Below are 115,343 nucleotides of genomic sequence, written 5' to 3' on the forward strand. Positions count from 1 at the left end.
GGGGTCGGGGGGGCGGCGGCCGACCAGCACCCCCAGCCGGGTGGTCGCCCCGGCGGGGTCGGGCGGGGGGTGCCGGGCCCCCCGGCGGGCCCCCCCCGTGCGGTCGCCCCCGCCCACGGCGACGGTCCCGTCGAAGCGCCTGGCCAGGCCACGCGCTTCGACGGCCACCTGAATCGGCTGGTCAGCCATGGTGCGGGACCTGCGCCCGGTTGCGCGGCAGGTCGGTGTCCCCGGTGTCCCGCGGAGCGTTCTGCGGGAACCTCGCGAGCACCTCGTCCGGGGTCATGACCTTGGTGTCACCCGGATAGGGGCGCTTCCAGCCGGTGCTGGCGTACCAGGTCAGCCGGTTGAACGGCGCGAAGGCGAGGTTGTCCTCGGACTTGAAGTCCTGCCTCTGCGACCAGGTCAGCCAGGCCTTCTCCAGCGGGTCGGTGACCTGCGCCGCCGCCTTGTTCATCGTGTCCAGCGGGACCTGGTTCGGCACCGCCGTGTAGGGCGTGAAGTCCGGCTTGTCGGTGAACGTGTCGAACATCGGCACCGCGGCGAGGTCGAGCTGGTTCATCGGCGGCAGGCCGAGGATCTGCTCGATCGTCCGGGTCACGTTGATCTGGCTGTAGTAGGTGTGGTCGACCGCGCCGCGCTTGGCGTACGGGCTGGCGACCATGGTGACGTTGCGGTGCCCGTCCACGTGGTCGACGCCGTTCTGCGAGTCGTCCTCGACGACGAAGACCGCGCTGTCCTTCCAGAACCTCGAGTGCGAGATCGAGTCGATGATCCGGCCGGTGGCCAGGTCGTTGTCGGCGACCATCGAGGACGGCGTCGGGTAGCCGGGGGTGACGCCGTTGGTGTGGTCGTCCATCACCCAGAGCATGTTCAGCGCCGGGAGCCTGCCGCTCTTCTCGTACCCGGCGAGGTCGCGCTGGAAGATGTCGGCCCGGTACTGGTCCGTGATGTTGGTCTGGAAGTTCGGGAAGTCCGGCGACAGGATCTTACTGAGGGACGGGACGTCGGTCTTGGTGGTGCAGGTGCCCATCGGGATGTGCGGGTCGCCCTGCGCCTTGCCCTCGAGGATCTGCGAGTCCCGGTACCACTGCTGCCAGCTGCCGCCGCAGTCCTTGCCGTCCTTGGTGGAGAACCACTCGGCGTACTCGCCCCAGACCTTGGCGTCCAGGCCGTGCGCCCGCGCGTTGTCCCAGAGGAAGCCGGACTTCGGGTACACCATCGCGTCCGGCTGCCCGTAGTCGCGGACGTAGTTGGCGTACGACCGCTCCAGGTAGTCGTTGACGAACGCGGCGTCCAACCAGGTGTGCCCGGACGCCGAGTTGGTGCCGTCCGAGTACAGGTTGTCGATCAGCGGGAACTGTTTGGCCAGCTCATGCGCGTTCGGCGTGACCTTCTGCCCGAACTGCGCGAGGTCGGCCTTGCCGTTGCCGCGCGGGTCGTCGCCGAGCACCTGGTCGTAGGTCCGGTTCTCGCGGACGATCACGAACACGTGCTTGATCTTGGACGGCGAGCCGGTGCGCACCGGGACCGCGACGGGCCTCGCGCTCCGCGAGCCCTTCCTGTTCCGGTCCTTCAGCCCGTGCCACTGGTTGTTCGCGAACACCTTGGAGGTGTAGGCGGCCATCTCCTTCGGCGTCGGCTTGGCGATCAGGCCGATGGTGCCGACGTCGGCGTACACCTGGCGGCCGGTGGCCGGATTGGTGCCGGGGCCCTGGCTGATCGTCCGGTCCGGGCCGAGCGCGCCGACGCCCGCCTGGCTCGCGACGACGAGCCTGCCGAGCGCCGCGTCCCAGTGGAGCGTTCCGGGGTACCAGCCGGTCGGGATCAGGCCGTCGAACGCGGGCTCGCGGTGGCCGCCCGCGTAGTTGTAGACGGCGACGGCGTTGTCCCGGCCCAGGCTGACCGCCAGATGCGTGGAGTCGAGGAACTCCAGCGCGTTGGGCGAGCTGCCGAACGGCTGGCCAGGCAGCGGGTTGACGTTGAACGTCCGGACGACGCGTCCGCGGGTGGTGTCGAGCACCGAGACCGTGTCGTCGCTGGAGTTGGTGACCAGCACCTCGGTGCCGTGCGCGAGCAGGCTGGACGGGTCGAGCCCGACCTTGTACGTGCGGACGACCTCGCCGGAGGCCACGTCGACCTCGGACACCGTGCCGTTGTTCGCGCGGCCGTCGCGGGCGTCGGCGACGACCGGCGAGTCGTAGCTGAGGTTGGTGTGGTCGCCCGCGCCGGGGACGCGGCCGCCCTCGTTGCCGACGAACGCGTGCTGCCCGACGATCACCACGTCGCGCGGCGCGACCCCGACCTTGGTCGGAGCGCCGAACGCGCCGGTGTCCGGGTCGAGCGGCGCGATCCGGTCCCAGCCGCTGAGCACGACGACGATGTGCTTGCCGTCGGGCGCCCAGGCGAGGCCGGTCGGGAGCGGCTGCGCGGCACTGCCGTCCGGGCCCTTCGGCACGGACGCGTCGGCCGGGATCGCGATGCCGACCGGCGCGCTGAGCGTGCCGTCGGCGGCGACCGTGAACCGCACGATGTTCTTGGACTGGGTCGCCCACAGGGTGTTGCCGTCCCGCGAGTACAGCAGGCCGGTCACACCGATGTTGCCGCTGCCCACGCCCTTGGGCGGGGTGTACTGCTGCAGGACCTTGTGGTTCACCAGGTCCACGACCGTGAACAGGCCGTTTCCGGACTTGGTGAGGTCGACGGCGGTCTTGCCGTCGGGCCGGACGGCCATGTCCATGGGCCGTCCGGACTGCTCGACGCTCACTCCGGCGGGGGTGACGTACTGGTTGTTCGAGGTGAGGACGGAACCGTCCGACTGACGTCCGACCAGGTGGTCGGTCAGCGGCTTGTTCGCGCCCCCGGAACCGGCCGCGTACGCGGCCGTCGACACGGCGAGCACGGCGGCCGCGGTGCCGAGGAGGGGAAGGGGGAGGGACTTCCGGCGCATCAGGGCCTCCGGATCATGGGCGGACTGCCCCGTGAAGGTAGACCCGCCTCCGGGACCCCCTCCGCAACGCGGAATGAAGTCCCGGTGAACACCCCCACACGCCCACGAAGCTCCCAGATCACCCCATATCCCCAGGCGCCTCGGAACACCAGAGGAACGCTATCGTCCCTTTGCATGGAGTCGTTGGGACCGGAAGATCCGGAAAAGGTCGGCCCTTATCGGGTCCGGGCGCGCCTCGGCGCGGGCGGCATGGGCCGCGTGTACCTGGCCGAAACCCCCGCCGGGCGCCGGCTCGCGGTGAAGGTGATCCGCTCCGAGCACGCGGCCGACCCGCGCTTCCGCGCGCGCTTCGCCCGCGAGGTCGAGGCCGCGCGCAAGGTGAACGACTTCTACACCGCCTCGGTCGTGGACGCCGACCCCGAGGCCGAGTCGCCCTGGATGGCGACCGCGTACGTGCCGGGGCCGTCCCTGCAGGCGCTGATCGCCGCGGACGGCGCGCTGCCGCCGGAGCGCGTCCGCGAGCTGGGCGCGGGCCTCGCCGAGGGACTCGCCGCGATCCACGCCTGCGGGCTCGTCCACCGCGACCTCAAGCCGGGCAACATCATCGTCGCCGAGGACGGCCCCCGGATCATCGACTTCGGCATCGCCCGCGCGCTCGACGCGAGCGCGATGACCGCGACCGGCGCCGTGATCGGCACACTCGCCTACATGTCCCCCGAGCAGATCGAGGCGGACGAGGTGGGCCCGCCCAGCGACGTCTTCTCCCTCGGCGGCGTGCTCGCGTTCGCCTCGACCGGGCGCGGGCCGTTCGACGCGTCCAGCCCGGGGGCGATCGTCCACCGCGTCGTCAGCCGCGACCCCGACCTGGACGGCGTCGACCCGTTCCTCGCCGGGGTCATCACGCGCTGCCTCACCAAGGAGCCGGCCGGACGGCCCACGCCCGCCCGGCTCCTCGCGGAACTCCGGGTCGTCCAGGACTTCGTCCCACCGCCGATCATCCCGTCTGCTGACCAGGGCGCGGCACCGGCGCACCCGCCCGCCGCTCCCCCGCCCCACCCGGGTGTCCAGGGCCCCCAACCCGCCTCCCCGCCCGCGGCGCCATGGCCGGCCGCCGCGCCAGGTGTTCCTGGGCCGCCAGCCACGATGCCTCAGGCGCCGGGGGCCGGGCAGCAGCAGGTGCGGCGGCGGGCGGTACTCGCGGCCGTCGCGGGGACGCTGGTCGCGGGCGGTGCGGGCGTTCTCGGGTGGAAGGAGCTCAATGGCCGGGGTTCGCCGGTGCACTCGGCGACCAACGTGTTCAAGAAGGCCGGCGGGCTCGGCGAGGCCGATCCGAGCGGCGGCACGTGGACGATGCTGGAGAACGTCGACGCCTACGAGCTGCGCAGCACGAAGTTCTCCCCCGACGGGAAGCACCTGGCCGTCTGCGGGTGGGCGACCGGCACAGGCGCCGATTGCGCGGGGATCTACGACGGGACGTCCAACGCGCGGCTGGCGCAGATGGCCGGCGGCAAGGACGGCGCGAACGAGGTGGCCTTCTCGCCGGACGGCCGCCGCCTGGCCGTGGCCTGCTCGGACGGGACGGTGCGGATCTACTCCGTCCCCGACGGGAAGCCGGTCGCCACGCTGAGCGGGCCGAAGAAGCGGGCGATGGGCGTGGCCTGGTCGACCCGCGGCCGGATCGCCGCCGCCACCGAGGAGGGCGGGTTCCTCTGGGAGTCGTCCGGCCGCCTGGTGACCCGGCTCACGCGCAAGGACAAGTACCCCGGCGAGCTGTACGCGGCCGCGTTCGCCCCGGACGGGCACATGGTCGCCACCGCGGGCGCGGACCAGTTCGTCCGGCTGTACAACGGGGTCACCGGGGCGCGGATCGCCGATCTCGGCACGCCGTCGGCGACCGGACTGGCGTTCTCCCCCGACGGCCGGACGCTCGCGGTCGGCGAGTACGGCGGCACGGACAGGAACGTCGTCCGGATCTGGGACGTCCGGACGCGCACCGAGCTGGCCCAGCTCCCGGGCCACAAGAGCATCACGGCCGTGGCGTTCTCCAGGGACGGAAGGCGGCTCGCAAGCTGCGGGGAGGACGCCGGGTCGTCCCAGGGAGGCACCATCCGCGTCTGGGACGCGGCGTCGAAGGGCCAGCTCCGGCTGCTCACCACGCCGGACCACTGCATGAGCGTGGCGCTCAACGCGGACGGCACGAAAATGCTCAGTTCAGGGGCCGGAAAGCCGGTCCTCTGGAGGGGTTTGTAACTCCGGTCACACCGCCGGGAACCGGGTTTCAGCAAAAACACGAGGGGGAATCCGCGGAACGCGTTGAATGTTCATGCAGAGCAGTGCATACTCTTCCTATGTCCAAGGTGCTCTCCTCCCTGCCCGTCGGCGAACGCGTCGGCATCGCCTTCTCCGGCGGCCTCGACACCTCTGTCGCGGTGGCCTGGATGCGCGAGAACGGCGCGGTGCCCTGCGCGTACACGGCCGAACTGGGCCAGTACGACGAGCCCGACGTCGCGTCCGTGCCCGGCCGCGCCGCGCTCTACGGCGCCGAGGTCGCCCGCCTGGTCGACTGCCGCGACGCCCTCGTGGAGGAGGGCCTGGCCGCGCTGGCCTGCGGCGCGTTCCACATCCGATCCGGCGGCCGCGCCTACTTCAACACCACCCCGCTCGGCCGGGCCGTGACCGGCACCCTGCTGGTCCGCGCCATGCTCGAGGACCGGGTGCAGATCTGGGGCGACGGCTCCACCTTCAAGGGCAACGACATCGAGCGGTTCTACCGGTACGGCCTGCTCGCCAACCCGGCGCTGCGGATCTACAAGCCGTGGCTGGACGCGGCGTTCGTCGGCGAGCTCGGCGGCCGGCAGGAGATGTCGGAGTGGCTCACCGAGCGCGAGCTGCCCTACCGGGCCAGCGCGGAGAAGGCCTACTCCACCGACGCCAACATCTGGGGCGCCACCCACGAGGCCAAGGCCCTGGAGCACCTGGACGCGGGCGTCGAGACCGTCGAGCCGATCATGGGCGTCCGGTTCTGGGACCCCGCGATCGAGATCCCGGCCGAGGACGTCACCATCGGCTTCGACCGGGGCCGTCCGGTCACCATCAACGGCAAGGAGTTCGGCTCCGCCGTCGAGCTGGTGCTGGAGGCCAACGCGATCGGCGGACGGCACGGGCTCGGCATGTCCGACCAGATCGAGAACCGGGTCATCGAGGCCAAGAGCCGCGGCATCTACGAGGCCCCGGGCATGGCGCTGCTGCACGCCGCCTACGAGCGGCTGGTCAACGCCGTCCACAACGAGGACACCATGGCCACCTACTACAGCGAGGGGCGCCGGCTCGGACGGCTCATGTACGAGGGCCGCTGGCTCGACCCGCAGGCCCTGATGCTGCGCGAGGCGCTCCAGCGCTGGGTCGGCTCGGCCGTGACCGGCGAGGTCACGCTGCGGCTGCGGCGCGGCGAGGACTACTCGATCCTCGACACCACCGGCCCCGCGCTCAGCTACCACCCGGACAAGCTGTCCATGGAGCGCACCGAGGACTCGGCGTTCGGCCCGGTCGACCGGATCGGCCAGCTCACCATGCGGAACCTCGACATCGCCGACTCCCGCGCCCGGCTCGAGCAGTACGCCGGGATCGGCGTGGTCGGCTCGTCCCACCCCGCCATCCCCGGCGGCGCGAGCACCGCGCTGATCGGCGCGATGCCGGAGGGCGGCGCGGAGTCCATCGCCTCGCGCGGCGAGGCCCCCGGCGGGGACGAGCTGCTCGACAGCGCCGCCATGGAGTTCGGCACCGACTGACCGTTCGAGCCCGACACCTTCAAAGCCTGCCCACCCAGGACGACCGGTGCCACGATCCCGCGCTGCGGGGCCGTGGCATCAGTTGTCTCCGCAGGTCAGGCGGTCGGGCCGGGTTCAGTCGGATGCGAGGTCGAGCCAGCCCTGCGTGGCGGCGTGCCAGCCGAGCTGGATGCGCGTCTGGACGCCCGCGAGGCCCATCAGCCCGCTGATGCGGCGCTGGACGGTCCGGAGCGAGATGCCGAGCTGCTTGGCGACGGCGTCGTCGGTGTAGCCCGCGAGCAGCAGCTCGACGAGCTCGGCGTCGGTCTCGTCCAGCGGGCTCGGGGTACGGGCCGCGAGGTCGTCCTGGTCGTGGGTCGGGGTGCGGATCGGGGTGGCGCGCATCCACTCGGTCTCGAACAGCGCGAGCAGCGCGTCCAGCAGCGCGGACTCGTGCACGACGACCGCGCCCGCGCCGTCCGGGCCGGGGGTGGCGAGGATCGGCAGGAACGCGACGCGCCGGTCCACGATGATCAGTTTGAGCGGGACGGCGCCGACCAGCCGGACCCGCTCGCCCTCCGGGATGGTCGCGAGGGCCGCCTGGATCCCGCCCTGCTCCTCCAGCGCGGCGCGCTCGGCGACCACCCGGTAGCGGACGCCGCGGGCGAGCGCGGCCTGCTCGGCGGCGGTGTTCTCCGCGGCGCTGACGGCCGTCGCGGGCGCCTTGACGAAGGCCAGCACCTCGCTCTCGGCGCCCATCTGGAGCAGCCGGAACCGCTCGGCGACCTGCCGCTGCCCCTGCACCACGTCGATCAGGCCGGAGATGCCGCGGCGGGCGGAGGCGGCCTGGTAGACCTCCTGCAGCGCGTCGATCTGGAGCTCGGCGCGCTTGATCTCGTTCTGCTGCTCGACCAGCAGCGCGCCGAGCGCGGCGGCGGGCGGCGCGGCGACGAACCGGGCGAGGTCCTGGCTGTCGTGCGAGGCGAGGCCGCGGCGCTCGAGGGTGGCGAGCAGCGCCCGGGTCTCGCCGACGGAGACCCGCAGCCGGACGGCCAGCTCGGCCGTGGACGCGGAGGGGACGGCGATCAGCTCGCGGTAGGCGTGCGTCTCGTCGGGGGTGAGTCCGAACACGCGGTCAGCATGGCAGGCCCGTCTGGCGCGTCCGCGCCAAACATGGCCGGGGCAGGATGACGGGAATGTGCCATGACGTAAAACCGCCATGATCTCCGTATTGAGCGTGACGGGGTCCCGCCATGATCCTCGGGGTGATCACCCGTAGCCCCGGAGGTTCACATGAGAACACCCTCCCGCGGCCTGCCGGCGGCCTTGCTGCCCGTCGCGGTCGCTCTCGGGGTCGGCGTCGCGTCCCCCGCGCTCGCCGCCACACCCACCGCCGCAACCAGCCTCGCCAAACCCACCCCCGCCACCGCCAAGTCACCGAAGACCGCCGACGCCGCCGCGACCGCGTCGGTCACGCTGATCACCGGCGACGTCGTCACCCTCGGCTCCACCCCGGACGGCAAGGCCGTCACCACCGTCAAGCCCGCGTCCGGCTCGTCCGGCGGATCCGAGACGCAGACCGTCGGCCACGACACCTACGTCATCCCGGACGCCGCCCGTCCGCTGCTCACCCAGGGCAAGCTCGACCGCGAGCTGTTCAACGTGAGCAAGCTCGTCCGGTTCGGCTACACCGACAAGGCGGGCGCCGGCCTGCCGCTGATCGCCCTGTACGGCGGACGGGCCTCGCGGTCCGCTCCCGCGGGCGCGGCGAAGAAGCGCGACCTGCCGAGCATCGGCGGCGCAGCGCTCCAGATCGGCAAGGGCCAGGCCAAGGCGTTCTGGACGTCGATCGCCCCGGCCGCGAAGGGCCTGGCGCCGCGCGCGCTGGCCGGCGGCCTCGGCAAGGTCTGGCTGGACGGCAAGGTCAAGGCGTCCGACGAGGTCAGCAACCCGCAGATCGGCGCGCCCGAGGTGTGGCAGAAGGGCCAGAAGGGCGGGGGCGCGACGGTCGCCGTCCTCGACTCCGGCCTGGACGTCACGCACCCGGACATGGCCGGACGCGTCGCCGACGGCAGCACCTCGTTCGTCCCCGGCCAGGACATCACGGACAGGATCGGGCACGGCACGCACGTGTCGTCCACGGTCGCCGGGACGGGCGCCGCCTCGGGCGGCAAGCAGTCCGGCGTCGCGCCCGAGGCCAAGGTCGTCATGGGCAAGGTGCTCGGCGACGACGGCTACGGCCAGGACTCGTGGATCATCGCGGGCATGGAGTGGGCCGCGTCCAAGGCCCGCGTCGTCAGCATGAGCCTCGGCGACCCGAGCATCACGGTCGCGGGCGACCCGATGGCGCAGGCCGTGGACCGGATCAGCGCGCAGACCGGCTCGCTGTTCGTCATCGCCGCGGGCAACAGCGGCGGCGAGAGCACGGTCAGCAGCCCCGGCACCGCCGACTCGGCGCTCACCGTGGGCGCGGTGGACGCGAACGACGAGCGGGCCTACTTCTCCAGCATGGGCCCGCGCGGCGGCGACTACGGCATGAAGCCGGACATCGCGGCGCCGGGTGTGGACATCATCGCCGCGCGCTCCAAGGACTCGCCCGGCAGCGGATCGTACGTGCAGATGAGCGGCACGTCGATGGCGACGCCGCACGTCGCGGGCGCGGCCGCGATCCTCGCCCAGCAGCACCCGGACTGGAAGGCCCCGCAGCTCAAGGCGGCCCTCATGTCCACGTCGACCGAGCTGAAGGGCACGTCGGCGTACGAGCTCGGCTCCGGACGGCTCTGGCTGCCCGGCGCGGTCGGCGACGTGTCCGCGACCGGCTCGCAGTTCTTCGGCTTCTACAAGTGGCCGCACACGAGCGCGGACCCGGTCACGAAGACCGTCACGTTCACCAACTCCGGTGACACCGCGCGCGACCTCAAGCTGAGCACCCGCGCGACGGGCCCGGACGGCAAGGACGCCGGGACCCTCTTCAAGCTGTCGGCGCCGCAGGTGACCGTCCCGGCGCACGGCAGCGCCGACGTGAACGTCACGGCCGACGCGGACGACGCGTCCGGCACCGGGAACTTCACCGGCCAGGTGGACGCCGCGGGCCAGGACGGCAAGGTCGTCGCGCACACGGCCCTCGGCCTGGTCAAGGAGAACGAGCGCTACAACCTGGACATCAGGCTGACCGGCCGCGACGGCAAGCCGGTCGGCGGCGACCTGGCGCTGTACCGGTACGGCGACCAGTACGTCCAGGAGGTCACCGCCGACCCGTCCACGGGCGCGGTGCCGGAGCTGCGGCTCGCCCCCGGCGTCTACTCGGTGAGCGGGAACATCGCGGTCGCGGGCGACCACGGCCCCGGCTCGCAGGGCGTCGCGTTCCTGAGCGACCCGCACCTGAACCTGGCCAAGGACACCACGCTCGCGCTGGACGCGAGGAAGGCGACGCGGATCACCGTCCGGACGCCCAAGCAGTCGGTCGCCGACTACCGGCGGATCGGGTCGTTCCACGACTCGGGCATCGGCGGGCAGTTCGCCACGTTCTCGACGTCCTACGGCGTCCCCGGAGACGTGGACGACCTGTACGCGCTGCCGACCGGGAAGGTCGGGGGCGGGAGGTACGACTTCGCGGTCCGCTACCGGATGACCAAGCCGTACCTGGCCGTGTCCGGGACCGCCGGGATCGGCGGGCTCGACCCGCTCTACTTCCAGGGCTCGGTGCGCCTCGACGGCAAGGTCGACCTGCCGGTCGTGTCCGCCGGGAAGGGCGGCGCGGACGACTACAAGGGCGTCCAGGCCAAGGGCGCGGCCGTCGTGATCACCCGGAGCGACGCGGTCGGCCCGGACGAGGCGGTGGCCAACGCCCAGGCCGCCGGAGCGGCGTTCCTGCTGGTCGCGAACGACCGTCCGGGGCGGTTCACGAACTACCTCGGGTCCGACCTTCCCGTCGCGTCGGTGACGCAGGCGGAGGGCGCGCGGCTGCTCGCGGGCGCGGCGAAGGGCGGACGGATCGTCGGCTCGGCCGAGGAGTTCGCGCCGTACAAGTACGACCTGAGCAAGTCCTACTCGGGCGGCATCCCGTCCGGGCTGGCGTGGGACGTCCGCGACGAGACCCTCGCCCGGGTGGACGAGCGGTTCGTCGGCGACCCGAAGACCATCGCGTTCGAGGCGCGCGGCGACTGCCGCGACTACCAGTGGCCGCCGTGCCAGGGCCCGTTCGACCCGCAGGGCCTCGGCCGCGCCCGCGTGAGCTACCTGTCCACCGAGAAGGGCAACACCTGGTACGACGACGCCCAGACCGCGGACGGTTGGAGTCAGCGCTACGAGAACCGCGCGTACACCCCAGGCACGTCGAAGCTGGACTGGTTCGAGCCGGTCACCCGCCCGCGCCTTGGCCAGGGCTACTGGGGCCCGTTCCAGGGCGGCGACTTCTTCCAGGTGAACGTCCCGACCGACGGCGGCACGCTCACGACGGGCGGCGACGACCGGTCGCAGATCGCCTCGCGGCTGTTCCAGAACGGCACGCTGGTCGCCACGTCGAACTCGCAGGCGATCCAGAAGCCCGTCCCGCACGTGGACGGGCCGGCGAAGTACCGGTTCGAGCAGGACACGGCCACCCCGTCCCGGCGGCTCTCCACCGCGACGCACAACGCGTGGGAGTTCACGACGACCAGCACGGACACCGACACGCTCCTCCCGCTGCTCCAGCTCGGCTACACCGTCGGGACGGACCTGGGCGGGAACGCGAAGGCGGGGACGCACGGCGCCATCGGCCTCACCACCTGGCAGCAGCCGGGCGCGGTGGGCGCGGGGAAGAAGGCCACGGCGGCCACGCTCGAGGTGTCCTTCGACGACGGCAGGACCTGGCAGCAGGTGAAACTCGACCACGGCGGCTCCGCCTGGAACGGCTCGGTCTCCTTCCCGAAGACCCCGGGCGCGTTCGTGTCGCTCCGCGCCACCGCGCGGGACGACGCGGGGAACACCGTCAAGCAGGAGGTGATCCGGGCGTTCGGCCTGAGCTGATCCTCTGAGGCGCGCGCAAAAGCCCGGTCGGACTTCCCCCCAGGTCCGGCCGGGCTTCGCCGTGTCGGCGGGCGGACCGTCCGGGTCGCCGTCCAGAATGATCACATGTATGTTTGCGCTTACGCTTAAGTATTGGCAGGCTGGACGGCAGAGCAGGAAGAACTGGCGGATTCGTCCGTTTCTTCCGTCGGAAGGCGACAGGACGGCGGGGACGCACGTGAACGGATCGACCCGATGCTGACCGGTTTCGGCGCGGGCGCGCTGCTGGGCGGGGTGACGCTCGCCGGTGCGCTCGTGGACGGCTTCGGAAGGGGCGGCCCCGGCCTCGTGCTCGGGAGCTGCCTGGTCGCCGGGTCGCTGCTGGCCGTGGCGCTGGTGAACCCGCGGTTCGTCCGGCTCATTCTGCCGATGCCGCCGCTCGCCTACGCGGTCGCGGCGACCGTCGCGGGGCTCATCGGGGACGCCGGGCAGGCGAAGGGCTCGGTGGGCCTGGCGACCTCCGCGAGCCGCTGGCTCAGCCAGGGGTTCGTGGCGATGGCGTCGGCGACGCTGCTGGTGGCGTTGGTCGCCGTGGTACGGGCGGCCACCACGCGGGCACGCTGAGAGACGGGCACGCGGGCACATGGGCCGCGCCCGTCGGCCATGGGCCATCGGCGCGAGCCGACCGGAAGGGGAACAGTGGGACCGACCGCGCATCGGGGCCGCCCGGCGGACCGTCCGCCACGGGGCGGGTCGGCGGGACGCGCGCCCGCGAGCCGATCTCGCACGGGGCGTTCGGGAGAGGGCGTGCCACCGCGAGGCCGGCCGGCCGCGCCCGGAACCCCCCGGCGGCGTCCGCCGGACCGGCGGCGTCAGTCGCCGCGCGAACGGGCGCGGAAGACCGCGGGGAACATCGCGTACGCGATCGCCTGCGTCGCCGCCGTGCTGATCCTGGCGGCGGGCGGCCTGTCCTACTTCGTCCTGAACGGCCTGAAGGGCCTCGGCTCGTCGCACGCGATCGGGAACGGCCCGAAGTCCACCGACGGCGCGACGAACATCCTGCTCATCGGGCTCGACTCGCGGAAGGACCAGAACGGCGACCCGCTGCCGAACGCGGTCCTGAAGCAGCTGCACGCGGGCAGCGCGCGCGGCGTGAACGAGGAGGGCGTGGGCGGCTACAACACCAACACGCTGATCCTCCTGCACGTCCCGAACAACGGCGGCAAGGCGACCGCGTTCTCCATCCCGCGCGACGACTACGTCGAGTACGCCGACGCGGTCGGGCCGCAGCAGCACGGCAAGATCAAGGAGGCGTACGGCGTCACCAAGGCGTTCACCGAGGACAAGCTCCGGGCGAAGGGCGAGACGGGCAAGCACAGGCTCGAGCACGACGGACGCGAGGCCGCGCGCAAGTCCACGATCTCGACCGTCCGGCAGTTGCTCGGCATCCCGATCGACCACTTCGCCGAGATCAACCTCGCCGGGTTCTACGACCTCGCCACCACGCTCGGCGGCGTCGACGTCTGCCTCAAGAAGCCCGTCCAGGACCACTACTCCGGCGCGGACTTCCCCGCCGGACGGCAGCACCTCAACGGCTCGCAGGCGCTGGCGTTCGTCCGGCAGCGGCACGGCCTCACCAACGGCGACCTCGACCGGACACACCGGCAGCAGGCGTTCCTGGCGTCCGTCACGCACAAGCTCAAGCAGGACGGGATCTTCGGCGACCTCGGCCGCATGCAGGGCCTGCTCAAGGTCGCCAAGAAGGACGTCGTGATGGACTCCGGCTGGGACGTCCTCGGCTTCGCGCAGCAGGCCAAGAGCCTGACCGGCGGGAACGTCGAGTTCCACACGCTGCCGATCGAGGGCTTCGGCACGATCAACCGGCAGTCGGTCAACCTGGTGAACCCCAAGAAGATCCGCGCGATGGTGCACGACACGCTCGAACCGCCGAAGCGGACGCCGGTTCCGGCCGCCAGTGGCAGCAGCGGTCCGAAGGCCACCGTGGACGTGCTGAACGGCGGCGGCCACGCCGGGCTCGCCGCCAAGGTCGCGAGCGCGCTGTCCGATGACGGCTACACGACCGGGAAGGTCGGGAACACCGCGCCGCACACGCGCACGACCGTCCGGTACGGCGGGTCGTCGCAGGCGGCGGGCAAGAAGATCGCCGGGATGTTCGGGGTGAAGGCCGTCGCGGACCCGTCGCTCCCGGCGGGCTCGGTCCGGATCGTCCTTGGGCCTGCGGCCCAGGTGCCGTCCGTGACGGCCTCGGGCGGGCACCGTCCGGCGCCGACCGCGACGCTGCCGACGACCGGGGCGCAGGGCGGCGCGGTCCAGGGTGGCGGAATCCCCTGCGTCGACTGACCGCGCTCACCGCGCTCCTGCTCGCCGCCGTGGTCCTGTGGCCGGGCCCGGCGTCCGCCTCCGCGGCGTCGCCGCGTCCGGTCGTGGTCCTGGGTGTGCGGACGCTGAGCTGGGCGGACATCACCCCGGCCGGCACCCCGAACCTGTGGCGGCTCGCCGGCCGCGCGGGGCTGGCGAACGTCTCGGCACGGACCGTCCGGGACACGACCTGCCCGGCGGACGGCTGGCTCACGGTCTCCGCCGGTCAGCGGGCCTCGGCGGACGACTGCGCGCGTCCGTCGCCCTTCGCGGCCCTCCGGGAGCGGAACCGTCACAGCCGCTACCGCGCGGACGTCGGCGCGCTCGGCTCCGCCTTCCACGACGCCGGTCTCCGGACACAGGCGGTCGGCCCTGACGCGGCCCTCGGCGCGGCCGACTCGTCGGGACGTGTCGACGCCGCCTCGCCGTCCGCGGGGCTGATCATGATGGACGCGGCGAACGCGCGCCAGGCGGACGCGTGGCTGCGCGACGTCCCGGCCGGGGCGACCGTCTTCGTCATCGGCATCTCGGACGCGCCCGGCCACGCCGCCCTTCACCCCGTCCTCGCCTCCGGCGACGCGACGCGGTACCTGACGTCGGCGTCCACGCGCCGGACGGGACTGGTCACGCTGACCGACCTGACACCGTCGATCCTGGCGGTCGCGGGGCTTCGCCCGACGCAGGGGATGGTCGGCGAGGCGTGGCGGCCGGCCGGCGGACGCGTCGCGCCGGAGCACGCCGTCCGGCGGCTCGCGGGCGACGCGGAGGCGGGCCGGATCAGCGAGAACCTGCGCGGCCCGTTCTGGTCGGCCACGATCGGGATCGAGCTGGCGCTGCTCGTCCCGCTGCTGCTCGCCGGACGCCGGTGGCCCCGGGCCCGCGCGGTCACCGGCGTGCTCGCGCTCGCCGCGATGGCCGTCCCGCTGGCGACGTACCTGGTGAACCTGTTCCCCTGGCACACCGCGTCCGCGCTGGTCTCGGTCATCGCCGGGCTCACCGCCGCGATCGCCCTCGCCGCGTCGCGCACGCCCGCGCCCGCCGTGGCCGTGGCGGGCGTGACCGCCTTCGTGTCCGCGCTGGACGCCGTGACCGGCTCCCACCTCCAGTGGAACAGCCTGACCGGCTACAACGCGATCGTCGCCGGACGGTTCTACGGCCTCTCCAACCTGGCGTTCACGGTGTTCGCGACGTCCACGCTGCTCGCCGTGGCGCTCGCGGTCGGACCGCTGGTCGAGCGCGGACGGCGGCGGGCGGCCGTGCTGGCCGTCGCCGGCACCGGGCTCGCCGCCCTCGTGATCACCGCCTGGCCGGACGCGGGCGCGAAGTTCGGCGGGACGCTCGCGTTCGCGCCCGGCATCGCCGTGTCCGCGCTGGTCATCGCCGGACGCCGGGTCTCCCCGGCCAAGCTCGGCCTCGGCTGCGCGGCGGGCGTCGCGGCCGTGACCGCGCTCGTCCTGGCCGACCACGCGCGTCCGGCGGCGGCGCAGACCCACCTCGGACGGTTCGCCACGCAGGTCGAGGACGGCGAGGCGGGCGCGGTCGTCGGGCGCAAGCTGGACGCGATGCTGCACACGGTCGGCGGTTCGGTGCCGCTGACGCTGGCGGCGCTCGCGGCCGTGGGCGTCCTGGCCGGGCTGGCGCTGCGGCCGCCGCCCCGGATCGCGGCATGGCTGGCCACGCGCGGGACGCTCCGCGCCGGGCTCGCGGGCGTCGCGACCACGGCCGCCGTCGGGGCCGTGGCGCAGGACTCGGGGCTCGCCGTGCCGAGCATGGCCCTGCGCTTGACCGTGCCGTTGCTCGTGGCGCTGGCAATACGCCCCTGACATGCGAGAACGTGGACGGATGGACGACGAGGCAGCACCGGATTTCCCGCGCGCCTGGATCGAGTTCGCCGACCCGGCCGACGCCGAGCAGCTGTTCCGCTGCGACCTGACCTGGCTGACCTCGCGCTGGAACTGCCTGTTCGCGCGCGGGTGCCAGGGCATCGTCTCGGGACGCGCCAGCGACGGCTGCTGCTCCCTCGGCGCGCACTTCAGCGACGAGGACGACGAGAAACGCGTCGCCGGGCACGCCGCGCGGCTCACCCCGGAGGCGTGGCAGTTCCACCGCACCGGGACGCGCGACGGGTTCACGGCGTCAACACCGGGCGGCGGACGGCGCACCCGCGTCCTCCAGGGCGCGTGCGTCTTCCTGAACCGGCCCGGGTTCGAGGGCGGGATCGGGTGCGCGCTGCACGCGCAGGCCCTCCGGGACGGCCGCGAACCACTGGAATACAAGCCCGACGTGTGCTGGCAGCTCCCCATCCGGCGCACCTTCGAGTGGCGGGACCGTCCGGACGGCTCCCGCGTCCTCGTCGTCTCGATCACCGAGTACGAGCGGGGCACGTGGGGGGCGGGCGGGCACGACCTGCACTGGTGGTGCACGAGCGCCGAGTCGGCGCACGACGCCGCCGACCCGCTGTACGTGACCTACCGTCCCGAGCTGGTCGAGCTCATGGGCGAACCGGCGTACCGGGTGCTGGTCGACATGTGCGAGAACCGCCTCGCCGCGCCACTCCCTCTCGCCCCGCACCCGGCCGACCCGGAAGGCTAGGCCCGAAAACGCCCTCATCGTCCCCTGGGGGGCGATGAGGGACCAGTCTCGGTTACCTCAGTTCTCGGCGCAGGCCGGGCAGGGCGCCTCCGTCATCGTCGCGGGTCTTCCTCCGCGCACGTCGCCGCCGAGGCTGATGACGCGCCCGACGCCGAGGCAGGCCCGGCACCCCGGCATGATCTCCGCGCCGAGCTGGTCCCACACGGGGGTGTACGCGCGTCTCGGGGCCGGGGCCCGCCCGCCGCCGACGCCGCCGTTCTCGTTGATGCGTCCCATGCCCCGGCAGAAGAAGCAGGCGAGCCGAAGCGTCCCGAGTCGCTCTTCCCCGGCCCCGTCGCAGGCGGGACAGTCCTTCCGGTGTGTCACACCAGCAAAACTGCCCCGGTAATCCGTCGCGGGAACCGAAAACGACCATGGATGGGGAAACCCCTCTCCCTGGGTAGGGTCCGTGCCATGACCTCCCCGAAGCACGAGCCGGTCCCCGTCGTGCGTCAGGCGACGCGCGCCGACCTTCCCGCCGTCCTCGCCCTGCTCGCCGGCGAGGACACCGTCGTCGACCCGGCGGCGGTCGTCGTGACGGACGCCTACGAGCGCGCGTTCGCGGCGATCGACGCCGATCCGCGCAACGAGATGCTGGTCATGGAGGCGGACGGCGCGGTGATCGGCTGCCTGCAGGCCACCTACATCCCGGGGCTCGGCAAGGGCGGCGGTGATCGGGCCGTGATCGAGGCGGTGCGGATCCGCACGGACCTGCGCGGCGGCGGCCTCGGCCGGACGCTGATGGACCGGGTGATCGAGCGGGCCCGTGCGCGCGGCTGCGTCCTCGTCCAGCTGACCAGCACCAAGACCCGCCGGGACGCGCACCGCTTCTACGCCTCGCTCGGTTTCGCGGCGAGCCACGAGGGTTTCAAGCTCCCCCTCTAGGCCCGCGTCAGAGCAGAGCGCGGCTTTCGGACTCCCGGTAGGTCAGGCCCAGGCGTTCGTGCGTTCTGAGGGACGCGCGGGCGTGGGCCTGGGCGGTGTCCTCGTCGCCCATGCTGCGGGCGAGTTCGGCGAGGACGAGGTGTGTCGATCCCCAGCAGGCGCTGCCCATGCCCGCGACGACGAACTGCTCGGCGTACGGGACGAGCCGGTCGTACAGGACGCGCGGATCCGGGACGGCCGGGTCAGGGACGCCCTTCTCCGGGTCGTGCAGGCGGGCGGCGACCAGGCCCCAGACCGGGAGGAGGAAGTCCCCCACCCAGTCGTCCGGGACGTCCGCCCCCCAGCGCCGGATCAGGTCGCGGGCCAGGTCGGGACGGCCGGACTCGACGGCCGCCAGCACGGCGAGCGGACGCAACGGCACCAGGCGCGTGCCGGAGGCGGCCTCGACGAGTTCGTCCAGCACCTCGGCGGCCCGCCCCTGGGCCCGCCGGCAGGTGTAGACGGCCACCAGGCGGCAGAAGGGGCCGCCCCACAGCGTCGAGCCGTACAGCATCTCGTGGCGGTCGACCATGGTCTCGGCCTCGTCCCAGCGGCCGTCCAGGGTCGCGCGGGCGATCAGCGCGCTGCGGACCATCGACTTCAGCTGGGGGCTGGGCGCGGCGTCCAGGAGCGCTTCGCAGCGCGCGAGCTCGCGGTCCCAGGCGTGCAGGTCGCCGTCGCGGAGCTGGCACGACATGAGGAAGACCCGCGCCAGCACCTCGTCGCCGGCGGGACGCCCCGGCAGGTTCGCCAGCTCCTCGGCCATCAGCCGCCGCTCGGTGTTCCGGCCGGGCCGGAACGCGGCGAGCAGGTAGTTGTTCATGGTGCGGGCGAGGAGCGGGCCGTCCCCGAGCCCGCGGGCGAGGGCGACGGCCCCGGCGGCGTGCCCCTCACCCTCGGCGCTGCGCGGGCCGTAGTGCAGTTCCAGGGCGAGCGCGCCGAGCAGCGCGGCGCGGTCGGCGTCCGCGAGCGGGCCGCCGAGGAGGTCCTCGATGACGGCGACCATGTCGCGGTCGACCACGCCGTACGCGCGCCAGTTCCACAGGGCGGGGCCGCCGATCGCGGTGACCGCCGGGACCAGCACCTCCCGGTCGCCCAGCTCGAGCGCGAGGCGGATCGCCTCCTCCCAGTCGCGGCGCGCGTCCTCGGGCCGCCCGGCGGTGCGGTTCGCCTGGCCGCGCTCGACGAGGAGCCGGGCGCGCTCGGCGTCCCGGCCGGGTGGGAGCGAGTCCAGGGCGAGCCGCCACAGCTCGACGGCCTCGGTGAACGCGAGCTGCGCGGTCGCGTGCCGGGCGGCCCGGCCCGCGTACCCCACGGCCTTGTCCGCGCCGCCGAGCCGTCCGGCCTTGGCGAAGTGGTGCGCGAGCGTCGCGGACTCGGAGCCGGGCAGGACGGGTTCCAGCGCCTCGCCCACGCGCAGGTGCAGCCTGCTCCGCTCGGCCCTGCCGAGCCCGGTGTAGAGGGCCTGCTGGACGAGCGCGTGCGCGAACCGGTAGTCCGGCCCGGACGGCGGCTCGGCGAGCAGCCCGGTCGCGACGGCCGGTTCCAGCCCGTCCATGACCTGCTCGGCCGTGGTCCCGGTGACGGCTTCGAGAAGGTCGACGTCGATGTCGCGTCCCGCGACCGCGGCGGCGCGCAGCAGCGTGCCCGTCTCCTCCGGCAGCCTCGCGAGACGGTGCTCCAGGACGTCCCGGACGCTGCGCGGCACATCGTCGTCCTTGCGCAGCCGCAGGACCTCACCCAGGTAGAAGGGGTTGCCGCCGGTGCGTTCGACCAGGGTGGCGACCGTTCCGGGCGGGTCGGGGAGCCGCCTCGCGCGCAGGTAGGACGCGACGTCGTCGGCGCTGAAGGGCGCGAGGTCCAGGCGGTCGCCCAGCCGGGCGAGGGCGGCGAGTGTGTCGCGCAGCGCGCCGGGATGGTCGCCGGGCTCGGGACGGCAGGTGACCAGCAGCAGGAGAGGGCGCCGCCCCGCCGCGCCCGCGACGAAGTCGAGCAGCCGCAGGGACGACACGTCCGCCCAGTGCAGGTCGTCCAGGACGATCGCGAGCGGGCTGCCGTCCGCTTGCAGGACGTCCATGACGCGCTCGTACAGGCCGATCAGCGCGCTGCCGGGATCCTGCGGACGGCCTGATCCGTCCCCGGAGAGGACACCGGACGCGTCGCCCGCGTCCCGCAGGACCTCCGCCCACGGCCAGAACGCGGGCGCGGTGCCGTCCACGCACCGGCCCCACGCGACGCGGAAGCCGCGCGCGGCGGCGAGGTCGGTGGCGGCCCGCACGAGCCGGGTCTTGCCGATCCCCGCCTCCCCCGTGACCAGGACGATGCCGCCCTGCCCCCGCCGCGCCGCGCCGAGCCGCCGCTCCACCTGCGCGAGCTGGTCGCCGCGCGCGATCAGCCGGTCGTCCTCGGGTTCGGGTTCGGGTTCGGCGGGCGTGGCCTCGACGGGCGCCGGGGCGGGCAGGAGCAGGCCGGGCGACTGGTCGAGGACGGCCTTCTCGAGCGTGCGCAGCTCGGGGCCGGGGCTCAGGCCGAGGTCGTCCGCCAGGCGCGTCCGGACGCGGCGGAGGGCGGCCAGCGCGTCGGCCTGGCGTCCGGCCCGGTAGAGCGCGAGGACGAGCAGGGACCAGGCGCGTTCCCGGTACGGCTCGCTCTCGGCGAGGTCCTCCAGCCCGCCGACCAGGGACGCGTCGTCCCCCAGGGCGAGCCGCGCGTCGTACAGGTTCTCCAGGGCCGCGGTCCGCGTCTCGGTCAGCCGCGTCACGACCGGACGCGCGAACTCCTCCTCGGCGAACTCCCCCAGCGGCTCGCCCCGCCACAGGCCCAGGGCGCGTTCGAGCGTCTCGGCGGCCTGCCGGTGTTCGCCCCGCGCGAGCGCGGCCCTGCCGTCCTCGGCCTCGGCGGTGAACCGCCACAGGTCGATCCGCCCCGGCGGGACGGCCAGCAGGTAGCCGGGTTCGCGGGTCAGGAGCACCTTCGGCGGGGTGCGCGGCGGACGGTCCGGTTCGAGGGTCTTGCGGAGCGGCGCGATGTACGCCTGGAGCGTCCGGGTCGCCCCGGCGGGCGGCTCCCCGGCCCACAGCTCGTCGATGAGCCGGTCGAGCGAGACGACGCGTCCGGGTTCGAGGGCGAGCATGGCCACGAGGGCCCGCTGCTTGCGCGTGCCGAGGTCGAGCGCGCCCCGTCCGGCCGCGACCGCCTCCAGCGGGCCGAACAGTCGGAACTCCAGCTCCGCCGTCATGCGTCTCCCCCCGGAACGTCCGAATGATCACCCTACGGGACCCCAACTCGACCCCAGTCCGATCCCAACGTCCGCGCGACATGGTGGACCCGTTCACCCCGAACGACGACATCAGGGACAGGTCATGAGCATTGGGAACGAACTGCGCTCCGTCCTCCGCGGCACGGTCCTCGCGGCCGGCGACGAGGGCTTCGAGCAGGCGCGGCGGCCGTGGAACCTCGCGGTCGAGCAGCCCGTCCAGGCGGTGGTCGAGGCCGCCGACGCCGACGACGTCGCGACGCTCGTCCGGCACGCCCGGCTGGCCGGGCTGACCGTCGCGACGCAGCCGAGCGGCCACGGCGCGAGCGGCAACACCGGCGAGGTGATCCTGCTGCGCACCACCCGGCTGGACGAGCTGAGCGTCGACCCCGCCGCCCGCACCGCCCGCGTCGGCGCGGGCGTCAAGTGGGGGCGCGTGCAGGAGGCGGCGAGCCCGCACGGCCTGACCGGCCTGGCCGGCAGCAGCCCGGTCGTCACGGTCACCGGCTACACGCTGGGCGGCGGGCTGAGCTGGTTCGGGCGGAAGCACGGCTTCGCGTCCGACAGCGTCCGGGCGTTCGAGATCGTGGACGCGACGGGAGCGCGGGCGCGCGTCACCGCCACGTCCGACCCCGACCTGTTCTGGGCGCTGCGCGGCGGAGGCGGTGACCTCGCCATCGTCACCGCGATCGAGTTCGACCTGCACCCGGCGCCCGAGCTGTACGGCGGGCGGATGCTGTGGCCGGTAGACCGGGCCCGCGCCGTCCTGGACGCGTTCCGCGAGGTCACCGCGTCCGCGCCGGACGAGCTGACCGCCTGGTTCGAGCTGTTCCACTTCCCCGGGGCGGCGCCGATGGTCGCCGTGGACACGACGTTCCTCGGCGCGGGCGGCGACGCCGAGGCGCTGCTGCGTCCGCTGGAGAAGGTGGACGGACGGCTGTCCGACTCGCGCGCCATGATGACGGTCGCCGAACTGCCCTCGATCACCGCCGAGCCGACCGACCCGAGCCCCGGGCGGTCCCGCTCCGAACTGCTGACCGGCCTCACCGACGAGGTCGCGGCGGTGCTGCTGGACCGTCCGATCGCGCCGCTGCTGAACGTCCAGCTGCGGCACCTCGGCGGCGCGCTCGCCCGTCCGTCCGGCCCGGCCGCCGGGCACGACTCGGCCGCGGGGCGCCTGGACGAGCCGTTCGCGCTGTTCATGATCGGCATCCCCGGCGAGGACGGCGGCGCCGCCGTCGGCGAGCGGCAGCGGGAGATCGCGGACGCGCTCGTCCCGCACACCAGCGGGCGCAGGCCGTTCACGCTGCTCGAGCCGGGCGACCGTGCCGCCAACGCGTTCACCCCGGACGTGCTGGACCGGCTCCGCGCCCTGAAGCGCCGCCGCGACCCGCGCGGCACCCTCCGCAGCAACTACCCGGTCCTGGACTGACCCTCCTGTGACACAGGACACCTTTTATACACTTACCCCCTATGGGTATTCTCCTCGACAGTCATCCGAGCCGTGAGGAGCATGCACAGTGGGTAATCAGGAGCGCATCGTCGTGGTCGGCGCGTCGCTGGCGGGGCTGCGCGCCGCGGCGACGCTGCGCGAGGAGGGGTACGCGGGCGCGCTCACCCTCGTCGGGACCGAGCCGCACCGCCCGTACAACCGGCCGCCGCTGTCCAAGAGCGTGCTGGAGGGCGACGACGACGTCAGCCTGCCCGGCTCCGAGGAGGTCGACGCGGACTGGCGGGGCGGGCGCAGCGCCGTCCGGCTCGACACCGGCGCCCGCGCCGTCACCCTGGACGACGGCGCCGAACTCCCCTACGACGGCCTGGTGATCGCGACGGGCGCCCGCCCCCGCCGCCTGCCCGAGGACGAGATGGACCTCGCGGGCGTGCACGTCCTGCGCACCATCGACCACGCCCTCGAGCTGCGGAAGGCCCTCGCGGGCGTCCAGGGGCGCGTCGTCGTGATCGGCGGCGGGTTCATCGGCGGCGAGGTCGCCTCGACCGTCCGCGCCGCGGGCCACGAGGTCACCGTCATCGACGCCGCCGAGCCGATGGTCCACGTCCTCGGCCGGACGGTCTCCTCCTGGCTGGCGGACCACCACCGCGCCAACGGCGTCGAACTCATCACCAACACCCGCGTCGCCGGGCTGGTCGGCGAGGCGGGCCGGGTCACCGGCGTCCGCCTGGACGACTCCCGGACCGTCCCGGCCGACCTGGTCGTGGTCGGGGCGGGCGTCGTGCCGAACACCGAGTGGCTCGAGGGCAGCGGCGTCCACGTGGACGACGGCGTCGTGACCGACACCCGCCTGTTCGCGCGCGGCCACGGCGACATCGTCGCCGCCGGTGACGTGGCGCGCTGGCCCCACACCCTCTTCGGGCACGAGACCGTCCGGATCGAGCACTGGTCGAACGCCAACGAGCAGGGCGCCGCCGCCGCGCGGAACCTCCTGCTCGGCCCGTCCGAGGCCGTCCCGTTCAGCAAGGTCCCGGCGCTCGGCACGCGCGTCCACGGCACCCGCGTCCAGTACGCGGGCCTCCCCCACCTCGCCGACGCGAGCACCGTCGTCACCGGCGCCCCCGAGGACGGCAAGTTCTCCGTCGCCTTCACCCGCGAGAACGTCCTGGTGGGCGCGGCGACGGTGAACTTCCCGAAGGAACTCACCCGCCTCCGCAAGGCCATCGAGGCGGGCGAGTCCCTCTAACCGGACGACACTTCCCCCACCCCGGCGGCCAGACCGAGACACCACTCGGCCTGGCCGCCGTCAGCCCGCCCCCATGAGCGCCTCGGACTGACCACCACTGACAACGCCCTCGCCGACGCGCTGGACGCCGTGCTCGGCATCCAGCGCGGAACACGTCCAGCGCGGGACGGTGTTCAGCACGGGACGGTGTTCAGCACGGGACGGTGTTCAGCACGGGACGGTGTTCAGCACGGGACGGTGTTCAGCACGGGACGGTGTTCAGTGAACCTCGGCGGGGGCGGTGGCTTCGGCCGCTGCTCGGGCCTGGGCCGGAGCCGGGGCGGTGGCCGGGCTGCGTCGTTCGGCCAGCGCGGCGTAGACGATCACCGCGCCGACGGCGCTGACGGCGGCGAGGCCCCAGAGGCCCAGGTGCAGTGCGTGGGTGAAGGCGGCGGCCGGCCCGGCGTGGTCGCCGCCGCCCAGGTCCCCGGCGGCGATGCGCGCGGCCAGGTGGTGTGACGGAACCCGGGTCCCGACCAGGCTGACCAGGACGGCCCCGAACACCGTGATCACGATGGCCTCGCTGCCGAGACGCATGGTGTTGAGGAACCCGGCGGCCATCCCCGCGCGGGCGGGCTCGACGAGGCTCATCGCGAGTCCGTCGCCGATGCCGAACAGCACCCCCGCGCCGAGACCCACCAGAAGCAGCGGCCCCGCGATCGCCCACGTGGACGAACCGGGCTCGATCACGGTGAGCCAGCCGTCCCCGACGGCGAACATCAGCAGCGACGCGCCGATCAGCGCCCGCGCGGACACGCCGCGCGTGACCAGTGCCCCCGCGACCGGCGGCGCGGCGAGAACGGGCCCGGTGAGCAGCAGCATGACCGTCCCGGCGCGTCCGGCGGACATGCCGCCCGCGCCGACCAGGTACGTCGGCAGGTAGGTCAGCAGCGTCACGAACCCGAACGTCGTGACGAGCGGGACGAGGCAGAGCGCGAGGAACCGGCGGTCGCGGACGAGCGTCAGGTCGAGCAGCGGCGCCGCCTTCCGGGCCTGGAGCCTCGTGAAGAGCACCAGCAGGACCACGCCGCCGCCCAGCAGCCCCAGCACGGCCGGGCTCACCCAGCCCCACTGCGGGCCCTGCACCGCCCCCAGCACCAGCGCGGCCAGCGCGGCGACGAACATCACCGCGCCCGTCACGTCCATCCGCGGACGCTCCGGAGCGCGCGACTCCGCCAAGAACCCGACGCCGCTCAGCGCCACGATCAGCATCACCGCGTGCAGCCCGAACGTCGCGCGCCAGCCGAGCCCGCCGATCAGCCACCCGGACAGCGTCGGACCGGCGGCCAGGCCGAGCCCCGCCGCGCTCCCCATGGCAGCGAACGCGCGGGTGCGCGCCGCCCCGTCGAACGTGGTCGCCAGGATCGCGCCACCGCTGGCGAACACCCCGGCCCCACCGGCGCCGGCCACCGCGCGCGCCACGTCCAGCGCGACGATGCCGGGCGCCAACGCGGCGGCGACCGACCCCACGGCGAACAGCGCCGCCCCGGCGGCGAACACCTTGCGCCGCCCCACCAGGTCGGCCGTCGTTCCCGCGACCAGCAGGAACGCGGCGAACACCAGGTTGTAGCCGTTCATCACCCACTGCAACGAGGCCCCGGACGCGTCCAGCGCCGTCCCGATCCCGGGCAGCGCGACCGCCGCCCCGGAGATCGACATCGGGACCGTGCCGAACGCCGCGAGCACCACCGCGAGGGTGATTCCCGGACGGGACGGTCGATTCGGATTACTGGCCACAGGCCCACTCCTGGCGACTCAACGGTGACCCCAGCGGCCACCGAGGGGATAGTGCCACCGAGTGGCAAAAGCTGTCAAAGGGCGAAAGCCGTCGAAAGGCGAAAGCCTCCAGGTGGTACGCTGACCGGGTGCCCCAAGCCGTGTCGAACCCCGTGACCGCCGCCGAAGCCGCGCCGGACGAGCTGCGCGCCCTGCCGCTCCGGGAACGCAAGAAGCTGCGCACCCGCCACGCCCTGGCGGAGACCGCGCTCCGGCTGTTCGTCGAGCGCGGCTACGACGCGACCACGCTGGACGACCTCTGCGACGAGGTGGAGGTGTCCAAGCGGACGTTCTTCCGCAACTACCCGTCCAAGGAGGACGTCGCGCTGGCCGCCGACAGCGACCTGTGGTCGGCCTACCTCGACGACGTCGCCGCCCTCGACCCCGAGGGCCCGCTCCTGGACGTCCTGCACGCGGCACTGCACACCACGCTCGCCGCCCTGGAGCCCGACTGGGACCGCCGCTTCCTCGCCACCCGCGACCTCTGCGACACCGTCCCCACGCTCCAGGCCCACAGCCTGCGCTACTGCCACGACACGACGCAGGCCCTCGTCGACCAGGTCAGCGCCCGCCGCGGCGTCCCCTCGGACGACGTCCACCTCCGCCTGGCCATCGAGATCGTCGTCTCCACCTGGCGCACCGCCTCCGTCACCTGGACGGCCCAGCAGGGCCGCGGCGGACGCAAGGCCCTCACCGACCTCCTGAGCGCCACCTTCGCCGAGCTCCCCGCCGCCCTGACCTTCGCCCCCTGATCCCACGGGGGCCTAGGTCCACCCGAAGCGGCGACCGGGGCCCCGTGCCGCGCCGGCCCTCGAATCGCAGGATGAGTTGCAGAGGCCACCGCACCCGCAGCGGCCGATCCCGCGACCAGAGGACCCCCCATGTCCCCCACCGACCACCCGGCCCCGATCGCAACCGAGCCCTCGACCACGGCTGCGGCTGACGACGCTCCTTCGGCCCGGCTCACGCCGCGTGCGGGGACCGTGTCCTGGCTTGGTCCGGACCGGCCCGTCCTGCGCCTGCTCACCGCCGCGTGGCTGGTCGTCAACATGGTGAGCGTGGTGGTCTGGGCGGCCATCTGCGTCACCGGCCTGCATTGGGAGACCCCGTGGTGGATATGGTCCTTCGCCCCTCCCGGCGCCGCCCTCGCCGCCCTCTGGTGGATCACCGACACCCTGCGCAAGGGGCGTTGAGGGCACACCTTCCACCGCGAGATCAACCTGGCCGCGGACGCGCCGCGGCTCGGGCTGCTGCTGGCGTCGACCGTGAAGCATCTGCCACCGCACTTCTACGCCTCCCTAGAAGCGCAGGTGGAATCCACGAGCAGGTGGCATCCGGCGTGGCGCGTCTGACGCGACACGGCCGAAACCGTTGGCCGGGTGGGTTCCCGGCCAACGGTCCTTGTGGTGACGGGTGATCAGCGTGGGGTGGACGTGGGGAGGAGCGGGCCGTTGCGAGCCTTGCGGGTCGCGGCGAGCGTTCCCGCCAGGCCCCCGATGACGCAGGTCGCCAGGAGTCCGCCGTACTGGAACGGCGACCAGTCGAACCACGGCACACCGGTCATCGCCTTGCCCAGCGAGAGCAGGGACAGCATGGCGATCGCGGTGCCGAGCACGACGCCGATGCCGGTCGCGACGAGCGTCTCCCAGCAGACCGTCCGGACGAGCTGGGCGGGCAGCGCGCCGATCTGCCGGAGCAGCCGCAGGCTGTCGCCCCGGTCCGCCATCGCGACGGCCGCCGCGTTCACCACGGCGATCACCGTGAAGACGGTCGCCGACCCCACCATCAGCGGCGCCACCCACGCGGCGGCGCCGGTCCGGATGATGCCCTTCCACGCCGCCTCGGTGCTGGCGGAGAACAGGAACGTGCAGGCCAGCGCCATCGTCAGCATCACGGGCGAGACCATCGGCCAGACGCGTCCGGGGGCGGCGAGCAGGGCGGCGCGGGCGAGCCGTCCGGGGGTCGGGTCGAGCAGGGTCAGCACGGGGCCGAGCATCCGGACCAGGCCGGTCAGGATCACCGGCCCGAGGGCGGCGACGCCCACGCACAGCACCATCGTCGTCCCGAACGCCATCGGCTCGGCGTCCTTGACGCTCATGCGGGTCGTCGCGGCCGCCATCCAGAGGCCGCCGACCAGCGCCGACCCGCCGAACACCAGGCGCGGCAGCGACGTGATCCGCCGCTGGACGTGCGTCTCCCGCAACACCTCCAGCGGCTTCAGCCGCACCGCCCGGCGCGCCGCGCCGAGGGCGGCGACCAGCGTGACCACCGGGCCGACCACGAACGCGAGGACGAACGGCACGGGCGTGATCCGCACCGGGATGTCCGTCGGAGCGAACCCGACCTCCCGGACGAACCCGGCCACGATCCCCGCGTACGGGACGGCCAGCACCGAGCCGAGCACGCTCGCCGAGAGGGCCAGCGTCAGGGCCTCCGCGAGGACGAGACGGCGCAGCTGCGGCGCGGTCATGCCGATCGACCGCAGCAGTCCCCAGGTCCGGCGGCGCCGGACCGCGTGCAGGCCGAGCGTGCCCGCCACGACGAACACCGAGACGAACCCCGACACGAACGCGGACAGGATGAGGATCCCGGTGACGCCGTCCAGTTCGGACTTTCCGGCGCTGCCCGCGACCACGAGGCTGTTCCCGCCCACCAGCACCACGGCCGTCAGCACGGCGAGGAAACAGGCCGCGAACCCGAGCCGGTCGTTCCGGACGTTCCGCCAGGCCAGCCGCAGGATCAGGGGGGCTCTCGGCCCTCCGCACACTCGATCGCTTTTCATGTGCTTGATCATCTTTCGCGGGGCCCCGGCCCGGCTTCGACCGTTCGGGCACAGCGCGCTCCGCCCGCCGGACGACGCGTCCCCGAGGCGGCCCTCCGGGTCTCCCCGAGCCGGCCGTCAGGGCGCGGTTCGGGACGAGTAGGCCGCGTCGAGCAGTTCGCCGAGGTCGGCGGGCGGGTCGTCGACGGCGCAGCGTCCGCCGAGTTCGACGAGCGTGTCGTCCACGGGCCGGACGTGGATGGTCGAACCGCGCCCGTGCAGGACGGTCAGCGGCCGCCCGAGCCGCTGCGCGAGGATCATCGAGGCGCTGCCGCACGCCTCGTCCTCGGGCTTGTCGATGCGCGGCGCCCAGAGCCGGGCGCGGACGGTGCCCTCCGCCTCGTCCATCCAGGCCCAGACCTGCGTGAAGTCCTCACCCGCGGGGAGTTCCGTCAGCGCCTCGATCTCGGCCGCCGACGCCATCGGATAGTGCCGCCACGGCTTGGACCACGCGGCCGGGGCGATGAGGCGGTTGACGCCGGCCGCGTCCCGCGCGCACGCGACGGAGCCCGCCTTGGTCCGGATCTCGCGCGGCGTGTGCCCGCGCCTGTGCAGCACGTCGATCGTGGCGAGCACCGGATGCCCGCCGAACGAGATCTCCAGGCCGTACGAACCGAAGATGCGGATCCGCCCCTGCTCCGCGTCCGACACGAACACCGTCGCCGGGACTCCCAGCCGGACCGCCAGGTCGGCGTACTCCTCGTCGCTCAGCGGCGCGGGCTCGAACACCACCAGGGCAAAAGCGCCGTTCCGGTCATCCGGGCCGATGAACGCACGTACCAACTCTTTGTCCACCACACCGGGCACCCTACCGACGCCGTGACACTCGGCACACCTCCTGTTGAACGCGTTCAATCGAGGACTACAGTGCGGCCATGAAGGTGGTGATTCCCGGAGGATCCGGGCAGGTCGGAGCGATTCTCGACCGGGCGCTGACGGCGGCCGGACACGACGTGACGGTGCTGACGCGCCGTCCTGCGAGGGAGCGCGAGGTCGCCTGGGACGGCCGCACCCCCGGCCCCTGGACGGACGAGATCGACGGCGCCGACGTCGTCGTCAACCTGGCCGGACGCAGCGTCAGCTGCCGCTACACCCCGGCGAACCTCCAGGACATGATGGACTCGCGCGTCCGGTCGACCGAGGTCGTCGGCGAGGCGATCGCCCGGGCCGCCGTCCCGCCGCGGGTGTGGCTGCAGGCGAGCACCGCCACGATCTACGCGCACCGCTTCGACGCGCCGAACGACGAGGCGACCGGCGAGATCGGCGGCCATGAGCCCGGCGTCCCGCGCTACTGGGAGTACAGCGTCCGCATCGCGCGGAACTGGGAGGCCGCCCAGCTGCGCGCCGACACCCCGCACACCCGCCGCGTCGCGCTGCGCTCGTCGATGGTGATGAGCCCGGACCGCGGCGGCATCTTCGCCCACATGCTCGGCATGGTCCGGCTCGGCCTCGGCGGTCCGGTCGCGGGCGGGAGGCAGTACGTCTCGTGGATCCACGACCACGACTTCGTCCGGGCCGTCCTCTTCCTGATCGAGCGCGAGGACCTGAGCGGCGCCGTCAACCTGACGTCCCCGGACCCGCTCCCCTACCGCGAGTTCATGCGGGACCTGCGCGGGGCGTGGGGCGTGCCGGTCGGCCTCCCGGCCACCGCGTGGATGGCGGAGATCGGCGCCGTGGCCCTCCGGTCCGACACCGAACTCCTCCTCAAGAGCCGCCGCGTCACGCCCGGGCGCCTCCTGGACGCGGGCTTCGCCTTCGAGCACGAGCACTGGCCGAGTGCCGCCCACGACCTGGTCGGCCGCGTCCGGGGACGCTCCTAGAAACTCGATGTCACAATTGGGGCGGTCTGTCGCGTCTTGGGGATGGAACAGTTCGGAAGGAACGGAGACGCACATGAGCGGGGACAACGGGCAGCGGAAGATCGCGCTGGTCACGGGGGCGAACAAGGGCATCGGACGGGCGGCCGCCGCGCAGCTCGCCGCGCTGGGGATGACGGTGCTCCTCGGAGCCCGGAACCCGGCGCTCGGCGAGGCGGCCGCCGCGGAACTGCGTCAGGCGGACGGCGCGGACGTCCACGCCCTCACCATCGACGTCACCGACCACGGCACGATCGAGGCCGCGGCGCGGTGGATCGAGGAGCGGTACGGGCGCCTGGACTCCCTGGTCAACAACGCCGGGATCACCGGGTCCGGGCAGATCGCGCCGCAGGACGCCGTCGACCAGCTGCCGTCCTCGGTGGACATCGACATGGTCCGGGACGTGTTCGAGACCAACGTCTTCGGGGTGATCGCGGTGACCAACGCGATGCTGCCGCTGCTGCGCCGGTCGTCCGCGCCGAGGATCGTGAACGTCAGCAGCGGCACGGCGTCGCTCGGCTTCGCGGCGATGCCGGGCGGGCCGCTCTCGGCGCTGCCCGCGTCCGCGGCCTACGGGCCGTCGAAGAACGCGCTGAACGGGCTGACCGTCCAGTACGCCAACGAGCTGCGGAAGGAGGGCATCCTGGTGAACGCCGTCGCTCCCGGCTACGTCGACACCGACATCAACGACCACCAGGGGTTCCTCACGCCCGCCCAGGGCGCGGAGATCCTGGTGCGGATGGCCACCCTCGAGGGCGACTGGCCGACCGCCGGCTTCTTCGACGCGAGCGGCGCCCTCCCCTGGTAGACGCGCGGACCGCGTCACCCCGGAACCCCCCGGAACCCCCCGACCCCCGCCGGACGGCTCACGCCCGGCGGGGTTCCGGTATGTGGGACGGTGTCCGCGTTCACACCGGCGAAGGAGGCCCCTTGAGCACATCCGTCGTCCGCGCGATGCGGATCCTCGACCTGCTGGCGCACAGCGACGAGGCCCTGACGCTGACCGAGATCGCCGAACGCCTCTCCATCCCGAAGAGCACCGCGCACGGCATCCTGCGCGACCTGGTGAGCGAGTCGTTCGTCGCGGTGTCCAAGCCCACGGCGTACGGGATCGGGCTCAAGGCGTTCGAGGTCGGGTCCGCGCACCTGCGGCGGGTCGGGGTCGCGGGGATCGTCGGCCCCGAGCTCGGACGGCTCACGCGGACGCTCGGCGTCACCTCGCACTACGCGATCCTCGACCGGACGGACGCGGTCTACCTGTGCAAGGAGGACCCGCCGGGGCTCGGCGTCCGGCTGGCGAGCTCGGTCGGGGCGCGCCTGCCGTCCCACCTGACCGCCGTCGGCAAGGCCTGCCTGGCATGGGTCGACCCGCTCCTGCTCCCCGAGTACGTCGCGGCCGGGCCCGAACCGTCCACGGCCACCGAGCTGGCCACAAAGCTGGCCGCCGAGCTGGCCGGGATCCGCGCGTGCGGCCACGCCACCGACGCCGGACGGGTCGCGACCGGGATCACCTGCGTCGCGGCGCCGGTCTTCGACCCGGCCGGGTGCCGGGGCGCGGTCGGCGTGAGCTACCTGCCCGGTCCCGGCTCCGACCTGGAGGCGATCGCCGGGGAGGTCCGCACGGCCGCCGCCCGGACGTCCGCGCTCCTCGGCGGACGGCCCGCCTGACCCGCGTCGCGTCCGCGCTGGGCGATCACCGTTGACATTCCGTTGGAACGCTCCTTAGGGTGCCTCAAATTCGCATAAACGATCAGAGTTCGTATATCCGAAAGCGAGGCACCGTCTCATGTGGGCCACCCCCGCCGCTCCCGCCGTCCCCGGGACGCCGGCATGATCGAGCCGCGCCCCTGGCTGAGCCGCATCCAGCCGTACCGTCCCGGCCGGCACGCGCAGAGTTCGGACGGCTCGCTCGCCTCCAACGAGACGCCGCTCGGCGCGAGCCCGGCGGTCGCCCGGACGCTCGCCGAGGCCGCCGCCGGAGCCCACCACTACCCCGACCCCCTGGCGGGCGACCTGCGCGACGAACTCGCGAAGCTGCACGGCGTCGACCCCGACCAGATCCTGGTCGGGAACGGCTCCGACGAGCTCATCTACCTGCTGGCCTGGGCCTACCTCGCGCACGGCGGACACGCCGTCTGCGCCGACCCCGCCTACCGCATGGACGAGATCAGCAGCCAGGTCGTCAACGCCCGGCTGACCAAGGTCCCCGTCCGCGACTGGACGCACGACCTTCCCGCGATGGCCGAGATCGAGGCCGACGTCGCCTACGTCGTCAACCCGCACAACCCCACCGGGACCGTCCTGCCCCGGACGGCCGTGGAGCGCTTCACCGCCGAGAGCCGCGCGCGCCTGGTCGTCGTGGACGAGGCGTACATCGACTTCACCGACGACCCGGACGGCACGACCGCCATGCCCCTCGCCCGGGACGGCCGCGCCGCGGTGCTCCGCACGTTCTCCAAGGTCCACGGCCTCGCCGGGCTCCGCGTCGGCTACCTGGTCGCGGCCCCGGAGATCATCGCGACGCTGCGCAGCATCCGCGCGCCGTTCTCGGTGAGCGGCCTCGCGCAGGCCGCCGCGCTCGCCGCGCTCCGCGACACCGGCCACCGGCGGGCCGTCCGGGAGCACGCGCGCGAGCAGCGGGACGTCCTGACCGGGCTGCTCACCGGCGCCGGCTACGAGGTGATCCCGTCGCAGGCCAACTTCGTCCTGGTGCGGACGCCGGACGAGGAGCGCATGATCGAGAGACTCGCCGCGCACGGTGTCGCGGTCCGTCCGGGCAGCAGCCTGGGCGTGCCGGGCAGCGTCCGGATGAGCGTCCCGTCCGCCCGGGGCCTGGAACTCCTGGAACAGGCCCTCGCCTAGCCCGAACACCCCCCGCCCCGCTCCCCCGTCCTCGTCCCCCGCCTCCCGACGCTCCCGAACCCCCTCGCTCCCGAACCCCCTCATTCCCGAACCACCCGGGCCACCCCACCTCCCCTGAAGGGACCGGACAGCATGGCACCACAGGATCGGCCGCCCACCTCGGTCGTCGAGAGCCGCACGATCGACGTCGTCCCCGACTCCGAGCGGCACGGCACCCCGTTCAACCAGTTCACGCTGTGGTTCGGCGCGAACATGCAGATCACCGCCGTCGTGGACGGCGCGCTCGCGGTCGTCTTCGGCGCGGACCCGCTCTGGGCCGTCATCGGCCTGCTCCTCGGCAACCTGCTCGGCGGCGTGTTCATGGCGCTGCACTCGGCGCAGGGCCCGCGGCTCGGCCTGCCGCAGATGATCTCCAGCCGGGCGCAGTTCGGCGTGCTCGGCGCGATCGTCCCGATCGTGCTGGTCATCGTCATGTACCTCGGCTTCGCCGCCACCGGGACGGTGCTCGCCGGGCAGGCGGTCAACGAGATCGTCCACACCGACTCACGGCCGGTCGGGATCATCGTCTTCGGCCTCCTGACCGCCGTCGTCGCGGTGCTCGGCTACCGGTACATCCACCGCCTCGGACGCGTCGCCACCGTGCTCGGCGTCGTCGGCTTCACCTACCTGATGATCCGCGTCGTGACCACCCACGACGTCGGCGGGCTGTTCGGCGCCAAGTCGTTCGACGGCGTGACGTTCCTGCTGGCGATCTCGCTCGGCGCGGGCTGGCAGCTGACCTTCGGCCCGTACGTCGCGGACTACTCGCGCTACCTCCCGCGGACGACCTCGCCGCGCACCACGTTCCACTGCACCCTCTGGGGCAGCGTGATCGGCTCGCAGTGGGCGATGACGTTCGGCGTCCTGCTCGCGGCCCTGCCCTCCAAGCCCGGCGAGGGCTTCCTGGACAACCAGGTCGGCTTCATGGGCGACCTCGGCGGCAACGCCGCGATCGCGCTGCTCGTCTACCTCGTCATCATCGTCGGCAAGCTGACCATCAACACGCTGAACGCCTACGGCGGCTTCATGTCGATCCTGACGACGGTGTCGGCGCTCAGCGGCGAGCGCAAGGTGTCGCAGCTGGTGCGCACCCTGTACATCACGGGCTTCCTGGCCCTGTCGATGCTCGTCGCGCTCCTCGCCAGCGCCGACTTCCTGACCAACTTCAAGAACTTCGTGCTGACGCTGCTGATGGTGTTCACCCCGTGGAGCGCCATCAACCTCGTCGACTACTACCTGGTCTCCAAGGAGCGCATCGACATCCCGGCCCTGTACGACCCGAAGGGCCGCTACGGACGCTGGAACCCGATCGCCCTGGCCTGCTACGTCATCGGCGTCGTCGCCCAGATCCCGTTCCTGAGCCAGACCCTGTACACCGGCCCGGTCACCAAGATGCTCGACGGCGCCGACATCTCCTGGATCATCGGCCTGGCCCTCACCGCGGCCCTCTACTACCCCCTGGCGCGCCGCCACTCCCGGGCGCCCGCCGAGTCCATCGAGTTCGACTCCCCGCAGCCGACCCCGGCGTCCTGACCCCGGCGTCCTGACCCCGGATCCGCGTCGGCCGCCGTCCTCAGAGGACGGCGGCCGACGCGCGTTTCCGGCGGCTCAGCGGCCCGGGGCGCGCTGAGTGATCTCCTGGAGGAACCAGGCGTTGCCGTCCGGGTCCTCGAAGGAGGCGAAGGTGCCGTAGCTGGCGCGGTCCGGATGGAGCCCCGGGACCCGCTGGTCGGTGGCGAAGCGGTGGAACACACCGCCGCCCTCCCGGAACGGCGCGCCGACCTGGACGCCCCGCTCCTCCAGCTCCCTCGTCGCCCGCTCGATGTCGCGGACGATCAGGTGCAGCCCCTGGAAGGATCCCGGCTCGGCGGGCGTCAGGCCCGTCCCGAAGATGATCGAGCACTCCGAGCCCGGCGGCGTCACCTGGACGACCCGGTAGGCGTCGTCCACGGGGAGGTCGGCGTCGAGGCGGAACCCGGCCTGCCTGGTGTAGAACCGCTTCGCGCGGTCCACGTCGCTCACCGGGATGACGACGACTTCCAGCCTCATGTCCATGCTTCTGCTTCCTTCCAGCGGGTGGTGGATCAGCGGGTGGCGCGCGCGGCCTGCTCGATGGCCGACGCCACCACGCCCGGGTGCGAGACCGCGACCGCGTGGGACGCGTTCACCTCGGTGACGTGGGCGTGGGCGCGCTGGGCCATGAAGCGCTGGGCCGCGACGGGGATGTTCATGTCCTGCTTGGCGATGACGTCCCAGGAGGGCTTCTCGTGCCATGCGGCGACGGTGGCCTTCTCGGCGAGCGCGGCCTCCGTGATCGGCCGCTGCTCGGCGGCCATCAGGGCGGCCTGGCCCGCGGGAACGTCGGCGGCGAACTGGTGGTGGAACTTGTCCTGCCGGATGTACAGGTCGGTTCCCTCGGCGCCGTCCGGGCCCGTGACCGGGACGGGCTCCACGGCGTCCGGAAGGGTCGAACCGGGGAACAGGCCGGCCAGGTCCTGCGCGCTCTCGCCCGGCTCCGGCAGGAAGGCCGCCACGTAGACCAGGGCCTTGACCTGCGGGTTCTTGGCTCCGGCGGCGCTGATGACCGAGCCGCCGTAGGAGTGCCCGACCAGGATGACCGGGCCCTTGACGTGGCTGATCACGCCGCGCAGCGCGGACGCGTCGGACGCCGGGCTCCGCAGCGGGTTCGCCGCCGCGACGACCGGGAAGCCGTCGTGGCGCAGCTTCTTGATCACGCCGTTCCAGCTCGAGGAGTCCGCGAAGGCGCCGTGCTCGAGGACGATCGTCGGCTTCGGCTTTCGGTCGGCGCGCGGCGTGGCGTTCGCGGCGTCCGCGATGGCGAACGCGCCGAGGGTCCCGGCGGCGATGACGGCGGACGCCGCGATACGGCGTCCATGGGCCTTTCTGATGCTGAACATGACTGATGCCCCCCATTTCATTCAGCGGATGTGCGGATTCCATGGTGTTCCCGGAACGTTCCGGCGGCATCGGTCATTCGACGGATGAATAGCGGATTCCGCGCGGGCAGCCGAATGACTGAACCCGTGACTCAGGCACCGGACGGTTGAGCGTCAGCTGACTGATGTGCGGGGACGGCGCGCAGGTCAGAGTGGTGGCATCCACCCGGCATGCGCCGAGTCGCGCATGCCCGTCCCCCTTGGAGAAATACATGAGAAAACGTTGGCTACTGGCGGTCGCGGCGGCCGGAGTGCCGCTCGCCGGGGCCGCCTTCCTGCCGACGAGCGCTTCGGCGGACGCCACGCGCGCCGCTTCGTCCTCGCCGGGATTCGCCTGTTCGTCCGTCCAGCTGAAGGCGCCGGCCGGGACGTCCGTGGAATCGGTCTCGGCGGTGAGCGTGCCCGCGGGCGCCTACCAGGTCCCGGGTCAGCCGCCGCTGGGCGGGTTCCCGGTGCCGGACGTCCCGGCGCGCTGCGACGTGACGGTCACGCTGACCCACCCGGGCGACAACGACCACGCCAAGGTGAAGGTCTGGCTGCCGCAGAGCGGCTGGAACGGCCGGTTCCAGGCCGTCGGCGGCGCCGCCTACGCCGCCGGGGACTACGCGGACCTCGCCAACGCGGTCAAGCAGGGCTACGCCGCCGCGACCACGGACGCCGGGGTCGGCGGGGGCCTCGACACCAGCTGGGCGCTCAAGGGCGGCAAGCTCGACACCGGCCTGCTGAAGAACTTCGCCGACCGCTCCCAGCACGAGATGGCGCTCGTCGGCAAGCAGGTCGTCGCGGGCGTCTACGGCAGGGCCGCGTCCTACGCCTACTGGAACGGCTGCTCGACCGGCGGACGGCAGGGGTACATGGAGGCCCAGCGCCACCCCACCGACTTCGACGGCGTCCTCGCGAACGCGCCCGGCGTCAACTGGAACCAGTTCGAGGTCGCGACCCTGTGGCCGCAGGTGGTGATGAACGAGGAGGGCGCCTACCCGACGCCCTGCGAGTTCGACGCCTTCAACAAGGCCGCGGTCAAGGCGTGCGACGCGCTGGACGGCGCGAAGGACGGTCTGATCTCCGACCCGGCCCGCTGCGCCTACGACCCGCGCGAGCTGATCGGCGCCAAGCTCGTCTGCGACGGCAGGGACGTCACGATCACGGCCGCCGACGCGAGGGTCGTCCGCAGGATCTGGGACGGCCCGCGCACCCGCTCGGGCGAGCGGCTCTGGTACGGCCTGCCGATCGGCGCGGACTTCCGCTACCTCGCCGCGTCCACGACCGACCCGGCCACCGGGACCGTCCACGGCGCGCCGTTCTTCGTGCCGTCGACCTGGGTGTCGACGTTCGTGAAGAAGCAGCCGTCCTTCGACACGGCCACGCTGACCTATGACGGGTTCACCCGGGTGCTCCAGCAGGCCCGCGCCGAGTTCGACGACGTCATCGGCACCCGCGACGCGGACCTGACGGCGTTCCGCGACGCCGGCGGCAAGCTGCTCACCTGGCACGGCGGCAACGACCAGCTGATCCCGACGGCGGGCACGGTCGACTACCGCGAGCGCGTCGACCGCCGGATGGGCGGGACGGCGCGGGTGGACGGTTTCTACCGGCTGTTCCTCGCGCCCGGCGCCGACCACTGCGGCCTGAAGGGCGGCAATAGCGACGACCTCGCCGCCCTGACCGCCTGGGTCGAGCGCGGCGTCGCCCCGGACACGCTCCCGGCGACGCTGACGACCGCCACCGGCCAGACCGTCAAGCGGGACCTGTGCCGGTACCCGCTGGTCTCCCGCTACACCGGAAAGGGCGACACGGCGTCCGCGGAGAGCTTCCGCTGCATCACCCCCGCACGGCACTGACCAGCCAGAACACCAGAGCCCGCACCTCCCGGGTGCGGGCTCTGCCCTGTTCGGCCCCCGGCCTGTTCGGGCTGTGGCCTGTTCGGGCTGTGGCCTGTTCGGGCTCAGACCCCGAAGTCGGCGGCGAGGCAGGAGAACCTGACTCCCAGGCCGTCGGGGTCGTAGACGTCCGCCATCGGGTTGGGCGAGGCGACCGGTTTCTCCTCGACCGTGTCCTTGAGGGCGACGCGTTCGGGCAGCGCCCCGAACCGGGCGTGCCGAACGGCCGCCGCCGTGCCGGTCTCTGTGCCGGTCTCGTCGTTCATCATGGCCTCCTCACAGATGGTCGGCGTCGACGACGGCCTGCGCGAAGGCCGTCGGGGCCTCCTGCGGCAGGTCATGGCCGACGCCCTTGAGCAGCCGGTGCCGGTACGGGCCGGTGAAGAAGCGCCGGTACCCGCTGCCATCGCCGGGCGGCGGCAGGAACGGGTCCGCCCCGGGATCCAGCGTGATCGTCGGGACGGCGATGGACGGCTGCGCGGCCAGCGCCTTCTCGTACCGGTCGTACCGCCGCTCGCCGTCCGCCAGGCCGAGCCGCCAGCGGTAGTTGTGGACGACGATCGCGGCGTAGTCGGGGTTCCGGAACGCGGCGGCCGTCCGCTCGAACGTCGCGTCGTCGAACCTCCAGGTCGGCGAGACCTCGTCCCACACGAGACGGCACAGGTCGTGGCACTTGCGCTCGTCCTGCATGGCCTTCCGGCCGCGCTCGGTGGCGAAGTAGTACTGGTACCACCAGGTGTGCTCGGCCTTGGGCGCGATCGGTTCCCTCTGCGCCTCGACGTCGGTGATGAGGTAGCCGCTGACCGAGACCAGCGCCTTGACGCGCTCCGGCCACAGCGCCGCGATGATGTCGCCCGTCCGCGATCCCCAGTCGAACCCGGCGAGGACGGCCCGGCGGATCTTCAGGGCGTCCATCAGCGCGACGATGTCGACCGCGACGGCGGCCTGCTGCCCGTTGCGGAAGGTCCGTCCCGACCGGAACCTCGTCGTCCCGTGTCCGCGCAGGTAGGGGACGATCACGCGGTAGCCGAGCCCGGCGAGCAGGGGCGCGACGTCCACGAAGCTGTGGATGTCGTACGGCCATCCGTGCAGGAGCACGACGGCGGGCCCGTTCCGGGGCCCTGCCTCGGCGTACCCGACGTCCAGCACCCCGGCTCTGACCTTCTTCATCGTCGCGAACGACGTGTGCGTCCCCGGCCTGATCACCGGGACGGTCGGAGCGGGACCGCCGCCGCTCACGCGGGGTGTGTCGGCGACGGCCGCGGGGGCGCCGCCCGGCGCCGCGACCGGGACGGCCGCCGCGCCCACGCCCAGGCCGACCGCCTTGGCGAACGTACGTCTGTCGATCATGTTCGACCTCTCGTGGTGGATACCGGCGTGTCCACTCTTCGCCCGGACGGCGGCGGACACATCCGTCACCTGACGCCGGGGCGGCCCGAGGACCGGAGGCCGCGGCGTTCAGTCATCTGACTATTCCCACGAGGCGGCGAGTGGAAGATCCTTGTCCTCCGCCGCGAACCCGGACCTGATGGTCGAAGCGGACGGACAGTCCGTCGGAAGGCCAGGTCGTGACCCCAACACCCGTCGTCCTCGTCCATGGCGCGTGGCTGCACGTGTCGTCCTGGACGCCCTGGGCGGAGCACCTCGCCGGACGGGGCTACGCGGTGACCGTCCCGGCCTGGCCGGACGAGGCGGACACCGTCGCGGACGCCCGCCGCGACCTGTCCCGGCTGAGCGGCCTCGGCCTGGACGCGCTGACCGCGCACGTCGAGACGGTCGTCCGCTAGTTCGACGTGCCGCCGGTCCTGATCGGGCACTCGGTCGGCGGGCTCATCGCGCAGCACCTCCTCGGGAAGGGCCTCGGACGGGCGGCCGTGGCGATCGCGCCCCTGCCCGTGGACGGCGTCGCCCTGCCCGCGTCCCAGACCCGGCTGTGGCCGATGATGTCCGGCGACCCGGCCGACCGGTACGGCGTCGTGCCGCTGCTGCCGCCGCACTTCCAGCACGTCTACGCCAACACCGTCGGCCGGGACGAGGCCGCGAGCCTCTACGACCGCCACGTCGTCCAGGCCCCGGCACGACTGCTGGTCGAGCTCGGCTTCGACTTCCCCGGCGCCGACGAGGTCGACGGCACGGCCTGCGCGTCGGCGTCCGTCGACACGTCCAACGCCGACCGCGGCCCGCTCCTGCTCGTCTCCGGCCAGGAGGACCGGATGGTCGCGGACGAGGTGACCCGGTCGGTCTACAAGCTGTACGGCGACTCCACCGCGGTGACCGACCTGAAGCAGTTCGCCGACCGGGGCCACTCGCTGGTGATCGACTCGGGCGGGCGCGCGGTCGCCGACCACGTCCTCGGCTGGCTCGCCGACCAGGGCCTGGGCCCCCGGACCCGCGACTGACCGTCAGCCCGTCAGCCCGTCTCGGTCGTCCCGTCCGTCTCGCCCGCCCTGCTCAGGGCGTCGCGGAGCGCGGCGCGCGTGGTGATGCCGAGCTTCGGGAAGATCCGGTACAGGTGCGAGCCGACCGTGCGCGGCGACAGGTGCGTCCGCTCGCCGATCTCCTTGTTGGTGAGGCCGCTCGCGGCGAGGTCGGCGATGCGGCGCTCCTGCCAGGTCAGCGAGGCCAGGTTCAGCGTCGAGGCGCGCGGCGGGACGCCCGTGGCGCGCAGTTCGGCGCGCGCCCGCTCCGCCCACTTCACCGCGCCGAGCAGCTCGAACGCGTCGACCGCGCGGGTCAGCAGCGGCCCGGCCGCCGCCCGGCCCCGGACGTGCCGGACCCGGAACCCGTGCGCCAGCCGTATCCGCGCCAACTCGAACGGGAACCGTCCGGCCGCGGGCAGGGCCTCGGCGCGCGCGAACATCTCCTCCGCCTCCGCGTCGTCCTCGGCGGTCATCCCGAGCGCGCCGTAGGTGATCAGGGCGAGGCGCGGCGAGATGCCCGGAAGGCGGGCGTCGCGGGCGGCGAGCGCGTGCCGCCGGGCCTCCTCCGTGCGGCCGGTGTGCAGGGCGGCCTCGACGAGGTCGAGCAGCGACCGCGACGCCTGCTGCGCGTACGGGACGAACGTCCCCGGCGGGGTGACGCCGATGGAGTAGAGGTAGGCGGCCTCGTAGTCGCCGGAGCTCAGCGCGGTGACCGCGCCCGCCGCGTCCGCCATCCGGGTCAGCAGGCCGACCCCGCGCGGACGCGCCCAGGCGTCGAGCATCGCCTGCTGGTCGCGGGCCCGGCCCGTCTGGCCGCGCATCGCCGCGAGCAGGGCCAGGCAGGCGCGCCCCTGGTGGACGAACAGCTCGTAGCCGTGCTCGGACGCGAGGTCCAGGGCGCGCTGCGCGGTCCGTTCGGCGTCGTCCCACTCCCCGGCCGACATCTGGTCGAACGCGATCAGCAGCAGCATGACCATGCCGCTGGCGACCGCGCCGGTCTCCAGCTCACGGTCGACCACGCGCTGGAGATGCGCCCGGTACTCGCTCAGGACGTCGAGGTGGTACGCCGCGACGGCCAGCCGCGTGACCTCCCACGGCTCCAGCTCCGCGAGACCCGCGGCTGCCTCCTCGACCGGCCCGCGCCAGCCCTCGCCATGCCGGACGACGTCGCCGTAGGTGTCGGCGAGCATCCGCGCCCGCCCGGACACCGGGTCGTCCAGCGAGTCGAGGAGCGCCCGGGTGCGTTCCCACAGCTCACGGTCCCCGGCATAGTGGCTGGTCCCGAGCAGGTGGTCGACCAGGCGGGCGCGCACCTCCTCGGGAAGACCCGTCCAGTCGTCGCGCAGGCCCTCGATCGCCGCCGTGAGCTGCCGGTGGCTGGACCGCACGTCGCCGTCCAGGTAGAGCGCCTGGTACGCCGACGCCAGGACGGACGCCGGGGACTGGGCGGACCCCGGCGCGGGATCGGACAGCACGAGCCGCCGGGCCTGGCCGAGCCGCGCGGCGTGCCCGGCGATGAACGCGGCGTCGGCGAGCCGCCGGGACCGGTTCGCGTGGTTCTCGCTCAGCTCGGCGGCGCGGGTCAGCCACGTCACGGCCGCGATCGCGCCGCCGCGCCGGGTCGCGGACTCGGCGGCCGACTCCAGCACCGCCGCGACGTCCTCGTCGGGGTCGACGGTGGCCGCCGCCAGGTGCGCCGCCCGCCGGTCGAGGTTCGCGCGGTGCACCTCCGCGAGCGCGGCGTGCGCGGCGCGCCGCTGGTTGGGTGTGGCCATCTGGACGACGCTCGACCGCACCAGCGGATGCCGGAAGGTGAAGTCGCCGGTCGCCGGGTCGACCTCGAGCAGGCCGACGTCCACGGCCTGGTCGACGTCGCGCATCCGGTAGCGCGGGCCGCCGGACGCCGCGGCCTCGCCCGCCCGCGCCCCGACCCCGTCGAGCGCGCCTTTCAGCAGCTCGGCGCGGACCTCGTCGCCAAGCGCGGCGATGCGCGCGCCGTAAAGGCTCTGCAGCCGCCTCGGCAGCGGGACGCCGAACCCGTCCTCCGGACTGATCGTGGCGACGTGCGAGGGCAGCTCCAGCAGGGCGAGCGGGTTCCCCCGGGCCTGGTCGAGGACGACCCGGCGGAACCGCTCGGGCAGGCCCGGGTGCCGCTCGTCGAGGAGGCGCTCCGAGGCCTCGTCCGCGAGGGTCCCGACCTGCGCCTCGGGCAGCGCGGCGGTGTCGAACCTGGACGCCGCGTCCGCCCGGACGCCCACCAGCAGTTTCACGGGGCACGCGGTGAGGCGGCGTCCCACGAACCCGCAGACGTCGGCGCTCGGGTCGTCCAGCCACTGGCCGTCGTCCAGGACGAGCAGCAGCGGCTGCTTCGCGGCCACCGCCGACAGCAGGCTCAGGACCGCGATGCCGAGCGTCATCACGGACGGCGGCGCGCTCCGGGCCTGCCCGAAGACGGCGTCGAACACGGCGCGCGTGCCGTCGTCCAGGCCGTCCACCTCGGGCAGCAGTAGATAGAGCAGCTGGTGCAGCCCGGCGTAGGGCAGCTCGGACTCGGCCTCGACGCCGGTCGCGCGGATCACCAGGTGGCCGTCCAGGGCGGCGAGGTCGGCCGCGTGGTCGAGCAGGGCGCTCTTGCCCACGCCCGCCTCGCCCCTGAGGACGAGCGCCCGCCCGCCGCCGGACATGACGAACTCCGACAGCCGCGCCTGCTCGTCCTCCCGGCCGATCATCGGCTTCGTGGCTTCCACCACCCCATCCGCTCCCTTCGCCGCAACGGGTTCCATCCTGGACGAACCTGCGCCGTTTCGAGAATTCCGAGGTGATCTGGACCGCATCCGCCCCCTCGGCCCCGCCGTCCGGGAATGCGTCGACCGGACCGTCCGTTAGTATCGGTACGGACCAGCGGCACGATGATCGTGCCGGCGTGCGGTCCGTCCTTCTGGAGGAGTTCCCGACATGGTGAGTGACGACGACATCTCGAGCTGAGATGCCCGGGCGTCCGGGCGCGTTCTGATCAATCTCTGATCCGCGACCGGCTCAGCGTCGTCCCTGTTCACCTTTCCCGTGTTCCAGCCGTTCCGTGCTGCGCGGGTGTTCTCCCAAGGACTCACGCATGTCCGTATCTCCCATCATCGTGTCCGGCCTGTCCTTCACCTGGCCCGACGACGTCCCGGTCTTCCAGAACCTCACCTTCAGCGTCGACGCCGGGCGCGTCGGCCTCGTCGCGCCCAACGGCGCGGGCAAGAGCACGCTGCTGCGCCTGATCAGCGGCGCCCTCACCCCGACCGCCGGGTCCGTCACGGTCGAGGGCGTCCTCGGCTACCTGCCCCAGGACCTCCCGCTGACCGCCGGCCGCACGGTCGCCGACGTCCTCGGGATCGCCGAGGTCATCACCGCGCTGGACGCCATCGAGTCCGGCGACACCGACGAGCGCCATTTCACCGCCATCGGCGACGACTGGGACATCGAGGACCGCGCCCGCGCCGAGCTGGAGCGGCTCGGCCTCGGCCACATGTCCCTGCGCGACCCGCTCGACCGGCTCAGCGGCGGCCAGATCGTGTCGCTCGGCCTCGCCGCGCTCCTGCTGAAGCGTCCCGACGTCCTGCTGCTGGACGAGCCGACCAACAACCTGGACGTCGACGCCCGCCGCAAGCTGTACGACCTGCTCGAAGGCTGGCGCGGCTGCGTCCTGGTCGTCAGCCACGACCGCGAGCTGCTGGACCGCATGGAGCGCATCGCCGAGCTGTCGGACGGCGAGGTCCGCTTCTACGGCGGCAACTACACCGCCTACGAGGAGGCCGTCGCGACCGAGCGCGAGGCGGCCGAGCGCAACCTGCGCAACGCCGAGCAGGAGCTCAAGCGCGAGAAGCGCGAGATGCAGCAGGCCCGCGAGCGCGCCGAACGCCGCGCCAGCAACGCCGCGAAGAACCTCAAGGACGCCGGGCTTCCCAAGCTGTTCGCGGGGAACATGAAGCGCAGCGCCGAGAAGGCCGCGGGCAGCGCCCAGACGATGCACGCGTCCCGGGTCGGCGACGCGAAGGAGCGCGCGGACGAGGCCGCGCGGGCCGTCCGGAACGACCAGAGCATCGCGCTGGAGCTGCCCGGCACCCGCGTCCCGTCCGGACGCACCCTGTTCGTCGGCGAGAACCTGCGCAAGCGCCTCGGCGACACGGACATCTTCGCCGGCGACGGCGCCGACCTGGCGATCCGCGGCCCGGAGCGCATCGCGCTGTCCGGGGCGAACGGCGTCGGCAAGTCGACGCTGCTGCGGCTCGTCCACGGCGACCTCGAACCCGACTCCGGGACCGTCCGGCGCGCGGACGGACGCGTGGCCTACCTCTCCCAGCGCCTGGACCTGCTCGACGACGACCGGACGATCGCGGAGAACTTCGCGGCGACCGCGCCGTCCCTGTCCGACGCGCAGCGCCTCAACATCCTGGCGCGGTTCCTGTTCCGGGGGCAGCGCATCCACCTGCCGGTGCGCGTGCTGTCGGGCGGCGAGCGCCTCCGGGCGACCCTCGCGTGCGTCCTGTACGCCGAGCCCGCCCCGCACCTCCTGCTGCTGGACGAGCCGACCAACAACCTCGACCTCGTGAGCGTCGGCCAGCTCGAGAACGCCCTGAACGCCTACGAGGGCGCGTTCATCGTGATCAGCCACGACCAGCGCTTCCTCGAGCGGATCAAGGTCGCCCGGCGCCTCACCCTCGCGGACGGCCGCCTGACCTCGGTCGAGAACCTCACGCCCTGACCCGGCGAGGAGACGGGCGCCCCGGACCGGCCCTCCCGGCCGGTCACCGTGGGGCGCCCGCCTCACCCGGCGCAAGGCTGATCAAGATCTTGAAGCTCCGCTGAGGAGGGTCCCAGGGCGGGGATCGGGGGGCGGCGCGTTCTCGCGTGGGCGCGCCGACAGGGTGGATTGTAGGGCGGGCGGGACTCGAACCCGCGACCCAGGGATTATGAGTCCCCTGCTCTGACCGGCTGAGCTACCGCCCCTTGAGCGACCCCCGTGATGGTGGTTTCTCTGGGGGCGTGCCGGGGGTCATCTTAGCGGGGGGACGTGGCGGGGGCCACTGTAGTTCTCACGGGTGGGGGCGAATCATACCTGGTGCTGAGTGACGGGCCCGGTGACGGTCGGTAGGGTCCGGGCTATGTCCAAGGTTGTTCGGCGGTTCGTGGTCGTGGTGTTGGCCCTGCTCGTGGTGGGGGGCTGCAAGGGTGGTGGCGGCTCCAAGGAGGCCAGCGCGAATTTCGACGCCGGGCAGGTGGTGAAGCAGTCGGCGGACGCCATGGGGAAGGTGACCAGCGTCGCGGTGACGCTGCGGACCGCGGGCGATCCGGGGCTCCTGATCCACGGCGGCGACCTGAAGCTGCTGAAGAACGGGGACGGTCAGGGCACGGTCCAGCTGTCCAAGTCGGGGTCGACCGGGGAGATGCAACTGGTCGCGGTCGGCGACTCGGTGTACATCAAGGGCGTGACCGGCAAGGACTGGCGGAAGGTGCCGAAGGTCCTCGCGGGGACGATGTACGACACCTCCGCCGTCCTCGATCCGGACCGGGGCGTGGCGAAGATGCTGACCTCGATCACGGACCCGAAGGCGCAGGCCGAGGAGAAGGTCGACGGCAAGGACTGCTACCGCGTCGGCGGGACGCTGTCCAACGCGTCCATCGCGAAGATCGTGCCCGGGGTCGACGGTGACCTGGCCGGGCAGCTGTGGATCGACAAGGCCTCGCACCGGCTCGTCCGGGTGAAGGGGACCATGCCCAAGGGCGGCTCGGCGACGATCGACTTCACCGAGTACGACCAGCCGTACAAGATCAGCGCGCCGAAGTGACCGTGACGGCCGAGGCCCCGGTGCGCGCGGACGGCCGCCGCCGCACCGCGATCGGGGTCGGCGCGACGGTGGTGCTGCTGGCCTCGCTGGACGCCTATGTGATCTCCACCGTGCTGGTGACGATCGTGAACGACCTGGGCGTTCCGGTGAACCGGCTGGAGCGGATCACCCCGGTGATCACCGGGTTCCTGCTCGGGTACGTGGCGGCGATGCCGCTGCTCGGGCAGCTGTCGGACCGGTTCGGACGGCGGGCCGTCCTGCAGGTGTGCCTGGCGCTGTTCGCGGTCGGTTCGCTGGTGACGGCCGTCGCCGGGAAGTGGCCGGCGCATCTGGAGGGCACGGACGCGGTCTGGGCTCTGACGTCCGGACGGGTCGTCCAGGGTGTCGCGGGCGGCGCGCTGCTGCCGGTGACGATGGCGCTCGCCGGGGACCTGTGGCCGGAGCGGAACCGGTCGGTCGTGCTCGGCGCGGTCGGGGCGGCGCAGGAACTCGGGAGCGTCCTCGGGCCGTTGTACGGGGTGGGGATCGCGGCGGCGCTGGGGTGGCGGGCGATCTTCTGGATCAACGTGCCGCTGACCCTGGTGGCGATGGTCGCGGTGCACTTCTCGGTGCCCGGCGGGCGGCCGCGCGAGCGGGCGCAGGGCGTCGACGTGGTGGGCGGCGTCCTGATGGCGCTCGGGCTCGGGCTACTGGTCGTGGGCCTGTACAACCCGGATCCGCAGAAGTCGGCCCTGCCTCCGTGGGGGTGGGCGCTGCTTCCGGCGGGGCTGGTGGCGCTGGTCGTGTTCGTCCTGTGGGAGATCAGGGCGCGGACGCGGCTGTTCGACCTGTCCGGGGTCCGGCGCGGGCCGCTGCTGGCGACGCTGGGCGTGAGCCTGCTGTCCGGGGCCGCGCTGATGGTGACGCTCGTGGACGTCGTCCTGGTGGCGCGCACGCTCCTCGGCAAGGACGACGTCGGCGGCGCACTGCTGCTGACGCGTTTCCTGGTGGCGCTGCCGATCGCGGCCGTGGGCGGCGGATGGCTCGCCCACCGGTTCGGCGAACGCCGGCCGATGGTCGCCGGGATGCTGGTCGCGGCGCTCGGGTTCGCGCTGGTCGCGACCTGGCCGACGAACGCAGCGGACGCGTCGTACGGCCCCCTCCCCCGCGTGGACGTCGACCTGGTCGTGACCGGGCTGGGCCTCGGCCTGGTGATCGCGCCGGTGTCGTCGGCGGTGCTCCGGTTCGTCCCGGCGGCGCGGCACGGTGTGGCGTCGGCGGCCGTGGTCGTGGCGCGGATGATGGGGATGCTGCTCGGCATCGCCGCGCTGTCCGGGTGGGGTTTCTACCGGTTCGGGGTGCTGACCGCGCATCTGGAGATGCCGCTGCCGTTCGACGAGGGCTTCACGAAGAAGTTCGAGGCGTACAAGGTCGCGCTGAAGGACGCCCTGCACACCGAGTACACGGAGATCTTCTGGATCACGGCCGGACTGTGCCTGCTCGGCGCGATCGTCGCCCTCGCCGTCCGCCCGGCACGCGAAGCCGACGGGGCCCCGTCCGAAGCCGAGTGAGCCCACACGAGAACCCGCGCGGCGGATCGATGTGAACTGGAACACAGTCGCGTGCGTCGAATTCCGTAGTCATGTGACAAGGCGCCGCCGAACGTCACGTTCATCGCGTCCGATCCCTTGACATGGTGATCGTCGCGGTGCGAGGTTGACGCCAGGTCGCCCGAGTGACCGCTTGGTCACGACGGCGTCCCCGCCGGCCGTCCGGGCACAGGGCGACCGCGACCGCGCACCGTGGGGAGACGTGATGGACCCTCTCGTGGAGTCCCGGCCCGGCACGACCGTGCGGTCGCGGCTGACGGCGCGCGGGCTGCGGCTGACGGTCGGCCCGCTGCTGTCGGTGTGGCCGCTGTCCCTGCACGGGCTGCGTCCGGCGGTCGCGATCGACCTGGCCGCGCCGCTGGCCCTGCCGACGCCGCGCTGGGCGGACGTCGAGCCCGTGTCGTTCGGCGAGTTCCACGGCGAGTGGGTGCGCGCGCCGCACGCCCCGTCCGACCGTGCGGTCCTCTACTTCCACGGCGGCGGCTTCTTCTCGTGCGGGCTGCGCACGCACCGCCGGATGATCGCGCGCATCGCCGCGGCGGCCGGCGCGCCCGTCCTGTCCGTCGCCTACCGCCAGCTCCCGGACGCGCCGCTCGCCGTGTCGATCGGGGACGCGGTGACGGCCTACCGGTGGCTGCTCGACCAGGGGTATCCGGCCGAGCGGATCGTCATCGCGGGCGACTCGGCGGGCGGGTTCCTCACGTTCGCGGCGACGCTGCGCGCGATGGCGGACGGCCTGCCGCGTCCGGCCGCGCTCGTCGCGCTCGCGCCGCTCACCGACCTGGACGACACCGCGAAGCTCGAGCACGCCAACGCCCAGCTGGACGCCTACCTCCCCGCGCGCCGGGTGCGCCGCCTCGCGTCGCTGCTCACCGAGACCGCCGGTCCGCTCGACCCCGCCGTGTCCCCGGTGAACGGCGAGCTCGGCGGCCTGCCGCCCACGCTGATCCAGGTCAGCTCCAGCGAGATGCTCTTCCCGGACTCCGAACTGATGGCCGAGCGCCTCACGGCCGCCGGCGTCCCGTGCCGCCTCCAGGTCTGGGAGAACCAGGTCCACGTGTTCCAGGTGTTCGCCGACCTCGTCCCGGAGGGCCTGGCCGCGTTGCACGAGGTGGGCGCGTTCGTCCGCGAGCACACCGAGCCCCGTGCCGCCCCTTCGCGGTCCCGCCGCCGTCCCCGCACCGCCGCCGCCTGAGACTGGACGCGGTGTTCGGGGGAAGCCTCGAACGCACCCCTGGCGGCACAACACTGTGAGGCGACGGTGCAGCACATGTCCGGGCTCGACGCCGGGGTCGCCGAGCTGCTCGGCCTGACATGACCCGATCCGGACAGGCCGTAACCCGACGAAGTCGAAATGGATCAACAGCGCCCCGGCCCGCTGGGGAACGGGCGCAGGCTGGGCCGGAGGGGACGTCGTGGCCCTAACGGACCTCCCGAAAACGTTTTGACACTGTGCCCGCGACCGCACTCCGGAATATCCTGGCAAAGGATGGCCAAGGGCCTCTTGCCGGGATCTCCCGGGGAGGTGACGACGATGAGCTGGTTCCGTTCCGGGGCGCGGCGGCACGCCGCCACGGACGGTGACGCGAGGCAGGCGGCCGGTGCGCGGATGCGCCGGTGCGCGCGGAGGGCGGGCCTGGCGCGCAGTGATCTGCGCCGTCCGGTCGACCGTGTCCAGCGCGCCATCGCGTTCGTGCTGCTCGGGCTGGCGCTGATCGCCGTCCCGCTGGCGGCGCTGTCGTGCGCGCGCTGGTCGTACCGGTCCGGGATGAGGGCCGAGAGCGCCGAGCGCTCCGTCCGCGTCCGGACGGTCGCGACGGCGGAGGCGATCGGCGTGGGCGCGTCGGGCGACCGGTACGTCCACGAGACGCTGCGCGCGCACTGGACGGCGCCGGACGGCAGCACCCGCACGGGCATCCTGACCAGCTGGAAGAACGCCAAGCCCGGGTCGCGGCACACGATCTGGGTCGATCCGCGGGGCACGTCCACGACACCGCCGCGTCCGCACGGCCGGACGGTCACCGACGCCGCCTACGCCGCGACCGGCGCGGGGCTGGCCGCCGCCCTGCCGCTCCTCGGGCTCTACCTGGCCGTCCGCCGTCGCTGCGACCGCCACCGCTACGCCCTGTGGGAGGCCGGCTGGGCCCGCATGGACGCCGACGCCGGCCACAACCGCCCGTCCTGACCTGCGCGGCTTCACCGGCGCGGCTTCGCGACGGTCGCCGCCCGATCTCAGAACGCGGCCCCAGAACGAGCGCCCCGGACGCGGTCTCAGGCCGCGGTTTCGGAACACGGCCCCAGGACGCGGTCTCAGAACTCGGCGGACCAGCCGGGTGAGGGCGGCGACGGAGGCTCGTGCCCGCCGCCGGGTTCGGCGAGGATGCGTCCGATGATCCGGTCGAGCGCGGCGAGGTCGTCCGGCGGGAGGTCGTACATCGCGGCGGGCGGGGTGCCGAGGATGTGCTCGGCCTCGGCGGCGGCCGCCAGGCCCGCCTCGGTCGCCCGGACGAGCTTGGACCGCCGGTCCGACGGGTTCGGGATGCGTTCGACGAGGCCGCGCTCGGTCAGGTCGTCCACCACGAGCGTCGTGTAGGGGCGGTCGGTGAGCAACTCGCTCGCCAGGTCGCGCAGGGCGACCGGCCCGCGCACGACGCGGCGCAGCGCCTTGATGCGGAAGAAGCTCATGCCGAGCGCCTCGGTCGCCCGGCGCCGCCGGTCGCCGTGCATGACGAGCAGCTCGTGCATCTTCTTCCAGGTGATCCGCACCGGATCGGCCTCATCGGCCTGCTTGCCGGTCCGGGCGGCGTCCGGGACGGACGGGTCGTCGGTCATGTGCTGGTCACCGGGCTCCTGGGCGTGTCGGTCGCGGCGAGGGCCGCGGCCCGCTCGGCGGTTCGGACGGCGCGGCGTCCGGTGGTGATGGTACCGAGGACCAGGACGGCGACCGCGCATCCCGCCATGATCCAGTAGGCGGGTCGCGCCGCGTCCACGAACGTCGCGCTCGCGACGACCGCGCGTCCGCCCCCGCTCCGGTGCCCCTCGCCGCCGCCGGTGGCGGCGACGCCGACGACCGCGCCGAAGACGGCGACGCCGAGGGCCTGCCCGATCTGGCGGCTGGTGGACGCGACGGCGGCGGCGACCCCGGCCTGGGCGCGCGGCATGCCGGAGACGGCGGTGTTGGTGATCGGCGAGTTCACCATGCCGAACCCGAAGCCGAACAGCGCGTAGGCGGCGAACAGGGTGCCGTCGTGGGTCTCGCCGTCGAACGCGGCGAACAGCAGCGCGCTGGCCAGCATCGTCACCCCGGCGAGCTGGAGCGGCAGGCGCGGCCCGCGGGATCCGGTGAGCCGCCCGGACAGCGGCGCGACCACGCCGGTGACCGCGGCCATCGGCAGCAGGTAGAGCCCGGCGTGCAGCGCGCTCAGCCCCCGGACGCTCTGCAGGTAGATGGAGTTGAGGAAGAGGAACCCCGACAGCGCGGCGAACGCGCTGATCGCGATGAGGGTCGCGCCGGAGAACGGCAGGCTGCGGAAGAACCGGACGTCGATCAGCGGCTCGGCCGCGCGCAGCGCGTGCAGGACGAACAGGACGAGCGCGACGGCGGCGACCGCCGCGCAGCCGATCACGATCCCGGACGTCCAGCCGAGCGCGGCGCCCTCGATGATCGCGTAGGTCAGCGTGCCGAGCGTCACGATCATGAGGAGCTGCCCGACCGGGTCCGGGCGGCGCGGGCGCGGCGCGCGGGACTCCGGCACGAACACCTGGGTGAGGACGAGCGCGGCGATCCCGATCGGCAGGTTCAGCCAGAAGATCGAGCGCCAGCCGACCGAGTCGACCAGGACGCCGCCGACCAGCGGCCCGGCGGCCATGCTGATCCCGACGACGCCGCCCCACACGCCGATCGCGCGGGCCCGCTCGCGCGGCTCGGTGAAGGTGTTGGTGATGATCGACATCGCGACCGGGTTGAGCATGGACCCGCCGACCGCCTGCACCACGCGCGCGGCGATCAGCCAGCCCAGGGTCGGCGCGAGGCTGCACAGCAGCGAGCCGACGGTGAACAGCGCGAGCCCGACCTGGAACACGCGGCGGCGGCCGAGCCGGTCCGCGGTGGAGCCGGAGGTGATCATCAATCCGGCGAGCACGATCAGGTAGGCGTCGATCGTCCACTGCAGGCCGGACATCGAGGCGTGGAGGTCCCGCTGCATGGCCGGGATCGCGACGTTGAGGACGGTGTTGTCGAGGCTGACGATGAGCAGGCTCATGCAGCAGATCGCCAGCACGAGCAGCCGCCGCCGGCGGCCTGTCTCCGGCACCCGGAACCCCCAGGAGATGGTTGTAGGCGTATAACCGTTGTGACGGTACAACCATTTTGGAAGCGGGTCAGGTCAGATCTACGTGACCTTCGCGACATCCCCGGACGATGCGGACACCGCAGAGGCGGCGGGCGCGGCCGGGACGACCAGCGGCGTTCCGGTCTCCGGGTCCTCGATGACGCGGCAGCGCAGGCCGAACACCTCGGCGACGCGCTCGGCGGTGACGACCTCGGCGGGCGGGCCCTCGGTGACGATCCGTCCGTCCCGCATGGCGATGAGGTGGGTCGCGTAGCGGGCGGCCTGGTTCAGGTCGTGCAGGACGGCCACGACCGTGCGGCCCTCGGCGTGCAGGCGCGCGCACAGGTCGAGCACCTCGATCTGGTGCGCGATGTCGAGGAACGTGGTCGGCTCGTCCAGGAGCAGGAGGGACGTCTGCTGGGCGAGCGCCATCGCGATCCAGACGCGCTGCCGCTGGCCGCCCGACAGCTCGTCCACTCCCCTGGACGCGAGCGCCTCCACGCCTGTGGCCCGCATGGACTCGGCGACGACGCGTTCGTCCTCGCGCGTCCACTGGCGCAGGATCCCCTGGTGCGGGTAGCGGCCGCGCGCGACGAGGTCGGAGACGGTGATGCCCTCGGGCGCGACGGACGACTGCGGGAGGAGGCCGAGCGTCCGGGCAAGTCTGCGGGCGGGCCAGGCCGTGATCCGCTCGCCGTCCAGGGTCACGGTCCCCGTGGCCGGGCGCAGCACACGCGCGAGCGCGCGCAGGAGCGTGGACTTCCCGCACGCGTTCGGCCCGACGACCACGGTGAACGAGCGGTCCGGCACGGCGACGTCGAGGTCGCGGGCGATGACGCGCCGGTCGTAGGCGAGCGTCAGTCCGGAGGCGGCGAGCCGGGCGGTGGGCGCCGAGGCGGAGTCGGCGGCGGGGGTGCTCACAGGCGTCCTGCCTTTCGTTCGGTGGTGAGGAGCCAGATGAGGTAGCCGCCGCCGAGGAGGCCGGTGACGACGCCGACGGGGAGCTGGTGGCCGGGGACGAGCCGCTGCCCGGCGAGGTCGGCGGCGGCGAGGAGCGCCGCGCCGAGGCAGGCGGCGGGCAGCGCGTTCGGTCCGGGCGCGCGGGTCAGGTGGCGCGCGAGCTGCGGCGCGGTGAGCGCGACGAACGAGACCGGACCGGCGGCGGCAGCGGCGAGCGACGCGAGCAGGACGGCGACCGCGAGCAGCACGCCACGCACCCGGTCGACGGGGGCGCCGAGAGCGCGCGCGGCCTCGTCCCCGAGTTCGAGCGTCCGCAGCGCGCGCCCGCACGAGGCGGTGGCGACGACCGCGATGGCGAGCATGACCAGCAGGGGCGTGGCCTGTGTCCAGTCGCGCCCGTCCAGGCTGCCGGTCAGCCACAGGACGGCGCGCGCGGCGTCGGTGATCTCCGCCTTCGTCAGCAGGTAGCCGTTCACGCCGGTCAGGATGGCCGCGACCCCGATGCCGACGAGGACGAGCCGCTGCCCGTGCGCGCCGTTCCGTCCGACGAGCAGGACGATCAGCACCCCGGTCAGCACACCGCCGGTCACCGCGCCGACTGCGAGGCCGAGGCCGCTCCCGCCCGCGAGGACGGTCGCGACCAGCACGCCCGTCGCCGATCCCTGCGTGAATCCGAGCAGGTCAGGGCTGCCGAGCGGGTTCCGCGACAGCGACTGGAACAGCGCGCCCGCGAGCCCGAGCGCCGCGCCGACGGCGAGCGCGGTGGCGGCGCGCGGCAGCCGGAGCCCGTTGACGATGAAGTCCGTGGACGCGTCGCCGCGTCCGAGCAGCGCCCGCACGACCTCGCCGAAGCCCATCGGGTAGTCGCCGCCGCCGATCGCGACGACGCTCACGACGACGGCCACCGCCGCGAACACGACCGCGACCAGCACGGCACGCGGGCTGAAGCGCAGCGAGACCGCGCCCGTCCTGATGTGGCTCACAGCGCCGCCACCTTCCGCCGCCGGACGAAGAAGAGGAAGAACGGCCCGCCGAGGACGACGGTCAGCACGCCGACCTGCACCTCGCCCGGACGCGCCACGACGCGTCCGAGGACGTCGGCGACGAGCATCAGCACGGGAGCGGCGAGCGCACTGTACGGAAGGAGAAGCCGCAGGTCAGGGCCGGTGACGGCACGGACGAGATGCGGCACCATCAGCCCGAGGAACACGATCGGCCCGCACGCCGCCGTCGCCGCGCCGCACAGCAGCGTGACCGCGGCGATCCCGGCTCCGCGCACCAGCGCGGGACGCGCGCCGAGGGCCCGCGCCGTGTCGTCCCCCATCGCGAGCGCGTTCAGCGGACGTGCCAGAACCAGCGCGAGCACCACACCTACCAGGACGAACGGTGCGACCTTCTGCACGGTCGACGTCTGCGCGGACGCGAGGCTGCCGACCGTCCAGAAGCGCATGCGGTCCAGGGACGCGGTGTCGAGGAGCTCGACGGCGCTGACGTAGGAGTACAGCGCCGCGTTGACGGCCGCACCGGCGAGCGCGAGCCTCGCCGGGGTCGCTCCGCGTCCGCCGCCGATCCCGTAGAGCAGGACGGCGACGAGCCCCGCCCCCGCGAACGCGAACCACACATATCCGGCGAACGACGTGACCCCGAGGAACGCGATCCCCGTGACGACGGCCGCGGCCGCCCCGACGTTGATGCCGAGCAGTCCCGGATCGGCGAGCGGGTTGCGGGTGAGCGACTGCATGAGCGCGCCCGCGAGGCCGAGCGCCGCGCCCGCGACGAGCCCGAGGAGCGTGCGCGGCAGCCGCATCTGATGGACGACCGTGTACGCCTCCGCCCCCGGATCGGTGAGGCCGCGCCACACCTCGGACGGTCCGAGCGGACGCGCCCCGACGGCCAGGCTGAGCGCGGCGACCGCCGCCAGCAGGGCGGCGACCAGGGCGAACCGCCGCACGAAGGTGAAGGTCACGGGCGACTCCTCGGGGGCCTGGACAAAAACTTAGGTTAGGTTAACCTAAGTTCCACCTATCGGGCCGATGGGCGTCCACGCACCCTGATCTCGGAGAACGCACCAGATGACGAACCTCGCCTCCTCCCGACTCTCCCGGCGCGGCCTGCTGGGCGCCGGCGGCGCGCTCGCCCTCGGAGCCGTCCTCGCCGCCTGCGGCAAGGACGGGAACGGCGCCGCGAAGGCGTCCGACGACGGAGGAGCGTGGTCCTTCACCGACGACCGGGGGCGGACCGCGGAGGCGGCGTCCCGTCCGCGCCGCGTCGTCGCCTACGTCGGGGCCGCCGCCGCGCTCTGGGACTACGGCGTCCGCGACCGCATCGTCGGCGTGTACGGCCCGGCGAAGCTCAAGGACGGCGGCCGCGACCCGCAGGTCGGCGAGGTCGACATCAGCAAGGTCGAGATCATCGGCAACGCCTACGGCGAGTTCAACATCGAGAAGTACGCGGCGCTGCGTCCCGAACTGCTCGTCGACCACATGTTCGTGAAGCCGAACCTCTTCTACGTCCCGGCCGAGAGCAAGGACAAGATCTTCAAGCTGGCCCCGAGCGTCGGCGTCCTCGCCGGTGACACCACGCTCACCACCCCGATCGAGCACTACGCCGCCCTCGCCGTCTCCCTCGGCGCGGACCTGAGGTCCGCCGCCAACACCGCCGCCAGGGACCGCTTCGACAAGGCCGTCACCGCCCTGCGCGAGGCCGCCGCCGCGAACAGGGGCCTGAAGGTGATGGCGGCGTCCGCGAGCCCCGACCTGTTCTACGTGTCCTCTCCGGCGAAGAACGCCGACCTGCGCTTCTTCAAGGAGCAGGGCGTCGAGCTCGTCGTTCCCGGCAAGCTCGACCAGGCCGGCTACTTCGAGTCGCTGAGCTGGGAGAACGCCGACGAGCACCGGGCCGACGTGATCCTCTTGGACGCCCGCACGCAGGCCCTCCAGCCGAAGGACCTCGGATCCAAGCCGTCCTGGGGGAACCTGCCCGCGGTGAGGGCGGACCAGGTGTTCGGCTGGGAGCCGGAGCCGCGGTTCTCCCACGCGGGCTGCGCTCCGATCATCGAGAAGCTCGCCGAGATCGTGAAGAACGCGAAGAAGGTGGCGTGATGTTCCGGTTCTTCGACCTGTCGGTGATCCGCACCGCGCGCCTCGGCCCGACCATGCTGCGGATCACCTTCACCGCCCCCGGCGGCTTCGTCTCCGGCGGACGCGACCAGCGCTTCAAACTGTTCTTCCCGCACCCCCACCAGGACCGTCCCGTCATGCCGGACGTCCCGGACGACGCCTGGTTCGCCGCCTGGCGCGCCCTCGACCCCGCCGAACGCGCCGTCATGCGCACCTTCACCGTCCGCGCGCAGCGGCCCGGCGAGATGGACGTCGACTTCGCCCTGCACGGCGACCTCGGCCCCGCGTCCCGCTGGGCGTCCCGCGCCCTCCCGGGCGACCACGTCCTCGCCCTCGGCCCGACCGCCCCGGGCAGCGGCGGCGTCGAGTTCGCCCCGCCCGCGTCCGCCCGGACGATCCTGATCGCCGGGGACGAGTCCGCCCTCCCCGCGATCGGCGCGAACCTTGCGTCCCTGCCGCCCGGCGCGTCCGCGCACGTCTACGTCCAGATCGCCCACGACGACGACCGCCAGGACGACCTCCCCGAAGGCGTCACCTGGCTCGTCCGGCACCGCGACGAACCACTGCCGGACGCCGTCCAGAACGCCCCGGCCGTCGACTACGCCTGGCTCGCGGGCGAGGCCGCCACCGTCCGCGCCATGCGCCGCCACCTCGTCCGCGACCGCGGCATGCCCCGCACCGCCGTCGAGTTCATGGGCTACTGGCGCCGAGGCTCCTCCGAAGAGACCCTCCTCACCGAAACCCTCGCCGGCGGCAACCCCCACACCGCCGAAGACTGACCCCTCAGCCGTTGGGGGGTTCAGGGGCGAGGGGTCAGGTCCATGATGCGGACGGCGCCGTCCTTGTCGGAGCTGATGACGACCTGGCGGCCGTCCAGCTCGGTGATCCGGAGGGCGGTGACGGCGTGGTCCCCGCGGAACGGCTCGGCGAGGAGCCGGCGCGCCTCGAGGTCCCAGGCGCAGATCGTGCCGTCCTTGGATCCGGTGACGGCGACGGCGCCGCCCTCCACCACGGTCGCGTCCAGGCAGGTCACGGCGTCGCACAGGACGTCGATCGGCTCCTCCCACTCTCCGGTGGCGAGGTCGCCGACCAGGAGCGTCCGCCCACCGGACGCCACGACGCGCGGCACCCCGGCGTCCACCAGGGCGAAGTCGGACAGTTCGAGCTCGATCTCGTCGACCTCGAGGAGCAGCGCGTCGTTCTCGACGTCCCAGACGAACACGCGTCCGTCGCCGCCGGGCCCCACCAGAATGGGCCGGTCCTTCAGCGCTCCGGCCGCGACGGCACTGGACGCGGAGGAGAACGCCTCCAGCGCGTCCACCTCGATCAGATGGTCGTAGGGCGAGGGGGTGTCGTCCGGATCGTCCTCGCCCGGGTCGGCCACCGCCGGGTCCCACAGTTGGACGGGCGGAACCGACGAGACCCCCACCACGAACCAGGTGCGGCCTCCGAGGACGGCCGCGGTCGCGGAGGCCACGCCGCCGTCCTCGGCGAACATGCGGACCGCACCGCTCTCAAGGTCCCACTGCGCGAACCCCTGGTGCTGCCCACCACCGCCGATCACGACCCGGCCGTCCACCACCGCCGCCGCGAGCGCCGTCAGCTCGGTGTAGCCGTCCTCCCCGAACCACGGGTCGCCGAGCTCGTGCTCCGTCCACGCGTCACCGGCCACATCCCAGCTGAAGGCGCGGAGACTCCGGTCGTGCGTCCCGACCAGCAACGTCCGGCCGTCTCGTACGACGACGTCGAAATCCTGGATCTGCCCGTCGAAGGGAAGCCTGCTGACCATCACGATGGGGAGGGGGAACATGCACGGGATCGTAGGCGACCCCCCACCTCGTGATCATCCCTTTCCGGATCTTCACGGCCCCCGGCCGCCCACCCGCCCGCGCCGCACTGCCAGGATCAGTTGATGACCTCCGACGCAGCACTCCCCTCTCCCCTGGTCACCGGCCTGGGACTCCAGTTGCGCCCGTGGTGCGAGGACGACCTGCACACCATGGTCGAGCTGTTCGACAACCCCGATTTCGCCCTCTGGACGCCGCTCGTTTCCCCCTTCGACCTGGACGCCGCGCGCGCCTACCTGGAGAAGAGCCGGACGAACCGCGAGAGCGGCCGGGTCACCCAGCTGGCCGTCACCACCGACGGCCGGACGCCCCTGGGCGAGGTCCTGCTCATCCCCCGGCTCGACGAGCCGACCCCCGCCTTCGAACTCGCCTACGGCATCGGCCCGCAGCATCGAGGCCAAAGCCTCGCCAGCCGCGCCGTCCGCCTCATGACCGAACACGCCCGCAACCAGGACGCGTCCGCACGGATCATCCTGCGAATCGACCCCGACAACACCGGAAGCCAGCGCGTCGCGCAGGCCACCGGCTTCCACCTCACGGACGAGGCCCCGCTCGCCCGCGAACGGCCCGGCCGCACGCCCGTCACCCTGCACACCTGGGCCCACCGGCCAGAAGCCTCATGACGAGTCACCCGGCCTGAGCCCGATGGTCGCCGCGTCCGAGCGGATCAGCTCGATCCGGATGGTCAACATCCTCGAGCCGCTCCCGAACGTGACAGAGCCGTTCGGACCGGCCTCCCCCGCCCCCGTGCCGCCGCCCTCGTACGTCCAGCGCATCAAGACGTGCTCGGGCTCGACGGCGGTGACGACCAGCGGCCCCGCCTCGAAGCGCTCAGCCAGCTCGATCTGGTCCCCGGCCCGAACCCGGACCTCGCACCGCCCCTCCCGGCAGGCGGCCAGGTTCGTCCCGTCCTTCGGAGCGTCCGGCGCCGACGACGCGGCCGAGGGCCTCGACTTCAGCGGAAGCGACGACTGCATGGCCCCGTCGCCGTCACCGTCGCACCCCGCGAGCAGCGCGCCCAAGGCCAGACCGGCGACACCCGTCCCAAGAATCCGTGCCCGCATGCCCGCTTCCTTCTCCCGGCTCCCTGCCGCAATCCCTCCCCACCCGCCCCTGTTCCGACACGCCCCGGAACACTTCGTGAGCGGGATGTGTCCATCGCCCGCCTCCTTGGCCGATCGCAGCGATCAACCGACGAGCCGTCAGCACCCCCGTTCGGCGGGGCGGCTTCCAGGCGCCATTTCTATCGCCCCACGGAGAGTGGTTAATTCGGAACAACAAGTCACCATGGAAGGGCGCTGAGTACTACCGAAGGGCACCGCCATGCACACCTCCCGCGCCCGGTGGGCCGCCGTGATCCTGGCGGTCGCCGCCGCCCTCGCCACCGCCGCGCTGACCGTCGCGGCACTGACCAGCGCGGCACGCACGGGCGCGGCCCTGACCAATGCCGCCCCGGCCGCACCGGAGGCGCCCGCCGATGTCACGGTCGTCGAGCAGTGCGAGGCGGGCGGCGGCACCATGGTGACCGGCGTCGGCGTGTCCCGCTTCTGCGTCGGCGGCGTCTACGACGGCCAGGAGCTCCGCGCTCCCTGGTGAGGGAGGAGTCCGCGGCCGGATGACGCCACCGCGTGTACAACGGCACGGGTCGCGTCGATCCTTGGGAGATGCCGCGAGATCGTGTCGGCCTGCGGGCTTCGAGATGGGTCGTCGCGGGCGTCGGCGTCCTGGTCATCGCCGTGGCGGGCACCGCGCTGGGCGTCGAGATCACGCGCGGGCCTGTGCGGCACCGTGCGGTGGCGTCACCTTCAGGACGGCCGGAGGCGACCGTTCCCGGACGGCGTCCCGCACCCGGTCCGTTGACGTTCGACGGGCGGCGGGTCGCCGAGATGCTCTCGGATCCGCCCGGACGGCTCACCATGACGTCCTTCCGCCTGCCCGGCGAAGCGAACCTGTGGGATCTCTCGGCCTTCGTGCTCGACCCCGCGACCGGGACGTTCGTCGCGACGCCCTACACCGAGGCCGCGGTCTCGCCCGACGGACGCTCGGTCGCGGGCGTCGTGGGTCCGCACGGGAAGCCCAACCAGGTGGCCGTGCGGGATCGTCTCACCAGGGTCGAACACCGCGTCTACCTGCCGTCCCCCTCGGGCTATCTGAGATGGGCGCCGCGCGGACGGCGGGTCCTCAGGCTGCTGCTGGGGTGGTACGACGACTCGCACCTTCTCGCGGTGCGGACGGTCGACCGCGTCCACTGGGAAACCGCACTGACCGACCTGGACGGGACGGTCCGCCAGGTCCTGGTGCGTGACACTCTTCCGCGGGCCGGCCCGGGTGTCATGGGTCAGTACAGCGCGATCCCGCGGTCCTGGGGCCCGATATTGCCTGCCGACCGGTCGGTATGGTGATATCGGGCACACATACCGGCCGGTCGGTCCCACCGGGAGGGTGTTCGTGATCCCCAGCACCATGCAGGACTTCCCGCTCACCATCGCCGCGCTGATGCGGCACGGACGGCTGGTCTACCCGGGCAGCCAGTGCGTGACCTGGACGGGCGGCGGGACGCCGCCGAGGCGGGCGGGGTTCGCGGAGATCGCCGCGAACGCGGAGCGGCTCGCGGCGGCGCTGACCAGGCTGGACGTCCGGGCGGGCGACCGCGTCGCGACGTTCGCGTGGAACAACCAGGAGCATCTCGAGGCGTACCTCGCCGTGCCGTCGATGGGCGCGGTGCTGCACACGCTGAACATCCGGCTGTTCCCCGGGCAGCTCGCGCACATCGTCAACCACGCCGAGGACTCCGTGGTCATCGTGGACGACTCGCTCGTCCCGCTGCTCGCGCGGATCGCCGACCGGATGCCGACCGTCCGGCACGTGATCGTGGTCGGGGACGGCGACGCGTCCGCGCTCGGACGGCCCGTCCTGCGCTACCGGGAGCTCCTAGACGCCGAGGACCCCGGGTTCGCGTGGCCCGAGCTGGACGAGCGGTCGGCGGCGGCGATGTGCTACACGTCCGGGACGACGGGCGATCCGAAGGGCGTCGTGTACTCGCACCGGTCGACGTTCCTGCACGCGCTCGCGGCGAACTCGTCGTCGCTGGTCGGGCCGCGCGAGGACGACCGGGTGCTCGCGATCGTCCCGATGTTCCACGTGAACGCGTGGGGGCTGCCGTACGCGTCGCTGCTGTCCGGCGCGTCCCTGCACATGCCGGACCGGTTCCTCCAGCCCGAGCACCTGACCGCGTTCGTCGCATCCGAGCGGACGACGGTCGCCTCGGCCGTCCCGACGATCTGGAACGCGATCCTCGACCACGGCGAGCGGCACGAGATCGACCTGTCGTCGCTGCGGCTGGCGAACTCCGGCGGGGCCGCCGCGCCGCGCGTCCTGCTGGAACGCGCGCAGGAGCGCCACGGCCTGCGGATCGTCCAGGGGTGGGGCATGACCGAGACCAGCCCGCTCGGCGGCATCGCGTTCCCGCCGCCCGGCGTGGAACCCGGCACGCCCGAGGACACCGACTGGCGGATGAAGTCGGGCCGCGTCGCGCCCGGCGTCCAGATGCGGATCGTCGACGCCGGGGACCGCGAGCTGCCCTGGGACGGCGAGTCGGTCGGCGAGATCGAGGTCCGCGGCCCGTGGATCACCGGCTCCTACCACCGGACGGACGCGCCGGAGAAGTTCCACGACGGCTGGCTCCGCACCGGCGACGTCGGCACGATCGACGGACGCGGCTACTTCCAGATCACCGACCGCGTGAAGGACGTCATCAAGTCGGGCGGCGAGTGGATCTCGTCCGTCGAGCTGGAGGACCACCTCATGGCGCATCCGGCCGTGGCCGAGGCCGCCGTCATCGGCGTCCCGGACCCGCGCTGGGACGAGCGTCCGCTGGCCTGCGTCGTCCTGCGCGAGGACGCCTCGGCGACCGCCGCGGAGCTCGCGGGCTTCCTCCGCGGCCGCATCGCGAAGTGGCAGGTCCCCGAGTACTGGACGTTCCTGGACGAGGTCCCCAAGACGACGGTGGGGAAGTTCGACAAGAAGCCGCTGCGCGCGCGGCACGCCGCGTCCGAGCTGACGGTCGAGCGCCTCTAGGGGCGATGCGCGAGCAGGCCGTCGAGGAGGAGGCCGACGTGGTGCTCGCCGACCTCCTCGGCCTTCAGCCGCCCGCCCGGCCGGTACCACGCGCCGATCTGGTGGACGGTCCCGAAGAGGAAGTTCACGACGATGTCGGCGGGCGTCCCGGCCCGGAATGTCCCCTCATGGCCCTTCTCGGCGAACAGCCGGGTCGCGACGGCGACCAGCCGCTCCTGCAGCGTCACCCGGCCTCGCCCTCCCGGAAGAGCGGCAGCAGCACGTCGTCCACGATCGCCTGGATCTCGGCGTCGGTGCGGCGCGGCTGACCCGCGACGCAGTAGTAGAACAGCAGCGCGGGACCGGCGGACGCGGCGCTCGCGCTCGCCGTCCCGCCGTGCAGGGCGACGAGTTCGGCGATGCGCTCCTCGCAGGGCCGCGTGACGGACTCGTGGAACAGCGTGCGCAGCTCGCCCGTCCCGTCCGCGGCCTCGGCGGCGACGGCCTGGAACGCCGTTCCGCGGGAGTCGTTGAGCGCGTGGTCGAAGTGCCGCAGCAGGACGGTCAGGCCGTCGCGCAGCGGGGTGCCGTCGGGGAGCTCGGGCGGCTTGGGCAGCAGGTCGCGCAGCGCGTCGCGGACCAGCTCCTCCTTGTTGCGCCAGCGCCGGTAGAGGGCCGCCTTGCCGGTGCCGGCCGCCGCGGCGACCTTGTTGGTGCTCAGCTTCGCGTAGCCGACGCTGTCGAGCTGCTCGACGACCGCGTCGAGGATCGCCCGGCGCAGCTCCTCGCCTCGCCGCCGGGACGCCGTGACCGTCACCCGTACCCCTCTCGAACACCGGTCATCGTAGCGCGGGAAATAGTGAACCACCTAGTGCACTAAACGCCGCCTTCTCGTCTACAGTGAACCACCTGGTTTCCTATTTTGGAGGTCCGCGTGTCACGCGCCACGCTCACGCTCGCCGTGATCGTCTCCTGCGAGCTGATGCTCATGCTGGACGGGACGATCACCAACGTCGCGCTGCCCGAGATCCGGGACGGCCTCGGCCTCTCCCCCGGCGGCCTCGCCTGGGTGAGCAACGCCTTCCTGCTCGCCTACGGCGGCCTCATGCTCCTCGGCGGACGCGCCGGGGACGTCCTCGGCCGCCGCCGCGTCTTCGTCGGCGGCATGGTCCTGTTCACGGTCGCGTCCCTGCTCGGCGGCCTCGCCCAGAACCCGGCCTGGCTCATCGCCGCCCGCGCCGCCCAGGGCGTCGGCGCCGCGCTGGCCGCGCCCAGCACGCTCGCCCTGCTCATGACCAACTTCGACGGCCCCGCCCGGACCCGCGCACTGAGCGTCTACTCGTCGGTGACCGCGTCCGCGATGACGCTCGGCCTGGTGCTCGGCGGCGTCATCACGTCCACGCTCTCCTGGCGCTGGGTGCTGCTGGTGAACGTCCCGATCGGCGTCCTGGTCGTCGCGCTCACCCCGCGCGTGGTCGACGAGTCGCCGCGCCTGGGCGGACGCTTCGACCTGGCCGGTGCCCTGACCTCGGCCCTGGGCCTGGCCGCCCTCACCCTCGGCCTCGCGCGGGTCGGGAACTGGCCGATCGCGATCGGCGTCGGCGCGCTCCTGCTGGTGGCGTTCGTGCTGGTCGAGCGGCGGGCCGTCCAGCCGATCACGCCGCTGCGGCTGTTCGCCGACCGCGCCCGCTCGTCCGCGCTCCTGGCCCTGCTCCTCATCCCGATGACGACGATGAGCGCGCAGTTCCTGATCGTCCAGTACCTCCAGGAGGCCCTCGGCTGGGGCGCGCTGCGCGCCGGCCTGGCCTTCCTCCCGATGGCGCTCGGGATGTTCGCCACCGCCCGCTACGCGCCCCGCGTCATGGGCGTCCTGTCGTGGCGCCTCGTCGCCCTGCTGGGCACCGTCCTGATGACCGGCGGACTGGCCTGGCTCGCCTTCCTTCCGGAGACGAACGGCTACACGCTCGGCGTCGCCGGACCGCTCCTGCTCCTCGGCGCGGGGCTGGGGTTCGTGGTCGTCCCGTTCAACATGTCCATCATGTCCACGGTCGCGCCCGCCGACTCGGGGGCCGCGGCGGGCCTGCTGCAGACCGCGATGCTGACCGGCGCGTCGATGGGCATCGCGGTGCTCTCCAGCGTCTACACCTCGTCCGTCGAGGGACACGCGGCGACGGAATCCGTCCGGGCGTCCGTCATCGCGGACGGCATGAGCAGCGCCTTCGCCGTGGCCACCGCCCTCGCCACCGCCGCGCTCCTGGTCGTCCTGGTGGCCTTCCGGACACCCGCCCCCACGGTCTCGGAAGCGCCGCTCGAGCCCGCACCACACGAGCCCGCCCGCGAGGGAGCCCCGGCGGCCTGACCCGTCAGCCGCGGTGCCGAGCGACGACCAGGTTCACCAGTGGTGTGATCAGGACGGCGTTCGGCACCCCGTGGTCGGTGACGATCACCGCGGGACGGCCACCAGGGCCATCGCCAGGGCCCACCCCCGATGGAGGTCGACCAGCGGACGCAGCAGCTGCAGCCGCCCACCGTGGACGGCCATCTCGTACTCGCCGCAGAAGTCACGCCGGTAGGTCCCCGCCGCGACCTTCTGGCAGGCGACCGGCCCGCCGTCCAGGTTCAGCGCGAGCCGCAGGCCGAGCCCTGACCTGGGCAGGAACGCCGCGAGCGAGCGCAGCGAGAAGTAGGCGTCCTTGGTGGTGCCGACGATGACGCGCCCCGTGCCGTCCTGCCCGAGGAAGCTGCGGTTCGCCAGCCAGCGCTCGTCCTGCTGGTCGGCCCGTCCGCGACCGTCCGCGCCGATCAGCATCGGATACGACACCATCGCCTGGTCCGCCCCTTCGAGGGCCTTCCGCCAGTCACCCCCGGCCAGGTCCACCAGCCGGACGCCGTCCGCCCCGGACACGAACGCCCCGTGCGTGGCCTTGTAGGACGCGGGGCCCAGCCGGTGCCCGTCGCTGACCACGGGAGTGTCCGGCTTCCCACGGCGATCGAAGTAGCTGCCGTTGACGACCAGCGCCGCCCCCGTCGCCTTCATCCACCCGCCGACCCCTCGATCACCGGCCGGACGGTTCAGCACCCGGAACCGATACCGCGCCGGGTCGATCCGGGTGAGCAGCAGGGCGTCCACAGGCTTCCCGCCCACCCGGACGGGCAGCTCCGCGACGTCCATCCCCGGCGCCACCTGCCGCCACCGCACCGGCTCCGCCGCGTCGGGCGACCGCCGTCCCGCCAGCGACAACCGGATGCCCTCCGACAACCGCCCATCGTCCGGCCCCACGCTCACCCACGTGCTCGCGCCCCGCCGCAGTAAGACGTTGACCCCGTACGAACGCCCCTGTTCGTAGGCGGCCGCCACCGCGCCCAGCGCCACCACCAGGACGAGCGCCACCGGCGCCCCGGCGCCCCACAGCCACCGCTTCGTCAAGACCATGCCGGTTATGACGCCGACCCATTCCGGACAGTTCGGACCACCGCCGCCCCGGCCCGTGATCCAGGGCGGCACCCGGCCGCGAACCTGATCTTCCCGGCGCCACCCGAACCGCGCCGTTACTCACTTTGCCACCCGATACATGCCTCAGGGCCGCTACCGAGATCGGTAGCGGCCCTGAACTTGGCCTTTGCCGGCCGGTGTGGCTCCCGCGATTGGACTCGAACCAATAACCTGCCGGTTAACAGCCGGCTGCTCTGCCAATTGAGCTACGCGGGATTGTCCCTGGTCTCCGGGGGTTTGGCCCCCTGGCGACAGGAATAGATTAGCGCATCCGAGGAGTGGTTCGCTCACCTGAAACGGGCGCGGGGGTGAGGCGTGCGTGGGCGGGTATGGGTCCGATCACGGTTCGTTGCGTCCTGTGGGGGTGGGATGAAGCACCGGGTTGTGTTCATGGTCGGGGCGGCTTTGGGGTACTTGCTGGGCACCAGGGCCGGGCGCGAGCGGTACGAGCAGATCAAGCAGGCGTCGCGGCAGGTGGCCGGGAGCCCGGCCGTCCAGGGGGCGGCGGGGGCCGTCCGGGAGCGGGCCTCGGACGCCGGGGAGCGGGTCGTGGAGAAGGCCCGCGAGCGCGGCGGCGCCCTGGCGAAGGGCTCCAGGCGCCGCTCGCACCGCGAGAAGGCCAAGGCGGAGAAGGCGTCCGCGGGGCGGGCGGGCACGAAGCACCCGGGCGCCGAGAAGGCGAAGAGCCAGGGGCGGGGGCGCGGCCGGAAGAGCCGGAAGGCCCGCAGGCACGCGACCGTCGCTCCGGACCCCGGGACGCCCGGCATGGAGGCCGGGCGCGAGAACGCGGACTTCTAGAGGCCGGTCTGGCGGCGCAGGTCCTCCAGGAGCTGCTCGGCCTGGGCGCGCACGCCCGGGTCGTCCGGGTCGAGGCCCGGGTCGAAGACGAAGGTCCAGCGGACGGCGCCGCCGCCGGGCGGACGGCGGCCCGCGATGCGGACGCCGCCTCCGTTCGGGAGTTCGGCGTGCTGGGAGACGGCCACGGTCGAGGTGACGCGCTCGCGGACGGTCTCGGGGACCGATCCGGGCTCGGCCAGGCGGACGTGGTGCTCCGGGCCGCCCATGGTCTCGTGGACGTGCAGCCAGCCGTCCTTCCAGGACGCCTGGTCGACCTGCTCCCAGGGGACGCGGGTCAGGCCGTCCTCGGTCGGGACGTAGAGGGCCTGCGCCGTCGCGACGACGTGGGAGCCGCCACGAGTTCCGGCGGAGGACAGCACGCGGTCGCCGCGCGGGAGGTCCAGGGCGGCGCGGACGTCCGCGGGGAGGGCTCGGTTCGACCGGAGCAGGCGCATGATCCCCAGCGTAGTCGGCGAAGCGGCCGGCGGGCCGCCGGTGCGGCGGGCCGCCGGTGCGGCGGGCGCGGCCGCCGGTGCGGCGGGCGGGCCGCCGGTCAGGCCGCCCTGGGGGCGCGGCGGGCGCCGAGGAGGTCCAGGATGAGGGCGGCGGACCAGCTGTAGTCGTGGCTGCCGCGGCCCGTCCCGTCGAAGGGGTCGAAGAACTCACGGAAGCCGGACTGCCGGACGAGCCGGAGCGTGGACCCGTACAGGAGGTCCGCGACGACGGTGTGGCCGTGGGCGAGGGCGCCGTGCCAGACCAGCCAGTTGGTGTTGATCCAGGTGGGGCCGCGCCAGTGGCCGCCGCGGTCGAAGGCGGGGGCCTGGATGTCGCAGGTGGGGACGGGGTATCCGGCCGCCCCGGCGAAGCGGGCCGAGAGCAGCAGGTCGACGAGGTGGCGGACGTTCGCGGCGGGCAGGTCCGGGTCCAGGAGGGGCACGAAGGACGCGATGGTGACGACCGGGAGGAGACGGTCGTCCCGGAGGTCGCGGGCGCGGAAGCAACCCTGGTCGGCGTCCCAGAGGCGGTCCAGGAGGGCCGTGTGGACGCGTTCGGCGCGGTCGCGGTGCTGGGACGGGTCGGCGCCGACGAGCGCGGCGATCTCGGCCAGGGCGTGTTCGGACGCGAGGTAGGCGGCGTTGAAGAGCGGGTCCTCGATGGCGAACGGGTGATCGTCGCGCATGTAGGCGGGGTCGTAGTCACGCGCGCGCAGGAGGGTGACCAGGTGGACGTACCGGTCGTAGTCCTCCCCGGTGGGAAGGTCTCGTGGCGTGTGGCCCGGCGAATAGGCGGCGGGTGGGAGCCGGAGGGCTCCCAGTGGACGATCCCAGGCGGGGCTGTTGTCCAGGCCGGATTCCCAGGGGTGGCATATGGCGGCCAGGCCCGAACCGCTGAGATCGCGGGCCTCGGCCAGGTAGCGGTGCTGGGCGGCCAAGCACGGGTAAAGCCTGCGGAGGAAGTCACGGCTGCGTTCAGCGTCGGGCGCCGGCGCGCTCTCGTGTAGGCGGAGCGCCGCCAGGGCGTGCAGGGGCGGCTGGGTGAGGCCGGACGTCCGGACACCGTGCGGGGCGCGATCCGGGCGCCTGCCGCGGTGCCACAGCCCCGGGTCCGGGAAGTAGGCGTGCCTTGGCAGGGTGTCGTTGAACACCAGGTGCGGGAGCAGGCCGTCCGCCCACTGGCCGCGGAACAGGGACAGCAGCTCGCGCTCGGCGCGGTCGCGACGGTGCCGGGCGAGCCCCATCGCGACGAACGCCGAGTCCAGGCTCCACTGGTGCGGATACAGGCCCGGGGAGGGGACGGTCGCCGTCCCCGTCCAATTGGCGTCCAGGACCCGCGCCGCGGCCTGCCACAGCGCGGTCTCGTCGCCGGTGAGACGGGAGCTCATGAGGTCGCATGTCCTCCCGAGGCGGTGCGGTTACCGCGATTGTGACCGCTGGAGAGCCTCCCGACGACCCCTGGCGGCGCGTAGCTTGTCTTCGCTCGCCCCGCCTCTTTGGTGATTGACCACTGTCAGAGGTCGCCGACGCTCGACCGCGGCGCCATCCGCCCTGGCCGGACGGCCCGCTCGGGGTCCTCGGCGTCCTCGGGCGCGGCGGTCTCCGGCCGCTCGGACGCCTCCGCCTCCCGGTCGGCGGTCTCGGTGACCGCCGCCTCGCCCGTGCTCTCCGCGGCGGCGGCGCGGCGGTTGCGGACGACCGAGGACGCGAACGACACCAGGATCAGGCCCGCGCCGATGCCGCCGGTCACCCAGTCCGGCAGCTCGTGGCCGATGCTGATCATCATGCAGACCGACAGCGCGCCGATCGCCCAGTGCGCGCCGTGCTCCAGGTACACGTACTCGTGCAGGGTCCCCTTGCGGACGAGGTAGACCGTCAGGGACCGGATGTACATCGCGCCGACGCCGAGGCCGAGCGCGATGACGATCGGGTCGGTGCTGATCGCGAACGCGCCGATCACGCCGTCGAACGAGAACGACGCGTCCAGCACCTCCAGGTACAGGAACAGGAAGAACCCGGCCTTGCCGACCGCGAGGGCGGCGCTGCTCGGGCCGCCGCGGCGCGCCGGAGCGGCGTCGGCGTCGGTCTCGGCCATCTCCTCGTCGATCTCGTCCGAGAACACCTCGCCGAGGCCGTCCACCAGGATGTAGGTGATCATGCCGAGCACCCCGGCGATCATCACCTCGGCCGGGTCGTCGGCGACCAGCCCGGACACCAGCGCCAGCACGCCGCCGGTGACCACGACGGGCAGCTGGTCGAGCCGGCCCATCTTGGCCAGGAAGCGCTCGGGCGGCCCGAGCCAGCGCAGCTCGCGCTCCTCGAACACCCAGTTCAGGAACAGCATGAGCAGGAACGCGCCGCCGAACCCGGCGATCATCGGGTACGCGTCCCGCATGATCGTCTCGTACCGGTGCGGCTCCGACAGCGCCAGGTCGAACGCCCGCATCGGGCTCAACTTGGCCGTCAGGGCGACGATGACCAGCGGGAACAGCAGCCGCATGCCGAACACGGCGACCGCGATGCCGACGGTCAGGAAGATCTTCTGCCAGAACGGCGACATGCGGTCGAGCACCTTGGCGTTCACCACGGCGTTGTCGAACGACAGCGAGATCTCCAGAACCGCCAGGATCGCCACCAGGGCGAGCGCCTCGGGCCCCTGGTAGGCCACAGCGGCGAGCATCGCCACCACCGTGAGAGCAGCGGACCAGCCGAACGTGCGAAGGATCATGCGCCCGGTTTCCATGTCGAGGGTCGGTGTGGGGTGGAACGCGAGGTGGTGCGAATGCGGGTCATCGGGCCGGCAGGCCGTGGTCGAGGGCGATCTCGCGCAGTCCGCCGGGGTAGCCCCTGCCGACCGCGCGGAACGTCCAGCCTCCGGCGCCGCGGCCCAGCTCGCCGAGCAGGACGGCCGTGGCGGGGTCGTCGTCGCGCGGGGCGGGCAGGTCGTAGCGGGCCAGCTCGGCCCCGTCCGGCCGCCGGGCGAGCCGGACCGACACCGCCCGGACCTGACCGAGGCGCTGGGCCCGGTTGGCCGCGTCGAAGATCGACAAGGGGAAGGCGATGCGGGCGCAGCGTTCCGGGACGGCGGCGAGGTCCACGTCGATGATCTCGCCGGGGCCGTCCGGGGCGGCTCCGCGGTGCTCGACCGAGCCGTCCGGGCTGCGCGGGTTGTTGAAGTGCACGAAGTGGTCCTCCGAGAGGACGGCTCCCGCCTCGTCCAGCATGAGGGCCGCGGCGTCCACGTCGAAGTCGGCGCGGGGCTCCTCCGGCGGCGTCCAGCCGAAGCCCACCGCCAGGGCGGGCGGGGCGGATCCGGAGAGGGGTACGCCGTCTCCCCCGGTGAGCGGAACAGCCATGACGGACCACTTCCTCGGAGTCGGCGAACCGGCCGCCGGCCGCGACGGTGCTGCCGGACGCCGACGACGGGACGTTCTTCGACGCATGCGCGATGCTATCCGCTCGCGCGGGGATCGGCCCCTCCACTTGATCACCCGAGGCGCGGAACGACCGTGCGGCAAGGGTTTCAGGCGAACAGGCCCTCTCCCCAGTATCCACCCTCGCGGACGCCGGGCGGGCAGGCGTAGACGCCCGACCCGACGTGCTGGACGTACTGGTTCATGGCATCGGTGGCCAGGTTGTTCTGGACCCGGATGAAGCCCGTGCGCGGGTCCCGCTGGAAGGCGATGAAGAACAGGCCCGCGTCGAGGCGTCCGAGGCCGTCCGAGCCGTCGGTGAACGAGTAGCCGCGGCGGAGGATCCGGGTGCCGCCGTTGGAGTCGGGGTGGGCGAGGCGCACGTGCGCGGTCGGCTTCAGCTTCGCGAGGTCGACGGGGTCGTGCTCGCGCCTCTGCCCGATCGGGGCGCCCTCGTTCTTGTCCCGGCCGAAGACGTCCTGCTGCTCGCCGAGGGACGACCGGTCCCAGGTCTCGATGTGCATGCGGATGCGGCGCGCGACGAGGTAGCTGCCGCCCGCCATCCACTCCGCGCCGTCCGGCCCGGCCGCCCAGATGTGCTGGTCGAGCGCGGCCGTCTCGGTGCCCGCGACGTTGCGCGTGCCGTCCTTGAAGCCGAACATGTTGCGCGGGGTCTGGGCGTCCGGGGTCGTGGAGGACGTCTTGCCGAACCCCAGCTGCGACCAGCGGACCGAGACGACGCCGAACCCGATGCGCGCCAGGTTGCGGATCGCGTGCACCGCGACCTGCGGGTCGTCCGCGCACGCCTGGACGACGATGTCGCCGTCGCTGCGGTTCGGGTCGAGGTTGTCGCCGGGGAAGTGCGGCAGGTCGACGAGCGCGGCCGGACGCTTGGCCTTGAGCCCGAAACGGTCCTTGCCGTCCTTCTCGAAGAGGGTCGGGCCGAACCCGACCGTGAGGGTCAGCCGGGACGGCGGGAGGCCGAGCGCCTCGCCCGTGTCGTCCGGCGGGGACACCGCGGGGCCGCCGACCGCGCCGTCGCCGACCGGCTTCCCGGCGGTCATCGCGGCGGCCGCGGCCGTCCAGTCCTTCAGCATCCGGACGAGCTTGGCGCGGTCGCCGGTGACGACGTCGAACGCGGCGAAGTGCAGCCGGTCCTGGACGGGCGTGGCGATGCCCGCCTGGTGCGTCCCGTAGAACGGGACGGCGGACGTGCCATCGGTCCTGGCGCCGTCGTCCTTGGACACGACGCGGTCGATCCCCGCGCCGGCCGCCGCGCCGACGACCAGGCTCGCGCCGCCGAAGCCGAGCATGCGGCGGCGGGACATCCGGCCGGTCACCGGCGTCCGGCTTCCGTCACCGGTCACTTGGCCACCGCGCCCGCGAGCTTCGACAGCGGCTCGGCGAGGGCGTTCACCGCGTCACCGAGGGACTTGCGGTCGGCCTCGCCGACCGTGTCGTAGGAGACGTACCCGTCGCCCTTCTTGTACTTGGCGACCAGGTTCTCGACGGCGGTGAAGTTGTCGTCGAGGTCCTTGGCGAGCTGTGCGTCCTTCTCCTGGACGACCGGACGAAGCAGGTCGAAGACCTTCTTCGCGCCGTCCACGTTGCCCTTGAAGTCCCAGAGGTCGGTGTGGCTGAACGCCTCCTCCTCGCCGGTGACCTTGCCGGTGGCGACCTCGTCCAGCAGCTCCTTGGCGCCGTGCGCCATGTCGTTGACCGGGTCGATCGTGAGGGTCGCCATCTGGCCCTTGAGGTTCTTCAGGTCGGCCATCAGGCGGTCGGCGTACTGCTCCTTGCCCTTGACCGAGCCGTCCTTCCAGAGCGCCTTCTCCAGCAGGTGCCAGCCGGACCAGTTCGTCTTCTCCTCGGGCTTCAGGTCGGCCTCACGAGCGTCGAGCTTCGGGTCGATGTCGCCGAACTTCTCGGCGACCGGCTCGATCGTCTCCCAGCCCATCCGGGACGGCGCGTACAGCTCCTTGGCCTTCGCCACGTCGCCCGCCTTGACCGCGTCCGCGAACTTCTGGGTCTTGGCGATCGTGTCGTCCACCTGCGCGAGCACGAAGGTCTTGTACTCGGACGCTGCGTTCGTCAGGCGCGGATCCGCGGATCCGGCGGCGCCGCCGGACCCGGTGACCTTGATGTCCTGGGTCGGGCCCTTGCCGGTCTGGCCCGCGCTGCACAGCGCCTTGTAGTCGCCGGCGGCCAGGTTGACCACGAAGTTGACCGTGGTCCCCGGGCCGATGTTCTCCCGCTCGGCGATGATCTTTCCGTCCTGGCGGAGGATCTCGAACTCGTTGGCCTGCGAGCCCTTGTTGAACACCTTGAAGGTGATCTTGCCGGCCGGGACGTCCTTCCTGGCGACCTCGCAGGCGCTGTCGGACGCGGTCACCTTGATCGCGTCACCGCCGCCCTTGCCGTCGTCACCCCCGCCGCACGCCGCGAGCAGGGACGCCGAAAGGGCGGTGGCGCCCGCGAGGGCGAGAACGGACGAGGAACGCATGACTGACTCCAGAACGGCATATTTGGTAAGGCTTGCCTAAATTAGCCGAACCTAACCAGATGCCGTCAAGTCGCACCCGGGACAGGTGAGCGAAACCACCCCCGGCCGGGCCGCGCCCCTCCGCCGGTCAGCGACCCGGGTCGCGCAGGCCGATGGTGAGGTTGCGGGCACCCATCGGCGGGGCGCCGGGAGTGGAGTCCGGAGCGAACGGGGGGACCCCGCCGCCCTGCTGGTACTGCTGCGGCTGGTTCTGGACGTTCTGGACGGGCTCGACCCACACGGCCGTCCCGTAGGCGCACACCTCGTGCCCTCCCCCGGCCCCGAGCGCCACGGCGTCCAGGCGCAGGCCGACGATGGCGTTCGCGCCCTTGAGGCGCGCGTCCTCGGCCATCCGCTCGACCGCCTGCCGGCGGGCGGCGGCCAGCCCGGCCCCCGCCTGCTCGCCGGTGTTCATCCGGAACGTCCCACTGGATCCCGCCCCGGGCGCCGCCGCCTGATCGGTCTGGACGGCCACCCCGAGCGCCGCGCCGAGCATCCCGCGGATCGCGTACCCGGCCAGCGCGTCAGTCGTCACGATCAGCATGGAACGCCACGTTACCCGCCCACCCGCGACATGTGCGCCCCATCCCCCCCGACGCGCACGTATCACCTCCACGTCGACCTCACTCGGAAGCACGTCCCGGAGTCAATGCCCACCAAGCGAAACGGCCGTCCGAGCTCCGTGCACCCTGGGTGGAACGGCCGTCCGAGCCCCGCGCACCGGGCGGAGGGGCCGCCCGGGCCGCGTGCGCTGGGCGGACGGACGTCCGGGCCGCGTCCTCGCCGAGGGGCGGGGGCGCGGCCCGGAGCGTCGTGCCGGGCGTCCGGAAGGACGGGCGTCAGTCGAGATATTCGCGGAGCATCTGCGCCCGGGAGGGGTGCCGGAGCTTCGCCAGGGTCTTGGACTCGATCTGCCGGATGCGTTCGCGCGTGACGCCGAACTCCCGGCCGACCTCCTCCAGGGTGCGGGGGTGGCCGTCGGTCAGGCCGAAGCGCAGCTGGATGATGCGCTGCTCCCGCTCCGACAGCGTGCCGAGGATGTCCTCCAGCTGGTCCTGCAGCAGGATGAACGCGGCCGCCTCGATGGGGACGACGGCGTCGGAGTCCTCGATGAAATCGCCGAGATCGGAGTCCTCCTCTCCGATCGGGGACTGGAGCGACACCGGTTCCTGGGCGATCCGCTGGATCTCCACGACCCGGGTGGCGGTCAGTCCCATCTCCCGGCCGATCTCGTCGGGCACCGGTTCCCGGCCGAGGTCCTGGTGGAGCTGGCGCTGCACCCGCACCAGCTTGTTGATGGTCTCCACCATGTGCACCGGGATCCGGATGGTCCGGGCCTGGTCGGCGATCGCCCTCGTGATCGCCTGGCGAATCCACCAGGTGGCGTAGGTCGAGAACTTGAAACCCTTGGTGTAGTCGAATTTCTCGACGGCGCGGATGAGTCCGAGATTTCCCTCCTGGATGAGGTCGAGGAAGAGCATTCCCCGGCCCACGTAGCGTTTGGCGATCGAGACGACCAAGCGCAGGTTCGCCTCGATCAGACGTTGCTTCGCCCGGATGCCTTCCCGGGAGAGCAGTTCGAGGTCGAGTCGCTGCGCCGGGGAGAGAATGGCGGTGTGCGCCACCTTCTCCTCGGCGAAGAGACCCGCCTCGATTGATTTCGCCAGTTCGACTTCATCTTCTGCCGTGAGGAGCGGAACGCGACCGATCTCTCTCAGGTAGATGCGCACCAGGTCGCTCGTCGGCGCCCGCTTGCCGAGATCTGTCTCGTCTGCTCGCGCGACGTCCTCGGTCTCCTGCGGAGACTCGACGACCTCGACCCCCTGTTCCGCGAGCATTCGGACGACCCGTTCGAGGGAGTCGTCCGGCAAGTCCGAGCGGTCGAGTGCGGCAGCGACGTCATCGACGGTCACACCGCCGCGTTCTCTGCCACGTGCGACGAGGTCCGCCACCTGGTCAACCGATGGCGCCTCGCTTGGCAGCACCGAAGGGCCCACGGGGACAGTCTGCGTTATGGAGGGGCTAGATCACAGGACCCATTTTGCGGTCTCTTGACTTACCGCTATCCAAGCCCGCGCTCCCGCAACACCCGTCTCTGCTGCTCAAGCGCGACAAGATCACCGAAGAGCCGATGGTAGTCCTCAGCCTGCTCGGCCGGATTCAGCCGTCCGAGTTTAGACTTCACGTCCCCGATCTGCCGGGTGAGCAGGCGCTCCTGAATTCTGGCCAGCAATGCCGCGGCATACCGGTCATCCGATTCGGACGCGGACTGTGTCGGCTCGACTCCGAGCATGGTGATCAGGTCTCTGACCTGCGTGTTCGCGGCCTGCTCCAGAAGCCGTGAGATCCACTCGGCCGGGTCCGCCGCCGCCGCGACACCCCCGATCGCGCCGATGACCCCCCGGACGGTCGCGTGCGCGGGCACCAGGAACGCCTCGCCCGGGACGAGGTCGAACTCGGGTCCGACCACGGCGGGACGCTGCACGACCAGCTTCAACAGCTCGCGCTCGAGAACGACGCCGGGATCGTTCGGATCGAAGGCCGGGGTTTCGGACCTCCCCGAATCCGCCATCGGCTCGTCCCGTCCCGGACCGGACGGCCCGTAACCGCCGTTCCCGGACGGCCCATACCCGCCATTGCCGGACGGACCGTTCTGCCTGCCGGACGCGGCGCCACCGCCGTACCCCTGGCGTCCGCCGCCACCCCCGTAGCCGCCCTGGCCGTTGCCGTTGCCGCCGTTGCCGTAGCCGCGTCCGCCCTGACCGCCACGCTGACCGTTGGAACCGTACTGCCCCTGGCCCTGCCCTTGGCCGTTGCCGCCTTGGCGGGACTGCCCTCCCGGGCCGCCCTGGCCGCCGCCGCGCCGGGCCTGGTCGCGCTTGGACAGGTCGCGGACGCGCTGGAGCACGAACCGCTCGTCCATGATCCCGAGCCAGCGGTCCAGGTTGACCGCGTACATCTGGCGGAGCGCGCGGTCCTTGATGCGGGCGACGATCGGGGCGGCGGCGTCGAGCGCGGCGAGCCGTCCCTCGGTGGTGTTCAGGTCGTGCTCGCCGATCTTGGACCGGACGACGAACTCGAACAGCGGGGTGCGCGAGGCGACCAGGTCGCGCACGGCCGCCTCGCCGTGCTGGACGCGCAGGTCGCACGGGTCCAGGCCGTCCGGCTGGACGGCCACGAAGGTCTGCGTGACGAACTTCTGCTCGCCCTCGAACGCGCGCAGCGCCGCCTTCTGCCCGGCCGCGTCGCCGTCGAAGGTGAAGATCACCTCGCCGCGGAACTCGTCCTGGTCCATCAGCAGCCGGCGCAGGATCTTGATGTGCTCGTCCCCGAAGGACGTCCCGCAGGTCGCGACGGCCGTCGGCACGCCGGACAGGTGGCAGGCCATCACGTCGGTGTAGCCCTCGACGACGACCGCCTGCCGGGACCGCGCGATCTCCTTCTTCGCCAGGTCGGCCCCGTACAGGACGTTCGACTTGTGGAAGATCGGCGTCTCGGGGGTGTTCAGGTACTTCGGGCCGTCGTCGTCCTCGTACAGCTTGCGCGCGCCGAACCCGACGACGTCGCCGGACAGGTCCCGGATCGGCCACATCAGCCGCCCGCGGAACCGGTCCATCGGCCCGCGGCGGCCCTCCTTGGCCAGGCCCCCGGCGATCAGCTCGGCGTCGGCGAACCCGCGTCCGCGCAGGTGGCGGACCAGGGCCTCCCACTCGCGCGGCGCGAACCCGACCCCGAACCGCTCGGCGCCCGCCGCCTCGAACCCGCGCCCGGACAGGAACTGGCGGCCGATCATGCCCTCGGGCGAGCGCAGGTTCTCGGCGTAGAACTCGGCGGCGGCCCGGTGCGCCTCGACCAGCCGCGCCCGCTGCCCGGACTCCTGCCGGGGCTGGAACGCGCCGCCCTCCTCGTACCGGAGCTGGATGCCGGCCTTGGCGGCCAGCCGCTCGACGGACTCGGTGAACGTCAGGTGGTCGATCTCCTGGACGAACTTGATCACGTCACCGCCGGCCCCGCAGCCGAAGCAGTAGAAGAGGCCTCGCGAGGGAGTGACGTTGAACGAGGGGGACTTCTCGTCATGGAAGGGGCAGAGCCCCTTCAGGTTGCCGCCGCCCGCGCTTCGCAGCTGAAGGTACTCGCCGATCACGGCGTCGATCGATGACCGCTCGCGTACGAGCGCTATGTCCTCATTGCGAATCCGGCCTGCCACAGCGAACGAGTCTAGGCGCGCCCCCGGACATTCCGCGCCGCTCCGCCCCGATCACGCGCCCCCGCCTCCCGCGCCGCCCTCCCGATGATCACCCCCGTGATCGTCCAGGCCGTCGAGGGCGTGGCGGAGGTGGGTGAGGGCTTGGGGGATGTCGGCGGTGGGGATGGCGCCGTAGCCGAAGACCAGGCCGTTCATGGGGGGCTGGGTGACGGCGAAGTCGGAGAGCGGGAAGAGGGCGACGCCCTCGGCCTCGGCGGCGCGGACGGCCTGGAGGTCGGAGGGGCCGGTCAGGGTGGCGCTCAGGTGGAGGCCTGCGGCGGACGGGACGGGGGTGAGCCGGTCCGCGAAGGCGGTGGCGAGGGAGTCGGCGATGAGCTCGTGGCGCTCCTGGTAGGCACGGCGGGAGCGGCGGACGTGACGGGCGAGCAGGCCCTCGTCGATGAAGCGCGCCAGGGCGGCCTGGACGGGCGGGTCGCCGTGCCAGGACGTGACGTACCGGGCCATCCGGAACGCCTCGTGCAGGGCGGGCGGGGCGACGAGGAAGCCGAGGCGCAGCACCGGGCGCATGAGCTTGGAGAACGTGCCGAGGTAGAGGACGCGGCCGTTCTCGTCCAGGGACTGCAGGGGCTCGATCGGACGGCCGCCGTAGCGGAACTCGGTGTCGTAGTCGTCCTCGATGACGACGACGTCGCGGCGGCGGGCCCAGTCGAGCAGGGCGCGGCGGCGGGGCAGCGACATCGGCATGCCCAGCGGGAACTGGTGGGACGGGGTGAGGTAGACGGCGCGGGCGTCGTCCGGGAGGGCGTCGACGCGCAGGCCCTCGGCGTCCACCGGGACGCCGGTCACGCGCAGGCCCTGGGATCGGAACAGCAGGTGGGCGGGCGGGTAGCCGGGGTCCTCGACGGCGACGTGCGCGCCGGGTTCGAGCAGGACGCGTCCGACCAGGTCGAGCGCCTGCTGGATGCCGGACGTGATGATCACGTCGGAGGCGCTCGCCCGGACCGACCGCGACACCCCGGCGTGCCGGGCGACCGCCTCGCGCAGGACGGGCAGCCCGGCGGGGTCGCCGATGTCGTGGGTCCTGGGGCGGAGTTCGGCCGCCATCAGCCGCCGCCAGGCCTCGTACGGGAACAGGCGCGTGTCCGGGAGGCCCGCGCGCAGGTCATACGGGACGTCCTGGTACCGGTAGGGCCAGGCGCGCAGGCCCGTCCAGGCCGGACGCGGGCGGAGCGGCGACGCGGCGGGCGCGTGCCGCGACGGCGAGGGGACGGCCGACTCGCGGACGAACGTGCCCGCGCCGACGCGGGCCGTCAGGTACCCCTCGGCGGCGAGGCGGTCGTAGACGACCGAGACCGTGCCGCGCGACACCGAGAGGCGGCGGGCCAGCTCACGGGTGGCCGGGAGTGCCTCTCCCGCGCGGAGGCGGCCGTCCAGGACGGCGTCCCTGAGCTGCCGGTACAGGCTTCCGGTGAGGTCGCGGCGGTCGTCCAGGGTGATGTGCGGGTCCACCTCGCGGAGTCTAGATCGGCCTAGTGGGACAGGTCGATATTGGCTCTGTACGTGGTCCATTCGGGGTTCCTAGGGTGAGGCCCATGGACGTGCTCACCGAACTGCTCTCCTCTGACCTCCGCGACCTGGACCGCCGGGCGCTCGACCTCTTCGCCTCCCTGACCACCAAGATCGAGGCGGCCGATCTGGCCCGTCCGACGCCCTGCCCGGACTGGACGCTGCACGGCCTGCTCCGGCACCAGGTCAGCCAGGACGAGGGGTTCGCGGCCGCGGCCCGGGGCGGCGGCGAGGACCTCGCGGCGTGGCGCGGCGGCTCGCTCGGGGACGACCCGCACGCGGCGGTCGTGGCGTCCGGGCGGCTGGTGACCGAGGCGTTCGCCGGCGACGGCGTCCTGACCGGCGAGTTCGTCCTTCCCGAGGTGCGCAGCGGCGGCGGCTTCCCCGGCGCGCTGGCGATCTCGTTCCACGTGGTCGACCTGGTCGTCCACGCCTGGGACGTCGCCGCCACGCTGGACCTGCCCTGGGAGCCGGACGACGAGCTCGTCGAGGCGTCCCTCAAGGTCGCGCGGATCGTGCCGGACGATCCCGAGGCGCGGCGTCCGGGGGCGTCGTTCGCACCGCCGGTCTCCGCGGGCGAGGATGCCCCCCGCGAGCGGCTGCTCGCCCTGCTGGGCCGCGACCCCGCCTGGCGTCCGGCGCGCTGACCCCCGCTCGGCCCGGCGGCCCGTCCGGCCGGGCGCCGACCGCTCGCGTGTCGGCGGCCCGCCCCGCCGGGCGCCGCGGCCGAACGGGTCACCTCGTCCCGCGGCTCCCTCCGCGGGTCACTTCCTTCCGCGGGTCATGCGGACCCCGTGCCGCCGCTGTAGAAGGAGATCTTCCACTGGATCTTCTTCTGCTGGGAGCGCAGCAGGCCGATCTGCTCCTCGACGCGGCGGTCGTGGTCCTGGAGGATCTCGAGGCGCTCGGCGAAGGTCTCCTCGCCGCCGCGCGCGAGTTCGGAGTAGCGGAGCATCTCGGCGATGGGCATGCCGGTCTCGCGGAGGCAGCGCAGCATCCCGAGCCAGCTGAGGTCGTCGTCGCTGAACACCCGCCGACCGGACGCGTTGCGCGCGATCCCGTCCAGCAGGCCGATCTTCTCGTAGTACCTGAGGGTGTCGATGCTGAAGCCGCTCTTCTCGGCGGTCTCGGACGGGGAGTAGGAACTCACACGGCAAGGATTCCACCTGGAGTCCGCTCCAGGTCAACCTCGACGCTTGACGTGGAGTGGACTCCAGGTCGGAGACTCGGTGTCATGCGCATCGGACTTCAGGTACCCAGCTTCACCTTCCCCGGCGGCCCCGAGCGGATCGCGGCGGAGTTCGGCCGGATCGCCCGCGAGGCCGACCAGGGCGGACTCTCCTCGCTCTGGGTGATGGACCACCTCTTCCAGATCGAGTCGGTCGGAGCCGCCCAGGAACCCATGCTCGAGGGCTACTCCGCGCTCGCGTACGCGGCGGCCCTCACCGAGGACATCACGCTCGGCACGATGGTGACCGGCGTGAGCTACCGGTCCCCCGGCCTGCTGGTCAAGACCGTCACGACGCTGGACGTGCTGTCCGGCGGCCGCGCCTGGCTCGGCGTCGGCGCGGCCTGGAACGACGAGGAGGCGCGCGGGCTCGGCCTGAACTTCCCGCCGAGGGCCGAGCGGTTCGAGCTGCTGGAGGACACGCTCCGGCTCGCGCACCAGATGTGGAAGGGGGACGAGAGCGCGTTCGAGGGGACGCGGGTCACGGCGGAGCGTCCGCTGAACGCGCCGCAGCCGGTGCGCCGTCCGCACCCGCCGATCCTGGTCGGCGGCATGGGCGAGAAGAAGACGCTGCGGTTCGTCGCGAAGTACGCGGACGCCTGCAACATCTTCGACGGCGACCAGCTGCCGCACAAGCTCGCGGTGCTGCGCGAGCACTGCGAGCGCGAGGGCCGCGACTGCGCCGACATCGAGAAGACGTCCCTGACGGTCCTGCCCGCCGACGGCTCGGCCGGCCAGGCCGTCGAGACGGCCGGACGGCTCGCCGCGGCCGGGATCGACCACGTGATCTTCTCCCAGAGGCCCGGCCAGGACCTCGCCGGCATCCTCGGCGAGGCGCGCGCCGAGGTCGAGAAGATCGTCCCGGCGGGCCGCTGACCGGCGGGAACGTCCCCTGGAGCGGCACTGTGGGGTGGCGGGCCGGTGACGGCTCCCGCCCCATAGGGTCGGAGCATGGGTTCGTTCCTCCGTGAGCCGGTCCGCCGGCCGTTCCGTCCGTCGTTCCGCCAGACCGGGACCGTCGTCACCGAACACCGCTTCCCAGTCCCGCTCGACCACGACGACCCGGACGGGCCGCGGATCGAGGTGTTCGCCCGCGAGGTCGTCGCGACCGCGCACGCCGGCCGCGACGACCTGCCGTGGCTGCTGTTCCTGCAGGGCGGGCCGGGGTACGGGGCGCAGCGGCCGTCCGGGCGGGAGGGGTGGCTGGACCGGGCGCTGTCAGACTACCGCGTCCTGCTGCTGGACCAGCGCGGCACCGGCCTGTCCACGCCCGTGTCCGCGCGCCGGCTGGCGGAGCTCGGCGGCCCGGCCGAGCAGGCCCGGTACCTGACCCGGTTCCGCGCCGACTCGATCGTGCTGGACGCCGAGCTGATCCGCCGCGAGCTGCTCGGCGGCACCCCGTGGACGATCCTCGGGCAGAGCTACGGCGGGTTCTGCGTGAACACCTACCTGTCGTTCGCGCCGGACGGCGTCCGGGAGGCGCTGGTCACGGGCGGCACGCCCGGCCTGACCGCCACCGCCGAGGACGTGTACCGCCGGACGTACCCGCGCGTCGCCGCCAAGAACGCCGCGTTCTACGAGCGCTACCCGGACGACATCGACCTCGTCCGCGACATCGCGCGCCGTGTCGCGGACCACGACGAGCGGCTGCCGAACGGGCGCCGCCTCACCGTCGAGGGCTTCCAGTCACTCGGCCTCATGCTCGGCATGGGCGACGGCGCCGACCGCATGCACTACCTGCTGGAACTCGCCTTCGCGGACGGCGGACCGGAACTGTCGGAGGTCTTCCTGGAGCAGGTCGGAACGCACCTCAGCCACACCGCCGCGCCGATCCACCTCGTCCTGCACGAGCCGATCTACGCGCAGGGCGCGACCCCGACCGGCTGGGCGGCGCAGCGCCTGCGCGCCGAGTTCCCCGAGTTCGCCCCGGACCCGGACGGCCGCGACCCGCTGCTGTTCACCGGCGAGATGATCTACCCGTGGATGGTCGCGGACGACCCGTCCCTGGCCCCGCTGCGCGAGGCCGCCGACCTGCTCGCCGAGCACGACGACTGGTCCGCGCTGTACGACCCGGCGCGGCTGCGCGGCAACGACGTCCCGGTCAGCGCCGCCGTCTACCACGACGACATGTACGTGGACTTCGAGCTCTCGATGGAGACCGTCCAGTCCGTCGGCAACGCGCGCGCGTGGGTCACCAACGAGTGGGAGCACGACGGGCTGCGCGTGAGCGGCGGACAGGTCCTCGACCGCCTCATCCGCATGTCCCGCGGCGAGGCCTGAGGCCGGGGACGAAAGAACCCCTCCCGGTCTCCGGGAGGGGTTCGATGTCGGAAGGCCGGGTCAGGCGGCCGTGGGGGTGAAGACCCACTTGCGGTAGGACCAGTACCGGAACCACGAGCCGAGGCCGAGCCCGGCGAGCAGGCTGAGGTTGTAGGCGATGCCGCCGTGCAGGTGCAGCGTGTAGTAGACGAAGCCCGTGCACAGCACCTGGATCAACATGCCGATGCCGTTGAGCGTCAGGAAGATGGCGAACTCGCGGCCGGATCCGTCGCTGTCGCGGTGCCGGAACGTCCAGTAGCGGTTCGCCAGGTAGGACGTCCCCGTGGACACCAGCGTCGGGATGACCACGCTCGTCACCGGGGAGCCGCCGAGCCAGGCGCGCATCAGGTTCGCGCCGCCGATGGTGATCACCGTGCCGACGAACCCCACGAAGCCGAAACTGAGCAGTTCGCTCAGGAACGGCCGGAAGGGACGAACAGCCATGGCCACTTTGGTTGGCCTTGACCGCTGCAGGGTGCTCACTTGCCGGAACATTACCCGACAGGTCCGGATAATCGCCGCGAGCCTGATCACAGAAAGGTCAACGATCAGCGGCCCGCGTCGCCCCCGCGAGCAGGACGATCATGCCCGACAGCACCGCCGGGACGGTCAGCGCCCACGGCAGCCCGACCCCCTGCGCGACGAACCCGATCACCGGAGGCCCGCCGAGCAGGCCGAGGTAGCCCGTCGTGGTCACCCGGGCGATCCCGTGCGCCGCCGGAATCCCGGGCAGGTTCCCCGCCGCGCTGAACGTGACCGGCGCCACCACCGCGACACCCAGGCCGAACAGGGTGAATCCGGTTACAGCCGCCCAGGGTTCCCCGATCGCGAGCCCGCCGCCGAGCCCCGAGCACGCCACCAGCGACCCGGCCCGCAGCACCCGGACGGCCCCGAACCGTCCGATGATCCGGTCTCCGGCCAGCCGTCCGAGGGTCATCGCGATCGCGCACCCCGCGTACCCGAGGCCCGCGAGCCCGGCGCCGGCCCCCAGGGACTCCTTCAGGTAGACCGCGCTCCAGTCCGCCATCGCGCCCTCGCCGACGAACGAGCAGAGGCCGATCGCCCCCAGCAGGGCGAGCAGGAAGCCGGTCCTCCTTCCGGTCCCGGTCCCGGTCCCGGTCTCCTGCTGGTGCTCGTCCGGCACGACGTCGTCGGCCAGGGTGTCGGAGAGGGCGGTGGCGGGCTCCTCGTCCAGGTGCGGGTCGGAACGGTCCAGGAGACCGCGCGCGCAGGTGAGCAGCAGGACCGCGTAGAGGACGCCGAGGACGGTCAGGTGGACGCGGACGGGCACGTGCGCGTGGGCCGCGGCGGAACCGACGACGGCCGCGATCAGCGTCCCGACGCTGTAGACGCCGTGGAGGCCCGACATGATCGGACGCCCGTAGCCGCGTTCGATCGCGACGCCCTGGGCGTTCATCGACACGTCCATCAGCCCGAGGGACGCGCCGAGCAGCACCAGCGCGCAGACCAGCATCGGCAGGTTCACCGCGAGGCCGAGCGCCACCGGGGAAAGCGCCGCGGCCGTCCCGGCGGCGAGGATGGTCGTCCGGCTGCCCCAGCGCGCGACCGTCCGGCCCGCGACGCGGGTGGCGAGGACGACGCCGATCGGCGACCCGAGCAGCGCCAGCCCGAGCGTCCCGGCGCTCAGCCCGAGATGCTCCTTGATCTGCGGGATCCGCGCCACCCAGGCGGCGGCGGAGAGCCCGTGCACGAGGAAGGCGACGGTGACCGCGCGGCGCGCGGTGCGGACATCGGGGAGCACCTGGGGGGCGAGAGCGGTCACCTGCACACCATATGACCGCGATCACCCGTTTTCGATCTTCCGGAGCCCTCAGACCAGTTCGCCCATCGGGACCTTCGGATCGGTCAGGCGCGCCCGGTCGGGCGGCGTCTCGCTTCGGATGAGACGGCGGAGGTCGTCGGTGACGTCCCAGACGTTGACGTTCATCGCCGCGACCACCCGTCCGGCCGACAGCCAGAACGCGATGAACTCCAGGGAGCCGGGCTCGCCCCGGTAGACGACCTCGTCGTACTCGCCCGGGGACGCCAGGCCCGACATCTCCATGCCCAGCTCGTACTGGTCGGTGAAGAAGTACGGGAGCGCGTCGTGGACGACGTCCTGGCCGAGCATCGCGCGAGCCGCGACCGGGCCGCCGGAAAGGGCGTTCGCCCAGTGCTCCACCCGGACGCGTCGTCCCAGCACCGGGTGGTAGTGGGACGCCACGTCGCCGGCGACGAAGATGTCCGGATCGGACGTCCGCAGACTCGCGTCCGCATGAACGCCGTCGGAGACCACAAGGCCCGCCTCCTCGGCCAGCGCGATGTTCGGACGGGCGCCGATGCCGACGATGACGACGTCCGCCGGGATCTCCGCGCCGCCGTCCGAGACGACCGCCGACACCTGGCCCGCACCCCAGAACCCGGCCACGCCCTGGTCGAAGCGGAGGTTCACGCCGTGCCGCCGGTGCAGGTCGGCGAAGACCTCGCCGAGCTCCGGACCCAGGTGGCGGTACAAGGGGCCGGGGTCCGGTTCGATGATCGTGACGTCGTTGCCGTAGGAACGGGCCGCGGCGGCGGTCTCCAGGCCGATCCACCCCGCGCCCGCCACCACGACGCGCCGTCCTCCCGGAGACAGCGCCTCGCGTAGCACCGCCGCGTCCGCCAACGTGCGCAGATAGTGGATGCCTTGGAGTTTCGCGCCCGGCACGTCCAGCTTCCGAGGAGACGATCCCGTGGCCAGGAGCAAGCGGTCGTAGCCGAGTCGCTCCCCCGTCGACAGAACGACCACGTGGGCGTCGCGCTTCACGGACGTCGCGGACGTCCCGAAGCGCACCTCTACCCGGTTCTCCTCGTACCACTCCGCCGGGTGGACGTGCGCCGACTCCCGCGTATCCGACCCCAGCAGGAAGCCCTTCGACAGGGGCGGGCGCTCGTACGGGCGCTCGATCTCCTCCCCCACCAGGACGACCCGGCCCTCGAACCCCTCGTGCCGCAGCGTCTCGGCCGCCTTGGCGCCGGCGAGGCTCGCTCCGACGATGACGAAAGTCCCCTCGGGCATGACGTGTCTCCTTAGCGTGGGCTCCCGGACACGGGCTGTCCCTAACTCACTACGCCGACTCCCCACGGGAGACAAGGGCGCGGTGGCGGGCGACCGCCGAGGTGTCGGTGAGGGACGCGATCTGGTCGACGACGGCGCGCAGCCGCCCGGAGTCGCCTCCCGCGGCCTCGAACGCCTCGCGGAAGACCGGGTCCAGGGTGCCCGGGGCCCCGGCGATCACGCGGTCGGCCAGCTCCATGATCAGCTCGCGCTGGCGGGCGCGCTCGGTCTCGTGGCTGATCCAGACGTGGTGCGCGGTGATGCCCTTGAGCACGGCGCACTCCAGCCGCTGCGCGCGCGGGACGAGCAGGTCGGCCGCGTACCGGGTGAGCGGACGGTCCCCATAGGCCGCGCGCGTCTCCTCCTCGGCCGCGACGCAGAACCGTCCGATCAGGGAACTCGTCAGGTTCTTCAGCGCCGCGAGCGCGCGCGTGGAGCCGTCGTAGCGGTCCGGCCAGTACGGCTCGGCGAGCAGGTCGGTGAAGCGCTCCTCGAGTTCCGCGACGTCCGCGACGACCGGCTGCGCCCTCCGCGCGGGCAGCCCGTGCCCCGGCAACGCGCCGGCCTCGGACGGCCCCGGGCTCGCCGAGCAGTACAGCTTCGCGGCCGTCTCGCACACCAGCCGCCGCTCGGCGGGATCGGCGAGCAGCGCGAAGTCGATGTGCCCGGCGACCAGCGCGTCCTCCAGGTCGTGGACGGAGTAGGCGACGTCGTCGCTCCAGTCCATGACCTGGGCCTCGAAACACGCGCGGCCCTCCGGCGCGTCCTCGCGCACCCACCGCGCGTACGCCACGTCGTCCTCGTAGACGCCGTACTTGCCGTTCACCGCGTCGGCCCTCGTCCACGGGTACTTCATCGCGGCGTCCAGGGCGGCGCGGGTCAGGTTCAGGCCGACGCTCTCCCCGTCCGGGGCGAACGACTTCGGCTCGAGCCGGGTCAGGACGCGCAGGCTCTGCGCGTTGCCCTCGAAGCCGCCGCAGTCGCGGGCCACGACGTCCAGGGCGACCTCGCCGTTGTGGCCGAACGGCGGGTGGCCGATGTCGTGCGACAGGCACGCGGTCTCGACGAGGTCCGGATCGCACCCGAGCGACTTGCCGAGCTCACGCCCGACCTGGGCGCACTCGAGGGAGTGGGTGAGCCGGGTGCGCAGGATCTGCAGGTTCCCCAGGGGCTCGGGCTCGCCGGGCGAGGCGACCTGGGTCTTGGCGGCCAGCCGGCGCAGCGCCGCGCTGTGCAGCACCCGCGCCCGGTCGCGTTCGAAGGCGGTTCGGTCGCGGCGCTTGGGCGGCTCGGGAGCCCGGCGCGCGCGGTCAGGGTCGGTGTATACGCTCATCTCCTCCCAGAGTACGCACCGCCCCCTCGATCCCGCCGACGCGACCATCGACCCCCCTCACCACCGAGGCGAGTACACATGACCGCGAGTCTGCCGGGGTACCGCTCATGACCACCACGCTGCGCGCCGTCCTCGCGCTCACCCTCCTCGCCGGCTTCTACGTCCTGGCAGGGCTCGTCCTCGCCGCCGCCGTGATCGCCGACATGGCCGCCGTGGCCGCCCTGAGGAGCCCGTTGCAGGTCGCCTCGCTCCACGGCGTCTTCGTGCTGACCGTCGCGGCGCTGGCGCTGCTGCGCGCGCTGGTCGTGGTCAGCCGCGGGAACGGCGTCGACGCCCCCCGCGGCCGGGCCGTCGGCCCGCGGGACGAACCGGAGCTGTGGCGCGAGGTCACCGCCCTCGCCGCCGCCGCCGGCACCGCGCCGCCGGACGAGATCCGCGTCATCCCGGACGTGAACGCCGCCGTCACGGAGGAGACGTCCTGGCTCGGGCTGCGCGCCAAGAAGCGCCGGATGCTCATCGGGCGGCCGCTGTTCGTGCTGCTCACCCGGGCCGAGCTCGCGGCCGTCCTCGGGCACGAGCTCGGCCACTACAGCGGCTCGCACCTCCGGCTCGGCGAGCCCACCTACCGGGGACACCTCGCGCTCAGCCGGACGATCGGCGGACTCGACGACCACCCCTCCGTCCAGCGGCTGTTCGTCTGGTACGGCAAGCTGTACCTCCGTGTCTCCAAGGCGGTGGCGCGGCGGCAGGAGCTGGAGGCGGACGAGTTCGCCGTGCGGATCGCCGGGCGGCACGCCGCGTCCGAGGCGTTGACCAAGGTGCGCATCGTGGACGTCGCGTGGGAGGCGTACCGGTTGGAGTACCTGCCGTTGATCGGCCCCGCCAAGGCCCGTCCGACCGAGCTGTACGGGGGCCTGCGGCATCTGATGAACGGCCAGCGCCAGCGGTTCCTGGCCGAGGCGAACAGCGCCGAGCCCTCGCCCTACGACTCCCACCCGAGCCTGCCGGACCGGCTCACCGCGATCGCCCGGCTGCCCGAGAGCGCTGTCCATGTGGACGGCCGTCCCGCCGCGACCATCCTGCGCGACCCGGCCGCCGCGGAAGGCTTCATCGAGGCGCACCTCTCGTCCCTCTCGTCGAACGAGGTGTTCGCCCTGCCCTCCGTCCCGTGGGAGGAGGTCGCCGCGCGCGCCCTGTACAACGGAGCGAACGCCGAGGCCGTCAGCGACCTGCTGGTCGCGGCGCAGCGGATCAACGGCGCGCCGGAGCCGACGCTCGGCGGAGCCGTCGCCGCCGTCGCCGCCGGACGGATCCCCGAGCTGGCCGCCGAGCTGCGTGAACTCGGCTGGAAGGGCAAGGGCGGCGACCGCGCGCTGGTCGAGAACGTGCTGGTCCGCGCGGTGCAGGGCGTCCTGGTCGAGACCCGGCGGGCCCGCTGGATCCTGTCCTGGGAGGGCCCGATCGTGCTGCGCGACGCGTCCGGCGCGGAGGTCGACGTCAAGGACGCCGTCGCGCACGTCGTCGCAGACCCCGCCGCGTCCGGGGAACTGCGCGCCCTGCTGGAGCACTACGGCGTCCCGGCCGAGCACCGTCCGGCGTTCCCGGCCCGGCAGCCGTACCCGGCTGGGCAGGACCCGTACCAGCAGGGTCCGCCCAGGTAGGACGGCGGGCGTCAGTGCCCCGGCGAGTGGGACGGGGTGGCCGGGGTGGCGGTGTTGTCCGGGACGACGCCCTTGATCGTCTCGTCCGGCGTGTGGACGCTCCGCCCGAGCAGGACGTAGGACAGGTACCCGCCGGTCTCGCGGACGATGTAGTGGTACTGGGTGTCGCGGGTCTGGACGCTCGGGCCGCTGCGGGTCGGCGAGCCGGCGGGGTCGATCCCGTTGTCGGACGCCATCCGCTTGGCCCGCAGCTCGTGCCACGGGTCGGTGACGATCACGCCGGAGTGCAGGCCGAGGCGGCGGAACTCGGCGCCGACGGCCTTGAAGCTCTGCAGGGTGTCGCGGCCGACCGGGACGGAGATCACCCGGTCGGCGGGCACCCCGCCCGTCCGGACCAGCCACCGGCGGCCGGAGTCGGCCTCGGTGAAGTTGTCGCCGGGCGCCTTGCCGCCGACCGTGACGATGCGCTTCGCGACGCCGTGCTGGTACAGCTCCAGCGCGTGCTGGAGCCGCCACTTCAGGGTCGGCGACGGGACGCCGTTGTACTGCGCCGCGCCCAGCACGATGATCGCGTCCGAGTGGGGCCGCTCGTCCTGCCGGGCCTGGTACCAGACGCGGAGACCGACCGTGAGCGGGGTCACCACGACGACGCCGACCAGCGTCACGATCACACCGACCGTGATCACGAGCCAGCGCGGCCGGGGCTCCCGCCGTTTCTTCCTGCGCCCGCCGCCCCGTTCGTTCGCGCGCTCGCGCCCGGCTCCGTCGTCGCGGGCCGCGGTCTCGGGTTCCGGCTCGTTCTCCGGCACGTGCAGTTCCATCGTCATCGCACCTGACACGCTAGTTAGACGACGCCGGAGACGCGAACGGTTCGCCCGGCCCACCAAGTAATGAAACCGGACGGACCGGACACAAGATCACCCCGGGGCACCATCACCCGAGGCACGGTTCCGCCCCGGCGACTTCCCGCCGGGGCGAGGGGCCGACGTCACCCCGGCGGCCTCCCACCGGGGTGAGGGGTCAGCGGCTGTCGCTGCCCGCCGACCCGATCGCGGCGCGGCCCGCCTCGAGCCGCGCGACGGGCACGCGGAACGGCGAGCAGGACACGTAGTCCAGCCCCACCTCGTGGCAGAAGTGCACCGAGTCCGGGTCGCCGCCGTGCTCGCCGCAGATGCCGAGCTTCAGGTCCGGACGCGTCGCCCGGCCCTCCTCGACGGCGATCCGGACGAGCCGTCCGACGCCCTCGCGGTCCAGCGTCTCGAAGGGCGACACACCGAAGATGCCCAGGTCGAGGTACCGCGAGAAGAACGCGGCCTCCACGTCGTCCCGGGAGAATCCCCAGGTCATCTGGGTGAGGTCGTTGGTGCCGAAGGAGAAGAACTCGGCCGCCTCGGCGATCTGCCCGGCGGTGAGCGCGGCCCGCGGAACCTCGATCATGGTGCCGATCAGGGTGTGGACGGCCACGCCGGTGTGCTCGGCGACCTCCCGCAGGACGCCCTCGGCCTCCAGGCGGACGGTCTCCAGCTCCTGCACCGCGCCGACGAGTGGGATCATGATCTCCGGGCGCGGGTCGCCCCCGGCGGCCTTGCGCGCGACGGCCGCCTCGGCGATCGCCTTCACCTGCATGAGGAAGAGTCCCGGAATGACCAAACCCAGACGCACACCGCGCAGCCCGAGCATAGGGTTCTGCTCGTGCAGCCGGGTGACGGCCTCCAGCAGGCGCCGGTCCTGCGGGTCGGCGTCCGCCCCGGCGAGCGCCACCTTCACCGACAGCTCGGTGAGATCGGGAAGGAACTCGTGCAGCGGGGGGTCGATGAGCCGGATCGTGACCGGCAGCCCGTCCATGGCCTCGAAGATCCCCTCGAAGTCCGCGCGCTGCAGCGGCTCGAGGGCGTCCAGGGCGGTGGCCCGCTCCTCGTCCGTCTCGGCGAGGATCAGCTTCTCGACCAGCTGCCGCCGGTCGCCGAGGAACATGTGCTCGGTCCGGCACAGGCCGATGCCCTGCGCGCCGAACCGCCGGGCGCGGGCGGCGTCCTCGGGGTTGTCGGCGTTCGCCCGGACGCTCATCCGGGCCCTGGCGTCGGCGTGAGCCATGATCCGGTCCACGGCTCCGACCAGCTCGCCGCCGTCCGCGGCGGAGAGCCGTCCCTCGAAGTACTGGACGATCTCGGAGTCCTCGACCGGGACCTCGCCGAGGTAGACCAGGCCGCTGGTGCCGTCGATGGAGATGACGTCGCCCTCGGAGACCACGACGCCGCCGGGCGCGGTGAACCTCCGCGACCTGACGTCGACGTCGAGCTCCTCGGCGCCGCAGACGCAGGTCTTGCCCATGCCGCGGGCGACGACGGCGGCGTGCGAGGTCTTGCCGCCGCGGGAGGTGAGCACGCCGCGCGCGGCGACCATGCCCGCGAGGTCGTCGGGGTTGGTCTCGCGCCGGACGAGGATGACGTCCTCGCCCTTCTCGGCGGCGGCGACGGCGGCGTCGCTGCTGAACACGGCCTTGCCGACGGCCGCGCCCGGGGAGGCGTTCATGCCCTTGGTGAGCCGCGTGGCGTCCACGGCGGCGGAGGTGTCGAACCGGGGGAACATCAGCTGGGCGAGCTGGTCGCCGGTGATGCGGGAGGCGGCCTCGTCGGCGTCGATGAGGCCCTGGTCGAGCAGCTGGCAGGCGATGCGGAACGCCGCGGCGGCGGTCCGCTTGCCTACCCGGGTCTGGAGCATCCACAGCTTGCCGCGCTCGATCGTGAACTCGATGTCGCACATGTCGCGGTAGTGGTTCTCCAGCGTCTCCATGATGTCGAGCAGCTGGTCGTAGGAGCGCTTGTCGATCCGCTCCAGCTCGGTCAGCGGGACGGTGTTGCGGATGCCCGCCACCACGTCCTCGCCCTGCGCGTTCTGGAGGTAGTCGCCGTAGACGCCCTGGTGGCCGGACGCGGGGTCGCGGGTGAACGCGACGCCGGTGCCGGAGTCCATGCCGAGGTTGCCGAACACCATCGAGCAGATGTTGACGGCCGTGCCGAGGTCGACCGGGATCCGCTCCTGCCGCCGGTAGAGGATGGCGCGGGGGGCGTTCCAGGAGTCGAACACCGCGAGCGTGGCGAGCCTCATCTGCTCGCGCGGGTCGGTCGGGAAGTCGTCCCCGGTCTCGTGCTTGACGATCTCCTTGAACGTGCCGACCAGGGCGCGGAAGTCCTCGGCGGCCAGGTCGACGTCGTTGCTGACGCCCTTGGCGCGCTTGGCGTCCTCCAGGGCGTCCTCGAAGCGCTCGCCGTCGATGTCCAGCACGGTCTTGCCGAACATCTGGATCAGCCGCCGGTAGGAGTCCCAGGCGAACCGCTCGTCGCCCGCCTGGGCGGCCAGGCCCGTGACGGAGTCGTCGTTCAGGCCGATGTTGAGGACGGTCTCCATCATGCCCGGCATGGAGAACTTCGCCCCGGACCGGACGCTGACCAGCAGCGGGTCGTCCGGCTGGCCGAGCTTCTTGCCCATCGCCCGCTCCAGCGCGGCGAGGTGCTCGTCGATCTCGTTCTCGAGCCCCTCGGGGAGGGTGCCGTGCTCGAGGTAGTGCCTGCAGGACTCGGTCGTGATCGTGAAGCCGGGCGGGACGGGCAGCCCGAGATTGGTCATCTCGGCCAGGTTGGCGCCCTTGCCTCCCAGCAGATCCTTGAGGTCCTTGTTGCCCTCTGTGAAGTCGTACACGAACTTCGGCACGGGGAGCTCCTTCTCGCTCCGGTGACACCCAACACCAGGGGTCGGTCTCCCGCGCCCGTTCCGCCCGCGATGCCGGTATTGATCGCGTTTGTCCTGGCGCTAGAAGCTTCGCCCTGTTTGCGGGGACTGTACCCATGGAAACGGGACCCGTTCGCCGCCCCTTGCCACCACGCGAGTATTCCCAGGTCAGGAGCATTGTAATGGCCTATACCAATAGCGACACGGCAGACCTCCCCGGTGGGAAACCCCGCCGCCGACCCGCCGTTTCGGGCGGATACGACCCCATGACCGAGTCGGCCCGCCCCATGGCCGGGTCATTGCCCTGGGGAGGGAATGATGGATCACAGAGGAGGTGAGGCCGTGAGGCCGAAGGTCGCCGGAGGGCGAGCGGGAGAGCCGTTCGCCCCGATCGCCGACTACGGGTTCCTGTCCGACTGCGAGACGACCGCGCTGGTCGCGCCCAGCGGGAACATCGAGTGGATGTGCCTGCCGAAGATGGACTCGCCCAGCGTGTTCGGCTCGATCCTGGACAGGGACGCGGGATATTTCCGGCTCGGACCGGCGGGCGTCGAGGTGCCCGCCGCCCAGCGCTACATCCCCGGCACGATGGTGATGGAGACCACGTGGTGGGTGCACGGGGGCTGGCTGGTGGTGACCGACGCCCTGCTCATGGGCCCGTGGCACCACGAGGACGAGCGGTCCCACACCCACCGCCGCGCCCCCACCGACTACGACGCCGACCACGTCCTGCTCCGCATGGTGCGCTGCGTCAACGGGCAGGCCCAGGTCCGGCTCGACTGCATGCCCGTGTTCGACTACGGCCAGTCCCCGGCCCGCTGGGAGCACTCCGGCGTCGGCTACCACGAGGCCGTCGCCCGCGGGAACGGCGTCTCGCTGCGCCTGACCACCGACATGAACGTCGGGTTCGAGGGCTCGCTCGCCACGTCCCGGACGCTGCTGAAGCAGGGCGACGCCCGGTTCGTCGCGCTGTCCTGGAGCGAGCACCAGCCGCCCGCCACCTACGAGGAGGCGCACGAGCGGCTGGTCTGGACCGTCCACCACTGGCAGCACTGGCTGGACCGGGGCCGGTTCCCCGACCACCCCTGGCGCAGCCACCTGCAGCGCAGCGCGCTGACGCTGAAGGGGCTGACGTTCGCGCCGTCCGGGGCGGTCGCGGCGGCGGCGACCACGTCGCTGCCCGAGACGCCTGGCGGCGAGCGGAACTGGGACTACCGCTACACCTGGATCCGCGACTCCACGATGGCCCTGTGGGCGTTCTACACGCTGGGCTACGACTGGGAGGCCAACGACTTCTTCTACTTCATCACCGACGTCGCCGAGGCGGCCGAGGGCAAGCTCCAGATCATGTACGGCCTGGACGGCCGCGAGGAGCTGCCCGAGGCGACGCTCGACCACCTCAGCGGCTACGACGGCGCCCGCCCCGTGCGCATCGGCAACGAGGCCTACGTGCAGAACCAGCACGACGTGTGGGGCGCGATCATCGGGTCGGTCTACATGTTCGTGCGCAAGCGCGACCGGCTGGACGACCGGCTCTGGAAGATCGTCGTCAAGCAGGTCGAGGACGCCCTGGACAACTGGCGCCAGCCGGACGCCGGGATGTGGGAGGTGCGCGGCGAGCCGCAGCATTTCACCTCCTCCAAGCTGTTCTGCTGGGTCGCGGCCGACCGCGGCGCCCGGCTCGCCCGGATCCGCGGCGACCACGAGCGGGCCCGCCGCTGGCAGGAGGCCGCCGACGAGATCCACGCCGACGTCCTCGCGCACGCGCTGGACGACCGGGGCGTGTTCGTCGCGCACTACGGCGCCACCTCGCTCGACGCCTCCTCGCTGCTGATCCCGCTGCTGGGCTTCCTGCCGCCGGACGACAAGCGGGTGCGCGAGACGGTGCTCGCCATCGCCGACGAGCTGTCGGAGGACGACCTGGTGCTGCGATACCGGGCGGCCGAGACCGACGACGGCTTCGACTCGGAGGAGGGCACCTTCACGATCTGCTCGTTCTGGCTGGTCAGCGCGCTGGTGATGATCGGCGAGGTGGAGCGGGCGAAGGCCCTGTGCGAGAAGCTGCTGAGCTACGCCAGCCCGCTGCAGCTGTACGCCGAGGAGATCGACCCGCACACCGGGCGGCACCTGGGCAACTTCCCGCAGGCGTTCACCCACCTGGCGCTGATCAACGCGGTGATGCAGGTGATCCAGGCCGAGCAGCGCGAGCGCGAACCGGGACTCGCCTGACCGGGGTTCACCGACCCGTTGAGGGCCTGACCGGCCGTTGAGGGCCGGGGCGGACGACCACGTCCGCCCCGGCCCTTCGCATGTGGCGCAGGGGCGGACAGCCGCCCAACCCTTCACCGTAACCCGGTTCGGCACGCGGAGGGCTGTCAGGTTTCGGCCATAACAACCTCGGTCACCCACCTAGGCGCGCGCCAGAGATGAAGTTACTTTCGCGTTGCCCACCCCGTAACCGGACAAAGGAGCATCCGGTGGCACAAATCAGGAAGTCCTTCGCCATGGGCGCGGCCGCCGCCGCGCTCGTCGTCGGCTCCGCGACGGCCGCCTCAGCGGCCGGAGTCGGCATCCACGCGGGCTCGGCTACCGGGCCCCTCTTCTCGGGCAACGTCAAGGCGTCGCTGCTCGGGACCGCGTCCGTCACCACCTCGCTCGGCGGCGGTTCCTGCAACCAGTCCACGATGAGCGGCTCGGTGACCTCCGGCGGCAGCGGCTCGATCACCAGCGCCACGTTCACCAACAGCCCCGGCCCCGCCTGCCCGGGCGGCGGCGGCACCGTCGCCGTGACCTCCCAGAGCCTGCCCTGGGCCGCGACCGCCGCCTACGACTCCGCCCACACCGGCGGCCGCGACGGCACCCTGACCATCGCCGGCTTCAAGGTCAAGGCCGTCGCCAGCATCCTCGGCGGCATCACCTGCTACTACGGCGGCACCGTGACCGCCGACGGCTACAACCCCAACAACGCCTCCCGGCCCGACACCACCGTCAACCAGGCCCAGCTCAAGCTGAACAACGTCACGGTGCCCGTGGCGTCCGGCGGCAGCTTCCTCTGCCCGTCCACCGCCACCGTCACCGCCGCCTACCAGCTCCTGGGCGAGAGCTCGCCCGGGTCCGGCTCGTACACCACCCAGCTGTGGATCGAAGCCTCCTGACCGTCCGCGCCTCCTGACCGTCCGCGCGTCCACCCCGCCTGAGCTCCATGCGCGCCGCAGGAAACGAGCAGGGGCCGTCTCCCCGGAGGGAGACGGCCCCTGTCACGTTCGCCCGCGCGGGCGCGGGATGCCGGTCAGCGCGTCAGCGGCGTCAGCAGCCGATGAGCTGGGCGGCGAGGAAGGACTCGACCTGGCTCAGCGAGATGCGCTCCTGGCTCATCGTGTCCCGCTCCCGGACGGTCACCGCGTCGTCCTCGAGGGTGTCGAAGTCGACGGTGACGCAGAACGGGGTGCCGATCTCGTCCTGGCGGCGGTAGCGGCGGCCGATCGCGCCCGCGTCGTCGAAGTCGACGTTCCAGTTCTTGCGGAGCTGGGCGGCCAGGTCACGGGCCTTCGGCGACAGGTCGGCGTTCCGGGACAGCGGCAGGACGGCCACCTTGACCGGGGCGAGCCGCCGGTCGAGGCGCATGACGGTGCGCTTCTCCAGCTTGCCCTTGGCGTTCGGGGCCTCGTCCTCGGCGTAGGCGTCCATCATGAACGTCAGCGTGCAGCGGTCGACGCCGGCCGCGGGCTCGATCACGTACGGGACGAACCGCTCGCCGGCCTCCTGGTCGAAGAACGACAGGTCCTGGCCGGACGCCTTGGCGTGCGTGGACAGGTCGAAGTCGGTGCGGTTCGCGACGCCCTCGAGCTCGCCCCACTCCTTGCCGGAGAAGCCGAACCGGTACTCGATGTCGACGGTCCGCTTGGAGTAGTGGGACAGCTTGTCCTTCGGGTGCTCGAGCAGCCGCAGGTTGTCCTTGCGGATGCCGAGGTCGGTGTACCACTGGAACCGCTCGTCGATCCAGTACTGGTGCCATTCCTCGTCGCTGCCCGGCTTGACGAAGAACTCCATCTCCATCTGCTCGAACTCGCGGGTCCGGAAGATGAAGTTGCCGGGGGTGATCTCGTTGCGGAACGACTTGCCGATCTGGCCGATGCCGAACGGGATCTTGCGCCGGGACGACTGCTGGACGTTCAGGTAGTTGATGAAGATGCCCTGCGCGGTCTCCGGGCGCAGGTAGGCCAGGCCCGACTCGTCCTCGATCGCGCCGAGGTAGGTGCGCAGCATGCCGTTGAACATCTTCGGCTCGGTGAACGCGCCCTTGACGCCGCAGTTCGGGCAGGTGACGTCGGCCAGGCCGTTCGGCGGCTCCTGGCCGTGCTTCTCCTCGTACGCCTCGGTCAGGTGGTCGGCGCGGAACCGCTTGTGGCAGGACTGGCACTCGGTCAGCGGGTCGACGAACTCGCGGACGTGGCCGCTGGCCTCCCAGACCTCGCGGGCCAGGATCACCGAGGAGTCGAGGCCGACGACGTCGTCGCGGCCCTGCACGACCGACTTCCACCACTGGCGCTTGACGTTGTTCTTCAGCTCGACGCCGAGCGGGCCGTAGTCCCAGGAGGCGCGCAGTCCGCCGTAGATCTCGCTGGACGGGAACACCAGGCCCCGACGCTTGCTGAGATTGATGATCGTGTCCATCACGTCGGAACGGCGTGCCATGGCTGTTCTCCATCCAACTGGCGGTCGGCGGGTGAGTTCGTCACGCGCCCTGCCGGTCGGCGGAGGGCGACGCGTGATCCCCGTTGATCGTGCTCGAATTCGTTTCGCTGGGGCTGCCGCGAGGTTTCGCCGAGCGGTGCTCTGGGCAGCCCTCCCCAGCTTAGGGCACCCGCAAGGGCCGCCGAACTCGATATCGGCCCACCGGACGCCGTGCCGCCGCCGGGCCGATATCGGGTCAGTAGACCCGGCCGTCCACCACGTTGCTGTCCACGAAGAGGGTCACTCCGCCGTGCCACTCCTTGTGGTCGCCCCTGAACTGCTTGATACGGCGATGCGGCTGCCACCAGGAGTTGGACAGATATCGGCTTCCATAGACGCGCGCTTTGCCGTCCCAGTGGGCGAACCAGATCAAGGGCGGCTTCACGATGCCTTTGGCCTTGCCCAGATCACGGACTCCGGAACCCGCGCTGCTGTACACACCCGCGACGTATCCGCGAGACCTCAGGGACGTCGTCCAGGACTCGATGAACCGCAGCACGGCCGATCGGCAACCCGGCTTGGCGTCGTACGCCTCCATGTCGTAGTAGATCGGCCTGCTCCTGGGGATGCCCAGCGCGCGCGCACGAGCCGCGGCGTCCGCCGCCGCCGAACGGCCCGCCTGGACGGCCTCCTCGGCCTTGAAGCGCGCCAGGAAGCGGGTGCAGGGCGCCTGCGGCCCGACGTAGGTGGGGATCAGCCGGTACCCCATCTTCCGGACGGCCTTGATCCACCCGGCGTTGAGGTTCGGCTGCGCGCACCCGCGCGCGACCCCTCCGATGTACACGTTGGCCACCGAATACGCCCCGCGCCATGCCTTCATCGCCTTGAGGGACGGCGCGGCGCACGCGTCGAACCCCCGCCCGATCGCCCACGCCGGCGGCGCCTTGCGCTTCGGCCGCTGGTGCCGCTTCTTACCCCTGTGCTTGTGCCCGCCCCCGTGCTTGTGCCCGGAGCCGTGCTTGTGTGGCCCGTTTCCGTGCCTGTGTCCAGCCCAGTGCTTGTGTCCGGCCCAGTGCTTGTGTCCGGCCCAGTGCTTGTGTCCGGCCCAGTGCTTGTGTCCACGTCCGTGCTTGTGCCCGCCTCCACGCTTCGTCCCGCCTGCGTGCCTCTTCTTCCCGCTTCCGCGCTTCTTCTTCCCGTGCCCGTGCTTGCGAGGCCCTCCGGACACCAGCCGCTCGCCCAGCCAGGCGGTCCGGACCGTCCTGGCCGCGGACGGTCCGGACGTCCAGCCGGTGGTGAGGCGGATCGCCCGCAGAGCCTCACGGAGGCGGTCCGGGCGGTCGCCGGAAAAGCCGGTGATCGTGACCCCGGCCTCCGGCAGCGGGACGCGGACGACGCCGTCCCACCGCGCGGGCAGGTCGAGCGAGGCCGGCCGGTCCGGGAGCGCCCGGCCCCGCCGACGCTCCGCCGAGGCTGACGCGGACGCGGGCGCCGGGCCACCCGGCTGGACGATGATCGCCTCGGCTCCGCCGATCACCCGCGCCGGGCAGGACGTCTGCTCCCCCGGCGTCCCGAAATAGATCGCACGCTGGTCGAACCGGACGCAGGCCCCCGGCTCGGCGTCCAGCCGGTGCACCTCCCAACCTCGCGGCACCGGCACGCTCACCCCCCGATAGGCCACCACACGACGTCCGCCGGAGGCGGTCGCCCGCTCCCCGGCGGCCGACGGCGCACGGGGGGTGGCGACGGGTCCCGAGGCGGGGAGGCCGATGACCAGGGATCCGGCGGCCAGGGCCGTGAGGGCCAGGGCGACGATGGGCACGGCGACTGAACGCACGTCGGTCCCCCTCCCGTGCGGGCCCGCGAGACGCGGGCGGTGCGGATCCTCATGATCACGTCGGGGCCCCGACCTGCGACGGGGCGCGCCGGGGGTTTCCCCGATCTTGGCCATGACGGGCTGGGAAGATGGTGCGATGATCGCGATCACCCGGTTCCGGGTCCCCGCCGAGCGCGCCGAGGGCTTCACCGAAGAGATGACGGCCCTGCTGGCCGACCTGGCCGCCGGGCCGGGGCACCGCGCGGGACGGCTCGCCCGCACCGTGGACGACCCGGAGCTGTGGGCGATGATCACCGAGTGGGACGGCGCGGGCTTCTACCGCCGCGCCCTCGGCGCCCCCGCCGTCCGGATGCGCCTCATCCCCCTCGCCACCATGGCCATCGACGAGCCCGGCGCCTACGAGGAGGTCCTCTAGGGACCCTGCGGAACGCCTGCCGCGTCCTCCCGAGGCCCCGCGGGGACGTCTGTTGCGTCCGCCACATCCGCGATGACGGTTTTGACAACCGTTTTCATTTTGTCCAGACTTGGGGCATGCCCTCGATCTGTCCCTCCCGGCGCGCACGGCGGCGTGCGCTGCCCCTCACAGCCGTCGTCCTCGCCGGTGCGCTCGGCCTGTCCGCCTGCGGTTCCGCGGACGGCGGGAGCGGCGGCAGGACGAAGGTCGTCGCGGGCTTCTACCCGATGGCGTGGCTCGCCCAGCGGATCGGCGGCGACACGGTCAAGGTCGAGACGCTGACCAAGCCCGGCGCCGAGCCGCACGACCTGGAGCTCACCCCGCGGCAGATCGCCGACGTGCAGAGCTCCGGCCTCACGCTCTACATCAAGGGCGTCCAGCCCGCGGTGGACGACGCGGTGGCCAAGCGCGCCAAGCACAAGTCGTTCGACGCGGTGACCGCCGTCAAGACCCTCCCCGCCCGCGACCTGGGCGAGGAGGGGGCCCACGCGGACTACGACCCGCACGTGTGGGTCGACCCCGGACGCATGGCCGCCATCGCCAAGGGCGTCGGCGACCGGCTCGCCGCCGCCGTCCCCGAGCACGCGGCCGAGTACCGGACCCGGACGGACGCGCTGGTCGAGCAGATCGGCGCCGTGGACTCGGAGTTCCAGAACGGCCTGAAGACCTGCAAGCGCAGGACGATCGTGACCTCGCACGCCGCGTTCGGCTACCTGGCCGACCACTACGGCCTCACGCAGGTCCCGATCGCGGGCGTCGACCCGGGCGCCGAGCCGTCCCCGAAGCGGCTGGCGCGGCTCACCGACCAGATCCGGTCGACCGGGGCGACGACGGTGTTCACCGAGACGCTGGTCAGCCCGAAGGTCGCCGACGCGCTGGCCCGGGAGGCGGGCGTGAGGACGGCGGTCCTCGACCCGGTCGAGGGCGTGAAGCCCGGATCGTCCGACGACTACCTGTCGGTCATGCGCCGCGACCTCGGCATCCTCCGCACCGCACTGGAGTGCTCGTGACCCCGCCCCCCTTCGCGATGACCGGCGGACGCGTCCGCCTGGACGGCCGGGAGGTGCTCGCCGGCATCGACCTCGTGGTCGGGCCCGGCGACGTGCTGGCCCTCACCGGGCCGAACGGCTCGGGCAAGTCCACCCTGGTCCGGGCCCTGCTCGGGGTGCTGCCGCTCAGCGGCGGACGCACCGAGATCTACGGCCGCGCCCCCGCCCGGTTCCGTGACTGGGGCCGGGTCGGGTACGTCCCGCAGCGGCTCCCGATGGGCGGCGGCGTCCCGGCGACCGTCCGTGAGGTCGTCGCGTCCGGACGCACCGCCCGGCAGTCCCGCTGGCGTCCGGCGTCGGCCGCCGACCGGGCCGCGATCGACCGCGCGCTCGCCGCCGTCGGCCTCACCGACCGCGCCCGCGACTCCGCTCACCTGCTGTCGGGCGGCCAGCAGCAGCGGGTGCTCATCGCCCGCGCGCTGGCGGGCGAACCCGACGTGATCGTCATGGACGAGCCGAACGCCGGGGTCGACGCGGGCAACCAGGAGGCCCTGGCCCGCACCCTCGGCATGCTGACCGGCGAGGGCCGCACGGTCCTGCTCGTCCTGCACGAGCTGGGCCCGCTGGAGCCGCTGATCACCCGGACCGTCCGGCTGGAGAACGGCCGGATCGCCGCCGAGACCCGCCTCCGCACCACGACGACGACCGGCGCGACCGCGTCCGAGCAGACCGCGTCCGAGCAGACCGCGGGGAGCGCGGCATGACCGACGTCCTGTCCTACGACTTCATGCGGATCGCGCTGGTCATGGCGATCCTGATCGGGCTGACCGCGCCCGCGATCGGCACCTTCATCGTCCAGCGCAAGCTGTCGCTGCTCGGCGACGGCATCGGGCACATCGCGCTCACCGGCATCGGGCTCGGCCTGCTCACCGGCACGTCCCCGATCCTGGGCGCGCTGGTGGTGACCGTGCTCGGCGCGCTCGCGATCGAGCTGCTGCGGGCGCGCAGCCGCAGCGGCGGGGACGTGGCGCTCGCGCTGCTGTTCTACGGCGGGCTCGCGGGCGGCGCGCTGCTCACCCAGGCGCAGAGCGGCGGCAGCAGCCTGCAGTCCTACCTGTTCGGCTCGATCAGCAGCGTGACGATGGGCGACCTGTACGTGGTCGCCGGGCTCGCGGTCGCGGTGCTCGCCATCGTGGTCGTCTTCGGCCGCGACCTGTTCCTGCTCTGCCAGGACGAGGAGCTCGCGCGCGCGGCCGGACTGCGGGTCCGGTTCCTGTCGGTGCTGATCGCGGTGACCGCCGCGGTGACCGTGGTCATCGCGATGCGCGCGGTCGGCCTCCTGCTGGTCGGCGCCCTGATGATCATCCCTGTGGCGGCCGCGCAGCAGCTGGCCCGGGGCTTCCGGGCGACGATGCTGAGCGCCATGGTGATCGGTGTACTGTCGGCGGTGTCGGGGCTGTTGAGCTCGTTCCAGTACGATCTTCAGCCGGGCCCGTCGATCGTGCTGCTCGCCCTCGTGGTGTTCCTGGCCGCGGTCGTCGCCGGCGCGGTCCTGCGCCGCCGGAGGGCGTTCGCGACCCGGCCGGCGCCGGGCGGCGGCCCGGAGGCGGCGGTGGAGACCGGCGCGCATGGCACGGCGGCACAGGAGACGGCGGTGGGCGCGGCGGCCCGCGTCCACGCGGAGCACGAGGCGGAGGTGCTCGGAGGATGACCAGGGCAAGCACGACGTCCCGGCGGAACGCGGTGCGCGAGGCGCTCTCGGAGTGCGAGGGGTTCCGCAGCGCGCAGGACATCTACGCCGCTCTGCGCGCCGACGGCTCCAAGATCGGCCTCACCACCGTCTACCGGGCGCTGCAGGCGCTGTGCGACGCCGGCGAGGTGGACGTGCTGCGCACCGACGAGGGCGAGGCCGTCTACCGCGCCTGCCGCACCGAGGAGCACCACCACCACCTGGTCTGCCGCGACTGCGGCCGGACGATCGAGGTGGCGGGCCCCGCGGTCGAGCGCTGGGCGGCGGCCATCGCCGACGAGCACGGCTTCAGCGAGATCACGCACACCGTCGAGATCTTCGGCCGCTGCGCCGACTGCACCGGCGCGGAGTAGCCGCCCGCCGTGAACCGTCCGGCGCGTTCGCGCGTCTTCTCCGGGCGGCGGCATGCCCTCGTTTCCCCCGGGCCGATATTCCTCCGCTTCGGAGTAAAGTCGCGCGCCGGATGGGTAACGGGTGACACCTTGAGAACATTCGTGGCGCTTTTTGACACTTTTCACCAAGTAAACCGAATACCTCTCATGTCATAAATGTCCCCATAGCCAGGGCGGCCCGACGGTCGGGTCCTCGGGGGGGCCGTGGCTCTCGCATGAGAGGGCGTTCATGAGAACCTCCCCCCGCCTGGTGGCCGGCGCCGCACTGCTCGCCGCGCCGGTCACCCTCGTCGTTCCGTCCGCCGCCTCGGCCTCCCCCGCCCCGACCGCTCCCGCTCCCTCGGTCGCCGCCACCCGCGCGCTCGGCGCGGCGGACGCCCACGCGGGCGACCTCAAGGCCGCGACGGACCAGAAGTTCAAGGTCGTCGGCGTGTCCGTGGACCGGGACGGGACGTCCCACACCCGCATGGTCCGGACGGTCCGGAACCTGCCCGTGCTCGGCGGTGACGTGATCGTCCACCAGAGCCGGTCCGGAGCGTACGAGGGGACGAGCCTGACGCTGCGCTCCCAGCCGAACCCGACCGCGCCGAAGGTCTCCGCGGCCGAGGCGAAGAAGGCCGCCGCCGCGAAGCACTACAAGACGCGCGACAACGGCACGCTCGTCGTCGAGGCCCGCACGGCCGACCACCAGCCGCGCCTCGCCTGGCGCTTCAAGACCGAGGGCAGGAAGGCCGACGGCACGCCGAGCCGCGTCTTCACCTCCGTGGACGCGCTGACCGGCAAGGTCCTGTTCCGCGAGGAGACGATCAAGACCGACGCGGGCGACGGCAAGGGCCTCTACTCCGGGACGGTCCCGCTCCAGCTCACCGCGTCCGGGTCGTCCTACCAGATGAAGGACCCGACGCGCGGCGGCACCTACACGGGCGACGCGGAGAACAAGTCGGACTTCTGCATCCTGACCTTCTGCCTCTTCCGCGCGCCCACGACCATCTTCACCTCGACCACGACGCACTTCGGCGACGGGACGAACACCAACCGCGCCTCGGCGGGCGTGGACGCGCAGTACGGCACCGACGAGACCTGGGACTTCTACAAGGAGGTCTTCGGCCGCAACGGCATCAAGAACGACGGCAAGGGCTCGTCCAACCGCGTCCACTACTCCAGCAACTACGCCAACGCGTTCTGGGACGACTCCTGCTTCTGCATGACCTACGGCGATGGTGACGGCCAGCAGCTCGCGCCGCTGACCGCGCTGGACGTCGCGGCGCACGAGATGACCCACGGCGTGACCAGCGCGACCGCGAACCTCACCTACAGCGGGGAGTCCGGCGGGCTGAACGAGGCGACCTCCGACATCATGGCGGCGGCCGTCGAGTTCTATGCCAACAACTCGACCGAGACCGGGAACTACCTGGTCGGCGAGCGGGTCGTGCTGCCCGGCTTCGGCAAGCCGGCGCTGCGGTTCATGGACAAGCCCAGCAAGGACGGCAAGTCCCCCGACAACTGGTCGACCGACCTGAAGAACCTCGACGTGCACTACTCGTCCGGCGTCGCCAACCACTTCTACTACCTGCTGTCCGAGGGCAGCGGCGCGAAGACGATCAACGGCGTCTCCTACGACAGCCCGACCGCCGACGGCAACGCCGTCAGCGGGATCGGCCGGGACGCGGCGACGCGCATCTGGTACCGCGCGCTGACCACGTACATGACGTCCAGCACGGACTACAAGGCCGCACGGACCGCCACGCTGAACGCCGCGAAGGACCTGTTCGGCGCGGGCAGCACGCAGTACAACGCGGTCGCCGCCGCCTGGACGGCCGTGAACGTCAGCTAGCCCCTCCTCGCACGGAGCCCGTCACGCGGCTCCGTGACCACAGAGGCCCCTTGGAAATCGAGGCCCCGTGTCCGCCCCACCGGGACACGGGGCCTCACCCTTTCGCCTGACAAACAACCCTGTCCGGCATGCCCCTGACAACCCGGACGACAGACGTGGTCCACTGGGTAAAACAGAGCATCATGGCCACGGTCCCGAAAGGGGGCCCAGATGATCTTTACTCGACACGCCATTCCGCTGTTCGCGAGCGCCTGCGCGGCCATCCTCGCCACCACCGCCGGTTGCGGCGGCACCAGCTCCGACGCCGGGAAGGCCGGAGCCACTTCGTCCCATGCGCCCGGAAAGTCCGCTTCGGGCATCCCCACGGGCGACCCGAGGGCCCTCGTCCCGACGGACATCCCGACGCACGCGCCCGGCTCGTGCCACGCGACCAGCGTCGATCCGGCCACGACGCGCCCGGACCCGGCGTGCACGCCGGGGGCGACCAACCCGGACGTCACGCAGGACAACATCCACCAGACGGTCTGCGTCGCGGGCTACACCAAGAAGATCCGGCCGCCGGTGTCGTACACCAACGCGCTCAAGAAGCAGCAGATCATCGAGTACGGCTACCAGGACACGAACCCGTCCTCCTACGAGGAGGACCACTTCATCCCGCTCTCGCTCGGCGGCGCCCCGACGGACCCGCGCAACCTCTGGCCGGAGACGGGCCCCAGCCCCAACCCCAAGGACGACGTCGAGTTCAAGCTCTACAAGGCCCTCTGCGCCGACCAGGTCACCCTCGCCGCCGCGCAGCAGGCGATCGTCAAGGACTGGACCACCGCCGGGGACATCGTGCCCTGATCACCTGATCACCCGATCTGCCGATGAGCGCCGCGCGGGCGGTTGGCAGAATCAGTCCCATGGCAACCACACGCATCGCCAACGCACACTGGGAAGGCCCGCTCATGGGCGGCAAGGGGACGGTCTCGCTGGACTCGTCCAAGATCGGCACGTACGAGGTCACCTGGCCGTCCCGGGCCGAGGAGCCGAACGGGCGCACCAGCCCCGAGGAGCTCATCGCGGCCGCGCACTCCACCTGCTACTCGATGGCGCTCTCGCACGGCCTCGCCGGGGCCGGGACGCCGCCGGAGAAGGTGGACACCAAGGCCGAGGTCACCTTCCAGCCCGGTGAGGGCATCACCGGGATCCACCTGACCGTCCGGGCGAGCGTGCCCGGCCTGTCGGCCGCCGACTTCGACAAGGCCGCGCAGGACGCCAAGACCAACTGCCCGGTGAGCAAGGCGCTCGCCGGCACGAAGATCACTCTGGACGCGGCGCTCGCCTAGCCCGGATCCGGCGCGCCGACTCCCGCTCCATCCTCGGGTGGAGCGGGAGCGGGGCGCTTCCGGCGCAGGTCACGAGTCTGAGCCTGCGCCGCCCCGCCGCCCGCTCCGAGGCGTCGAGGACGTCCCGGTGCTGGGTCGCGCGGTTGTCCCAGACCACCACGTCGCCCGGCCGCCACCGCCAGCGGACGGTGTTCTCCAGCGCCGTCACATGGCCCTGGAACAGCCGGATCAGCGCGTCCGCGTCCGCCCTGTCGCTGAGGCCCGCGACGCGCCGCGCGAACGCGCCCAGAAGCAGCACCCGCTCCCCCGTCTCCGGATGGACGGTCACCAGCGGGTGCTCCAGCCCGCCGTCCGGGCCCGCGTGCTCGATCCACAACCGGTCGGCGACCTCGCGCAACTCGACCGGCAGGCCGTCGTAGGCGGTCGCGGTGTTCGCCCACACGGTGTCGCCGCCGACCGGCGGGACGCTCAGCGCGTGCAGCACCGACACGCCCGGCGGACGCATCGTGCCGCTCCCGTCCGTGTGCCAGGCCGCCGGGCAGCCGGAGTGAGCGGGGCGGTCGGAACACTCCAGGCGACCGGATCGCTCGACGGGCGGCGCGGGCTCGCCGAAGAGCGCGGCGAGCGCCGTCTGTTCCGCGACGCCGAAGCCGTTCTGGCTCTGGATGAACAGCACCTTGTGCCGCAGCAGCGCCCGGCGCAGCAAGCGTGCCGTGCCGTCGTCGAACCCATCGGCCAGCCGGACGCCCGTGACCGCCGCGCCGATCCGTCCCGCCACGGGCTCCACGCAGACCGCCTCCGCGCAGGGCGCGGGCGGCAGGTCCAGGAGACGGTACGCCATGCGGACGAAGGTAGGCCGCCCGCGACCAAAAGTCAATCAATCAGGTAGGGATTATCGACTATACGCCGCGGACCGGCCGCGTCACCGGGATGACACGGCCGGACGGAAGGGTCAGGCGGACGGCGCGACCGGCACCGGGTTCGGCTCGGCGCCGCCGTAGCGGCGGTCGCGGCTGGCGTAGACCTCGCAGGCGTGCCAGAAGTGGCGGCGGTCGAAGTCGGGCCAGAGCGTGTCCAGGAACACCATCTCCGCGTACGCCGACTGCCAGATCAGGAAGTTGGACGTCCGCTGCTCCCCGGACGAGCGCAGGAACAGGTCCACGTCCGGAATGCCCGGCTCGTCGAGGTACTTCGCGAACGTCTTCTCGTTGATCTTGTCCGGGTTGACCCGGCCGTCCCGGACGTCCCGGGCGAGCTGCGCGGCGGCGTCCACGATCTCGGCGCGGCCCCCGTAGTTCACGCAGAACTGCAGGGTGAGGACGTCGTTGTCGCGGGTCATGGCCTCGGCGTCCTCCAGCTCCTTGACCACGCTGCGCCAGAGCCGCGGCCGCCGCCCGGCCCAGCGCACCCGGACGCCCATGGAGTTCAGCTGGTCGCGGCGGCGCCGGATCACGTCCCGGTTGAAGCCCATCAGGAAGCGGACCTCGTCCGGCGAGCGGCGCCAGTTCTCGGTCGAGAACGCGTACGCCGACACGTACGGGACGCCCAGCTCGATCGCGCCCATGATCACGTCGAACAGCGCGTCCTCGCCGCGCTTGTGCCCCTCCGTGCGGGGCAGCCCGCGCTGCTTGGCCCAGCGCCCGTTGCCGTCCATCACGATGGCCACGTGCCGCGGCACCAGCTCGCTCGGGATCGCGGGCGGGCGCGCCCCGGTCGGGTGCGGGTACGGCGGCTCAACGGCGGCCCTGCTCAAACTGTCTCCCTGTCGGTCGTCCCGCCGGGACCGGCGGGGTCGTCGGGTCCGGTGTCGCCGTGCTCCGGCATGCCGGTGGCACCGTGCTCCGGCGCGCCGGCGGCACCGTGCTCCAGCACGCTGCTGGCACGGCGTTCCCGCGCGCCGGTGTCGCGCTCGACGTGGCGGAGCGAGCGGATGCCGTGCTCCAGGTGCCACTGCAGGTAGGCGGCCACCAGGCCACTGCACTCCACCCGGTGCCGCTGCTCGGAGTCGTCGGCATAGTCCCACTCGCCGCGCAGCAACGCCAGCATCAGCGCGAACGTCGGCGGCGCGGGCGTCGCCGTGCCCGGCTGGCGGCAGCGGGCGCACATCGCGCCGCCGCCCGCGATGGAGAAGCCGCGCAGCTGCCCCCGGTCGCCGCAGCGGCTGCACTCGTCCAGCGCCGGGGCCCAGCCCGCCACGGACAGCGACCGCAGCAGGAACGCGTCCAGCACCAGCCGCGGGTCGTGCGAGCCGTCCGCCAGCGTGCGCAGCCCGCCGAGCAGCAGCAGGAACTGCCGCAGCGCCGGCTCGCGCTCGCCGGCGGTCAGCTTCTCGGCGGTCTCCAGCATGGCCGTCCCGGCGGTGTAGCGCGGGTAGTCGACGACCAGGCGCTGGCCGTACGGGCGCAGCGTCTCGGCCTGGGTGATCAGGTCGAGCGAGCGCCGCTCGTAGAGCTGCAGGTCCACGTGGGTGAACGGCTCCAGCCGCGCCCCGAACCGGGACTTGGTCTTGCGGACCCCCTTGGCCGCCGCGCGGATCCGGCCGGTGCGCCGGGTCAGCACGGTCACGATGCGGTCGGCCTCGCCCAGTTTCTGTGTGCGCAGGACGACGCCCTCGTCGCGGTACAAGGTCACCCGCCCATTGTCGCCCACGTCCGGGCATGCGCCCGCCCGGGAACACCCGATCTCCACACACTCCGCGCATCCCCGGCATGATCCGGCGCCGCGCGACGAGATCATCACGCTCCGCGACCGGATTCGGCCGCGCGACTGTGCCCGAAGACGTGGTCCGGGTGACCTCGCGGTGGCAGCGTTGTCCCATGAGATGCACCATCGTGCCGCCCCACATCCTGGATCACCTCTCCCGAGAGGCCGACGATCCCGCGCTGCGCGAGTCCGCCCGCCGCAGCCTCGTGATCAGCACCGCCCAGCGCACCGAGCGCCGGGTGCTGCCGGTCGCCGCCCCCACCGCGACCCAGGACTTCACCCCCCACCGGACGATCGACGACGCCCAGCACACCGAGACGCTGCCCGGCAGGACCGTGCGCACCGAGGGCGCCGCCGCCGTCGCCGACCCCGTCGAGAACCAGGCCTACGACTGGCTCGGCGTGGTGTTCGACTTCTACAAGACCGCCTACCAGCGCGACTCCATCGACGGCGCCGGCCTGCCCATGATCTCGACCGTGCACTACGGGCAGGGCTACGACAACGCCTTCTGGAACGGCAAGCAGATGGTCTACGGCGACGGCGACGGGACCCTGTTCACCGAGTTCACCGGCCCGCTCGAGGTCACCGGGCACGAGCTCACCCACGGCGTCACCCAGTACACCGCCGCCCTGGAGTACTACGGCCAGTCCGGCGCGCTCAACGAGTCGATCTCGGACGTGTTCGGCTGCCTGATCAAGCAGTGGCACCTCGGCCAGACCGCCGACCAGGCGGCCTGGCTGATCGGCGAGGGCCTGCTCGCGGCCGGCGTGCACGGCGAGGCGCTGCGGTCCATGAAGGCGCCGGGCACGGCCTACGACGACCCCCAGCTGGGCAAGGACCCCCAGCCCGCCGACATGGCGCACTATGTCAACACGTACCGTGACAACGGCGGGGTACATATCAACTCGGGAATCCCGAACCGGGCGTTCTACCTGGCCGCCGACGCGATCGGCGGCCACGCCTGGGAGCGGGCCGGACGGATCTGGTACGGGACGCTGACGGGCGGCAAGCTGTCGTCCTCGGTGGACTTCGCCGGGTTCGCGGCCGCGACGGTGGACACCGCGGGAACGCTGTACGGGTCGTCCGCCGCCGAGGTGACCGCGGTGCGGCAGGCGTGGACGGGGGTGGGCGTCCACGTGTGATCGTGAGAATCTCACCCCAGGGGCGGATTCCTCACGACCGCGGGAAGAGCGGAGGAGAACGTTGATGAAGGTGACGGTGGTCCGAAGCGGCGGGTTCGCCGGGATCGAGCGGCGCGGTCAGGCCGACAGCTCCGACGACCCCCTGCTGGACGGGCTGGTCGGCCGCGTCGACCTGGGCGCCCTGCCTCCGCCCGGACGCAAACCGGACCAGTTCGTGTACGACATCGATATCGACGGCGACGCCACGTCCGTCGGCGAGGCGCAGCTCACGGGACCGCTGCGCGAACTCGTCCACCACGTGCTCGGCTCCGGCGGCTGACCAGGGCCGGACGCCTCCGGGCGGCCGGGATCGGACCACTCGTGGCGGCCCGGCCCCGGTCACCCCGGTGACCAGGGCGAAGAAAGATTTCCGGGTGCCTCCCCCGCGCGGGAGGCACCCGGAAAGTCCTTGGTCAGGCGAAGATCTGCGTCAGACCCCGCGGGCGACGCGGTTGACGGCCGACAGCATCGCCTTCAGGGACGCGGTGACGATGTTCCCGTCGATCCCGACGCCCCACACGGTCTGCCCGTCCACGTCGCACTCCACGTAGGCCGCGGCGCGCGCGTCGCCGCCCGCGCTCATCGCGTGCTCGGCGTAGTCCAGGACGCGGACGTTCACGCCGACGGTCGCCAGGGCGTCCTCGAACGCCGAGACCGGGCCGTTGCCGATGCCCTCGATCTCGCGGATCTCGCCGTTCACCCGGACGTCGCAGGACAGCCGGTCCTTCTCGTCCACCCGGGAGGCGGCGCGGTGCGCCAGCAGCCCGGCCCGGGGCCCGTTCGCCAGGAACTCGGCCTCGAAGATCTCCCACATGCGCTCGGGCGTGACCTCGCCGCCCTGGTCGTCGGTGTGCTGCTGGACGACCCGGGAGAACTCGATCTGCAGGCGCCGCGGCAGCTCCAGGGAGTGCTCGGTCCGCATCACGTAGGCGACGCCGCCCTTGCCGGACTGGCTGTTGACCCGGATGACCGCCTCGTAGGACCGGCCCACGTCGTGCGGGTCGATCGGCAGGTACGGGACCTCCCAGGTGAACGCCTCCACCGGTACCCCGGCGGCCGCCGCGTCCCGCCGCAGGTGGTCGAAGCCCTTGTTGATCGCGTCCTGGTGGGAGCCGGAGAACGCGGTGTACACCAGGTCGCCGCCGTACGGGTGCCGCTCGTGGACGGGCAGCTGGTTGCAGTACTCGACGGTGCGCCGGATCTCGTCGATGTCGGAGAAGTCGATCATCGGGTCGACGCCCTGGGTGAACATGTTCAGGCCCAGCGTGACCAGGCAGACGTTGCCGGTGCGCTCGCCGTTGCCGAACAGGCAGCCCTCGATGCGGTCGGCCCCGGCCAGGTAGCCCAGCTCGGCGGCGGCGACGGCGGTGCCGCGGTCGTTGTGCGGGTGCAGCGACAGGATGACCGAGTCGCGGAACGCCAGGTTCCGGTTCATCCACTCGATCTGGTCGGCGTAGACGTTCGGGCTCGCCATCTCGACCGTGGCGGGCAGGTTCACGATGACCTTGCGGTCCGGGGTCGGCTGCCACACCTCGTTGACGGCGTTGCAGACCTCGACCGCGTACTCCAGCTCGGTGCCGGTGAACGACTCCGGCGAGTACTGGAAGTGGATCTCGGTGTCGCCCATCTGCTCGGCGAGCTTCTTGCACAGCTTGGCGCCCTCGACCGCGATGGCGGTGATGCCGTCCTTGTCCTGCCCGAACACCACACGCCGCTGCAGCGTGGACGTCGAGTTGTACAGGTGGACGATCGCCCGCTTCGCGCCCCGGACGGCCTCGAAGGTCTTCTCGATCAGTTCCGGCCGGGCCTGCGTCAGTACCTGGATCACGACGTCGTCCGGGATCCGGTCCTCGTCGATGATCTGCCGGACGAAGTCGTAGTCGGTCTGGCTCGCCGCCGGGAACCCGACCTCGATCTCCTTGTAGCCCATCCGGACCAGCAGCTCGAACATCTTGAGCTTGCGGTGGGCGTCCATCGGGTCGATCAGCGCCTGGTTGCCGTCCCGCAGGTCGACCGCGCACCAGCGCGGGGCCTCGGTGATCACCTGGTCGGGCCAGGTGCGGTCGACCAGCTTGACCGGGGCGAACGGCCTGTACCGCTGGAAGGGCATTCCGGAGGTGTTCTGAGGCGGATACATGTGGGTCCTGCTTCCCTCTGCTCAGTCCTTGCGGCCGACGCTCACGTCAGAATCCCGCAGCGAGGGAGCCGACCTGTCTACAGGCCCCCGCTGCGGCCGCTAAGGAGAAGCAGTTCCACGAACACGCTCGTCAAGCTAACAGATCGCATCCGGAAGACGGAAACCGGGTCTCGCCATCTGAGACGCCCGTGTCTCGCGGGCCGTCTACCAGCGCCTTCAGAAACGGCGTGTCGGGACGAGCACGGAGAGACACGTCACACAGCCCTCCAGCGCCTCGAACTCGCCGATGTCCACGACCGTCACGCGGAAGCCCTCGGCGGCGAGCAGGTCGGCGGTGCGCGGCGCGGACGCGGCGAGCAGCAGGTGGTCCGGGCCGAGCACGACCACGTGCGCGCCGGACGGCTCGGGCGCGACCCGCAGGGCCGGCAGCGCCGAGGTGTCCAGCCAGTCCGGGACGCCGATGAGCGAGCCGTCCGGGAGGGCGGTCATCGCCGACTTCAGGTGCAGCGCGCCCCGCACGTCCACCGGGACGACCCGGCGCCCGCCGACGAGCCGGGCGAGCTGGCAGATGCCCTCCTCGTTGGTGCGGTCGCCGCGTCCGACGTAGACGGTGTCGCCCGCCTGGAGCACGTCGCCGCCGTCCAGGGTGCCGGGCGCGGTGATCCGCTCCACGGTCAGCCCGAGGTCGCGGACGACGCCCTCGGTCCCGGCGACCTCGGCGCGGCGCTCCGGCGCGCCCGGCAGGGTCAGCACCGCCGTCTCCCCGCAGACCACGACCGTGTCCTCGACGAACACCGCGTCGGGCGCGTCGTCCGCCTCCGGGACGGCCCGGACGCCCCACCCGGCCGCCCGCAGCGCGCCCGTGTACGCCTCGTGCTGCCGCCGCGCGAGGGCGAGGTCCACCGGCCGCCGCTCGATGTGCGTGACCAGCCCCTCCGCCAGCCGCGACCCCGGCCTCCGCACCAGCGCGATTCCTGCGTCCGCCATGCTCCCGCCCCTTCTGGGTCCTTCCGAGCCGCCGCGGCCTGGGACGGCGTTCTAGAAAGAGATTAGTGCGCCGCGGCCTCGGTCATCGTGATGACGCCGAGGGCGTGGGCCCGGCTCATGCCGAGGAGCTGCGCGACGTGGTGCAGGGTGCGGCGCTCCTGCTCCTCCAGGGGGCCGTCGGCCAGGCCGATCCGGACGCAGCGGGCCAGGAACCACTCCTTCGCCTCGACCGCGAGGCCGGATCCCGCGCGGACGACCTCCTCCTCGAGGAAGGCGTCGCGGAGGTCGAGGTCGGTGTCGATGCACAGGTCGTCGTAGTCGAGCTCGCCGTAGCCCATGACGGCCTCGATGGCGCGCTCGCGGCTGGCCTCGTCGTCGGAGTCGCCGGAGCGCAGGACGAGGCCCGCGGCGGCGCGCATCCCGGCCGGGAGCGCGACGGCGAGTTGCTGCGCGGTGGGCGTGCGCAGGGCGGAGACGGCGAACCGGGTCCGGCACACCCGGCACTCGACGACCTCGCCCAGCCGGCGCAGCGGGACGACCGGGAGGAAGAAGAGGGTGATCCAGCGGCGGGCGGCCCGGCGCCGGTAGGCGCGGTCGCCGCCGCAGCGCGGACAGTGGAAGGTCCCCTCACCCGTGGCGCGGAAGAACACCGAAAGGCTGAAAACGAGCAACACCGGTCTCTCCTCCCAATACGGACCCGTCCAAACTACCGATCCCGGCCGCCTCCCGCGCCCCACGCGATCGAGGTCGTACCGGCCCCTTACGCTTGGCACATGACCGGTGACATGGGACGGCCCCAGTTCCTGCCGCCTGAGGAGCCGCCGCCGGATCCGGCGCCCGAGCCCTCCCCCGAGCCGCCCGTCCCCGTGCCCGCCCGGCCGCGCGCGGCGGCGGTCTGGAGCGCGCTGACGGTCCTCGCCGCGCTGGCACTGCTGGTCTCGGCGTTCCTGCCGTGGGCGCGGCTGGAGCTGATCACCGAGCTGCTCGGCACCTCGCTCAGCGACGATCTCGGCTCGGTCGCGGGCATCGAGGCGGACGGCACCGTCGTGGTGGTGCCGGTGCTGGCGCTCTCGGCGGCCGTGGTCGCGCTGTGGGGGGCGGCCGGCCGGGACTCCCGGATCGCGGCCCTGGCCGCGCTGCCCGGCTCGCTCGCGCTGATCGCCTGCGTCCTGTTCGCGCTGCGGCTGCAGCGGACGGGCGAACGGATCGGCGAGCAGGGCGCGCTGATCGCCTCGCACACCCGCGCGACACTCGACTACGGCTGGTACCTGGGCGTCGGCGCGTCCCTGCTGGTCGTCGGGACCAGCCTGGTCCGCCCGTTCGCGCGGCGGGCGCAGGCCCAGGCCCGGCCGACGGACGTGCCGGCCACCGGATCAGCGGACGAACCGGTGTTCGGGCCGTCGTCGCCGCCCGGGGCCTCGGAGGCCGAGGCCCCGGACCGGCCGTAGCGCGGCGTCCGGATCAGTCGTCGAAGCCGAGGCGGCGCAGGTGCTTGGGGTCGCGCTGCCAGTCCTTGAGGACCTTGATCCGCAGGTCGAGGTAGACCTTGGTGCCGAGCAGGGCCTCGATCTGGTGGCGGGCGTTCCGCCCGACCTCCTTCAGCCGGGCGCCCTTGTGCCCGATGATGATGCCCTTCTGGCTGTCCCGCTCCACGTACAGGTGGGCGTAGATGTCGGTGAAGTCGTCGCGGCCCTCGCGGAGCGCCATCTCGTCGACGGCGACGGCGATCGAGTGGGGCAGCTCGTCCCGGACGCCCTCCAGCGCCGCCTCGCGGATCAGCTCGGCGACCAGGACCTGCTCGGGCTCGTCGGTCAGGTCGCCCTCGGGGTAGAGCGCGAAGCCCTCCGGCAGGTGCTTGATCAGCAGGTCGCCGACCACGTCCACCTGGAAGCCGTTCTCGGACGAGCAGGGCACGATGTCGGCGAACTCGCCCAGCTCCCCGACCGCGAGGAGCTGCTTGGCGATCTGCTCGGGCGTGGCGAGGTCGGTCTTGGTGATGATCGCGACGACCGGCGTCCCCTTGACGTTGGCCAGCTCGCGCGCGATGTACTTGTCACCGGGCCCGACGGGCTGGTCGGCCGGGACGCAGAAGCCGATCACGTCCACCTCGGTGAGCGTGGACCGGACGAGGCTGTCCAGCCGCTCGCCGAGCAGCGTGCGCGGCTTGTGCAGGCCGGGCGTGTCGACCACGACGAGCTGGGCGTCCGGGCGGTGCACGATGCCGCGGATGGCCCGCCGGGTGGTCTGGGGGCGGCTGCTGGTGATCGCCACCTTGGTCCCGACCAGCGCGTTCATCAGCGTGGACTTACCGACGTTGGGCCGTCCGACGAAGCAGGCGAACCCGGACCTGAACGGCTCGGGCTGCGGGGTCTCTGCTGGCGATCCTGGCGATGTCACATCACCAATTGTCGCCGACGCGACGCAGCGCCTCGTCCACCGGCGTGCCGGAGGACCCTCCGGAGGGGCGGACGGCCAGGTCAGGCGGCCGGTGTTCCGAGGGCGCGCAGGGCCTCTGCGGCGGCCCGGGCCCAGTGCTCGACGCCGATCCGCCCGGCGATCTCGATCGCGAGCCGGTAGTGCCCGGCGGCCTCGTCCGGACGGCCCAGGAACGCGGCCAGATCACCGAGGGTCTGCGCGATCGGCCCGATCGTGGCGACCGCGCTCGTTCCCCCGGCGATGTGGTCGGCGAACGGGAGGAGGTCCGCGAGGCAGCGTTCGGCCAGGTCACGGTCGCCGAGGGCGATCGCGCGGCGGGCGCGGATGGCGAGGGCCAGCTCGTAGAAGTAGTCCCGGCGGATCGGGCCCGCGCCCTCGACCGCCCGGCGCGCGTCGTCCAGGCGTCCGGCCGCTGCGAGGGCCAGCGCGAGGAGGTCGGCGGTAGCGCTGACCTGCGGCCACTTCTCGGCCATCCACTCGGCCGGTCCGACCATCTCGGCGACGCGCCCGCGCATGAGCCGAAGGCAGAAGATGCCGAAGAACGTCACGCCCTGCTCGCTGGCCCAGATCCCCGTCCGGGAGATGGCGTCGCCGACCTCACGGTAGGCGCGTTCGGCGTCGTCGTACTCGGCGGAGAAGGCATGGCCGAGAGCCCGGTGCCACTCGCTGATCTGGCGCAGCAGGGGCAGGCCGTACTGCTCGGCCAGCCGCTGGCCTTCGGAGCGGTGGCGGGACGCCTCGTCCAGCCGG

The 115,343-nt window shown here is 72.6% G+C and carries 99 protein-coding genes, 2 tRNA genes and 1 pseudogene (1 of these 102 cut by a window edge); 50 read left to right on the forward strand and 52 right to left on the reverse strand.

The window, feature by feature from the left end:
- Positions 1-189: hypothetical protein (locus AB0L06_RS14800; RefSeq protein WP_500231512.1), on the reverse strand; the 189-nt coding region annotated here is incomplete at its 3' end.
- Entirely contained in the window at positions 182-2,950 is a 2,769-nt protein-coding gene (locus tag AB0L06_RS14805; protein WP_500231513.1) for a bifunctional YncE family protein/alkaline phosphatase family protein, read from the reverse strand. The genes AB0L06_RS14805 and AB0L06_RS14800, both read right to left, overlap by 8 nt.
- Positions 2,951-3,124: 174 nt before the next feature.
- Here AB0L06_RS14805 and AB0L06_RS14810 point away from each other — a divergent pair, with 174 nt between their 5' ends.
- Positions 3,125-5,200, forward strand: coding sequence for a WD40 repeat domain-containing serine/threonine protein kinase (locus AB0L06_RS14810; RefSeq protein ID WP_500231514.1), 2,076 nt, complete (start codon positions 3,125-3,127; stop codon positions 5,198-5,200).
- A 98-nt stretch (positions 5,201-5,298) separates the two neighbouring features.
- The gene (gene argG, locus AB0L06_RS14815; RefSeq protein ID WP_500231515.1) at positions 5,299-6,738 is read left to right on the forward strand and encodes an argininosuccinate synthase; all 1,440 of its coding nucleotides are present in this window, start codon (positions 5,299-5,301) and stop codon (positions 6,736-6,738) included.
- Between the two features lie 114 nt (positions 6,739-6,852).
- On the opposite strand, the gene AB0L06_RS14820 is transcribed toward argG, so the two are convergent.
- On the reverse strand, positions 6,853-7,848 hold the full coding sequence (locus AB0L06_RS14820) for a helix-turn-helix domain-containing protein (RefSeq protein ID WP_500231516.1): 996 nt from the start codon (positions 7,846-7,848) through the stop codon (positions 6,853-6,855).
- 162 nt (positions 7,849-8,010) lie between these two features.
- Between AB0L06_RS14820 and AB0L06_RS14825 the strand changes: the two genes are divergently transcribed.
- The 5 genes from AB0L06_RS14825 (at position 8,011) to AB0L06_RS14845 (ending at position 16,674) form a co-directional block, all read left to right on the forward strand.
- Positions 8,011-11,724, forward strand: a complete 3,714-nt coding sequence (locus tag AB0L06_RS14825) for a S8 family serine peptidase (protein WP_500231517.1) — start codon at positions 8,011-8,013, stop codon at positions 11,722-11,724.
- A 234-nt stretch (positions 11,725-11,958) separates the two neighbouring features.
- Positions 11,959-12,327 carry a DUF6542 domain-containing protein gene (locus AB0L06_RS14830; RefSeq protein ID WP_500231518.1) on the forward strand — a complete coding sequence of 123 codons (369 nt, stop codon included), beginning with the start codon at positions 11,959-11,961 and terminating at the stop codon, positions 12,325-12,327.
- Positions 12,328-12,510: 183 nt separating this feature from the next.
- Complete coding sequence (locus AB0L06_RS14835) at positions 12,511-14,064, forward strand: LCP family protein (RefSeq protein WP_500231519.1); 1,554 nt, start codon at positions 12,511-12,513, stop codon at positions 14,062-14,064.
- A gap of 29 nt (positions 14,065-14,093) precedes the next feature.
- Positions 14,094-15,905, forward strand: a complete 1,812-nt coding sequence (locus tag AB0L06_RS14840; RefSeq protein WP_500231520.1) for a hypothetical protein — start codon at positions 14,094-14,096, stop codon at positions 15,903-15,905.
- Between the two features lies 1 nt (position 15,906).
- Complete coding sequence (locus AB0L06_RS14845; RefSeq protein WP_500231521.1) at positions 15,907-16,674, forward strand: DUF3109 family protein; 768 nt, start codon at positions 15,907-15,909, stop codon at positions 16,672-16,674.
- A gap of 57 nt (positions 16,675-16,731) precedes the next feature.
- On the opposite strand, the gene AB0L06_RS14850 is transcribed toward AB0L06_RS14845, so the two are convergent.
- Positions 16,732-16,950, reverse strand: a complete 219-nt coding sequence (locus tag AB0L06_RS14850; protein ID WP_500231522.1) for a hypothetical protein — start codon at positions 16,948-16,950, stop codon at positions 16,732-16,734.
- Positions 16,951-17,127: 177 nt separating this feature from the next.
- On the opposite strand from AB0L06_RS14850, the gene AB0L06_RS14855 reads away from it, so the two are divergent.
- Complete coding sequence (locus AB0L06_RS14855; protein WP_500231523.1) at positions 17,128-17,598, forward strand: GNAT family N-acetyltransferase; 471 nt, start codon at positions 17,128-17,130, stop codon at positions 17,596-17,598.
- Positions 17,599-17,605: 7 nt separating this feature from the next.
- Here the strand turns inward: AB0L06_RS14855 and AB0L06_RS14860 are convergent, their stop codons facing one another.
- Positions 17,606-20,875: an ATP-binding protein gene (locus tag AB0L06_RS14860; RefSeq protein WP_500231524.1), complete on the reverse strand. Its 3,270-nt coding sequence runs from the start codon at positions 20,873-20,875 to the stop codon at positions 17,606-17,608.
- A 124-nt stretch (positions 20,876-20,999) separates the two neighbouring features.
- Here AB0L06_RS14860 and AB0L06_RS14865 point away from each other — a divergent pair, with 124 nt between their 5' ends.
- Positions 21,000-22,325: an FAD-binding oxidoreductase gene (locus AB0L06_RS14865; protein ID WP_500231525.1), complete on the forward strand. Its 1,326-nt coding sequence runs from the start codon at positions 21,000-21,002 to the stop codon at positions 22,323-22,325.
- 88 nt (positions 22,326-22,413) lie between these two features.
- Positions 22,414-23,589: an NAD(P)/FAD-dependent oxidoreductase gene (locus tag AB0L06_RS14870; RefSeq protein ID WP_500231526.1), complete on the forward strand. Its 1,176-nt coding sequence runs from the start codon at positions 22,414-22,416 to the stop codon at positions 23,587-23,589.
- A gap of 258 nt (positions 23,590-23,847) precedes the next feature.
- Here the strand turns inward: AB0L06_RS14870 and AB0L06_RS14875 are convergent, their stop codons facing one another.
- On the reverse strand, positions 23,848-25,365 hold the full coding sequence (locus AB0L06_RS14875) for an MFS transporter (protein WP_500231527.1): 1,518 nt from the start codon (positions 25,363-25,365) through the stop codon (positions 23,848-23,850).
- 128 nt (positions 25,366-25,493) lie between these two features.
- Between AB0L06_RS14875 and AB0L06_RS14880 the strand changes: the two genes are divergently transcribed.
- Positions 25,494-26,156: a TetR/AcrR family transcriptional regulator gene (locus AB0L06_RS14880; RefSeq protein ID WP_500231528.1), complete on the forward strand. Its 663-nt coding sequence runs from the start codon at positions 25,494-25,496 to the stop codon at positions 26,154-26,156.
- 129 nt (positions 26,157-26,285) lie between these two features.
- A complete protein-coding gene (locus tag AB0L06_RS14885; protein ID WP_500231529.1) occupies positions 26,286-26,597 on the forward strand; it encodes a hypothetical protein in 312 nt (103 codons plus the stop codon).
- Between the two features lie 224 nt (positions 26,598-26,821).
- Here the strand turns inward: AB0L06_RS14885 and AB0L06_RS14890 are convergent, their stop codons facing one another.
- The gene (locus tag AB0L06_RS14890) at positions 26,822-28,186 is read right to left on the reverse strand and encodes an ABC transporter permease (protein WP_500231530.1); all 1,365 of its coding nucleotides are present in this window, start codon (positions 28,184-28,186) and stop codon (positions 26,822-26,824) included.
- 117 nt (positions 28,187-28,303) lie between these two features.
- Positions 28,304-29,023 (reverse strand): PhzF family phenazine biosynthesis protein, encoded by a 720-nt coding sequence (locus tag AB0L06_RS14895; RefSeq protein WP_500231531.1) that lies wholly within the window; start codon positions 29,021-29,023, stop codon positions 28,304-28,306.
- A gap of 77 nt (positions 29,024-29,100) precedes the next feature.
- On the opposite strand from AB0L06_RS14895, the gene AB0L06_RS14900 reads away from it, so the two are divergent.
- From AB0L06_RS14900 to AB0L06_RS14920, 5 genes are all read left to right on the forward strand, one after another.
- Positions 29,101-30,045 carry a TIGR01777 family oxidoreductase gene (locus tag AB0L06_RS14900; protein ID WP_500231532.1) on the forward strand — a complete coding sequence of 315 codons (945 nt, stop codon included), beginning with the start codon at positions 29,101-29,103 and terminating at the stop codon, positions 30,043-30,045.
- A 73-nt stretch (positions 30,046-30,118) separates the two neighbouring features.
- Positions 30,119-30,889 (forward strand): SDR family NAD(P)-dependent oxidoreductase, encoded by a 771-nt coding sequence (locus tag AB0L06_RS14905; protein ID WP_500231533.1) that lies wholly within the window; start codon positions 30,119-30,121, stop codon positions 30,887-30,889.
- Positions 30,890-31,011: 122 nt separating this feature from the next.
- Complete coding sequence (locus tag AB0L06_RS14910) at positions 31,012-31,749, forward strand: IclR family transcriptional regulator (protein ID WP_500231534.1); 738 nt, start codon at positions 31,012-31,014, stop codon at positions 31,747-31,749.
- Between the two features lie 162 nt (positions 31,750-31,911).
- Positions 31,912-32,943, forward strand: a complete 1,032-nt coding sequence (gene hisC / locus AB0L06_RS14915) for a histidinol-phosphate transaminase (RefSeq protein ID WP_500231535.1) — start codon at positions 31,912-31,914, stop codon at positions 32,941-32,943.
- 132 nt (positions 32,944-33,075) lie between these two features.
- Complete coding sequence (locus AB0L06_RS14920) at positions 33,076-34,515, forward strand: purine-cytosine permease family protein (RefSeq protein WP_500231536.1); 1,440 nt, start codon at positions 33,076-33,078, stop codon at positions 34,513-34,515.
- Between the two features lie 75 nt (positions 34,516-34,590).
- Here the strand turns inward: AB0L06_RS14920 and AB0L06_RS14925 are convergent, their stop codons facing one another.
- Positions 34,591-35,037 carry a VOC family protein gene (locus AB0L06_RS14925; RefSeq protein ID WP_500231537.1) on the reverse strand — a complete coding sequence of 149 codons (447 nt, stop codon included), beginning with the start codon at positions 35,035-35,037 and terminating at the stop codon, positions 34,591-34,593.
- 29 nt (positions 35,038-35,066) lie between these two features.
- On the reverse strand, positions 35,067-35,900 hold the full coding sequence (locus tag AB0L06_RS14930) for an alpha/beta fold hydrolase (protein ID WP_500231538.1): 834 nt from the start codon (positions 35,898-35,900) through the stop codon (positions 35,067-35,069).
- Positions 35,901-36,151: 251 nt separating this feature from the next.
- Between AB0L06_RS14930 and AB0L06_RS14935 the strand changes: the two genes are divergently transcribed.
- Entirely contained in the window at positions 36,152-37,780 is a 1,629-nt protein-coding gene (locus tag AB0L06_RS14935; protein WP_500231539.1) for a tannase/feruloyl esterase family alpha/beta hydrolase, read from the forward strand.
- 104 nt (positions 37,781-37,884) lie between these two features.
- Here the strand turns inward: AB0L06_RS14935 and AB0L06_RS14940 are convergent, their stop codons facing one another.
- Together AB0L06_RS14940 and AB0L06_RS14945 are read right to left on the reverse strand one after the other, a co-directional pair.
- Positions 37,885-38,085 (reverse strand): hypothetical protein, encoded by a 201-nt coding sequence (locus AB0L06_RS14940; RefSeq protein ID WP_500231540.1) that lies wholly within the window; start codon positions 38,083-38,085, stop codon positions 37,885-37,887.
- Between the two features lie 10 nt (positions 38,086-38,095).
- Complete coding sequence (locus tag AB0L06_RS14945) at positions 38,096-39,169, reverse strand: alpha/beta fold hydrolase (RefSeq protein ID WP_500231541.1); 1,074 nt, start codon at positions 39,167-39,169, stop codon at positions 38,096-38,098.
- Between the two features lie 218 nt (positions 39,170-39,387).
- Between AB0L06_RS14945 and AB0L06_RS14950 the strand changes: the two genes are divergently transcribed.
- Both AB0L06_RS14950 and AB0L06_RS14955 read left to right on the forward strand, forming a co-directional pair.
- Complete coding sequence (locus AB0L06_RS14950; protein ID WP_500231542.1) at positions 39,388-39,606, forward strand: esterase/lipase family protein; 219 nt, start codon at positions 39,388-39,390, stop codon at positions 39,604-39,606.
- Between the two features lie 6 nt (positions 39,607-39,612).
- Positions 39,613-40,218, forward strand: a complete 606-nt coding sequence (locus AB0L06_RS14955) for an alpha/beta fold hydrolase (protein WP_500231543.1) — start codon at positions 39,613-39,615, stop codon at positions 40,216-40,218.
- Between the two features lie 11 nt (positions 40,219-40,229).
- Here AB0L06_RS14955 and AB0L06_RS14960 read toward each other — a convergent pair whose 3' ends face one another.
- The gene (locus tag AB0L06_RS14960; RefSeq protein ID WP_500231544.1) at positions 40,230-42,989 is read right to left on the reverse strand and encodes a helix-turn-helix transcriptional regulator; all 2,760 of its coding nucleotides are present in this window, start codon (positions 42,987-42,989) and stop codon (positions 40,230-40,232) included.
- A 362-nt stretch (positions 42,990-43,351) separates the two neighbouring features.
- Here AB0L06_RS14960 and abc-f point away from each other — a divergent pair, with 362 nt between their 5' ends.
- Positions 43,352-44,986, forward strand: a complete 1,635-nt coding sequence (gene abc-f, locus AB0L06_RS14965; protein ID WP_500231545.1) for a ribosomal protection-like ABC-F family protein — start codon at positions 43,352-43,354, stop codon at positions 44,984-44,986.
- A 171-nt stretch (positions 44,987-45,157) separates the two neighbouring features.
- Here abc-f and AB0L06_RS14970 read toward each other — a convergent pair.
- A tRNA-Ile gene (locus AB0L06_RS14970) sits at positions 45,158-45,231 on the reverse strand.
- 155 nt (positions 45,232-45,386) lie between these two features.
- Between AB0L06_RS14970 and AB0L06_RS14975 the strand changes: the two genes are divergently transcribed.
- The 4 genes from AB0L06_RS14975 (at position 45,387) to AB0L06_RS14990 (ending at position 49,844) form a co-directional block, all read left to right on the forward strand.
- Entirely contained in the window at positions 45,387-46,070 is a 684-nt protein-coding gene (locus AB0L06_RS14975; protein WP_500231546.1) for an LppX_LprAFG lipoprotein, read from the forward strand.
- Positions 46,067-47,620 carry an MFS transporter gene (locus AB0L06_RS14980; RefSeq protein WP_500231547.1) on the forward strand — a complete coding sequence of 518 codons (1,554 nt, stop codon included), beginning with the start codon at positions 46,067-46,069 and terminating at the stop codon, positions 47,618-47,620. Before AB0L06_RS14975 ends, AB0L06_RS14980 begins: the two co-directional genes overlap by 4 nt.
- A gap of 244 nt (positions 47,621-47,864) precedes the next feature.
- On the forward strand, positions 47,865-48,854 hold the full coding sequence (locus tag AB0L06_RS14985; RefSeq protein WP_500231548.1) for an alpha/beta hydrolase: 990 nt from the start codon (positions 47,865-47,867) through the stop codon (positions 48,852-48,854).
- A gap of 339 nt (positions 48,855-49,193) precedes the next feature.
- Positions 49,194-49,844, forward strand: a complete 651-nt coding sequence (locus AB0L06_RS14990; protein ID WP_500231549.1) for an Rv1733c family protein — start codon at positions 49,194-49,196, stop codon at positions 49,842-49,844.
- A 125-nt stretch (positions 49,845-49,969) separates the two neighbouring features.
- On the opposite strand, the gene AB0L06_RS14995 is transcribed toward AB0L06_RS14990, so the two are convergent.
- From AB0L06_RS14995 to AB0L06_RS15015, 5 genes are all read right to left on the reverse strand, one after another.
- Positions 49,970-50,491, reverse strand: a complete 522-nt coding sequence (locus AB0L06_RS14995) for a MarR family winged helix-turn-helix transcriptional regulator (RefSeq protein WP_500231550.1) — start codon at positions 50,489-50,491, stop codon at positions 49,970-49,972.
- The gene (locus tag AB0L06_RS15000; RefSeq protein ID WP_500231551.1) at positions 50,488-51,972 is read right to left on the reverse strand and encodes an MFS transporter; all 1,485 of its coding nucleotides are present in this window, start codon (positions 51,970-51,972) and stop codon (positions 50,488-50,490) included. Before AB0L06_RS15000 ends, AB0L06_RS14995 begins: the two co-directional genes overlap by 4 nt.
- 78 nt (positions 51,973-52,050) lie before the next feature.
- Positions 52,051-52,911 (reverse strand): ABC transporter ATP-binding protein, encoded by an 861-nt coding sequence (locus tag AB0L06_RS15005; protein ID WP_500231552.1) that lies wholly within the window; start codon positions 52,909-52,911, stop codon positions 52,051-52,053.
- Positions 52,908-53,933: a FecCD family ABC transporter permease gene (locus AB0L06_RS15010; RefSeq protein WP_500231553.1), complete on the reverse strand. Its 1,026-nt coding sequence runs from the start codon at positions 53,931-53,933 to the stop codon at positions 52,908-52,910. Before AB0L06_RS15010 ends, AB0L06_RS15005 begins: the two co-directional genes overlap by 4 nt.
- Complete coding sequence (locus AB0L06_RS15015) at positions 53,930-54,916, reverse strand: FecCD family ABC transporter permease (RefSeq protein WP_500231554.1); 987 nt, start codon at positions 54,914-54,916, stop codon at positions 53,930-53,932. The genes AB0L06_RS15010 and AB0L06_RS15015 overlap by 4 nt, the downstream gene beginning before the upstream one ends.
- Positions 54,917-55,022: 106 nt before the next feature.
- Here AB0L06_RS15015 and AB0L06_RS15020 point away from each other — a divergent pair, with 106 nt between their 5' ends.
- A complete protein-coding gene (locus AB0L06_RS15020; protein WP_500231555.1) occupies positions 55,023-56,051 on the forward strand; it encodes an ABC transporter substrate-binding protein in 1,029 nt (342 codons plus the stop codon).
- A complete protein-coding gene (locus AB0L06_RS15025) occupies positions 56,051-56,848 on the forward strand; it encodes a siderophore-interacting protein (RefSeq protein WP_500231556.1) in 798 nt (265 codons plus the stop codon). Before AB0L06_RS15020 ends, AB0L06_RS15025 begins: the two co-directional genes overlap by 1 nt.
- Before the next feature lie 20 nt (positions 56,849-56,868).
- Here the strand turns inward: AB0L06_RS15025 and AB0L06_RS15030 are convergent, their stop codons facing one another.
- The gene (locus tag AB0L06_RS15030) at positions 56,869-57,879 is read right to left on the reverse strand and encodes a WD40 repeat domain-containing protein (RefSeq protein WP_500231557.1); all 1,011 of its coding nucleotides are present in this window, start codon (positions 57,877-57,879) and stop codon (positions 56,869-56,871) included.
- Positions 57,880-57,981: 102 nt separating this feature from the next.
- On the opposite strand from AB0L06_RS15030, the gene AB0L06_RS15035 reads away from it, so the two are divergent.
- A complete protein-coding gene (locus AB0L06_RS15035) occupies positions 57,982-58,539 on the forward strand; it encodes a GNAT family N-acetyltransferase (protein ID WP_500231558.1) in 558 nt (185 codons plus the stop codon).
- On the opposite strand, the gene AB0L06_RS15040 is transcribed toward AB0L06_RS15035, so the two are convergent.
- Positions 58,534-58,980 carry a hypothetical protein gene (locus AB0L06_RS15040; protein ID WP_500231559.1) on the reverse strand — a complete coding sequence of 149 codons (447 nt, stop codon included), beginning with the start codon at positions 58,978-58,980 and terminating at the stop codon, positions 58,534-58,536. The two genes, AB0L06_RS15035 and AB0L06_RS15040, sit on opposite strands and share 6 nt — an antisense overlap.
- 259 nt (positions 58,981-59,239) lie before the next feature.
- Between AB0L06_RS15040 and AB0L06_RS15045 the strand changes: the two genes are divergently transcribed.
- From AB0L06_RS15045 to AB0L06_RS15055, 3 genes are all read left to right on the forward strand, one after another.
- Complete coding sequence (locus tag AB0L06_RS15045) at positions 59,240-59,512, forward strand: hypothetical protein (protein WP_500231560.1); 273 nt, start codon at positions 59,240-59,242, stop codon at positions 59,510-59,512.
- A gap of 68 nt (positions 59,513-59,580) precedes the next feature.
- Positions 59,581-60,318, forward strand: a complete 738-nt coding sequence (locus AB0L06_RS15050; RefSeq protein WP_500231561.1) for a hypothetical protein — start codon at positions 59,581-59,583, stop codon at positions 60,316-60,318.
- A gap of 46 nt (positions 60,319-60,364) precedes the next feature.
- The gene (locus tag AB0L06_RS15055; protein ID WP_500231562.1) at positions 60,365-61,993 is read left to right on the forward strand and encodes a long-chain fatty acid--CoA ligase; all 1,629 of its coding nucleotides are present in this window, start codon (positions 60,365-60,367) and stop codon (positions 61,991-61,993) included.
- Here the strand turns inward: AB0L06_RS15055 and AB0L06_RS15060 are convergent.
- Positions 61,990-62,220 (reverse strand): TetR-type transcription factor C-terminal domain-containing protein, encoded by a 231-nt coding sequence (locus AB0L06_RS15060; RefSeq protein WP_500231563.1) that lies wholly within the window; start codon positions 62,218-62,220, stop codon positions 61,990-61,992. The genes AB0L06_RS15055 and AB0L06_RS15060 overlap by 4 nt on opposite strands.
- Positions 62,217-62,789 (reverse strand): TetR/AcrR family transcriptional regulator, encoded by a 573-nt coding sequence (locus AB0L06_RS15065; protein WP_500231564.1) that lies wholly within the window; start codon positions 62,787-62,789, stop codon positions 62,217-62,219. Before AB0L06_RS15065 ends, AB0L06_RS15060 begins: the two co-directional genes overlap by 4 nt.
- Positions 62,790-62,906: 117 nt before the next feature.
- Here AB0L06_RS15065 and AB0L06_RS15070 point away from each other — a divergent pair, with 117 nt between their 5' ends.
- Positions 62,907-64,331, forward strand: a complete 1,425-nt coding sequence (locus tag AB0L06_RS15070) for an MFS transporter (protein WP_500231565.1) — start codon at positions 62,907-62,909, stop codon at positions 64,329-64,331.
- Positions 64,332-64,415: 84 nt separating this feature from the next.
- Here the strand turns inward: AB0L06_RS15070 and AB0L06_RS15075 are convergent, their stop codons facing one another.
- Together AB0L06_RS15075 and AB0L06_RS15080 are read right to left on the reverse strand one after the other, a co-directional pair.
- Positions 64,416-65,405: a phosphodiester glycosidase family protein gene (locus AB0L06_RS15075; protein WP_500231566.1), complete on the reverse strand. Its 990-nt coding sequence runs from the start codon at positions 65,403-65,405 to the stop codon at positions 64,416-64,418.
- A 200-nt stretch (positions 65,406-65,605) separates the two neighbouring features.
- A tRNA-Asn gene (locus tag AB0L06_RS15080) sits at positions 65,606-65,681 on the reverse strand.
- 153 nt (positions 65,682-65,834) lie between these two features.
- Here AB0L06_RS15080 and AB0L06_RS15085 point away from each other — a divergent pair.
- Positions 65,835-66,263 carry a YtxH domain-containing protein gene (locus tag AB0L06_RS15085; protein WP_500231567.1) on the forward strand — a complete coding sequence of 143 codons (429 nt, stop codon included), beginning with the start codon at positions 65,835-65,837 and terminating at the stop codon, positions 66,261-66,263.
- Here AB0L06_RS15085 and AB0L06_RS15090 read toward each other — a convergent pair.
- The 10 genes from AB0L06_RS15090 to pdxR form a co-directional block, all read right to left on the reverse strand.
- Positions 66,260-66,757 (reverse strand): hypothetical protein, encoded by a 498-nt coding sequence (locus tag AB0L06_RS15090; protein ID WP_500231568.1) that lies wholly within the window; start codon positions 66,755-66,757, stop codon positions 66,260-66,262. The two genes, AB0L06_RS15085 and AB0L06_RS15090, sit on opposite strands and share 4 nt — an antisense overlap.
- A 98-nt stretch (positions 66,758-66,855) precedes the next feature.
- Positions 66,856-68,184, reverse strand: coding sequence for an MGH1-like glycoside hydrolase domain-containing protein (locus AB0L06_RS15095; RefSeq protein WP_500231569.1), 1,329 nt, complete (start codon positions 68,182-68,184; stop codon positions 66,856-66,858).
- Between the two features lie 125 nt (positions 68,185-68,309).
- Complete coding sequence (locus tag AB0L06_RS15100) at positions 68,310-69,524, reverse strand: DUF475 domain-containing protein (RefSeq protein WP_500231570.1); 1,215 nt, start codon at positions 69,522-69,524, stop codon at positions 68,310-68,312.
- 61 nt (positions 69,525-69,585) lie between these two features.
- On the reverse strand, positions 69,586-70,152 hold the full coding sequence (locus AB0L06_RS15105; protein ID WP_500231571.1) for a TerD family protein: 567 nt from the start codon (positions 70,150-70,152) through the stop codon (positions 69,586-69,588).
- Positions 70,153-70,319: 167 nt separating this feature from the next.
- The gene (efeB, locus tag AB0L06_RS15110; RefSeq protein WP_500231572.1) at positions 70,320-71,576 is read right to left on the reverse strand and encodes an iron uptake transporter deferrochelatase/peroxidase subunit; all 1,257 of its coding nucleotides are present in this window, start codon (positions 71,574-71,576) and stop codon (positions 70,320-70,322) included.
- Complete coding sequence (gene efeO / locus AB0L06_RS15115; protein WP_500231573.1) at positions 71,573-72,712, reverse strand: iron uptake system protein EfeO; 1,140 nt, start codon at positions 72,710-72,712, stop codon at positions 71,573-71,575. The genes efeB and efeO overlap by 4 nt, the downstream gene beginning before the upstream one ends.
- Before the next feature lie 127 nt (positions 72,713-72,839).
- Complete coding sequence (locus AB0L06_RS15120; RefSeq protein WP_500231574.1) at positions 72,840-73,295, reverse strand: heavy metal-binding domain-containing protein; 456 nt, start codon at positions 73,293-73,295, stop codon at positions 72,840-72,842.
- Between the two features lie 295 nt (positions 73,296-73,590).
- Entirely contained in the window at positions 73,591-74,736 is a 1,146-nt protein-coding gene (gene rpoD, locus AB0L06_RS15125; RefSeq protein ID WP_500231767.1) for an RNA polymerase sigma factor RpoD, read from the reverse strand.
- 77 nt (positions 74,737-74,813) lie between these two features.
- Positions 74,814-76,958 (reverse strand): DNA primase, encoded by a 2,145-nt coding sequence (gene dnaG / locus AB0L06_RS15130; protein ID WP_500231575.1) that lies wholly within the window; start codon positions 76,956-76,958, stop codon positions 74,814-74,816.
- Between the two features lie 51 nt (positions 76,959-77,009).
- Entirely contained in the window at positions 77,010-78,467 is a 1,458-nt protein-coding gene (pdxR, locus tag AB0L06_RS15135; RefSeq protein ID WP_500231576.1) for a MocR-like pyridoxine biosynthesis transcription factor PdxR, read from the reverse strand.
- An 83-nt stretch (positions 78,468-78,550) separates the two neighbouring features.
- Here pdxR and AB0L06_RS15140 point away from each other — a divergent pair, with 83 nt between their 5' ends.
- A complete protein-coding gene (locus AB0L06_RS15140; protein ID WP_500231577.1) occupies positions 78,551-79,171 on the forward strand; it encodes a TIGR03086 family metal-binding protein in 621 nt (206 codons plus the stop codon).
- Between the two features lie 134 nt (positions 79,172-79,305).
- On the opposite strand, the gene AB0L06_RS15145 is transcribed toward AB0L06_RS15140, so the two are convergent.
- Positions 79,306-79,674 (reverse strand): MerR family transcriptional regulator, encoded by a 369-nt coding sequence (locus AB0L06_RS15145; protein ID WP_500231578.1) that lies wholly within the window; start codon positions 79,672-79,674, stop codon positions 79,306-79,308.
- 84 nt (positions 79,675-79,758) lie between these two features.
- On the opposite strand from AB0L06_RS15145, the gene AB0L06_RS15150 reads away from it, so the two are divergent.
- Positions 79,759-80,628, forward strand: coding sequence for a TIGR03560 family F420-dependent LLM class oxidoreductase (locus AB0L06_RS15150; protein WP_500231579.1), 870 nt, complete (start codon positions 79,759-79,761; stop codon positions 80,626-80,628).
- Positions 80,629-80,703: 75 nt separating this feature from the next.
- Positions 80,704-82,032 carry an alpha/beta fold hydrolase gene (locus AB0L06_RS15155; RefSeq protein ID WP_500231580.1) on the forward strand — a complete coding sequence of 443 codons (1,329 nt, stop codon included), beginning with the start codon at positions 80,704-80,706 and terminating at the stop codon, positions 82,030-82,032.
- 60 nt (positions 82,033-82,092) lie between these two features.
- On the opposite strand, the gene AB0L06_RS15160 is transcribed toward AB0L06_RS15155, so the two are convergent.
- The 4 genes from AB0L06_RS15160 to AB0L06_RS15175 form a co-directional block, all read right to left on the reverse strand.
- On the reverse strand, positions 82,093-82,515 hold the full coding sequence (locus AB0L06_RS15160; RefSeq protein ID WP_500231581.1) for a GtrA family protein: 423 nt from the start codon (positions 82,513-82,515) through the stop codon (positions 82,093-82,095).
- Between the two features lie 97 nt (positions 82,516-82,612).
- On the reverse strand, positions 82,613-83,854 hold the full coding sequence (locus AB0L06_RS15165) for an MFS transporter (RefSeq protein WP_500231582.1): 1,242 nt from the start codon (positions 83,852-83,854) through the stop codon (positions 82,613-82,615).
- Between the two features lie 48 nt (positions 83,855-83,902).
- On the reverse strand, positions 83,903-85,129 hold the full coding sequence (locus tag AB0L06_RS15170; protein WP_500231583.1) for an NAD(P)/FAD-dependent oxidoreductase: 1,227 nt from the start codon (positions 85,127-85,129) through the stop codon (positions 83,903-83,905).
- Between the two features lie 49 nt (positions 85,130-85,178).
- On the reverse strand, positions 85,179-86,501 hold the full coding sequence (locus AB0L06_RS15175) for a deoxyguanosinetriphosphate triphosphohydrolase (RefSeq protein ID WP_500231584.1): 1,323 nt from the start codon (positions 86,499-86,501) through the stop codon (positions 85,179-85,181).
- Positions 86,502-86,608: 107 nt separating this feature from the next.
- Between AB0L06_RS15175 and AB0L06_RS15180 the strand changes: the two genes are divergently transcribed.
- The gene (locus AB0L06_RS15180) at positions 86,609-88,162 is read left to right on the forward strand and encodes a M48 family metallopeptidase (protein WP_500231585.1); all 1,554 of its coding nucleotides are present in this window, start codon (positions 86,609-86,611) and stop codon (positions 88,160-88,162) included.
- Between the two features lie 11 nt (positions 88,163-88,173).
- On the opposite strand, the gene AB0L06_RS15185 is transcribed toward AB0L06_RS15180, so the two are convergent.
- Positions 88,174-88,989, reverse strand: a complete 816-nt coding sequence (locus tag AB0L06_RS15185) for a YdcF family protein (RefSeq protein ID WP_500231586.1) — start codon at positions 88,987-88,989, stop codon at positions 88,174-88,176.
- 193 nt (positions 88,990-89,182) lie between these two features.
- Positions 89,183-91,873, reverse strand: a complete 2,691-nt coding sequence (ppdK, locus tag AB0L06_RS15190; RefSeq protein ID WP_500231587.1) for a pyruvate, phosphate dikinase — start codon at positions 91,871-91,873, stop codon at positions 89,183-89,185.
- A 360-nt stretch (positions 91,874-92,233) separates the two neighbouring features.
- Here ppdK and AB0L06_RS15195 point away from each other — a divergent pair, with 360 nt between their 5' ends.
- Both AB0L06_RS15195 and AB0L06_RS15200 read left to right on the forward strand, forming a co-directional pair.
- Positions 92,234-94,120, forward strand: coding sequence for a glycoside hydrolase family 15 protein (locus AB0L06_RS15195; protein ID WP_500231588.1), 1,887 nt, complete (start codon positions 92,234-92,236; stop codon positions 94,118-94,120).
- Positions 94,121-94,368: 248 nt separating this feature from the next.
- A complete protein-coding gene (locus AB0L06_RS15200; RefSeq protein ID WP_500231589.1) occupies positions 94,369-95,046 on the forward strand; it encodes a hypothetical protein in 678 nt (225 codons plus the stop codon).
- A 151-nt stretch (positions 95,047-95,197) separates the two neighbouring features.
- Here AB0L06_RS15200 and AB0L06_RS15205 read toward each other — a convergent pair whose 3' ends face one another.
- Positions 95,198-96,586, reverse strand: coding sequence for a glycine--tRNA ligase (locus tag AB0L06_RS15205; protein WP_500231590.1), 1,389 nt, complete (start codon positions 96,584-96,586; stop codon positions 95,198-95,200).
- A gap of 235 nt (positions 96,587-96,821) precedes the next feature.
- Entirely contained in the window at positions 96,822-98,402 is a 1,581-nt protein-coding gene (locus AB0L06_RS15210; RefSeq protein WP_500231591.1) for a DUF1906 domain-containing protein, read from the reverse strand.
- Positions 98,403-98,538: 136 nt separating this feature from the next.
- Between AB0L06_RS15210 and AB0L06_RS15215 the strand changes: the two genes are divergently transcribed.
- The 8 genes from AB0L06_RS15215 (at position 98,539) to AB0L06_RS15250 (ending at position 105,149) form a co-directional block, all read left to right on the forward strand.
- Entirely contained in the window at positions 98,539-98,817 is a 279-nt protein-coding gene (locus tag AB0L06_RS15215) for an antibiotic biosynthesis monooxygenase family protein (RefSeq protein WP_500231592.1), read from the forward strand.
- Between the two features lie 116 nt (positions 98,818-98,933).
- Entirely contained in the window at positions 98,934-99,866 is a 933-nt protein-coding gene (locus tag AB0L06_RS15220; protein ID WP_500231593.1) for a metal ABC transporter substrate-binding protein, read from the forward strand.
- A gap of 17 nt (positions 99,867-99,883) precedes the next feature.
- Positions 99,884-100,609 carry a metal ABC transporter ATP-binding protein gene (locus AB0L06_RS15225; protein WP_500231768.1) on the forward strand — a complete coding sequence of 242 codons (726 nt, stop codon included), beginning with the start codon at positions 99,884-99,886 and terminating at the stop codon, positions 100,607-100,609.
- Positions 100,606-101,556, forward strand: coding sequence for a metal ABC transporter permease (locus AB0L06_RS15230; protein ID WP_500231594.1), 951 nt, complete (start codon positions 100,606-100,608; stop codon positions 101,554-101,556). Before AB0L06_RS15225 ends, AB0L06_RS15230 begins: the two co-directional genes overlap by 4 nt.
- A complete protein-coding gene (locus AB0L06_RS15235; protein WP_500231595.1) occupies positions 101,553-101,948 on the forward strand; it encodes a Fur family transcriptional regulator in 396 nt (131 codons plus the stop codon). The genes AB0L06_RS15230 and AB0L06_RS15235 overlap by 4 nt, the downstream gene beginning before the upstream one ends.
- A gap of 268 nt (positions 101,949-102,216) precedes the next feature.
- Entirely contained in the window at positions 102,217-103,821 is a 1,605-nt protein-coding gene (locus AB0L06_RS15240) for a M4 family metallopeptidase (RefSeq protein WP_500231596.1), read from the forward strand.
- 210 nt (positions 103,822-104,031) lie between these two features.
- Positions 104,032-104,664: a hypothetical protein gene (locus AB0L06_RS15245; RefSeq protein ID WP_500231597.1), complete on the forward strand. Its 633-nt coding sequence runs from the start codon at positions 104,032-104,034 to the stop codon at positions 104,662-104,664.
- A gap of 59 nt (positions 104,665-104,723) precedes the next feature.
- Positions 104,724-105,149 carry an OsmC family protein gene (locus AB0L06_RS15250; protein ID WP_500231598.1) on the forward strand — a complete coding sequence of 142 codons (426 nt, stop codon included), beginning with the start codon at positions 104,724-104,726 and terminating at the stop codon, positions 105,147-105,149.
- Here AB0L06_RS15250 and AB0L06_RS15255 read toward each other — a convergent pair.
- The 3 genes and pseudogenes from AB0L06_RS15255 to recO form a co-directional block, all read right to left on the reverse strand.
- Complete coding sequence (locus AB0L06_RS15255) at positions 105,124-105,990, reverse strand: TauD/TfdA dioxygenase family protein (RefSeq protein WP_500231599.1); 867 nt, start codon at positions 105,988-105,990, stop codon at positions 105,124-105,126. The genes AB0L06_RS15250 and AB0L06_RS15255 overlap by 26 nt on opposite strands.
- A gap of 111 nt (positions 105,991-106,101) precedes the next feature.
- On the reverse strand, positions 106,102-106,902 hold the full coding sequence (locus AB0L06_RS15260; protein ID WP_500231600.1) for an isoprenyl transferase: 801 nt from the start codon (positions 106,900-106,902) through the stop codon (positions 106,102-106,104).
- Between the two features lie 152 nt (positions 106,903-107,054).
- A pseudogene (gene recO / locus AB0L06_RS15265) lies at positions 107,055-107,780 on the reverse strand (DNA repair protein RecO); the annotation flags it as partial.
- Between the two features lie 185 nt (positions 107,781-107,965).
- Here recO and AB0L06_RS15270 point away from each other — a divergent pair.
- Complete coding sequence (locus AB0L06_RS15270) at positions 107,966-108,994, forward strand: M4 family metallopeptidase (protein ID WP_500231601.1); 1,029 nt, start codon at positions 107,966-107,968, stop codon at positions 108,992-108,994.
- A 64-nt stretch (positions 108,995-109,058) separates the two neighbouring features.
- Positions 109,059-109,313, forward strand: coding sequence for a protealysin inhibitor emfourin (locus AB0L06_RS15275; RefSeq protein ID WP_500231602.1), 255 nt, complete (start codon positions 109,059-109,061; stop codon positions 109,311-109,313).
- A gap of 150 nt (positions 109,314-109,463) precedes the next feature.
- On the opposite strand, the gene leuA is transcribed toward AB0L06_RS15275, so the two are convergent.
- The 3 genes from leuA to AB0L06_RS15290 form a co-directional block, all read right to left on the reverse strand.
- Positions 109,464-111,170 carry a 2-isopropylmalate synthase gene (leuA, locus tag AB0L06_RS15280; protein ID WP_500231603.1) on the reverse strand — a complete coding sequence of 569 codons (1,707 nt, stop codon included), beginning with the start codon at positions 111,168-111,170 and terminating at the stop codon, positions 109,464-109,466.
- 216 nt (positions 111,171-111,386) lie between these two features.
- Positions 111,387-112,157, reverse strand: coding sequence for a dimethylargininase (gene ddaH / locus AB0L06_RS15285; RefSeq protein WP_500231604.1), 771 nt, complete (start codon positions 112,155-112,157; stop codon positions 111,387-111,389).
- Between the two features lie 62 nt (positions 112,158-112,219).
- Positions 112,220-112,831 carry a hypothetical protein gene (locus AB0L06_RS15290; RefSeq protein ID WP_500231605.1) on the reverse strand — a complete coding sequence of 204 codons (612 nt, stop codon included), beginning with the start codon at positions 112,829-112,831 and terminating at the stop codon, positions 112,220-112,222.
- Between the two features lie 99 nt (positions 112,832-112,930).
- Here AB0L06_RS15290 and AB0L06_RS15295 point away from each other — a divergent pair, with 99 nt between their 5' ends.
- Positions 112,931-113,605, forward strand: coding sequence for a hypothetical protein (locus tag AB0L06_RS15295; protein ID WP_500231606.1), 675 nt, complete (start codon positions 112,931-112,933; stop codon positions 113,603-113,605).
- 13 nt (positions 113,606-113,618) lie between these two features.
- On the opposite strand, the gene era is transcribed toward AB0L06_RS15295, so the two are convergent.
- Entirely contained in the window at positions 113,619-114,554 is a 936-nt protein-coding gene (era, locus tag AB0L06_RS15300; RefSeq protein WP_500231607.1) for a GTPase Era, read from the reverse strand.
- Positions 114,555-114,634: 80 nt separating this feature from the next.
- Positions 114,635-115,343, reverse strand: partial view of an ATP-binding protein gene (locus tag AB0L06_RS15305; RefSeq protein WP_500231608.1) — the 3' portion only. The gene runs 2,657 nt beyond the window's last position; the window shows 709 of its 3,366 coding nt (coding positions 2,658-3,366); its start codon lies off the right edge, out of view; it ends in the stop codon at positions 114,635-114,637.

Source organism: Spirillospora sp. NPDC052269, from assembly GCF_040679435.1.
Lineage (GTDB): Bacteria > Actinomycetota > Actinomycetes > Streptosporangiales > Streptosporangiaceae > Spirillospora.

Bases quoted from the DNA above. Each gene is read 5' to 3' on its own strand.
- AB0L06_RS14805 (WP_500231513.1), bottom strand. From the start codon at position 2,950: ATGCGCCGGAAGTCCCTCCCCCTTCCCCTCCTCGGCACCGCGGCCGCC.
- AB0L06_RS14810 (WP_500231514.1), top strand. From the start codon at position 3,125: ATGGAGTCGTTGGGACCGGAAGATCCGGAAAAGGTCGGCCCTTATCGG.
- argG (WP_500231515.1), top strand. From the start codon at position 5,299: ATGTCCAAGGTGCTCTCCTCCCTGCCCGTCGGCGAACGCGTCGGCATC.
- AB0L06_RS14825 (WP_500231517.1), top strand. From the start codon at position 8,011: ATGAGAACACCCTCCCGCGGCCTGCCGGCGGCCTTGCTGCCCGTCGCG.
- AB0L06_RS14830 (WP_500231518.1), top strand. From the start codon at position 11,959: ATGCTGACCGGTTTCGGCGCGGGCGCGCTGCTGGGCGGGGTGACGCTC.
- AB0L06_RS14845 (WP_500231521.1), top strand. From the start codon at position 15,907: ATGCGAGAACGTGGACGGATGGACGACGAGGCAGCACCGGATTTCCCG.
- AB0L06_RS14850 (WP_500231522.1), bottom strand. From the start codon at position 16,950: ATGGGACGCATCAACGAGAACGGCGGCGTCGGCGGCGGGCGGGCCCCG.
- AB0L06_RS14855 (WP_500231523.1), top strand. From the start codon at position 17,128: ATGACCTCCCCGAAGCACGAGCCGGTCCCCGTCGTGCGTCAGGCGACG.
- AB0L06_RS14860 (WP_500231524.1), bottom strand. From the start codon at position 20,875: ATGACGGCGGAGCTGGAGTTCCGACTGTTCGGCCCGCTGGAGGCGGTC.
- AB0L06_RS14865 (WP_500231525.1), top strand. From the start codon at position 21,000: ATGAGCATTGGGAACGAACTGCGCTCCGTCCTCCGCGGCACGGTCCTC.
- AB0L06_RS14885 (WP_500231529.1), top strand. From the start codon at position 26,286: ATGTCCCCCACCGACCACCCGGCCCCGATCGCAACCGAGCCCTCGACC.
- AB0L06_RS14890 (WP_500231530.1), bottom strand. From the start codon at position 28,186: ATGAAAAGCGATCGAGTGTGCGGAGGGCCGAGAGCCCCCCTGATCCTG.
- AB0L06_RS14900 (WP_500231532.1), top strand. From the start codon at position 29,101: ATGAAGGTGGTGATTCCCGGAGGATCCGGGCAGGTCGGAGCGATTCTC.
- AB0L06_RS14905 (WP_500231533.1), top strand. From the start codon at position 30,119: ATGAGCGGGGACAACGGGCAGCGGAAGATCGCGCTGGTCACGGGGGCG.
- hisC (WP_500231535.1), top strand. From the start codon at position 31,912: ATGATCGAGCCGCGCCCCTGGCTGAGCCGCATCCAGCCGTACCGTCCC.
- AB0L06_RS14920 (WP_500231536.1), top strand. From the start codon at position 33,076: ATGGCACCACAGGATCGGCCGCCCACCTCGGTCGTCGAGAGCCGCACG.
- AB0L06_RS14925 (WP_500231537.1), bottom strand. From the start codon at position 35,037: ATGGACATGAGGCTGGAAGTCGTCGTCATCCCGGTGAGCGACGTGGAC.
- AB0L06_RS14930 (WP_500231538.1), bottom strand. From the start codon at position 35,900: ATGTTCAGCATCAGAAAGGCCCATGGACGCCGTATCGCGGCGTCCGCC.
- AB0L06_RS14935 (WP_500231539.1), top strand. From the start codon at position 36,152: ATGAGAAAACGTTGGCTACTGGCGGTCGCGGCGGCCGGAGTGCCGCTC.
- AB0L06_RS14940 (WP_500231540.1), bottom strand. From the start codon at position 38,085: ATGAACGACGAGACCGGCACAGAGACCGGCACGGCGGCGGCCGTTCGG.
- AB0L06_RS14945 (WP_500231541.1), bottom strand. From the start codon at position 39,169: ATGATCGACAGACGTACGTTCGCCAAGGCGGTCGGCCTGGGCGTGGGC.
- abc-f (WP_500231545.1), top strand. From the start codon at position 43,352: ATGTCCGTATCTCCCATCATCGTGTCCGGCCTGTCCTTCACCTGGCCC.
- AB0L06_RS14975 (WP_500231546.1), top strand. From the start codon at position 45,387: ATGTCCAAGGTTGTTCGGCGGTTCGTGGTCGTGGTGTTGGCCCTGCTC.
- AB0L06_RS14985 (WP_500231548.1), top strand. From the start codon at position 47,865: ATGGACCCTCTCGTGGAGTCCCGGCCCGGCACGACCGTGCGGTCGCGG.
- AB0L06_RS14990 (WP_500231549.1), top strand. From the start codon at position 49,194: ATGAGCTGGTTCCGTTCCGGGGCGCGGCGGCACGCCGCCACGGACGGT.
- AB0L06_RS14995 (WP_500231550.1), bottom strand. From the start codon at position 50,491: ATGACCGACGACCCGTCCGTCCCGGACGCCGCCCGGACCGGCAAGCAG.
- AB0L06_RS15020 (WP_500231555.1), top strand. From the start codon at position 55,023: ATGACGAACCTCGCCTCCTCCCGACTCTCCCGGCGCGGCCTGCTGGGC.
- AB0L06_RS15025 (WP_500231556.1), top strand. From the start codon at position 56,051: ATGTTCCGGTTCTTCGACCTGTCGGTGATCCGCACCGCGCGCCTCGGC.
- AB0L06_RS15030 (WP_500231557.1), bottom strand. From the start codon at position 57,879: ATGTTCCCCCTCCCCATCGTGATGGTCAGCAGGCTTCCCTTCGACGGG.
- AB0L06_RS15035 (WP_500231558.1), top strand. From the start codon at position 57,982: ATGACCTCCGACGCAGCACTCCCCTCTCCCCTGGTCACCGGCCTGGGA.
- AB0L06_RS15040 (WP_500231559.1), bottom strand. From the start codon at position 58,980: ATGCGGGCACGGATTCTTGGGACGGGTGTCGCCGGTCTGGCCTTGGGC.
- AB0L06_RS15045 (WP_500231560.1), top strand. From the start codon at position 59,240: ATGCACACCTCCCGCGCCCGGTGGGCCGCCGTGATCCTGGCGGTCGCC.
- AB0L06_RS15050 (WP_500231561.1), top strand. From the start codon at position 59,581: ATGCCGCGAGATCGTGTCGGCCTGCGGGCTTCGAGATGGGTCGTCGCG.
- AB0L06_RS15075 (WP_500231566.1), bottom strand. From the start codon at position 65,405: ATGGTCTTGACGAAGCGGTGGCTGTGGGGCGCCGGGGCGCCGGTGGCG.
- AB0L06_RS15085 (WP_500231567.1), top strand. From the start codon at position 65,835: ATGAAGCACCGGGTTGTGTTCATGGTCGGGGCGGCTTTGGGGTACTTG.
- AB0L06_RS15090 (WP_500231568.1), bottom strand. From the start codon at position 66,757: ATGCGCCTGCTCCGGTCGAACCGAGCCCTCCCCGCGGACGTCCGCGCC.
- AB0L06_RS15095 (WP_500231569.1), bottom strand. From the start codon at position 68,184: ATGAGCTCCCGTCTCACCGGCGACGAGACCGCGCTGTGGCAGGCCGCG.
- AB0L06_RS15100 (WP_500231570.1), bottom strand. From the start codon at position 69,524: ATGATCCTTCGCACGTTCGGCTGGTCCGCTGCTCTCACGGTGGTGGCG.
- AB0L06_RS15105 (WP_500231571.1), bottom strand. From the start codon at position 70,152: ATGGCTGTTCCGCTCACCGGGGGAGACGGCGTACCCCTCTCCGGATCC.
- efeO (WP_500231573.1), bottom strand. From the start codon at position 72,712: ATGCGTTCCTCGTCCGTTCTCGCCCTCGCGGGCGCCACCGCCCTTTCG.
- AB0L06_RS15120 (WP_500231574.1), bottom strand. From the start codon at position 73,295: ATGCTGATCGTGACGACTGACGCGCTGGCCGGGTACGCGATCCGCGGG.
- AB0L06_RS15140 (WP_500231577.1), top strand. From the start codon at position 78,551: ATGGACGTGCTCACCGAACTGCTCTCCTCTGACCTCCGCGACCTGGAC.
- AB0L06_RS15150 (WP_500231579.1), top strand. From the start codon at position 79,759: ATGCGCATCGGACTTCAGGTACCCAGCTTCACCTTCCCCGGCGGCCCC.
- AB0L06_RS15155 (WP_500231580.1), top strand. From the start codon at position 80,704: ATGGGTTCGTTCCTCCGTGAGCCGGTCCGCCGGCCGTTCCGTCCGTCG.
- AB0L06_RS15160 (WP_500231581.1), bottom strand. From the start codon at position 82,515: ATGGCTGTTCGTCCCTTCCGGCCGTTCCTGAGCGAACTGCTCAGTTTC.
- AB0L06_RS15170 (WP_500231583.1), bottom strand. From the start codon at position 85,129: ATGCCCGAGGGGACTTTCGTCATCGTCGGAGCGAGCCTCGCCGGCGCC.
- AB0L06_RS15175 (WP_500231584.1), bottom strand. From the start codon at position 86,501: ATGAGCGTATACACCGACCCTGACCGCGCGCGCCGGGCTCCCGAGCCG.
- AB0L06_RS15180 (WP_500231585.1), top strand. From the start codon at position 86,609: ATGACCACCACGCTGCGCGCCGTCCTCGCGCTCACCCTCCTCGCCGGC.
- AB0L06_RS15185 (WP_500231586.1), bottom strand. From the start codon at position 88,989: ATGACGATGGAACTGCACGTGCCGGAGAACGAGCCGGAACCCGAGACC.
- AB0L06_RS15205 (WP_500231590.1), bottom strand. From the start codon at position 96,586: ATGGCACGCCGTTCCGACGTGATGGACACGATCATCAATCTCAGCAAG.
- AB0L06_RS15215 (WP_500231592.1), top strand. From the start codon at position 98,539: ATGATCGCGATCACCCGGTTCCGGGTCCCCGCCGAGCGCGCCGAGGGC.
- AB0L06_RS15220 (WP_500231593.1), top strand. From the start codon at position 98,934: ATGCCCTCGATCTGTCCCTCCCGGCGCGCACGGCGGCGTGCGCTGCCC.
- AB0L06_RS15225 (WP_500231768.1), top strand. From the start codon at position 99,884: ATGACCGGCGGACGCGTCCGCCTGGACGGCCGGGAGGTGCTCGCCGGC.
- AB0L06_RS15230 (WP_500231594.1), top strand. From the start codon at position 100,606: ATGACCGACGTCCTGTCCTACGACTTCATGCGGATCGCGCTGGTCATG.
- AB0L06_RS15235 (WP_500231595.1), top strand. From the start codon at position 101,553: ATGACCAGGGCAAGCACGACGTCCCGGCGGAACGCGGTGCGCGAGGCG.
- AB0L06_RS15240 (WP_500231596.1), top strand. From the start codon at position 102,217: ATGAGAACCTCCCCCCGCCTGGTGGCCGGCGCCGCACTGCTCGCCGCG.
- AB0L06_RS15245 (WP_500231597.1), top strand. From the start codon at position 104,032: ATGATCTTTACTCGACACGCCATTCCGCTGTTCGCGAGCGCCTGCGCG.
- AB0L06_RS15250 (WP_500231598.1), top strand. From the start codon at position 104,724: ATGGCAACCACACGCATCGCCAACGCACACTGGGAAGGCCCGCTCATG.
- AB0L06_RS15255 (WP_500231599.1), bottom strand. From the start codon at position 105,990: ATGGCGTACCGTCTCCTGGACCTGCCGCCCGCGCCCTGCGCGGAGGCG.
- AB0L06_RS15270 (WP_500231601.1), top strand. From the start codon at position 107,966: ATGAGATGCACCATCGTGCCGCCCCACATCCTGGATCACCTCTCCCGA.
- AB0L06_RS15275 (WP_500231602.1), top strand. From the start codon at position 109,059: ATGAAGGTGACGGTGGTCCGAAGCGGCGGGTTCGCCGGGATCGAGCGG.
- leuA (WP_500231603.1), bottom strand. From the start codon at position 111,170: ATGTATCCGCCTCAGAACACCTCCGGAATGCCCTTCCAGCGGTACAGG.
- ddaH (WP_500231604.1), bottom strand. From the start codon at position 112,157: ATGGCGGACGCAGGAATCGCGCTGGTGCGGAGGCCGGGGTCGCGGCTG.
- AB0L06_RS15295 (WP_500231606.1), top strand. From the start codon at position 112,931: ATGACCGGTGACATGGGACGGCCCCAGTTCCTGCCGCCTGAGGAGCCG.